Source organism: Plantibacter cousiniae (nom. nud.) (assembly GCF_977070315.1).
On the sequence record NZ_CDRVEU010000005.1, the window covers coordinates 115,344 to 230,686 of the forward strand.

A 115,343-nucleotide genomic window follows, 5' to 3' on the forward strand; every position below is an offset into this window, starting at 1 on the left:
GCGAGCAGTTCCTTGATGTATGGGCTCTTGTAGTTGGCTTCCAGCGGGAATTCGCCACCGAAGGTGGTTTCCGGGTAACGCTCGAATACCGGGAAATACCAGTGGCCGTCGTAGCGCACAGCCAGCGGTTTATCGTTGGCGATCAGTTCGGCGCCCAGGCTCAGGCCGAACAAAATCAGGAACAGCCACAATGACCACCAGCCACGCCTGTTGGCCTTGAAGCGTTCGAAGCGACGGCGATTGAGAGGAGACAGCTTCATATCAATGCTTCCTGCTTTCGAAGTCGATGCGCGGGTCTACGAGGGTGTAGGTGATATCGCCGATCAGCTTCACCACCAGCCCCAGCAGGGTGAAGATGAACAGCGTACCGAACACCACCGGATAGTCGCGGTTGATCGCGGCTTCAAAACTCATCAGGCCCAGGCCGTCCAGCGAAAAGATCACTTCCACCAGCAGCGAGCCGGTGAAGAAGATACCGATGAACGCCGACGGGAAGCCGGCGATCACCAGCAGCATCGCGTTGCGAAACACATGGCCGTAGAGCACCTTGTGGTTGCTCAGGCCCTTGGCTTTGGCCGTGGTCACGTATTGCTTGCTGATTTCGTCGAGAAAGCTGTTCTTGGTCAGCAGCGTCATGGTGGCAAAGTTGCCGATCACCAGTGCGGTGACGGGCAATACCAGATGCCAGAAGTAATCGAATAGCTTGCCCAGCGTGCTCAGTTCATCGTAATTGTTGGAGGTCAGCCCGCGCAGTGGAAACCAGTTGAAGTAGCTGCCCCCGGCAAACACCACGATCAGCAGAATCGCGAACAGGAACGCCGGAATGGCATAGCCGACAATGATTGCCGAACTGGTCCATACGTCGAACTGGCTGCCGTGGCGCGTGGCCTTGGCAATCCCCAGCGGGATCGACACCAGGTACATGATCAGGGTGCTCCATAACCCGAGGGAAATGGACACCGGCATCTTCTCGACAATCAGGTCGATGACCTTGGCATCACGAAAGAAGCTGTCGCCGAAATCCAGCGTGGCGTAGTTCTTGATCATGATCCACAGGCGTTCCGGCGCCGACTTGTCGAAACCGTACATGCGTTCGATTTCCTTGATCAATGCCGGGTCCAGGCCTTGCGCGCCGCGGTAGTTGGAGCCGGCCACCGATACTTCGGCGCCGCCCCCGGCTATCCGGCTGGTGGCGCCATCGAAGCCTTCGATCTTGGCGATCATCTGTTCGACCGGGCCACCGGGGGCGGCCTGAATGATGACGAAGTTGATGATCAGGATGCCGAGCAGGGTAGGGATGATCAGCAGCAGCCGTCGCAGAATATAAGCCAGCATGTTATTGCTCCGCGTTCGCAGGCTTGGCCTGATCAGGGGCTGACGGGGTCGCGGCCACCGGTTTGACATCCGGCCTGGCCCACCAGGTCATCAGGCCGATATCGGAAAGTGCTTCGGCCTTGGGATGGTCGAGGTGATTCCAGTAAGCCACCCGCCAGGTCTTGATGTGCCAGTTCGGAACGACGTAAAAGCCCCACAGCAGCACACGGTCCAGTGCCTTGGTATGGGTGATCAGGCTTTGCCGTGAGTCGGCGTTGATCAGGCCGTTGACCAGCTCATCCACCGCAGGGTCCTTGAGGCCCATGAAGTTGCGGCTGCCCGGGTTGTCGGCGCTGGATGAGTCGAAGTACACGCGCTGCTCGTTACCGGGCGAGCTGGACTGCGGATAGCCAGTGACAATCATGTCGTAGTCCCGCGAGCGCAGGCGGTTGATGTATTGCGACACGTCGGCCCGGCGAATCACCAGTTCGATACCCAGGTCGCTCAGGTTGCGCTTGTAAGGCAGCAGAATGCGCTCGAACTCGGTCTGGGCCATCAGAAACTCGATTTTTACCGGGTTGCCCTGCGCGTCGACCATCTTGTCGTCGACGATCTTCCAGCCCGCCTCCTGCAACAGCTGGAAGGCCCGGCGCTGCTGCGGACGGATCATACCGCTGCCATCGGTGACCGGCAGGGTGAAGGGTTCGCTGAACACGCGATCCGGAATCTTGCCGCGCAACGGTTCCAGAAGCTTGAGTTCTTCGGCAGACGGCAGGCCGCTGGCGGCCATTTCCGAGTTGTCGAAATAACTTTTGGTGCGGCTGTACGAGCCGTTGAACAGCTGTTTGTTGGTCCACTCGAAGTCCAGCAGCAGAGTCAGCGCCTCACGGACCCTGACGTCCTGAAACACGGGCTTGCGCAGGTTGAAGACAAAGCCCTGCATGCCCGTCGGGTTGCCATTGGGAAGCTCTTCCTTGATCAGCCTGCCGTCGCGCACTGCGGGCGTGTCGTAAGCGGTTGCCCAGTTCTTGGCACTGGTTTCCAGCCAATAGTCGAATTGCCCGGCCTTGCCGGCCTCCAGCGCTACCGTATTGTCGCGGTAGTAGTCGGTGGTCAGCACGTCAAAGTTGTAGAAACCCTTGTTGATCGGAAGATCCTTTGCCCAGTAATCCTTGACCCGCTCATAACTCACCGAACGACCGGCCTTCACGTCGGCGACCTTGTAAGGTCCGCTGCCCAGCGGGAAGTCCAGGTTGCCCTTGCTGAAGTCGCGATCGGCCCAGAAATGCTTGGGCAGCACCGGCAACTGGCCAAGGATCAGCGGTAACTCGCGGCTGCCCTTGTGCTTGAACTTGAACAGCACGCGCAACGGATCTTCGACGATGACCTGATCGACGTCGGCGTAGTAGCCCTTGTACATGGGCGAGCCGTGCTCCATCAGGGTCTTGAAGCTGAATTCGACGTCGTCGGCGCGGATCGGGTGGCCGTCATGAAAGCGCGCCTCGGGGCGCAGATAGAAACGCACCCAGCTGTTGTCCGGGGACTTCTCGATCTTGCCCGCGATCAGCCCGTATTCAGTGAATGGCTCATCCAGGCTTGAGCGGGCAAGGGTGTCGTATATCAGACTGATATCGTCTGCCGGTACGCCTTTGTTGATGAACGGGTTGAAGCTGTCAAAGCCGCCGAAGCCTGCCTGACGCAGCGTGCCGCCCTTGGGGGCATCCGGGTTCACGTAGTCGAAGTGCTTGAAATCAGCCGGGTACTTCGGCGCTTCGTCATACAGCGTCACGCCATGCTGAGGCGCAGCCTGTACTGTGCAGGCGAGGCTGGCCAGCAGCAGGCCTGCTGCCTGCGAGCGCAGGGAGTGCAGAGGGTTCATCGGGGCTTCTCCAGAGTCTTGAGCCACCACGCACGCAGCCCCAGGGTGTAGGGCGGGGTAGTGACCATGGCGAATCGGTTGCGATAGGCAAGCCGATGATTATTCAGATACCAGTTGGGGATGCTGTAGTGCTGAGACAGCAATACGCGGTCCAGCGCCCGCGCCGCGGCGACCTGTTCGTCCCGGGTTTGCGCGGCCAGCAGTTTGTTCAGCAGGGCATCGACCACGGGGTTGGCGATACCCGCGTAGTTCTTGCTGCCGTTGATCGCAGCCTGACTGGAATGGAAATACTGCCACTGCTCCAGACCGGGGCTCAGGGTCTGTTGCAGGGTCATCAGAATCATGTCGAAATCGAAACGGTCCAGACGTTGCTTGTACTGGGCGCGGTCGACGGTGCGCAGCCCTGCATTGATCCCTAGACGGCGCAGGTCTTCGATGTAGGGTTGCAGAATGCGTTCGAGGTTGGGGTTGACCAGCAGGATCTCGAAGCGCAACGGTTGCTTGTCGGCATTGAGCAAACCCTTGTCCGACAGCGTCCAGCCAGCCTCGGCAAGCAGCTTCAGGGCCTTGCGCAAGGTCTCGCGCGGGATTCCGCCACCATCGGTTTTCGACGGGGCGAACGGCTGGGTGAACAGGCTGGCGGGCAACTGATCGCGGTAGGGCGCCAGGAGCAGCCATTCGGCCCCGGTTGGCAGGCCCGTCGCGGAAAATTCGCTGTTGGGGTAGTAGCTGATCGAGCGGTCATAGGCGTCGCTGAACAGCGTGCGGTTGGTCCATTCGAAATTGAACAGCAGACCCAGGGCTTCGCGCACGCGGATGTCGGCGAAGGCGGCGCGCCGGGTGTTCATGAACAGTCCCTGGGTCTGTGTCGGTATGCGGTGGGGGATCTGCGCCTTGATCACCTGACCATTGGCCACCGCGGGGAAGTCGTAGCCACTGGCCCAGTTCTTGGCCTGATGCTCGATGTAGATGTCGAATTCACCCGCTTTGAACGCTTCGAACGCCACGTCGCTGTCGCGGTAGAACTCGACCTCGACCCGGTCGAAATTGTATTTGCCGCGGTTGACCGGCAAGTCCTTGCCCCAGTAATCCTTGACCCGCTCGAACACCAGTTGCCGACCCGGCTGCACGCGGGTGATGCGGTAAGGGCCACTGCCCAGCGGCGGCTCGAAGGTGGTCGCCTTGAAATCCCTGTCCTTCCAGTAATGTTGCGGCAACACCGGCAGTTCGCCCAGGCGCAGGATCAGCAGCGGGTTGCGCGAGCGCTTGAAGACAAACCGGATGCGATGACGGTTGAGAATGTCCACGCGCTGCACTTCCTGCAAGGCGGTGCGGTATTGGGGGTGACCGTCCTTGAGCAGTGTCCGGTAGGAAAACGCCACGTCGTAGGCGGTGATGGGCTTGCCGTCATGGAAGCGCGCCTGCGGGCGCAGGTTGAACACCACCCAGCTGCGGTCCTCGCTGTATTCCACCGACTGGGCAATCAGCCCGTAACTGGAGGTCGGTTCATCGCCGGATGGGTCATATTGGCCTGTGCCGACCATCAGCGGTTCATTCAGCTCGTTGACACCATACTGCAGGAAGTTGCCAGTCGAGACCGGGCTGCTGCCCTTGAATGTGTAGGGGTTTAACGTGTCGAACGTGCCGAAGGCCATCATTCTCAGGGTGCCACCTTTCGGCGCCTCGGGATTGACCCAGTCGAAATGAGTGAAGCTGGCCGGGTACTTGAGAACACCAAACTGCGCGTAGCCATGACTTTCGGTGATGGCTGCGTTGGCGCAGAAGCTCAAGGCCAGGCTGAGGGTCAGCAGGAAGGGACGTATCACGATCCAGACGGCCTGGGCTTTCGGGTCGCTAACAGTAACAGCTTGTTCCAGCTGGAAAAAGACTGCAGGTGATGACGCTGCCGGGCTGCATCGGACACCCGCCCCAAGGTTATCGAAGGGCAAGTGGCCGTGCGCATCAGTGTGGCAGGTAAACGGTCAGGGTCTGGCCGGGTTTGAGAGCCTGCCCGCTACGTGGATTCCAGCGCTTGAGATGTTGCATCTCGACGTTGAAGCGCTTGGCGACCAGGTACATCGAGTCGCCTTTCTGGATCTTGTACTGCATGGATTTCTTTTCGCTGTCCTTGCCACCGGTGCTGGCGACCGACTTGCTGGCAGCTTTGCCGGCAGGTTTGCTGGTGTCCTGCATGACCAGCGTCTGGCCGGCCTTGAGCTTCTTGCCGGTCAGCTTGTTCCAGCGTTGCAGGTCTTCGACATCTACCTTGTTGGCTTGCGCGATGGTGGTCAGGTTGTCACCGCTGCGCACCTTGTAACTTCGGGTACGTGACGGCTTTTCGTTGCTGGCCAGCGCTTCGAACACGGGCTGTGAATTCTGCATGCCCGGCTTGACCGGTATGCTCAGTGATTGACCGACCTTCAGGCGGTTGCCGGACAGCTTGTTATTGCCCTTGAGCGAGCTGACCGTAACCTGATAACGACTGGCCAGGCTTTCCAGGGTATCGCCCTTGCGCACCCGGTAAGGCTGCCAGGCGACCAGTTCTTCCTGTTTCATGGTCAGCAGGCTGGCCGTCAGCAGTTGCGCCTTGGAAGTGGGCACCAGCAGGTGCTGGGGGCCATCGACGGTCAGGCGCTTCTTGTAGGCGGGGTTGAGCTGGATAAGCTCGTCTTCGTCGATATCGGCGGCGCTGGCCACTTTGGACAGGTCGACACGCTTGTTGAGCTCGACGACTTCGAAGTAGGGCTGGTTGGCGATCGGGTTCAGATTGACGCCGTAGGCTTCCGGAGACAACACCACCTGGGACAGGGCCAGCAGCTTGGGCACGTAATCTCGGGTTTCCTGCGGCAGCGGCAGGTTCCAGTAATCGGTCGGCAGGTTGAGCTTGTCATTGCGCTCGATGGCGCGGCTCACCGTGCCTTCGCCGGCGTTGTAGGCTGCCAGGGCCAGCAGCCAGTCACCGTTGAACATGTCATGCAGGCGGGTCAGGTAATCCAGTGCCGCAACGGTCGAGGCCTGGATGTCGCGACGTCCGTCATAAAAGCTGGTCTGGCGCAGGTTGAAGTAACGCCCGGTCGACGGGATGAACTGCCAGAGGCCGACCGCCTGGCTGCGCGAAACGGCCATCGGGTTGTAGGCGCTTTCGATGACCGGAAGCAGCGCCAGTTCCAGCGGCATGTTGCGTTCTTCAAGGCGCTCGACGATGTAGTGCATGTACAGGCTGCCGCGCTCGCCAGCGTTTTCCAGAAAGGAAGGGTTGTTGGCGAACCACAGGCGCTGTTGATCAATGCGGGGGTTCTGATCATTGCCTTGTTGCAGTTGAAAGCCCTGACGCATGCGCTCCCAGACATCCTGTGGAGGTGCGAGAGGGGTGGCAGGCTTGTGCGACAGGAAAATCGGTTTTTGCTTGATGCCGGCGGCCAGGTTAGGCGCGCGATGGCTATTGACCGGGTCGACGCTGGCGGTGCTCTGGCAACCGGCCAGAAGGGCACTCGCGGTGACGGCCATGGCCTGAGCCAACCGAGTCAATGCGTCCGAATGTGAAGGCTTGCTGGTAGATGACGACATTGTTCGGGGGGTACATCCAGACGAAAATGTCGGGCGATTCTAGGAAGCAGCCTGCCGTCGGTCAACCTTTCAGAATTTTATTGCGGTTTTAAGGTCGGGTCAGAACTTATCTTTCCAGGCCCTCAAGCTGGCAAAGACCGCACTCTGCGAGGTGTTTTGCCCGCCGCTCCGTTCGTCCGCTTTTTCTTTAACGGATGTTTCCCCGGTACGCAGGAACGGATTGGTACGTTTTTCCAGGGCCAGATTCGACGGAAGACTGATGCGATTTTCGCTGCGCCAGCGCGTCACTTCGGCCAGGCGTTCGGCGATATCCACATTGTCGGGCTCGACGGCCTGCGCAAAGCGCAGATTGCTCAGCGTGTATTCGTGAGCGCAGTAGATCAGTGTGCTGTCCGGCAGATCGGCCAGGCGGCTGAGAGAATCGTGCATCTGTTGCGGCGTGCCCTCGAACAACCGTCCGCAGCCAGCAGCAAACAGCGTGTCGCCGCTGAACAGCAGGGGGGTCGTGGCGTCCTCGTGATAGAACGCGATATGCCCCAGCGTATGACCAGGGACCGCATGCACTACAAATTCAAGGCCCAGCACGGTCAGTCGGTCATTGTCGACCAGCGCGACATCGCGTGCCGGTATGGTTTCGGCTGCAGGGCCCAGCACGCGCGCCGCGGTCGACTGCTTGAGTTCCGCAACGCCGCCCACATGATCATTGTGATGGTGGGTGATCAGGATATCGGTCAGCCGGTAGTCGGGATTCTGCGCCAGCCAGCCCAGCACTGGCTTCGCGTCGCCCGGATCGACGACAGCGCACTGCTGGCTCGAAAGGTCTTGTAACAACCATATGTAGTTGTCATTGAAAGCAGGAAGGGCGTGGATCTGTATCATGGCGCAGTTCGCATAGCGGCAGACAATGGTGCATCTTAGAGTCTGTTGCCGCTGTATGCGAGCACCTCTGGAGGAGAACTCATGACCGATGAAGCGTTCGCTCAGGCTGATCCTGAGTGGCTTGCATTGATCCGCGCTGCCCGTGAATGGCTTTCCGGGCCGCTCGGGCAGCTTCTGCTCGAAGAGGAACGGCGCATTCTCGACGAAGAGCTGGGGCGGTACTTCGGCGGCTATCTGGTGCATTACGGCCCGTCGGCGGAAAGCCCGCCAGTGGCTCCCCAGGTGCAGCGCAATGTACGCCTTGGTGCGCCGTTGCCGGGTGTCGAGATCGTCTGTGAGGAACAGGCGTGGCCATTGAGTGAGCACGCGGCCGATGTCGTGGTGTTGCAGCACGGCCTGGATTTCTGCCTGTCGCCCCACGGCCTGCTGCGCGAAGCGGCCAGCAGCGTGCGGCCGGGCGGGCACTTGCTGATTATCGGCATCAACCCCTGGAGCACCTGGGGCATACGTCACGTATTCGCGCGGGATGCGTTGCGCAAGGCGCGCTGCATTTCATCCTCGCGGGTCGCTGACTGGCTGAATCTGCTGGGCTTCGCGCTGGAGAAACGGCGCTTCGGATGCTATCGTCCACCCCTTGCTTCAGCAGCATGGCAGTCGCGTCTTGCAGGGCTCGAACGCCTTGGCGAGGGGCGTCAGAGCCCCGGTGGCGGCTTCTATGTACTGGTGGCGCGCAAACTGGTGGTCGGCCTCAGACCCTTGCGTCAGGTGCGCCGCGACCCCATCGGCAAGCTGATCCCCATGCCGATGGCCAAGGTCAGCCGCAACACTCAGGACCAGGCTTGAATATAATGCCTTGCTGCACATGAAGCCCATCATTCTGGAAAGGTCGTAATGAGCGATAGCGTTGAACTCTTCACCGACGGTGCCTGCAAGGGTAATCCTGGCCCGGGCGGTTGGGGGGCCCTGCTGGTGTGCAAGGGCGTCGAAAAAGAGTTGTGGGGTGGCGAAGCCAATACCACCAACAACCGGATGGAACTGACCGGTGCGATTCGCGGGCTTGAAGAACTCAAGCGCCCTTGCGAGGTGACGCTGGTGACCGACTCTCAGTACGTGATGAAAGGCATTACCGAGTGGATGGTCAACTGGAAGAAGCGCGGCTGGAAAACCGCTGCCAAGGAGCCGGTCAAAAACGCCGATCTGTGGCAGCTTCTGGATGAACAGGTCAGTCGCCACACGGTGAAATGGCAGTGGGTGCGCGGGCACATCGGCCACCCTGGCAACGAGCGTGCCGACCAGCTCGCCAACCGTGGCGTCGACGAAGTGCGCGGCATCCGGCACGGCTAGACGCGCACGGGCTTGCAACGGCCGCTGCGTGCTAGAATCGCGGCCTGTACATGAGGCAACAGTCAATGGCATTGCAAAACCTGGATAACAGATCCATCGTCCTCGATACCGAAACCACCGGTATGCCGGTGACGGATGGTCACCGCATCATCGAGATCGGTTGTGTCGAGTTGATCGGTCGCCGCCTGACCGGTCGGCATTTTCACGTTTACCTGCAACCTGATCGCGAAAGTGACGAAGGCGCGATCGGTGTTCACGGTATCACCAATGAATTTCTGGTCGGCAAGCCGCGGTTTGCCGAAGTCGCCGATGAATTCTTCGAGTTCATCAAAGGCGCGCAGCTGATCATTCACAACGCAGCGTTCGACGTTGGCTTCATCAACAACGAATTTGCCTTGATGGGTTCGCAGGACAGGGCTGATATCACCCAGCACTGTTCGATTCTCGACACCCTGATGATGGCGCGAGAGCGTCACCCAGGTCAGCGCAACAGTCTGGATGCACTCTGCAAGCGCTACGGCGTCGATAACTCGGGCCGTGAGCTGCACGGCGCATTGCTCGACTCCGAGATTCTGGCCGACGTCTATCTGGCGATGACCGGCGGTCAGACCAGCCTGTCGCTGGCCGGCAATGCTTCCGATGGCAACGGTTCGGGCGAAGGCTCTGGCAATCGTGGCAGCGAAATTCGCCGCCTGCCTGCCGATCGCAAGCCATGCCGCATCATTCGCGCCTCTGAAAGTGAGCTGGCCGAGCACGAAGTGCGTATGAGCACCATCGCCAAGGCTTGCGGTGCTCCTCCGCTCTGGGTACAGATGCTGGAAGCCGGAGCGCAGGCATCTTCCTGACAGCAAGCGGCAAAGGTGAAATGAGCGTGGCACATCCTGCTTTGAGCATTCGGGTTGCAGACGAATGCTTCGAGGACTACATCCTCAACAGCGAATTCACGTTTACAGTACTTGGCTATGCGCAGCCGCGTATCGGCGAGCCCGTGGATTCATGGCCGGTCGAGCTGGTCGAGCCGTACAGCAAAAATTATGGCATCGACTCTCAGGAATTTGCCGATCATCGTGAAGCCGCCACCAGTTCGGTGATGGTTGCCTGGCTGGATGACCACGCCGTCGGCCATATCGTGATGAGCACTCACTGGAGTGGATTCGCGTATATCGATGAGCTGGCAGTGGACGAGTCGGCGCGCCGTCATGGCGTCGCACGCTCGTTGCTCGACGCGGCGCAATTCTGGACTCGTAAGCGCAATCTGCCTGGCATCGTTCTGGAAACGCAGAACAATAACCTGGGGGCCTGCAGGCTGTATGAGAGTTGCGGGTACGTGGTAGGCGGGGTGGATCACATGCGCTATCGGGGCATCGATCCGAACACTCGTGAAACGGCGATTTTCTGGTATCTGATCTTTTCGGATTAACAGCTTCCCGCTGGCCATGCAGCCAAGGCGGGAATGCTGCCGTTATTACGTGGGTGTACGGGTAATTTTTATGCCCGATTGCACCAGCTCGAAGTCCTCACCACCCAAATGCTTGACCCGGTCGCCGATTGCCAGCCTGTAGGTGATCACCGGCTGACCGCCCTGCGCCTCATCCGGCTGCGATTCCTGGAACTCATGAACCGGATAAACGCGACCTTCGGCGTCCCTGGCATGAAATTGTCCGACGAGAACTGAAGCCATTTGCTCTGTAACCTCTGAAACTGAATATAACTGCTGGTTTACGAATCCATCGAGGCTAGTAGACCACTGATCTATAGGTGAGTTTGCCTTTGAGGGAAAAAATAATCCCTGCCGTTCAAGCGCGTAGGGAATTGACTGGCGCAAAGGTCGTCTAAACCCGGCTTCTGTTCTATACCTAACCTTCCCTTGAATCAGATGACGGATATTTTCATGAGCCAGGTTCATACCATTGCCGTATTGGTCGGCAGTCTGCGAAAAGAGTCCATCAACCGCAAGATCGCTCTTGCTCTGGCAGAACTGGCACCTGCCAGCCTGAAACTGAATATTGTCGAGATCGGTGATCTGCCGTTGTACAACGAAGACATCGATGGCGACTCACCGCCGCCTGCATACACCACCTTTCGCGAGCAACTGGGCGCTGCCGACGGCGTGCTGTTTGTTACCCCGGAATACAACCGCTCGGTGCCCGGTGCCCTGAAAAACGCCATCGACGTGGGCTCGCGTCCTTACGGCAAAAGTGCCTTCAGCGGCAAGCCGGGCGCCGTGATCAGTGCCTCGCCGGGTGCTGTCGGTGGCTTTGGTGCCAACCATCACCTGCGTCAGTCGCTGGTGTTTCTGGACGTGCTGTGCCTTCAGCAGCCCGAAGCCTACCTGGGCGGCGCCGGGAGCTTTTTCGACGAGTCCGGCGCGTTGTCCGATAAAACCAGGCCCTTCCTGCAGAAGTTCATCGATGCCTTCGCCGCCTGGGTCGAGAAGAACGGCAGGGCTGCTGCCCACTGATTTTTTGACGAAGCGCGTCTGCCGATCGATTGCTTTATGTAACGCAGGCGCGTCGGTCCATCCCCATAAGCTGTTTCCTTTTTCTCTGCCACGCGCCTGGGCGCTGTGCGCAGAGGCGCCCTCCAAAGGAAACAGTACATGTCAGCAGCTCCCTATTTTTTCAGCGACTCTCTGCGCGCGCGCTTCACACAAGACATTCGGGACGCTATCGAACAGTCTCGAATCAGCCATGACGACGGCGCGTGGTTGCAGCTATTGGCTGCCGAAAGTAACGAGCCCACCAGCGATGCGGCTCCCCGAGTCGACCGGCTGCTGATAAGCGACGCGCAGCCCGTTAATGCGGAATTGGCCGCAGCCCTGTTCATCAGTGATGCCGCCAACCCCTCGGCGCGGGTCTTTCTCAGTACCCTGGCCTTCGGCATCGAGCAATTCGAGAGTCGCAGCGCGCTGTTCAACGCCTTGCAGCAGCGATTCGACGATATCACTGCCTTGTCGATCGTCGAGCGCGAACGCATCGAAGGCTCGCTGTTTGACGCCCGCACGCAGGCCGTGCTGCGCCAGCAGGCCGGGCATCTGCAGCGCCTGGCGGCCAGGTTGGAGGCGCTGCCTGATTTTCGACAGGCGACAGGCAAGGCCTTTCAGGATGTGCTGGTAGAAAGGGGCATCGACGTCGTTGCCCAGACCGTCCAGCTTGTGCACACGGCGCCCGGTGCTGCTCCGGCAGCGTCAGCAGTCGTCGGAACTCAATACCTTGCCGATGCCGCTATGCAGGCGTTTTCCTACGAATCCCTGCCGCAAGGCCAGACACGTCGCTATCTGGATACCAAGGGGGCGGCGTTGCCCGAGGCACAGGCGATCGTTTTCGATCAGGCGCTGGCAGACTCGGCTGCTTCAGTCGGCACCGCGTATGAGCAGTTGCTGTCTGACTACTGGACGTCTCGGGGGCAGGATGGGCGCACGCGTCGCGACCTCACCGCTGATGCGCTTGCAGAGTGTTTTCGCCAACATCTGTTATCGGGCCGGGCGCACCGCAACATGACGGAGGCTGAATATCGCTGGCTGCTGACCCTGCTGCCTTCGCAGCCTGGCGGGCCCGCTGCGCCGGTGCCGAGGGTACGCAGGTTATCTGTTGTCGTGGCCGGCCAGGACCCCGTCAAGCTGGTCGGCGTATTCCTCATCGATTTCCCCGGAGAGGCGTCACCGGCGGTATTTCTCTATTCGTCATTGCCGGGCTTCCTGCGCTTCGGCGATCAGGCTCAGGCCATCGAGCATGTGCTGAGGGGCCCTTCACGCGCCGGATTGTTGTTTTACTCATCGTTGAATGATCATTCCGTCATCAGCCTGGAAGGTCAGCTTGAGCTGCGTCACGACACGCTCACCGAGGACTTTTTCAGCGAATTCATTGATGCCCTGATCGCCTTGCAAGAGCGCGACCTGCGCTACGTACTTGACCTGCCGGCCCTTCATTCCGAAAAAAATCCGGCTCGGATTGACGATGCACTGGACATCCGCAAGCTGCTCGATGGTCGGCTCTTGAACACGCACGACGCAGGGCGCTGGCGTCAGGACCGGCTGAGCTTTGACAGCGTCTGGGGGGCGGCTGCCCAGAGCAGTGTCAGTGAGCGGCCGAACTTGATTTCAGACCCGTCCTACAACTGGATGGGCAAGTTGAAAAAGCTCGACGCCTTGCTCGGCAGCGTCGATGCCATGCATCCCGGTGCAGATGGCTGCATGCATCGCGCGCTCAACCTCTATCTGGCTTTGATCGGCGGTCCGCCCCTTGATGCCCGCAAGCTTTGGGTGCAGGCGGATGTCGCTGAGGCGACGCCGGTGCCAGTGTTGACGCTGGCGCTTGAACGGGTGTGCGGTTACGCAAGCATCCCCCTGGCTGACAGCATCGTTCTCGCCGGGCAGATCACTCCGGTGGTGGATCAACCGGTGCAGCGTCTGTCGCTGGCATTGCTTGAGCAGATATTGATCTGCGTGCAGGCAGATTTTGCCCATCGCTTCGAGGGTCAGATCAGCGAGTTCTACTCACGTACGATTCGCCAACGCGATACCAGCATGCATCCCGACGTGATATCCGCCCTGGTCCGGGAGTACTCGCTGCGTCTTGAGTTGCTGGTCGAACGGCGCACGGCCACGCTGCCTGTCGCTTTCCTCGACAACGTACAGCAGGTCCTCGACAGGCCGTTGCCGGCACTTCGGCAGACGTTGGGCGAGGCGCGCGTCGATGTTTTTAGGGTGACTGTTCAGTACGACCCGCAGGTGCCCGTGGTCAAGGTAACCAATGCGTTTGTGGTCACTGGCAGGCTTCCCGACAGTAAGCCCGTCCTGTGGATCCTGGATCAGGGACTCGTCGGTTTTGAAACCCAGCAGGCGCTGGAAGAGTATGTCGCCGGGCGGCTGACAAGCATGGAGCTGAGCTCGCAGGTGTCAGGCGTTATCGCTGAACCTGACCGACGCATGTTACTCGGCCAGCGTGCCCGTCGAGGGACGCTTGAACTCAAGGTCGTCCTGCAACCCATTGAAGGGCATTTCATCGAGGCATTGCAGCGCGACGAGGTCGAGCGCCAGCAGCGTACGGTGGCCGATCTTTATCGGCAGTCCATAGCCTGGCAGGTGCCGTCGGAACTGTTCGCCAACCTGCTGAGTGCCGCAGAGCGGGATGACCGAAATCGTCAGGCCCTCAATTCTCTGGGGGTTGCCATTCAGCTCATCATTTACAAAGCGCTCGTACCTTCATGGGTCAGCGAGGCGTCGAAGCGTGATCAGGTCATTCTGGTCGAGACCCTGCGACGGTTTTATGTGACCTGTGTCGGCGAGAAGGACTTTCTGTTCGATATTCCAAGCCTCTACGATTACTCCCTCAAGCAACTCAAGCGCAGGTTCGACAAGGACTTCGCGAAGCCTCGGCCCGATCCTGAAAACGTGCGTGTTTCGCTGACGCACTACGTCCCCGCCCCGGTGGCGCCGGGCGAGTTGCCCCAGTCGATACCTGCGGCTACCCAGGTCGTCAGCGAAAACCTGGTGGAGTTTGCAATCAACCGCTTTCTGTCCAGGCAGGACGGGGTCATTCTGCTCTCCTCAAAGGATGGCACGCCGCTGGACGTGGCCCTGACACCTGTGTATCTGCGTGAGCTGGTAAGGTCGCTGGACATCGCCTCGGGTTACCGCACGATGCTGAACTCGGTGCTGGCCGAGACGAGGCCGGATTATCTCGAGCGCCGCAAACTGTTCGTCGAGCAGGTTCCTTCGCTGGATATTTTGCGAGCCTTTGCTTCCAAGCTGAAAAACGAGCTGTCCGAGCAGGCGTATCGGATTATCGAAAACGTACTGAGCATGCCTGATGCGGTCGCGCGCCTGCCGGTCAACGGCTGCCAGATGATCCTCAGTCCCTTGAAACTGCTGCCGGCCAAGGAGGGCTGGGAGCCGACCGTCGTGCTCAATACGTACCTGATGGGGCCAAAGGAAAATCAGCCGGGACCGTGGGTGCTTTACGCGCCCCTGCACGACGAGTTCGTATTCAAGGAGTATCCCGACCAGGCTGCGCTGGTGCTTGATATTCACACTTCCGCCTATTTCCAAGCGTACATTCTGGACCGGATCGACCCCGATTTGCGCAAGATTTACGACAAGGGTGGCTTTGTGGAGCCGCACCTGCCTTTCAGCACCGAGTCCTCTTTCGATCTGCCGTTCGAGCGTGCTGCCCCTGTCACCGTGCAAATCGATCCCTATGAGGGCAATTGCCTGTTGCTGATGTTCAAGGGCGCTGTGGATATTCTGAAGTTGCAGGTCAAGCAGTACAGCGTCACCAATGCCGAACACCGCCGCGCGGCGACGCAGTATCTGTTCACGCTGGGCGCAGAGCAATTCATGGCGCTCATGCCCGGACGCCTGGGGGCACTGATCGGCATCATTCAGGGGGAGACATTGTTGAACCTGTCGCTCATCTCGGCAACGGATCAGCAATGGGGCCAGGCGATCTCGGAGTTCATGACGGCGCTGAGCGTGATGATTTCTTCCGGGCAGAACCCTGCGGAAGCCGCATCACTGACGTCTCATGAGACCAGCGCCTTGCTGGATGACCCAACGTCGCCCGACCCGATTGTGCAATTGATCGATGCCGCTGATACGTTCGAGTTCTCTTGGGGCAACAGCTCTCTGACGCAACAGATACGGGAGCGTTTGCGCGAGTTCGAAGTTCACGACATAGCCTTGTACACGCTACAACGCGATGAACTGTTAAGCGTCTACCGCGATCCTGTTACCGGCAGGGCGTATGCAGCCATAGGTGGGAAAACCTATGAGGTGCAGTCAGATGAGGACGGTTGGTTCATTGTGTCGGGCGACAGGATCGGTCCCTCGGTGAGTCTGGATGCGGATCAGCAATGGAAGCTGGACATCCAGGGCGGACTGCGCGGTGGAGGAGGGGCGCTTACCCGTATGGAGGGCAGTCTTGTCGACGATCTGGTTGATGAAATCATGGTTGTCAGCGCTCGAGGCATGCCCGAAATTCGTCATCGTCACCGGGATATGGCTTTGACCATCGAAGATGCCTGTCTGCAGGCGCAGCGCTATCTGGAAAACGCTCTGGACAACCTGACCAGACGCTTGCCGGACAACAAGCTGGATCCGCGTGCGGCGAAAATACTGAGCGATTTTTTTTGCGCAGAAAGTGCCTGACGATCGACTCTACGAAGTGACTAAAAAAGCTGTCACCGGTCTGTATCAGGAGTTGATAGACCCTTCGCTGTCGCCCATCGACTCGCCGCGTTATGTGGTCGGAGTCAATCGAATGGGCAACGAATCGGCCAGCGCGTTCATCTTCGAAGCAGACCCGGCGCGGAGGATTTTTCTGACGGAGCAGTTTTTTCGACTGCCGACCTATCGATTGAAGCTCAGCGCGCAACGTGCCGGGGAGTTCAAGTTTCCTCAGCATTACCGGGCCGCGATCCTGATTCATGAGTTATCACATATGGTGCTGAAAGCGGATGACATTGCTTACGTGGACTCACAGGCCCCATTCATCGATTTGCTTGAAGATGCACCGACCTATCGACTGCGGATCAGAAACGAACTGATTTATCAGCAGCAAAAGACGCTGTCCTTTCATACAGACCGCGACAAGTTGTTCAAGCAGCTGGACGAAGATTCGTGGCGCGACCTGAGGCGAATGGATGGTAATGGAAAACAGACGATTCTGCGCATCGCTGGCAAGAGCACGCTCGAAGAGGCGCGTGATGTGTTTTATGAAGACGTCCACAAGCGGGTCGACATCATGCTCAAAAATGCCGACTCGGTAGCCTTGCTGGTGACGTTGCTGGGGCGAGAGCGATTTGTGAAGCCCTGATGCTCTGCCCCGGCGTACCGTATTGAGCGGCCACTGCGCCTGAATCAGAACAGATAATGACGCAGTTCCCGGGCGATCAGCAGGCGCTGGATCTCACTGGAGCCTTCGTAAATCTGGGTGATGCGCGCGTCCCGGTAGAAACGCTCGACAGGGTAGTCCTCCAGGTAGCCATAGCCACCATGAATCTGGATTGCCTTGGAGCACACCCATTCGGCCATTTCAGAAGCGAACAGCTTGGCCTGAGAGGCTTCCGACAGACACGCTTGCCCGGCGCTGCGCAGCCGCGCAGCGTGCAGGGTCAGCAGGCGGGCGGCGTTGATTCGGGTGTGCATATCGGCCAGCAGATTGGCAATACTTTGATGTTCGATGATCGGTTTGTCGAACTGCACCCGTTCACGCGCATACGCCAGCGCTGCTTCGAAGGCGGCGCGGGCGATTCCCAGTGCCTGCGCGGCGATGCCGATGCGGCCGCCTTCCAGGTTGGAGAGGGCGATAGACAGCCCCTTGCCACGCTCACCCAGTAGGTTGGCGGACGGGATTCGGCAGTTGTTCAAGGTGACCGCGCAGGTGTCCGATGCCCGGATGCCCATCTTGTGCTCGCTGCGATCCACCACGAAACCAGGGTTCTCGGTCGGCACCAGAAAGGCTGACAGGCCCTTTTTGCCGAGCGCCGGGTCGGTCACTGCAAACACGATAGCCAGTTGTGCCCGTTTGCCATTGCTGACGAACTGCTTGGCGCCGTTGATCACCCACTGATCACCCTGCAACTCGGCACGAGTGCGCAGGTTGTGGGCTTCAGAGCCTGCATGCGGTTCGGTAAGGCAGAAACAGCCGATTGCCCGGCCTGTGGCCAGTTTTTCCAGCCAGGCATGTTTCTGCTCATCGGTCCCGTAGTTGAGGACCGGCCCGCAGCCCACGGAACTGTGAACACTCATCAGCGTGCCGGTGGCGGCGTCGGCGGCGGAAATTTCCTCAACCGCCAGTGCATAGGCAACGTAGTCGATGTAAGTGCCACCCCATTGCTCTGGCACCACCATGCCCAGCAGGCCCAGCTCACCGAGCTTGGCAACCAGCGCGTTATCGATCCAGCCGGCCTTTTCCCAGGCTTGGGCATGTGGGGCAATTTCGTTGCGGGCAAAGTCGCGCGCCATGTCGCGAATCATTACCTGTTCTTCGGTCAATTCAAGATCGTGCACGGCTCAATTCTCCAGACCGCTGAAGAAACTCTGCACCTGCGCGGTACTGACGTCCTGCGCGCTGGCGTGTTTCCATTGCGGCTTCTTGTCTTTATCGATGATCAGCGCGCGTATGCCTTCAATCAGGTCACCGCGTTCGAACCATTGGCGGTCCAGATGCAACTCCATGGCGAAGCAATCCTGCAGCGGCAGATGACGACCACGGCGCAGCATTTCCAGAGTCACGGCCATGCCCAGCGGCGAATGAGCGTTCATTCGGCTGACGGTATCCAGCGCCCACTCTCTGGTATCGCCGATGACCACTTGCTGAAGCTGTTCGAGCATGCTGGGGACATCCGGCAATCCGAAAAAGTGGTCGATGGCGTGGCGCAGGGCTTCCAGCGGCGGAGAGGGCAGGCGCTGGGTGGCCAGCTTGGCCAGCGCACCCTGCAGGTCCTTGAGTGGGGTCGACTTCCATTTCAGATGGTCGAGCATATGGTCGAGGCGCGGCAAGAGTTCGCTGTTCATGGACCAGTTGGCAAGGCCGCAGTACAGCGCATCGGCGGCACCGATCTGCGACCCGGTCACGCCCAGCCAGGTCCCCACTTCGCCGGGCAGCCGCGACAGAAAATAACTGCCGCCGACGTCAGGGAAATAACCAATGGCGACTTCGGGCATGCCGAGGCGGCTGCGTTGGGTGACCACGCGCAGGTCGGCTCCCTGAACCAGGCCCATGCCGCCGCCCAGCACCAGACCGTCCATCAGGGCCAGTACCGGCTTGCGGTAACGGTGAATGGCCAGGTCCAGCTCATACTCTTCGGCAAAAAATGTGTGATGCAGATCCTGGCCGTTCTGGTGGCTCTCATACAGTGAACGGATGTCGCCACCGGCGCAGAATGCCTTGCCGCCCGCACCACGCAGGACCACGGCATGAACCGAGGGGTCGTCGGCCCAGCGGTCAAGTTGCTGGCGAAGTGTGCGGACCATGTCCAGATCGATTGCGTTCAGGCCTTCCGGGCGATTGAGGGTCAAGTGACCAATGTGGTTACGCACGTCGACAACGATCGAATCCCGGCTGGCGGATGGTCGAACCGAGCGGGCCGATGAAACCTGTGAACTCATTCTGAACTCCTTGTTCGGTTGCGCTTTTTTCTTATTCGAGCGTTCGAGCGTCGCAGAAGATCCTAGCAGCGCAAATGTGCAAAGCAAAACTGCGTTTAAGCATAGTCTGAAGTTTCAGATATCCACTGTCTGGCGCATTCGCAACTGCCGGAGCGACGCTGTATTGCACTGACCAACGCGAATCATTGCCTGGCGGATGAGTATTATGACTGCCATTAATGTCACAAAAGGGAATTCCTCAGGTGTACCCCATGAAAGTCCCCGTTTCTGTCGTTTATGAGCGATAAGTATGCCCCACGCGAATGGGCCGCCCACGAGCGTCCGACCATGCCTGGCTCGCCGTCGACGCCGCTGCATTCGACTGCGCGGCGTTGGGCGTTTGCTGTCGTAGGGGTGATCGTCGCGCTGACCGGTGGGCTCGGCAACGCACTGGTGGTCGCCAACCTGCCGTATCTGCAGGGCGCGCTGGGGGCGACGTCGCAGGACATCGCCTGGCTGCCGGCGGCCTACATCATGACTAACGTGTCGATGAATCTGCTGCTGGTGAAGTTTCGTCAGCAATTCGGTCTGCGCGCATTCACCGAGCTGTTTCTGGTGCTGTACGCGCTGGTGACGCTGGCGCATCTGTTCGTCAACGACATCGATTCGGCCATCGCTGTACGTGCGGCACACGGCATGGTTGGCGCTGCACTCAGCACCCTGGGGCTGTATTACATGATCCAGGCTTTCCCGCAGAAGTGGCGGCTCAAGGCGCTGGTACTCGGGCTTGGCACCGCCCAGCTGGCAACGCCGCTGGCGCGGCTGGTGTCGGAAGACTTGCTGCAAATTGCCCAGTGGCGTGGCCTTTATCTGTTCGAGCTGGGCATGGCGCTGCTCTCGCTGGGCTGCGTGCTGATGCTCAAACTGCCGCCTGGCGATCGCTTCAAGGCGTTCGAGAAGCTCGATTTCCTCACCTTCGGCCTGCTGGCCACCGGTTTTGCGCTGCTCTGTGCGGTGCTGTCGCTGGGGCGTATCGAATGGTGGCTGGAAGCGCAGTGGATTGGTATCGCCTCAGCGGCATCGATTGCGCTGATCTGCGCTGGACTGGCCATCGAGCATAACCGCAGCAATCCGTTGCTGATCACTCGCTGGCTGGGCAGTGGAGCGATCCTGCGCCTGGGCTTGGCCGTCATCCTGTTTCGCGTGGTGCTGTCCGAACAGTCGGTCGGCGCTGTCGGGTTTCTTCAGGCGCTGAACATGGGCAGTCAGCAGTTGCACACGCTGTACCTGGTGATGCTGCTCGGCAGCGTTTCGGGGCTGGCGGTCAGTGCGCTGACCATCAATCCGGCACATCTGATCAAACCCTTGCTGATCTCCCTGGCGATGATGGCAATCGGTGCCTGGATGGACAGTCACTCCACCAACCTGACCCGCCAATCGAACATGTACCTCAGCCAGTTTCTGCTGGCCTTTGGCGGCACATTTTTTCTTGGGCCTACCCTGGTGCTGGGGATCAGCGGCGTGTTGGCGAACCCGCGTAACATGGTCAGTTTTTCAGTGTTGTTCGGGATCACTCAGAACATCGGCGGGCTGATCGGGTCTGCTGCATTGGGCACCTTTCAAGTGGTGCGCGAGAAGTTTCATTCCAGCCACATCGTTGAACACCTGACCCTCATCGATCCGCTGGTACAGGCGCGACTGCAGAGTTACAGCGCCAGCTACAGCTCGGTGATCGCCGACCCGTCGTTGCGCAACAGTCAGGGCATCCGCACGATGGCCACGGCCGCGACCCGGGAAGCCAATGTGCTGGCTTACAATGATGTGTTCATGCTGATCGCGCTGATTGCCGTGCTGACCATGATCTGGATTTCAGCCCGGGTCCTGTGGCTGAAAATGACCACTCAACCTCTGCCGCTGGCACCCGTTGCACCTGCTGCTCCGCCCACCGTATCCAATTCCGGCGTTAAATCTTCATGACCGAATCCAAAACCCCAGATACCGAAGCCCCGCGCAACTCGCCGCCACCGGCTCCGTTGACGTCCCCGGTGACCAGCAAGCCGCGCTCGACCCGCAAGCGTGTCGTGTCTTCGGTGATTTTCGGCGCCGTTGCCCTGGCTGGTGTGCTGGTGGTGCTGTACGCCTGGCAATTACCGCCGTTTGCCAGCCCGATCGAGAGCACCGAGAATGCTCAGGTCAAGGGTCAGACCACGCTGATCGGGCCGCAGTTGAGCGGGTATGTCTACGAAGTACCGGTGCAGGACTTCCAGTTCGTCAAGGCCGGTGATCTGCTGGTGCGTCTGGATGACCGTATCTATCGTCAGCGCCTGGATCAGGCCATTGCACAACTGGCTGTGCAGAAGGCCTCGCTGGCCAACAATCTGCAACAGCGGCGTAGTGCCGAAGCCACCATCGGCCAGCGCCAGGCCGAACTGCAGAACAGCATCGCCCAGAGCCGCAAGAGCGCTGCCGATCTGCGGCGCAATCAGGCGCTGGTGACCGACGGTTCGGTTTCGAAAAGCGAGCTGGATGTCACGCGTGCCGCCGACGCGCAGGCGAACGCCGCCGTTGCCGAAGCCAAGGCAGTCTTGCAGATCGCCCGTGAGGACCTGCAAACAGTCATCGTCAACCGTGGCTCACTGGAAGCCTCGGTCGCCAATGCGCAAGCGGCTATCGAGCTGGCGCGCATCGACCTGGACAACACGCGTATCGTTGCCCCGCGTGACGGGCAGTTGGGGCAGATCGGCGTGCGTCTTGGTGCCTATGTCAATTCGGGTGCGCAGTTGATGGCACTGGTGCCCGAGCAGCGCTGGATCGTGGCGAACATGAAAGAAACCCAGATGGCCAATGTGCGCCTGGGGCAGCCGGTGAGCTTTACCGTCGATGCGCTCGACGGCCACCAGATGCACGGCCACGTACAACGAATTTCGCCCGCTGCGGGTTCGGAATTCAGCCTGCTGCCTGCCGACAACGCCACCGGCAACTTCGTGAAGATTTCCCAGCGTATCCCGGTACGCATCGTGGTCGATGCCGATCAGCCCATGCTTGAGCACCTGCGGCCTGGGATGTCGGTGGTCGTGAGCATCGACACCAGCGCGGACGGCGATGTGCCGCCTGATCCGGCGGTGCGCTGAACCTTTGGATGATCGCTGATGCTGGACGCGGGCAGGATTCGATCCGATGCAAGTTGACTATCGTGCCGACGCTCCGCGTCGGCATGCAGTTCATAACGCTCTGCGCCATCCACCCCTGATGCGAAACAACGTCATGCCTTACTCGCAGCCGCTGCCAACGCAGTGCTTTTCAACCGCGATGGCACAGACGAAGCAGAGTGCGATGTAAGTGACGGCTGAGTCCTGGCGCTGATCCGGGGGTTGCCTGGCAGGACGCCAGGCAAATGCAACAGGCATCAGAACAGCTTGCTGAACACCCAATACAAAGAACCTGACAAGAGGATTGCCGCCGGCAGGGTCAGAACCCAGGCCGTGGCCAGATTGCGCAGGGTACGCATTTGCAGCCCCGAGCCATTGGCGACCATCGAACCGGCCACGCCGGACGACAGCACATGGGTCGTCGACACCGGCAGCCCGTACATGTCCGCCGCCCCGATCGTGAACATCGCCACGACCTCTGCCGACGCGCCCTGAGCGTAAGTCATGTGCGTCTTGCCGATGCGCTCGCCCACAGTCACCACGATACGCTTCCAGCCAACCATCGTGCCCAGCCCCAGGGCGATGGCCACGACAATCTTGACCCAGGTCGGAATGAACCGCGTGGCACTGTCGATCTGACCCTTGAACGCTTCAAGCTTGGTCCTGGTATCCGCGTCGAAATCGCCGACCTTGTTTTTCTCCATCAGGCGGATGGTTTCCGAGGTCAGGTACATGTCGTTACGCACGTTGGTCACCGCTTCGGCAGGCACCTTCGAGAGCGAGCCGTAGCTGGCGACCTGATTGCCGATCTTGCCGGTCATGACCGCCAGCGCAGGGATCAGGTCGGGGCCGGCCTGTTTGCTGACCAGATAATCGGACAGGGTCTTGCGCGAATCGGTCGGGGCGGGCAGGGGAACGCTGCGCATCAATGCCTGCTGGGTGACCTCTGCAATCGCACCGAACTGAGTGGCTTGATCGGCGGGCATGGTGCGGTTCAGCGCATAAGCCATCGGCAGGGTGCCAACCAGAATCAACATGATCAGGCCCATGCCTTTCTGCCCGTCGTTGGAGCCATGCGCGAACGAAACGCCCGTGCAGGTCACAATCAGCATGGCGCGAATCCACAACGGTGGCGGCGCATTGCCTTCCGGAGCCTTGTACAGCGCGCGGTTCTTGATGAACATGCGCATGGCCAGCAACAGCAACGCGGCACAGCCGAAACCTACCAGTGGCGAGAGCAGCAGTGAGTAACCGATCTTGGTGGCCTGCGACCAGTCCACACCGCTGGTGCCGTCGCGGCCGTGCATCAGGGCGTTGGCGATACCGACCCCGATGATCGAACCGATCAGCGTGTGTGACGAGGACGCCGGCAGACCCAGCCACCAGGTGCCGAGGTTCCAGATGATCGCTGCGATCAACAGCGCGAAGATCATCGCGAAGCCTGCTGATGAGCCGGTCTGCAGAATCAGTTCCACCGGCAGCAGGGCAATAATGCCGAATGCCACCGCGCCGCTGGAAAGCATCACGCCGAGAAAATTGAAAAAGCCCGACCAGACCACGGCAAAGCCCGGCGGGAGGGAGTGGGTGTAGATCACGGTGGCGACGGCGTTGGCCGTGTCATGAAAGCCGTTGACGAATTCGAATCCCAGCGCGATCAACAACGCTACACCCAACAGCACGAACGGGGTCCAGGTGGTGACCACCGTGCCCATGTCGTCAACGTCCTGTTTGGGGCTGTAGCCGGTGAACAGCAAGCCTGCGATAAGTGTCGTGAAGAAAAGTATCATGGTCATTCGGCTGGGCTTGCGACCGAATTGACTCGCTGACAGGCTCGCCTTGCCGAGAGCGTCTGGAGACAGTGCGTTTGTAGCCATGTTCGCAATCCTGGATTGAAAGAATATTGACATGGTCATTGCAAAATGTGACAGAGATGCGACATGCCACCAATCAGTGCGCTTTTGCGCCAGATTTCTGACAACCGGCAGGCCGGTCAGTAGTCTCCGCGTTTGCGGAACGCCCAGCGCCCGGCAACCAGGGTGAAGGTCGCCACCAGCGCCACCAGAATCCAGAAGCCCTCAGGGTCGGACGCCAGCGGTACGCCCCCCACGTTCATGCCGAAAAAGCCGGCGACAATGTTGATCGGCAAGGCCAGAACAGTCACCACGGTCAGGGTAAACAGGGTTCTGCTGCTTTGTTCGTTGAGGTTGGCGGCAATTTCTTCCTGCAACAGTTTGATGCGCTCGCCCAGCGCCGTGAGGTCGTTGATCACCAGCGAGGACTCTTCGATGGACTGACGCAATGCCTGGACATCCTGTTCGCGCAACCATTGCGGAGGTTTGTGCAACAGGCGCATCAACGAACCGGGCTCCAGCGCCAGCAGGCGTTGCAGACGTACCAGCACCCGGCGCATGGCGCCGAGTTCGGAGCGATTGTTGCTCAGTCGCTGCGAAAGCAACTGGTCTTCGATGCGGTCGACGTTGACGCTGGTCTTGCGCAGAAACTGCGTCAGCACTTCGCCCTGATCGCTCAGCAAATGGGCGAGGAGTTCCAGCGGTGAGTCGAATTGCTCGCCGCGTTTGACTGCCGAGCGCAGCTTGTCCACCGAACGCAGCGGCTGCAGCCGGGCGGTGATCAGCAGACGCTGGCGGGCACAGACCCACAAGGTGGAAATATCCGTCGAGAGTCTGTTGAAGTCGAACACCACGTCGTTGACGACCGCCAGCAGCGTGGTATCCACGTGCTCGATCCGGGTCGAGCGCGAGCCCTCGTGCAATGCCTCGAAAAACTCTTCCGGAAGATCCAGCTGGGTTTTCATCCAGCGCTCGCAGGCCGCATGCGAGAGGTTCAGGTGCAGCCAGATGAAGTCGTTCTCTTCGGGAGGGTTTTGCAGGTAATCCAGCGCGGCAGCCGAACCGATTTCCTGGCCACTTTCACCGTGGCGAAACCGGAAGCCGTAGAGCAGACCGAAAAGGTCGGAGTCCTGATGATGGTGCGCGATACTGTGGTTCATGGCTGTCCACGTGCGGCCTGGCCCGGGCAGGGAGGCGAAGGCCGCATGATGACAAGGCGTTATTTCATATTTGTGACAGCTTGTTGCCGGGTGTGTCATCTGTCATATCGGCAAGCGGCTGGGTGGGCAGCCGTTCAGTCAATCGACAGCTCGCTGTCGCATTGACAGCGGTCAGACCATCGCCAGCGGCACCTTGCGAGTGGGCGCAGGCCATGCCAGATCGATATCGGCCAGATCACGCTCGGTCAGACGAATCTGCTCGGCCGCGATGTTCAGACGAATGTGTTCCGGGTTGGTCGCCTTGGGAATGGCGATCATGTTGTCCTGACGCAGCACCCAGGCCAGGGAAATCTGTGCCGGTGTTGCATCGTGGCGTTTGGCGATTTCGTGCAGGGCAGGGTGGTAGAGCAGATCGCCAGCCTGACCGATCGGGCAGTACGCCATCAACGGCAGATGACGGTCCGCGCTCCACAGCATCAGGTCGAACTCGATGCCGCGTTGCTCCGGGTTGTAGAGCACCTGATTGGTGGCACAACGCGGGTTGTTGAGCTCGATCATGTCCGGCACATCAAAGTTGGAAACACCCCAGGCACCGATTTTGCCCGCTTCACGCAGACGCTCGAATGCCTCGACCGTCTCGGTCAGCGGGTACTGGCCAGGCCAGTGCAGCAAGTACAGGTCGATGTAGTCGGTGTTCATTCGTCGCAGGCTGGCCTCGCACGCGGTCGGGATACCGGCGCGGCTGGCGTTGTGCGGGTAGACCTTGCTGACCACGAATACCTTGTCCCGCTGTCCGGCAATGGCTTGACCGACGATTTCCTCGGCTGCGCCATCTGCGTACATCTCGGCGGTGTCGATCAGGGTCAGGCCCTGTTCGATACCGAGGCACAGGCCCGCGATCTCTGCCGAGCGCTGATGCCCTTTTTCACCCATGTGCCAGGTGCCCTGACCCAGCACTGGTACGGTTCTGCCTGCCAGCTCCAGTGTGCGCATGTGACCCCCTGCAATTAAATAAGCAGCTAATGAGCGGTTGAATAAGCAGGTCTCAGGCAACAAGAGGCGCACGAGGTTCCGTACGCCCGCCAATCACCATGCAGATTTAAACCCGGAACTGCTTCAGCAAGGTGTTCAATTCTTCGCTCAACCCGCGCAGGTGCAGACTGGCCGAAGTCGACTGTTCGGCGGCCAGTGCCGTGCTCTGGGACAATTGTGCGGCCTGGGTGACGTTCTGGTTGATGTCATCCACCACGTGCGTCTGCTGCAGGGTGGCACTGGCGATGGAGGCGTTCAGGCTGTTGAGGTTGCGCAGCGCCTGACTGATTGAGGTCAGGCTCTGACCGGCCTGATTGGCCTGCTCGATGGTCAGTTGCGAGGAACGGCTGCTGTCGCCGATCACCTTGACCGCTGCATCGGAATGCTTTTGCAGGCGTTCGATCATTGACTGGATTTCTGCGGTCGACTTCTGCGTGCGCTGGGCCAGCAGGCGCACTTCATCGGCCACCACGGCAAAGCCGCGGCCCTGTTCGCCGGCGCGCGCCGCTTCGATGGCTGCGTTCAGCGCCAGCAGGTTGGTCTGCTCGGCAATCGAACTGATCACTTCCAGCACGCTGCCGATCTGTGTGCTCTCGCTGGCCAGACTCTGCATCACTTGCACGGCCTGACCAATGGTGCTGGAGAGGTGTTCGATCTGGCGCAGGCTGTTATCGATATTGATTTGGCCCTGCTGTGCCTGCGACTCGGCATCGCGCATTTCGCTGGCGGCATGTTCAGCGTTCTTGGCCACGTCCTGCACGCCGTAGGTCACTTCGTTGACCGCCGTGGCAACCAGATCCATTTGCTGCGATTGTTTTTCGCTGCGGCCTTGCGCCTGTTCGGCGTCGCTGCCCAGATCGGTCGAGGCCTTGCCCAGCGCCACGGCAGAGTGCTGCAACTGACCGACGACATTGCGCAGCTTGGCGACAAAGGCATTGAAGTGCGTACCCAGTTCAGTGATTTCATCCTTGCCGTGGGTTTCCAGCGTGCGGGTCAGATCGCTTTCGCCACTGGCAATATCGGCCATCGCATCAACCGCCGCTCTGAGAGGGCGCACGATGCTGCGTACGATCATCACCAGCAGCAAGACCATGATCAGCACGATGCCGGCGATGAACATCCCGGCGTTCCACAGCTGTGTCTTGAACTCTGCCGCCACGTCGTCGACGTACACGCCGGAACCCAGAATCCAGCCCCATGGCTGAAACAGCTGCACGTAGGAGGTCTTTTTCACCGGCTCGCTGGCGCCGGGCTTGGGCCAGCGGTAATTCACCATCCCGGCACCCTGGGCTTTGACCAGCGTGACCATTTCGTTGAACACCGCAAAGCCGTCCGGGTCCTTGATGGTCGACAGATCCTGGCCTTCAAGTTTGGGGTTGGTGGGGTGCATGATCATCACCGGGCGCAGGTCGTTGATCCAGAAGTAGTCGCTCTGGCTGTAACGCAGGCTCTTTATCTCTTTCAAGGCCTGCTGTTGCGCAGCCTCGCGTGTCATGCCGCCTGCAGCTTCAAGCCCCTGATAAAACGAGAGGATGCCGCTGGCAGTCTGCACCACATGCATGGTTTTCTCGGCCTTGGCCTGATACAGGTCGTTATGCAGCTGCCTGAGCAGCGTCGCCGACAGGACGAAGAGCATCAGCACTGAAACGACAAGAATCAGCCACAGACGGCGACTGATGGACAAACTGCGCATACTCATGATTGGCATCCCATGCATTATTTTTTTTCTTCTGATGACTCCGATCCGCGCAACGCACGATTCAGAGCCTTTCAAGCATCTCGGCGCATCCTGACCAAACATGAGCGGCCGGTCACACTTTTTAACGGCGTACACCGCTATGGCGAAAGGCTTACAGCAACAGACGCGATTGGCTCTATCGACGGACCCTCAGTGAATGTAGGATCCAATTCAACAGCTGCAGCGAAGGAACGCCGCAGTGATCAGGGAGGATCGACCATTGCCAGGAGGCTACTGACAGGATGTCGGAATGGTCATGTTGCAAAACCACCCGCTTCGGCGGGTTTTTTGCGTCTGCAGGAAAGCAGGGCGGGTTCAGCGGTCCGGCTCGCAGCCCTTGAGCACCAGCCTGAGGATGGTCCGGGTTGCCGCCTCGTAATCGGCGTCCTGCAGTTTTGCCTTGCCGGTGACCGTTGCGATCTGCCAGTCGAAATCGGCATAGGTCTGGGTCGCGGCCCAGATGGTGAACATCAGGTGGTGAGGATCGAGCGGGGCGATCTGTCCGCTGTCGATCCAGGCCTGGATGCATTCGATGTTGTGCCGTGCCTGGCCATTGAGCTGTTCAATCTGCTGCGCTGTCAGGTGCGGGGCGCCATGCATGATCTCGCTGGCGAACACTTTCGAGGCGAAGGGCAGGTCGCGGGAAATCTGGATTTTCGAACGGATATAGCGGCTGAGGACTTCGGCTGGTATGCCTTCGGGATTGAAGGGTGTCGAGGCACGCAGAATGGGCTCGATGATGCTTTCCAGCACCTCGCGATAGAGGTTTTCCTTGGATTTGAAGTAGTAGTAGACGTTGGGCTTGGGTACACCGGCCTTGGCTGCGATGTCGCTGGTCTTGCTGGCGGCGAAGCCCTTGTCGGCAAATTCCTCGCTGGCAGCGCGCAGGATGAGTTCTTTGTTGCGCTCGCGGATGCTGCTCATGACCCGGTTATTCCCTTGCCTGCATGGCGGTCGCGCATGTTAGCACCGGGTTTGCGCAGCGCTCAATGTTGACGGCCCGGGGCAGGGTTGCACCGGGCCGTCTACTCAGGCGCTCATCAGTTCCTGAACTCTGGCGGCCAACGCGTCAATCGCAAATGGCTTGGTCAGTACGCGCATTCCTGGCCCGAGCTGTTCGTCACCGATGGCGGCGTTTTCCGCGTAGCCGGTGATGAACAGTGTCTTCAGATGCGGGCGGACCTCGCGTCCGGCATCGGCCATTTGTCGTCCGTTCATGCCGCCCGGCAAGCCCACGTCAGTGATAAGCAGGTCGATATGCACATCCGAGCGCAGCAGCTTGAGGCCGGCCAAGCTGTCGGCGGCTTCGATCAGCGTATAGCCCAGGTCACCGAGGGCATCGGTGAGCAGCATGCGCACCGTGGGTTCGTCGTCCACGATCAGGATGGTTTCCCCGGACTGGGTAAACTCGAATGGCGCCTTGTGCACATCGCCTTCGTCCCTGGCCGCAGTACCTTCGTAGCGGGGCAGGTACAGGGATATCGCGGTTCCCTTGCCAACCTCAGACTGAATGCGCACGCGTCCGCCGGACTGATTGGCAAACCCGTAAATCATCGACAGGCCCAGCCCGGTGCCCTGACCAATGGGCTTGGTGGTGAAGAAGGGGTCGAATGCCTTGGCGATGACATCAGGCGTCATGCCGGTGCCGGTATCGGTCACGCACAGCGAAAGATAGTGGCCCTCAGGCATATCGTGTGCGCGTGCCACATCGCCGTCTATCCAGCGGTTGCTCGCCTCGATGGAGATGCGTCCGCCGTCCGGCATCGCATCGCGGGCGTTGATGCACAGATTCAACAGCGCGTTTTCCAGCTGGCTGGCATCGACCAGTGTCGGCCATAAACCCATGGCACCTATGGTCTCGACCACGATGCTGGGGCCGACCGTGCGCTGGATCAGGTCGGTCATGCCTTTCATCAGCCTGTTCACGTCGGTCGGCTGCGGGTCCAGGGTCTGGCGTCGAGAGAAGGCCAGCAGCCGGTGCGTCAGGGCCGCTGCACGTTTGGCCGCGCCCTGGGCCGTCACGATGTACTTGTCAACCTCGCCCCAACGGCCTTGCTCGATCCGCGAGCCCATCAGTTCCAGAGCGCCGGAAATGCCTGCCAGCAGGTTGTTGAAGTCGTGGGCGAGGCCACCGGTCAGTTGCCCGACCGCTTCCATTTTCTGTGACTGGCGCAGCTTCTCTTCGGCCTGCATGAGCTCGGTGGTGCGCGCTGCCACGCGTTGCTCAAGCGTGTCGTTGAGTGCCCGCAGCGCGGCAGTGGCACGGTCGCGTTCGGCTGCCACGGCGCGTCGTTCGTCAACGTTGATGAGCACACCGGGGAAGCTCAGTGGCGTGCCATCCTCCGCTCGGTCGACCCGGCCGTTGGCTTCGATCCAGTAGTAGACCCCGTCAGTACGACGAACGCGGTACTGGTGGGCGTAAACACGTCCGTTGGTGATGACCGCATTGATCGCATGGATCAGGCATTGCTTGTCTTCCGGGTGAACAGTGGCAATGACTTGCTCCAGACTCAGGCCTTCACGGCCCAGCCCGGGTCCAGACCGAAGGCCTTGGCGAAGGCTTCGTCGACGGTAAAGCGATCGGTCGGCAAGTCCCAGTGCCAGGTGCCGATGATTGCACCGGCGGCCAGGGCGAGCTGAACGCGGTCGATGTTTTCGCGTGCGACGGCCTCACTGGTGCGCAAGCGCTCCTCGGCGTCGCGTCGCGCCGTCACATCGCTGAAGATCACCGCAATCTGCCGGTCAGCCGGCTCACCGACACGCACCGCCTTGACTTCGAACCAGCGCTCGAAAGCCTTGGCATAGTTCTCGAAGCTGGCAGGCTCGCCGGTTTTGGCGACGTGCCCATAGGCTTCGAACCAGAACCGCTCCAGGTCCGGCGCGAACTCGGTCACCCACTTGCCGCGCAGATCGACGCCGGCCTGACGTTCAAACGCGGGATTGGCTTCGATGAAGCGGTAGTCCACGGGGCTGTCATCGGCATCGAACTTGACCTGAATGATGGCGAATGCAGCTTCGATGGTCTCCAGCATGGCCCTGGAGCGCTCTTCGCTCTGGCGCAGCGCCGTCTCGGCCTTGCGCATCTGTGACATGTCGAGCATTGCACCGATCATGCGCACCGCCTGGCCGTCGGTATTGCGTATTACATGGCCGCGGTCCAGTACATCGGCATAGGACCCGTCCAGCCGACGAAAGCGGTATTCATCCGTCCAGGCAGTGCCATTGCCGTCGATCACGGCGTGAATGGAGTTGTACACGCGGCTACGGTCGTCGGGATGGATCTGGCTGATCCACCAGTCACCAGAGTTGTCCAGGGTTGCCAGCGGGTGGCCGTAAGCCTCCTCAAGCGCGTCGTTCCAGAGCACCAGATTGGCTGCAAAGTCCCAGTCCCAGATCGCGTCGTTGGTCGCCTTGGCGGCCAGCCGATAACGTTCCTGGGCTTCCTCGGTCGCGCGGCCCGCCAAGTACTCGCGGGTGCGATCGCGCAGGATCTTCACGAAACCGAGGTGCGTATTCCTTTCGTCGTAGAGCGGCATCATCTCGCCCGATGCCCAGAACAGCTCACCGTCCTTGCGCAGGTGCCAGCGCTCGTCCGACGCCCGGCCTACGCTCAGCGCCAGCTGCATTTCATGCTCTATCCGGTCGTTGGCCAGGTCTTCGGGCGTAAAGAAACGCTCGGCGCTCTGACCGACCATCTCATCCTGGGTCCAGCCCAGAACCTGTTCTGCGCCCGGGTTCCAGTCGGTAATGATGCCGTTGCCATCGGTCAGGATCATGGCGAAATCCATCGCGCTTTCAAAGACTGCGCGCTGGCGTGCCTCCTGGCCAACGGCTACGTGTCGAGGGGTATTCGTTGCGGCGTCGATGCCGGCTTCTTCAAGCATTCTGCGCAGGTCCACGATCTGCGCTTCAAGCTCTTCTCTTGTCAGGTCTTTCAGAGCGCCTCCCGCTCACACGTTATGTTCGGCATGGGCGGGCACTTGCCGGTGGCCTGCTTTGCACGTTGAATCCGGTCGTTATTGATATCTGCATTTGCCTGTGTGCGTCCCGGGCGCGAGCATCAGCGAATAGACCACTTTCTCTCGGCAGGCTGCACCTGATGTGCCTCTTTCTATGGCGACCACCATACAGTCATTGTCGCGCTTGAATTCACGTCCTGTCGTGACCGCAGCGCAGTGGCCGTGTCAGTGGACATCTGCCGACGAATCGGGTTTCGACGGATCAGGAATTTAAAGCAGCCATCGTGTCCTGAGCCGATTCAGGCGAGATGGTCAAGGCGCGGCGATTTGTCCGGGTATTCATCGGCCTGTGGAGGGCTTTCTTTATAGGGCGTCAGGTCAGGGGAACAACTTTGTTTGCAGGCTGCGCACATTGCTCATGACCTGATGCGAATTGTGCTTGCGGGTCAGCCTTTTTTCAGGGGTTCTGCGGAGCGCATGCTAGGATTTACCCTTTCGTTATGCGAAACGTGCCCTTCGTATGTCCATCGATGCAAACAGTTCCGGTACACCCTCTGCAGCCAAGCAGCCCGCAGCCAAGCGTCGCCTGCCCAAGGGCGAGGTACGCAAGGCCGAAATCATCAAGGCGGCCATGACCCTCTTCGCTCGGGATGGGTATGCCGGCGCCTCGCTGACCAACATTGCCAAGGTGGCAGGTCTCTCTCAGGTCGGCCTGCTGCACCACTTCCCGACCAAACTGGTGCTGCTGCAAGCCGTTCTCGAACATCGCGACCAGTACATTGCCGCGAGGCTGCAGGATGCCGATCAGGTCGCTTCTCTGGATGGGTTCCTGTCGTTTCTGAAGCAGGTCATGAGTTTCAGCATCGAAGACGCCGCGGTCAGCCAGGCGCTGATGATCATCAACACTGAAAGTCTCTCGGTGACGCATCCTGCACACCGCTGGTTCAGCGAGCGTTTCGCGATCGTGCATGGCCATCTTCAGGCGCACCTGAAGTTGCTGGTCGAGGCAGGCGAAATTCGAGCGGATGTTGATGCAAGGCAGATCAGCCTGGAGATAGCCGCCATGATGGATGGCATGCAGATTCAATGGCTTCGATCGCCAGGGGATGTGCAGATAGAGGCGGGGTTTGCCAGGTTTCTCGAACGACTGGCGCGGGATCTGGCTGCACGCTGAGCTGCGAGCATTTGCCAGGCAGGCATCGGTGGTCCTGTCGACCACCGATGCCTTTGGCATGCGAATATTGCCTGGGATGAATGTGGCTTAGTAAGCCTGTTCTGCCTTGACCTGTACGGCCTTGCGCAGGGGGATCGGCAGCGGGTTGGAGTCGCGAGTGGTCAATTGCTCCGGGTACAGCGCTACAACCGTGCGGTCGAGCGTCAGGTTTTCCGAGTCCTTGCCCACCAGCACCTTGAACTTGCCAGGGTCAACGTTCCAGCTCACCGAGTTGGCTGAGTAGTAAGCGAACGAGCGCGAGTCCAGGGCAATGGTCACGGTCTTGCTTTCGCCAGGCTTCAGGTAAACCTTGGAAAAGCCCTTCAGCTCTTTTTCTGGACGATCAACCAGCGGCTTGGAAGGCTGCACGTACAACTGAGCCACTTCAAAACCAGCCTTGTCACCCGTGTTGGTAACCTTGAACGACGCTTGAATGGTCGCGCCCGGTGCCAGCACGTTGCTCGACAGCTTCAGATCGCTGTACGCGTAAGTGGTATACGAAAGCCCGAAGCCGAATGGGTAGAGCGGTTTGGTGTGCTTCTTGTCGTAACCGCGATAGCCCAGGTACAGGCCTTCGCTATAGCTCATCTCAACAGGCGGGTTAGGGCTGCTGAAATAGTACGGCACCGGGTTCGAGTACGACGCATAGCTCGGATTGTCCTGCGCCTTCTTGTCCAGCGTGATCGGCAGCTTGCCCGATGGATTGACCTTGCCGAACAGGATTTCAGCCAGTGCCTGGCCGCCCTGTTGCCCTGGATACCAGGCATGCAGAGACGCGGCTACCTTGTCAGCCCACGGTTGCATGTCCATGCCACCGCCACCGTGCAGCACCACGATGGTTTTCGGGTTGGCTTTCTGAATGAAACCGATCAGCTCGGACTGAAATTGCGGCAGTTCGAACGGACGATCAAGCGACTCACCCTCGTATTCGAAGTTATTGCCGGCGGCTACCACGACAGCGTCGTAATCCCCCAGGTTCTTCGGTGGACGCAACGCTGCCCAGCTCATCTGCACGCCGTTCATGCCGCCCAGTACCGGGGTGAAGTTGCCCTTGAGCCGGCGGTATTCGAGGCGCACGTTGTATTCGCTGCCAGCCTTGAGGTTCACGGTTTTAACCGTCCGCGGAACCACTGGAATCAGGTCGAACGAGACTTGCGAGCCCTCGTCCTCGAGCACCAGTTCATCATTGATCCAGAGTTTATAGGCACCGTCCGCGCGGACCTTGAACACCTGGGGACCGGTGATCGTCGGTTTGATCTTGCCAGTGAAACGGGCCGAGAACGAGCCGGCTGAAGGGCTGTAGCCATTGACCGCGCTGCTGCCGTAATCAGTGACGTTGGTATTGGTAATCCAGTCCAGGTTGACGCCCGGTTCGATGCGGGTTGCCACCGGGTCGCCGGACAGCGAGGTGTTGGCGTAATACTCGGCTTTTACGCCGGTATTGCTGATCGCCTGTTGGCCACTGCCTGGCTGATACCAGACCGACGATTTGGGGTTGAGGCTCATCTGTGGCAGGTAGTCCACATTGGACGGGTCAGACGCCAGTTGCTTGAGTCCGCTCACTTCGGTGACATAGCTGGCCGGCGCCGAATAGGCAGTACCGAACGGCGCGGTCGGCGGCTGCATGGTCATGTCGCCAATCACGGCAATCCTTGCGTTTCTCGGCAATGGCAGGAGAGGTTTCTGACCGTCCACGGGCTCGTTGCGCAGCAGGACGATCGATTCTCGGGCCACGTTCAAGGCCGCCAGTTGCCCGTATTCACGATGCTCCAGTGGCTGCGCCTTGTTGATCCCCTTGTCAAAGCCGTAGCTGACCAGCGCTCTCAGGTTCCTGCGCACCTTGTCGTCGATCACGCTCTGGTGCAACTGACCATTCCAGACATAAGGCAGCAGTTTGGCTTCAGTAAACTGAAGGCCGCTGGGCATGTCGATATCGGTGCCCGCCCAGGCACCCTTGAAGGCGTCCTGAACCGAGTTGAAATCGCTCATGACGTTACCTTGAAAGCCCCACTGGCCTTTCAGGATATCGGTGATGAGGTGATGGTTTTCACACGCGTATTCGCCGTTGATCTTGTTGTAGCCACACATGACCGAGGCAATATTGGCGTTCTTGACCAGCGACTCGAAGCCCGGCAGGTACAGCTCCTGCATCGCTCGTTCGTCGATCTTCACATCCAGATAATGACGGTTCGCTTCCTGCTCGTTCATCAGGTAATGCTTGGCGGCCGCCTGGATGCCTTGAACCTGGATACCGTTGGTGACTGCCGGTGCCAGTACTGCGCCGAGAAACGGATCTTCCCCGCTCATGTACTCAGCCGCCCGGCCATTGAACGGCGTGCGGTACAGGTTGATGGCTGGTGACAGCATCTGCTGCCCACCCGCGATGCGGGTTTCGTAGCCGATGGCCAGACCGAATTCCTTGGCGCGATTGATGCTCCAGGTGGCCGCAAGTGCTGACGGGGAAGGGTACTGCGCGCCGAACGTCTTGCCGCCGACCAGTACACCCATGGCCGAGTCATAGGCGACCGTGCCCTGCAGGTTGAACTTGTCCAGCTTGGGAATCATGCGGCCGTCGTCAACGCGCGAAAAATTGATTTTTTCCGATTGCGTCATGTTGTCCAGCATCGCGCCTCCGCGCGCTTCCACTTCATTGCCGGTCATCGGCGTGACAGCGAATACGCTGCCTGCCTGGGTGATACCGAGCGCCAACAGGCTCAGGCCCAGGCCTTGTTTGATCATGGACACGGAGTTATTCCTTACGTCATTCATAGGTTGATCGGTTGCAGTCAGTGGGTCACTCAGTGGTCTTCATTGCCGGCAGGGGCGTCAGCAGTGTCGATCGGCGCATCCACCACCGTTTGCGCGCCATTGGGCGTTTTCTGTACGGCAGCGTCGGCACCGGTGATCTGCTCACGCTGAGCGTCGACCTCTGCGCGGCGCTCGCTCGACGTGGATGGCAGCGGGTTCTGCCTGTCAGCGGCAGACACCGGCAGGGCGGCAAGGGACATCAGTAAAGTGGCAACAACAGGCAGCAGGGGGCTGGCCATCGGGAGAATCTCCAAACAGAAATATGAAACAGGCAGACAGGCAGACAGGCAAGTCGGCAGCTCAGGGCCGCTGACAGTTCATTCAAGGCGTGCGTGACAAACAGAAAATTGCTGAAAGGTAAAATACACGAATTAAATTTTATATAGTCGAGAAGTGCTAAATTCTAGTATCGTATATTTGGTGTTTAAGTTGTTTTAATTCCAGATTAATAACTTCTACGACAATATAATTGGGTATTTTTTGATTTTTTAGGGATTAATCATCTTTTTAAAAAGCAGAGTGGTCGCTCTGTTTTTTGGTTTTCTCTGGCTTTTCATGCGGTGGCGTGCTGATAAGCGCAAGTAGTGCTGACGCCTGAATACTGGCAGTGAGTGCCAGTATCATCACGTCGCTGTCAGGCCCGTTGAATAAAGTCCGGACGCTGTCGAAGAGCGTCTATATCTGCCTGGACTGGAGTGAACGCACCCCGCACATTGGTGGCGCTCTGGGGGCGGCGCTGCTGGAACTGATGCTCAAGCGTGGCTGGGTAAGCCGCCATCTGGATTCCAGAGCGTTGAAGCTGACGCCCAAAGAGGCGGGCGGGATGGCGAAGGCGTTTGGGGTGCAAGGCGTAACCACGCCGCTACCGAGCATGCCCGGTAGCAGCGTGGCTCAGGTTCAGAAGCTATACTTGGCCGTCAACGCATAGCTGCGCGGGTTGCCGTACACGTCGGTGGAGCCCCATACCGAGCTTGCGCCAATTGCCGTGTAGTAGGTGCGGTCGAAGATGTTGTTGGCGTTCAGTTGCAGGTCGAGGTTCTTGCTCACCTGATACCCCGCCATCAGGTCGGCGACGGCGTAGCTGCCCTGTTCCAGGCGATAGCTGCCATCGGTGAGTGCGATGTCGTTATACATGCGGCTCTGCCAGTAGACGTTGCCGCCGACACGCATTTTCTCCAGTGCGCCCTGCAGGCGATAGACCGTCGACACCTTGAACAGATGCTCGGGCGTGTCGGTGTCGAAACGCTGGTTCTTTTTCGTCGGATCGGCGTCCTTGAGGTAGTGGGTGCGGGCGTAGGTGTAGCCTGCGCCGACTTGCCAGTTCTCGGTCAGCGCGCCTTGCACTTCCATCTCGACGCCCTGACTGCGTACCAGACCGGCAGCGTCGTAACAGGTCAGGACCGCGCAGCCCGCCTGGGTCGGTGACTGGGTCTTGAGGTTTTTCTGGTCGATCTGGAACACCGCCAGGGAGGTATTGAGGGCGCCGTTGAAGTATTCACCCTTGATACCGACTTCATAGTTTTCGCCGACCACCGGCTTGAGCACCTTGCCGGACAGGTCCTGTGCGCTCTGCGGCTGAAAGACATCGGTGTAGCTGGTGTACAGCGAGTGGTGTTCATCCAGCTTATAGATCAGCCCTGCGTAGCGCGTCAGATTACGGGTGACTTTGTAGTCTTCATCGCCGGCGCGGTCATCGTAGTCGTACCAGTCCAGACGGCCGCCGAGGATCAGGGTCAGCGGATCGGCCAGGCTCAGGCGTGTGGTGAGATAGACTGCGTCCTGAGTGGCGATGCTGTGCGTCTTGCCATCGCGGACGAAGTCCGGCTTTGGCGCGCCGATGGGCAGACCAGTGTCGTAAGGGCTGTACTCCTTGCTGGTCTGGTCGTATACGCGCCGGCTGGTGCCGACCACCACTTCATGAGTGCGGCCGAAAGCTTCGACCGGTCCACTGGCATAGACATCGAAGGCGGTCTGCTTCTCTTCCGGCCTCGACTGGTAGGCCGTGGTTTCCAGCGGGCCGTTGTAGCGAGACAGATAGGTGCCCGAAAACAGGCCCTCCAGCGACGAGCTCGAGCCTGCTACGCGCAGTTTCCAGTCATTGTCGAAACGGTGCTCCAGCTCACCGAACACGGTGTCTATCTGGATTTTCTTGTTTTCCCAATCCGAGCCGGAATAGGTGGAGCGCGGCAGGTTCAGGTGGTGACCATCGACGCCGAGGGGCAGGCCGCCCCAGAAGTAGTTGGTCTGATCTTCCTGACGAGACAGGCCCAGGGTGGCGGTCGTCGCGTCGCTCAGATCGGCTTCGACCACCCCGTAGAACACGCCGTGATCGCTCTTTTCCTTGTCGCGGAAGCTATTGGCATCCTGGTAGGAACCGACTATCCGGCCGCGAACCGTGCGGCTGTCGTTTAGTGGGCCGGACGCGTCAAACACGCCACGGTAATCGTCCCAGCTCCCGACCGTGCCGGTGAGGGTGACCTGTGGCACGGCGGTAGGGCGCTTGCGCACCATATTGATCGCTGCCGAAGGATTGCCAGACCCTGTCGCCAGGCCAGTCGCACCCCTGATCACCTCGACATGATCGAACATGGCCAGATTGGGTTGAACGCCTGCCGTGTAGCCCGAGTACGAGGCGGGCAGGCCGTCGTACATGATGTTGTCGATGTCGAAGCCGCGCGACGTGTAGGTTTGCCGACCGGGGCCGCTGGACTGATCAAGGAACAGACCGGGCGTGTACCTGACCACATCATTGATGCTGGTCATGGCCTGATCGTCCATGCGCTGACGGGTGACGACCGTCACGGCCTGCGGCGTTTCACGAATGGTCAGCGGCAACTTGGTCGCGGTCTGCATCGGGCCGGTGGTGTAGGACTGACTGCCTTCGGTGGTGGAGCCAAGTTGATCACTGCTGATCTGCGTGGCGCCCAGTTCCATGGTCGTGGCGGGCTGTTCCTCAGCGGCAAAGGCTGCCTGCGTGGTGGCAGCCCAGATGCCCATGGCCAGCAGACCCGGTGTGAAACGATTACTGCGTTGTGATTGTTGCCCCGACATGAACCCGACACTCCCTCGATGCCCTCCATGGCAGAATGATAATAGTGTTGATAATGGTTCGTATTAGTGTGACAGGTTGTTTCGCACAGAAAAAGACACTGCGAACAAATAGTTAACAAAATTTTCACATTCCACGTTGAGGTCGCGCGCGTGTCGTCTTAAGGGTCTGATGGGTATTCCATCGAGAAGCGCTATGAAAATCTTGTACATGAAATTACATTGGTACAAGTTTTTATGACTGCGGAGCCTCTTACATTGACCCAAGCCTCTCGTCTCCACCTGATCCTCGGCGATCAGCTTTCCTTCGATCTCGCATCCTTGGCGGGGCTGATCCCCGAGCGCGACACGGTCCTGATGGTCGAGGTCATGGAAGAGGCGAGTCATGTGCCGCATCATCCGCAGAAGATCGTGCTGATCTTCAGCGCCATGCGTCATTTTGCCGAGGCGCTGCGTGAGCGTGGTGTTCGGGTGCAGTACGTCATGCTCGATGATCCGCAGAACACAGGCTCGGTGCCGGGGGAGTTACAGCGCTGGCAGGCCCTGTTGCGAGCAGAAGAGCTGCACATCACCGAGTGCGGCGACTGGCGTCTGGAGCAGTCGATCAAGGACTGCGGGTTGCCCATCCAGTGGCACGCCGATACGCGCTTTCTCTGTTCCCGTGACGAGTTCTCGTCGTGGGCGCACGGCAAGAAGCAGTTGCGCATGGAGTTCTTCTATAGGGAGATGCGCCGCAAAAGCAGGCTGCTGTTGAACGGCGACGGTACGCCGGTCGGTGGTGCCTGGAACTTTGATGCCGAGAACCGCAAGGCGCTGCCCAAGGGCGTAGCGGCGCCTTACCCGATGCGCTTCTCGGCAGACGGGATCACTCGCGACGTGCTGACATTGGTAGCTGAACGTTTTGCCAGTCACTACGGTTCGCTGGATGATTTCGATTACCCGGTGACGCATGTCGATGCACAGGCGCTGTGGGACTACTTCCTCGATTACGGCCTGGCCGGTTTCGGCGATTATCAGGACGCCATGGCCACTGGTGAGCCTTTTCTGTTTCATGCCCGGATCAGCGCGGCGCTGAACATCGGGCTGCTGGATTTACGCCAAGTGTGCAGTGACGTTGAATCCGCGTACTGGTCGGGCAGGGTGGGGCTGAATGCCGCCGAAGGTTTCATTCGCCAACTGATCGGCTGGCGTGAGTATGTGCGTGGCGTCTATTGGTTGAAAATGCCCGATTACGCGGGCGGTAATCTGTTCGGTAACAGCCGGCCGCTGCCCGAGTTTTACTGGACCGGCGAAACGAAGATGAACTGCATGAGTCAGGCCATTGGCCAGAGCCTGAAGCATGCCTACGCCCATCATATTCAGCGTCTGATGGTGACCGGCAACTTTGCCCTGCTTGCCGGCATTGTGCCGGAGCAGATCTGCGAGTGGTACCTGGCGATCTACATGGACGCCTTCGACTGGGTCGAGCTGCCCAATACGCTGGGCATGGTCATGCATGCGGATGGCGGCTATCTGGGCTCCAAGCCTTACTGCGCCAGTGGCCAGTACATAAAACGCATGTCTGACTACTGCCGCGGCTGTGCGTACAAGGTCACTGAAAGCACCACTGAGGATGCGTGCCCGTTCAATGCGCTTTACTGGCATTTTCTGATGCGTCATGGCGACCTGTTACGTCGCAATCAGCGCATGGCGATTATCTATAAAAACCTTGATCGCATGGCTGAGCCCAAGCAACAGGCGCTCTGGGAGCGCGGCGAGCACTTGCTGGCCAGACTGGATGCCGGAGAGGCGCTTTGAAAAAGAGTGAGTTGCCGGTCAAAACCTGTGCGGTCTGCGGGCTGCCGTTTACCTGGCGCAAGAAGTGGGCGCGTTGCTGGGATGAGGTGCTTTATTGCTCTGAGCGTTGCCGGCGAAACAAGCGCACTGCAAGCCAATAGCGTTTTCAAAATATTTCGAAATGAAAAGCGCTGAACTATCGCTTGGTCAGCACGATCATTCCTTATGCGCATTCAGCGCGACCCCGACCTGCCAGCGCATCCGCGCTGAGTTTTGATCCAGGGTCGCCGAACGAAAAGGAGCCGTCATGACCGTAACCACCCATCCCGTCTACCGCTACACGCCAGGCCCGCTACATGCGACCTTGCTTGCCGGAACCGTGCCTTTGTTTCTCGGCGGCTTGCTGAGTGATATTGCCTATTACCAGACCTTTCAGGTTCAGTGGAGCAACTTTGCCGCCTGGCTGATCGCCGGAGGCCTGTTGTTCTGCGGGCTGGCGTTGCTGTTTGCGCTGGTCAATCTGGTTCGCGCCGATCACAAGGCCGGTCGTCCCGTGGTGTACTTCCTGTTGTTGCTGGTTACCTGGGTGCTGGGTCTGGTCAATGCCTTCGAGCACGCGAAAGACGCCTGGGCGGTTATGCCGTCTGGCTTGATCCTGTCGGTCATTGTTACTGTTCTGGCCTGCGTTGCGACGTGGACCGGGCTCACCAGCCTGCGTTCCGGAGGTGCAGAATGAGAAATATCCACGCATTGACTGCATTGAGCATGGCGCTGCTGCTGAGCGCCTGCGGTGGTGAAGCCGACAGCACTCAGGCGCGCGGACCGGACCCGAAGTTGCCGGACCCGCAACGTGGCCTGTTGCCGAGCATGAAGATTGCCGAGCCGACGGCTTGGGGCGATCAGAAGCCTGCCGTGCCTGAGGGTTTCAGTATCACGGCGATTGCCAGTGATCTGAATATTCCACGTCAGTCCATCGTTTTGCCCAATGGCGACATTATCGTTGCCGAAGGGCGCGGCGGCAGCGCTGCCAAGCTCAAACCCAAAGACGTGATTGCCAGCGTCATCAAGGCCCAGGGCAACACCAAGGTCAAGAGCGGTAATCGTCTGACACTGTTGCGGGACGCGGACGGCGACGGCAAGTATGAGCTGAAAACGGTCTTTGCCGAGAACCTGAATGCGCCCTATGGCCTGGCCTTCGCGAACGGCAAGCTGTACGTGGCCAACCAGGATGCGCTGGTCAGCTTCGATTATCAGGAAGGTCAGACCAAGGCCAGCGGTGAGCCGACCAAGGTCACCGATTTGCCTGCGGCGATCAACCACCACTGGACCAAGTCGCTGACGGCAAGCGCTGATGGCCGCTACCTGTATGTCGGTATCGGCTCGAACAGCAACGTGACCGAGCGCGGCATGGAGGTCGAGATCGATCGGGCGATGGTCTGGCAGATCGACGCCGCCACTGGTGCGCACAAGCCTTATGCGACCGGTCTGCGCAACCCGACGGCACTGGCGATTCAACCGGGCACCGGGCAGTTGTGGACGGTGGTCAACGAGCGTGACGAGCTGGGGCCTGATCTGGTTCCGGATTACCTGACCTCGGTGAAGGAGGGCGCGTTCTACGGCTGGCCTTACAGCTATTGGGGCCAGAATGTCGACACGCGTGCCCAGCCGCAGAATCCGGCCAAAGTCGCTGCGGCGATCAAGCCTGATTACAGCCTTGGTTCGCACGTCGCCGCACTGGGCGTGTCGTTCTCGATCCCGGCCATGGGCGACAAGTTTGCCGACGGCGTGTTCGTTGGCGAGCACGGCAGCTGGAACCGTGATAACCCGGTGGGTTACAAGGTGATCTTTGTGCCGTTCAGCAATGGACGTCCTGCCGGCGAGCCTGTGGATTTCGCAACCGGTTTCCGCGGAGCTGACGGCAAGACTCGTGGCCGTCCAGTGGGCGTGACAGTTGATCCGAAAGGCGCACTCATCATCGCCGACGACCTGGCAAACACCGTCTGGAGAGTGACCCGCAACAAGTAGGTCACATGGCCTGGGGTCGTTGTTGAGTGATCGTTCCCAAGCTCTGCTTGGGAACGCCGTTCGTGAAGCTCTGCGTCAACCATGCAACCTCGACGCAGAGCATCGGCCTGATGGCCAGTCCTGGCTGGGCTTACCTCGCGTCATCCACACAAAATTCTTTCGCAAGGTGGCTTCGATACGGGCTTACACGTTAGGGTTGGCCGCATCCACGCGCTGGCCTGAGTGGCTGGTCGCTGACATTCCCGAATTCTGGAACCGCTGTGAGTCGCTTTGAAACCGCTGGAAACGTAGAAACAAAACCCGCTTCATGGTGGGCCGTTGGTAGCGTATCGCTTGGGTCGTTCGCCACCGTCACCACTGAATTTCTGCCGGTCGGGCTGCTGCCCGATATCGCTCACGACCTGGGAACCAGCATCAGCCAGACAGGCTTGATGATGGCCGTCCCCGGCGTCCTCGCGGCCATTTCGGCACCGTCCTGTATTGCCCTGTTCAGTCATGTCGACCGCAAGCGCCTGTTGCTCGGGCTGTTGTCGATATTGCTGGCATCCAACCTGATCGTCGCGCTGTCCACGCACTTCTGGCTGACCCTTGCGGGCAGGGTCCTGCTCGGCTTCGCGCTGGGCGGATTCTGGACGATTGCCGGTTCGCTCGGGCCTCGTTTGAGGCCCGGCAAGGAGGGCGTCAAGGCTACCGCCTATGTGCTGGCCGGCGTCTCGATCGGCACCGTCGCCGGGATTCCGGCCGGTACGTTGATCGGTGAAGCCTTCGGCTGGCGGGCGGCATTTGAAGCAGCGGCAGTGGTCACGGTGGCAGTGGGGTTGTTGATCGCATTCTTCCTGCCTGCGTTGCCGGGCGAGCGTTCTGCCGGCATCAGCCAGATGCTGTCATTGGCTGGCGAGCAGCGCATTCGTCGAATGTTCGCTGCCGCACTGTTGATCTATGTGGGGCACTTCGCGGCGTACACTTACCTCGCGCCCTTCGTGCAGGAATTCGCGCATATTCAGGGCCAGGCCCTGGGGGCATTGCTTTTCGCGTTCGGCCTGGCGGCGGTTGCAGGCAATCTGGCCGGTGGAGCCCTGGCGGCCAGAAGTGCGCCGTCCTCGGTGCTGATCATGACTCTGCTGATGCTGGGTTCGCTGACTGCGCTGCTGATGTTCGTCGGCAACCCGTGGCTGCTCTGGCCGGTGATTCTGGTCTGGGGGTTCGCTTTCGGGATGATCCCCATCACCACGCAGATCTGGTGTTTCGAAGCCTCCAATGATCGCGTGGAAGGTGTTCAGGCGCTGCTGGTCTGTGTGGTGAATCTGTCGATTGGCGGCGGGGCGTTCATTGGCGGCGTGGCGTCCGGTCGGGCCGGCTTCACCGCTGCCATCGTGATCGGCGCGGTGTGTGCCGCGCTGTCCATGCTCACCGTGATGCTGGCGATGCGCAGCTCAAGACCGGTCAGTTGCACAGACTGATCTGCCGAGAGCGGAATACCGCGGCGATGCCGAATGCATCGTCGCGATACCTCATTGCACCCTCAGCCTGCCTTGAAAAACGCGACCTTGCGGGTCAGGCGATCCGCAAGCTGTGCCAGCTCCTCGCTGGCGGTAGCCACCTGCTGCGATCCATTGGCGGATTTGAGTGTCGAGTCGTGGATGCTGGTGATGTTCATCGCAACGTCTTCTGCCACTGAACTCTGTTGAACCGAAGCGCTGGCAATCTGCGCGTTCATGTGATTGATCGCACTCACTTCCTGATTGATTCTCGACAGGGCGCTTTGGGCATTGCGTGTCTGCTCCACGGCGCGATTGACCAGTTCACAGCTGTCGCGCATGTTTTGTGCCGCGGTTTCAGTACCACCCTGCAGCGTGCTGATCATGTTTTGAATCTCCTGGGTCGACAGCTGGGTGCGATTGGCCAGCGAACGAACCTCATCGGCCACGACCGCAAAACCTCTGCCATGCTCGCCCGCGCGGGCGGCCTCAATGGCTGCGTTGAGCGCCAGCAGGTTGGTTTGCGAGGCAATCGAGTTGATCACCTCGATCACCGTTTCGATCTGCTCGCCGTGCCGTGACACCTGCTCCACGGTGCTGGTGGTTTCAGTCAGCGTGGCCGCCAGTTGTTCGATGGCGGTGGTCGTACCTTCGACGAGGCTGTTGCCGTTCGCCACCTCACTGTCAGCCAGGCGCGCAGCATCTGCGGCCTGTGCTGCGTAGCCCGAGACTTCACTGACCGTCGCGGCCATTTCACTGATCGCAGTGGCCACCTGTTCGGCTTCACGGGTCTGCACCATGATCTGGGTGTTGTTGGCGGAGGAGGCTGCCGACAGCACGGTAGAGGACTGGCTGACCTCCTGAGCGGCCATTCGCACTTCGGTGATGGTTTCCGAAAGACGGCTCAGCGCCGTTTTCAGCACACCCATGACGCTGTCGGGATACGCTGTGGTGATGGTTTGCTGCAGATCGCCCGCAGCCAGTCGGCGAATGGCCTCCGCAACGTCGACAGGCTCCGCGCCCAGCGTCTTTTTCACGAAGCGAATGATGAACGCCGACAGCGCAATGCTGAGCAGTACAGCGAACGCAGTGGCCAGCAGCATCAGGCCACGGAACTGGCTGGCGGTCGCCTGCACATTATCCAGCTGAACCCTGATCGAGGCTTCCTCATGGTCGATGAGCGCGTTGATACGCTTCAGCCATTCGCTGTAGTCGCCGGAGGTCTGGCTCAGCAAAAGGGCCTGGGCACCGGCGATGTCTCCGGCACGGCGCAAGGCAATCACGCTCTTGGTAGAGCCGAGCGTTTGCTGTTCGATTTCCTTGATGCCACGCAGCAATTGGCGTTCCTCGGCACTTATATTCTGCTTGGCGAACAACTGCTCCATCGGTACAGCCGAGTCGACATAGTCCTTTTCAAGACGGGTCATCTCTGCCAGATGCAGCGCCAGGTCCTGATCGTTGTTGACCAGCACGGCATCGCGCAAAGCGATTGCACGGTTGTGCACGCTACCCCGGAAGTTGATCGCATAGCGCTGTACCTTGGCGGCATTTTCGCCTACGTCTTCCAGGGTGCTGTCGATGAACCCGACCCGCTGAATGCCAACGGCTGTGATCAAGATGAGCAGCGAGACGACAGCGGCAAATCCCAAGCCGATGCGCGTAGCCAGAGAAACCTGATTTTTCATGAAATGAACCCGAAAGAGGCAAGAGAAAAGGTCGAATTAGATAATGGCAAAGAGCCTTTATTCAGAATGGCCTGACGATACCGCCCAGTCGACTGACTGACTAATAGATATTTGCGTACAGTGACATAGACAGGTGTTATTTCAGAACGGTGTGACAGTTACGAAAGCTGCGGTGCGTTCTTTACGGGTATTCGTGGTCGCAGTCTCCAACAGGTAACCGGCGAGGCTCACGCCATTCGCCGGTCCCGGGGTTCTGCAGCGCCGGTCAGACGAAACCGGTGACTGCATGGGGCACGTACGGTGCCTCGAGGCGTTTGATGTCCTCATCACTGAGCACCAGTTGCAGTGCTGCGATGGCATCGTCCAGCTGCGTCGCCTTGGAAGCACCGACGATGGGCGCTGATACACCGCGTTTGGCCAACACCCAAGCCAGTGCGATTTGCGCCATCGGTACCCCGCGCTCTGCGGCAAGCTGTTCCACGGCATCGATCACTCGACCGTCTTCCTTTTCCGTCGCCTCGTAAAACGACTGGCCGGAAACGTCGGTTCTGGTCCGCTCGGTCTGCTGACCATGGGGCCTGGTCAGCCTGCCGCGTGCCATCGGGCTCCACGGCATCAGGCCGACACCCTGATCGATACACAGCGGGATCATCTCGCGCTCTTCTTCGCGATACACTAGGTTCAGGTAGTTCTGCATCGAGACGAACCTGCTCCAGCCATGCGCGGTTGCGACCTGCTGGGCTTTGGCGAACTGCCATGCGTACATGGAGGACGCGCCGATGTACCTGGCCTTGCCGGCCTTGACCACATCGTGCAGGGCTTCCATGGTTTCTTCGATGGGCGTGTCATAGTCCCAGCGATGGATCTGGTACAGGTCAACGTAGTCAGTGCCGAGTCGCGTCAGGCTCGCGTCGATACTGGACATGATGGCCTTGCGCGAGAGGCCCTTTTCGTTAGGGCGGGTCGAGCCTTCCCACATGTTCGCCGGAAAGAACACCTTCGTTGCGATCACGGTCTCGTCGCGACGCGTGAACTCTTTGAGCAATTTACCAACGATGGTTTCCGAGGTGCCTGCCGAGTAGCTGTTGGCCGTGTCAAAAAAATTGATGCCTTGCTCGACGGCGTGTTTGATGATCGGCCTGCTTGCTTCTTCGCCCAGTGTCCAAGGGTGCGTTCCGGCATCGGGCTCGCCGAATGTCATGCATCCAAGGCACAGTCTGGAAATATCCAGTCCTGTGTTGCCAAGCTTTACGTAGTCCATGAATCCTCCATCTACCGTTGATTGATCAGTCGCCGAGCAGTTTTGCGTTTACAGATGGGGCAATGCCTGCCCGAAACAACTCTCTTTGGCGCGATTGGTTCTATAGTTCTAATTCTGTAGAACTATAAGCGACTGTGCACGATTCGGGAGAGCAATATGGCCAGGCTGGAACAGATAGGGTTTCTCGGTTTCGATGTATTCGGCACCGTTGTCGACTGGCGAAACGGCGTGGCGCGGGCCGCGGCGCCCTTTCTGCAGCGGCATGGCGTGGACATCGATCCCCTTGATTTTGCCGATCAGTGGCGGAGCCTGTATCAACCTTCCATGCAGCGCGTGCGTGCGGGTGAGCGCCCCTACGTGACACTCGATGTGCTCAACCGTGAGAGTCTCGAAACCGTGCTGGCGCGCCACGAGGTGGATTTCGGCAGCATCCCCGGGGCCGAGCTCGCCGAGCTGAACAAGGCCTGGGAGCGGCTCGATCCATGGCCTGACTCGGTCTCAGGCCTGACCCGATTAAAGCGTAGATTCTCGATCGGTACGCTATCGAACGGACACATCGCCGGAATGCTTAACCTGGCTCAATTCGGCGGACTGCCCTGGGACGTCATCGTCGGCGCGGAGATCGCCGGCACCTACAAACCGATGCCCCAGACCTACCTGAAGTCTGCAAAAGCAGTGGGCCTGGCGCCGCATTGCGTCGCCATGGTGGCTGCGCATAACGCCGACCTGACTGCCGCACGTGCGAATGGCTTCAAGACCGTTTTCGTCCGACGCCCCGCCGAGCACGGGCCAGGCCAGACATCTGACCTGACCGCCGAACAGGACTGGGACGTGATCGTCGATTCCCTGATCGAAGCGGCTGACGCGCTCGATTGCTGAAGCGCCTGTTACCTGGGTGGACCGGTTACCCGCGCAAGTCTTTCCACATATGCACCTTGGCGACGAATCCGGTTCCTACAGCGACTGCAAGGGGTTCGATGCCAAAGGTCACAAAGCCCATGCGCTCGTACAGCCCGACTGCTTCGGCGTTGCCCTGCGTGACAGTGAGCTGGACGACCAGAAGCTTGGGCCGGGTTCGGGCATGGTCGAGCACGCTGCGTACCAATCGAGAGCCGATGCCTCTGTTCCTGTGCGCCAGTGGCACATACATGCCGAACAGGGTCGATTTGTGTCGGGCCTTCTTTCGGGTTTCGACGCAAAGGCCGGCTACACCCAGCAAGAGACCGTCTTCAACGGCGGCAAACACTACTTCGGTTGCGTCAGCTCTGTCATCGAGCCTCTTCTCCCACCACTGGGCAGGCAGCACTTCGCGCTCCTTCACGTCAGAGGTAAAGGCGTCTGGATGACGTTCATAGGCCTCGAGCATCAAGGCGCGATAGGCAGGTGCATCGGCCGGAGTCAGTCTTCGGTAGGTGAGGGTCATGGAGGCCGGGCTCGTGTGAGTCAGTTTTCGAGTATTGCATTGCGCGCGGGGAAAAGTCGCCGCCGGACGCTGAAATTTCAAACCGCTCCCCCGCCTGGACAGCAGTGCCGTTTGACGGACACTTTCGCGGTTTGTAACTTTTTGTTTGCCTCATCGCCGAAAATCGTGGTTATTATCCCCGGCGCCCAGGGCCAAAAACCCAGCGCCAATGACTGTCACGGGTTCACAGACTCCGCAGTCACAGCCGATCGGGTCCACCCTGGCGCTGACACCCCGGCGCAGGCCGTTCCCCGTCGTTGACCCTCAAACGGAAGATGAGGTTTCAATTGGTCACGCGGTATGCAAACGTCAGTTCCAAGGGCAGAGCGATCAGTCTCGTCAACGAGCCAGCCACCCCCCTTTCTGTAGGCGAGTCGCGCCGTGCCGCGTTCGTCTGTCATCCCTCTGCGATCCCCCCGAGCGCTTGCATGTCAGGTCATGACATGAGCCCGAGAGCCCGCGCCGCACCTTCTCCCTGAGTCTCGATGTTCATCCGGCATTTCTCATGCCGTGCCTGACGGGCTTGCTGCTCTGCGCTCCCGTCTGCTCATAAAAAAATAATCTGCTCACGGACGGTGATTTCTGATGGTCGACCAATCTTCCTCGCGCGGGACGGGCTTCGCTCATCCTGATACAGAGCAACCATTTGACCAAAACCAGTGTGTGCACGGCCTTTTCGAGGCACAGGTGCAACGCAATCCTGACGCCATCGCGGCACGCTTCGAGCTGGACACGCTTGACTATGCGACGCTCAATACCCGTGCCAACCGTTTGGCCCACTACCTGCGCAGCCTCGGTGTCGGGCCGGATGTGCGTGTCGGGATTTGCCTGGAGCGCTCGCTGGACATGCTGGTCGGCGTGCTCGCGGTACTCAAGGCGGGCGGTGCCTACGTGCCGCTGGACCCCGCGTACCCGAAAGCCCGTCTGGCACACATGCTGGCAGACAGCGCGCCACGCGTACTGCTGAGCCATGCTCCGGCGCGCGCGGCGTTGTTGGCGGCGCTGGAGAAGGTTGGAGTCGCAACGCAGGTGCTCGATCTGGCCGATAGCCGGCTGTGGGCAGCGCAGCCGACGCACAACCCTGACCCACACGCGGTTGGTCTGACGTCCCGCCATCTGGCGTACGTGATCTACACCTCGGGCTCCACCGGGACGCCCAAGGGGGTCATGGTCGAGCACCGTGGGCTGATCGCGGTCAGCGCCGCCTGGGAGCCGTTGTACGCGCTGCACAAGCCCCTCAATCACCTGCAAATGGCCGGGTTTTCCTTCGATGTGTTCAGCGCCGACCTGATCCGCGCACTGGGTTTTGGCGGCACGCTCGTGCTCTGTCCGCGAGACACGTTGATGGACCCACCTGCGCTGTATCGCCTGTTGAGCGAGGCGCGCATCGATTTCGCGGACTTCGTGCCTGCGGTGCTCAACCCGTTGCTGACCTGGACGCAGGAGGCAGGGCGCGACCTGTCGTTCATGAACACGGTGGTTTGCGGCTCGGACATCTGGACAGCGCACAGCGCGCGCCAACTGCGTGGGTTGTGTGGCGAGCAGGTGCAGATCGTCCAGGCCTACGGTGTTACCGAAGCGAGCATCGACAGCACCTGTTTCGAGTTCGAGCCCGACAGCCACGTCGATGCGGTGCTGCCCATCGGACGGGCGTTGGCCAACACGCGGATTTACCTGCTCGATACCGCTGGCGAGCGTGTTCCCCAAGGCGTGACCGGCGAACTGTACATCGGCGGCGCGGGGGTAGCGCGCGGCTACCTGAATTTGCCGGAACTGACCCGCGAGCGCTTCATCGACAGCCCGTTCGTGGCCGGTGAGCGGTTGTACCGTACTGGCGACCTGGCCCGCTATCGGGCTGACGGCCATCTGGAGTTTCTCGGGCGCAACGACTCGCAGGCCAAGCTGCGCGGCCTGCGCCTGGAACTGGGTGAAATCGAGGCGCGTCTGGCCGAGGTTGCCGGTGTGCGTGACAACGTGGTTGTGCTGCGCGAGGACAACGCGGGCGTGCCCAGGCTGATTGCCTACTTTCGCGAACAGAACGGCGCAGCGCTGACGCCCAAAAGCCTCCGCCAGCATCTGCAGCTCAGCCTGCCGGACTACATGATTCCTGCCGCGTTCGTGCGTATGGACGCGCTGCCGCTGACCGCCAATGGCAAGCTGGACCGCATCGCACTGCCCGAGCCGGGGGATAACGCGTTCGATCGGCATGTTTTCGAAGCCGCGCAAGGCGCGCTGGAAATGGATATTGCGGCCATCTGGGCCGAGGTGCTGGGCGTCGAGCGAGTCGGTCGCCAGGATCACTTTTTTGCACTCGGCGGCCACTCGCTGCTGGTGATGCGCGTATTGGCCAAGGTTCGGCAGACGCTGCATCTTGAGGTGTCACCCTCAGCCCTGTTTACCGCCCCCGTGCTGCAGCAGTTCGCCGAACGACTGAGCACCGCTCAGCAGGGCGACGCTCGTCCACCGATCATGGCTGTAGAACGTAGCGGGGCACACATGTTGTCGTCTGCTCAGCAGCGTCTGTGGTTTCTGGCGCAGATGGAAGGCGGCAACGCGGCCTACCACATGCCCTTGAACCTGCGCCTGCGCGGGCCGTTGCAAGTGGCCGCGCTGGAGCGCAGTTTCAATCAACTGGTGGCCCGCCACGAGGCGTTACGCACCACGTTTTTCGCGGTCGAGGGCGAGGGGCGGCAGCGCGTTGCGGCGGCGGGAGCGATCATTCCGTTGCCAGTCATCGATCTGCGCGGCGAGCACGATGCCCAGGCGCGTCTGCTGGCGTTGATCGACGCAGAGGGCAGCAAGCCGTTCGACCTGGCGGTGGGGCCGTTGATGCGCGTCAGCCTGGTCAAACTGGCCGATGATGATCACGTGTTGTTACTGACCCAGCACCACATTGTTTCGGATGGCTGGTCGATGGGCGTGCTGACCCGCGAGTTGGGGCTGCTCTACGCAGCGGCTATTCAGCAACCGGCCGCGCTCGGGCAGTCCCTGGCACTGCCGCCGTTGCCTGTCCAGTATGTGGATTACGCGGCCTGGCAACGCCAGTGGCTGTCCGGTGAGGTGCTGGACGCGCAGCGGTGCTACTGGCGTGAAACCCTGAGCGGTGCTCCGCTATTGCTGGAGTTGCCCACCGATCATAAACGTCCGGCGGCCCAGGATTACCGCGGCGGCTTCGTGCCGCTGGTCTTTGACCGCGCGCTGACAGCACGGCTCCGAGTGTTGGCTACGCAGCAGGGCACCACGTTGTTCATGAACCTGCTGGCGGCCTGGTCGCTGCTGCTGATGCGCCTGTCGGGTCAGGATGACGTGGTCATCGGTGTGCCCTCGGCGAACCGCAGCCAGCAGGAGCTGGAAGGGTTGATCGGGTTCTTCGTCAATACCCTGGCCCTGCGCATGACCCGCTCCGGCAGCCCGACGGTGGCCAACTGGCTGCAACAGGCGTGCAACGTAGCGCTTGCCGCTCAGGAACATCAGGACTTGCCGTTCGATCAAGTGGTGGAGTTGCTCAACCCGCCGCGCAGTCTGGCTTACAGCCCGGTGTTTCAGGTGCTGTTCGCCTGGGAGCAGCATCAGGATTCGGATCTGGAGTTGTCCGGGCTCGACGTCAGCGTGCTGCATAGCGTCCAGCCAGTGGCCAAATTCGACCTGCAACTGGCACTCAGCGAACGTGACGGGCAAATCGTCGGCGGCCTGGAATACGCGTCGGGGCTGTTCGAGCCGGAGACCGTGGTGCAGATGGGCGACTACCTGCGCCGCCTCCTCATGCAGATGGTCGAGGACAGCGAACAGCCGCTGGCGACGCTCGACCTGCTCAACGCCGAGCAGCACCGACGGATCGTCCACGACTGGAACCGCACCGAGCGCGATACCTCGGCACAGCCCGATTGCGTCAAGCGCTTCGAAGCCGTTGCGCAGCACACACCCGACGCCGTGGCGTTGCTGGCCGATGAGCGAGCGCTGACTTACGCTGCGCTCAATCTGTCTGCCAACCGCCTGGCGAATTACCTGATCGAGCAGGGCGTGGGTCCCGAGCAGCGCGTGGGGCTGTGTCTGGAGCGCTCGCCGCAGATGATCATCGGCCTGCTGGCCATTCTCAAGACCGGCGCCGCTTACGTGCCGTTCGATCCGGCATATCCGGCCGAGCGGCTGACGTTCATGTTCGCGGATGCCGCACCAAGCCTGCTGCTGACCCAGACTGCACTGCGTGCCGGTCTGCCGCCATTGCCCGACACGCTGCCGATCTGCTGCCTCGACGTGGAGGCGCAGCGCTGGTCTGGGTATTCCGAGGCCAACCCGCAAGTCCCCGTCAGCTCCGGCAACCTGGCTTACGTGCTCTACACCTCCGGCTCGACCGGGCGGCCCAAGGGCGTGGCGCACAGTCGTATGGCGCTGGATAACCTGATCGCCTGGCAACTGGAGCAAACGCCTGCGCCACAACGCGTGCTGCAATTCGCATCGTTGAATTTCGACGTGTCGTTTCAGGAAATCTGCAGCACGTTGTGCCAGGGTGGCAGCCTGGTGCTGATGAGCGAAGCCGGCCGCAAGGACCTCGCTGCGCTGCGTCCGACGCTGATGGCCGAGGGCGTACAACGGGCGTTTCTGCCGTTCGCCGTGCTTCAGCAACTGGCCAGTTTCACTGAAACCGGCGCGTCGGTGCCGATGCCCTTGCCAAAGGGCGGCTGCGAAATCATCACCGCTGGCGAGGCGTTGCTCGTCAACGACGAACTGCGTGCCTTTGTCTGCGGCCTTGGCGGTGCACAACTGCACAACCAGTACGGCCCGACCGAAACCCACGTGGTCAGCCAGTTCAGCCTGAACTGTGACGACGCCACGCAGTGGCCGGACGCACCGCCGATTGGCCGGCCCATCGCCAATGCGCGTTTGTATGTGCTGGACGGCGACCTGAACCCGGTACCGGTCGGCGTGGCAGGCGAGCTGTATATCGCCGGTGCGTGCCTGGCCCGGGGTTATCTGAATCGTCCGGACCTGAGCGCTGAACGCTTCCTGCCTGACCCGTTCAACCCACTGCCTGGTGCGCGCATGTACCGAAGCGGGGATCTGGCTCGGTTCCAGGCCGACGGCAATGTGCAGTACCTGAGGCGCATCGACCAGCAGGTCAAGTTGCGCGGTTTTCGCGTCGAGCTGGGCGAGATCGACAGCCTTCTGCACCAGCAACCCGGTGTGCAGGAAGCGGTGGTGCTGCTGCGCGAAGACGTGCCGGGCGACAAGCGTCTGGTGGCCTACGTGGTGGGGCCTGCAACCGCCGAAACGTTGCGTGCCGAGCTGCACCGCCACCTGCCGGAACACATGGTGCCGACGGCCTGGGTGGCGCTGGCGCAATTGCCGCTGACCCGCAACGGCAAGCTCGACCGTCAGGCGCTGCCGGCGCCAGAGCGGCAGGCCGCCAGTGCCTATGTGGCACCGCGCGACGAGACCGAGCGGCAGATGGTGTGCATCTGGGCCGAGGTGCTCAAGTGCCAGCAGGTTGGTATTCACGACAACTTTTTCGAGCTGGGCGGGCATTCGCTGCTGGCCACACGGATGATCTACATGATCAACCAGCGCATGGGCGCGCAACTGTCCCTGAGCAGCCTGTTCAAGACGCCGGTGCTGATGGACCTGGCCGAGCAGGTGCGGCTCGGGCGGGGTGACGGGCCTTCGCTCGACACACCCTTTGCCCCGATTGAAGCTGATCGCAGCGCACGTTTCGCGCCGTTTCCGTTGACCGACATCCAGCAGGCGTACTGGTTTGGCCGCGAAGCGTCGGTCAGCCTCGGCGGGGTCAGTGCCCACGGTTATGAAGAGCTGCGCATCCCCGGCCTTGATGTGCCATGTTTCGAGCAGGCGCTGAACCGCATGATCCAGCGGCATGACATGCTGCGCGTGGTGTTCCTCGGCGACGGCACGCAGCAGGTTCTCGACAGCGTGCCGACCTACCACATGCCACGCAACGATCTGCGCGGCCTGTCCGCCGACGCCGCGCAGCAGGCCCTGCAAGACACCCGCGAACGTCAGTCCCATCAGGTCCTGGACGCCGGTCGCTGGCCGTTGTTCGAGTTCAGTCTGTCGTTGCTCGATGAGGGCATCAGCCATCTGCACATCAGCCTTGATGCCCTGATCGTCGACGCCGCGAGTACGCAGATTCTGGCGCGCGAACTGATGGCATTTTATGCCGACCCGCAGTTGCAGTTGCCCGAACCGGGTCTGACCTTTCGCGATTACGTGCTGGCCGAGCAGCGCTTGCGCAATGACAGCCGCTACGCACAGGCGCTGGACTACTGGCGCGAGAAGGTTGCCACGCTGGCACCTGCGCCGGACCTGCCGCTGGTGTGCCAGCCGGAAAGTATCAGCCAGCCGCACTTTACCCGCCGCGACCGCGAGCTTTCAGCGCTGCAGTGGTCACGGCTCAAGGAACTCGCCAGGCAATTTGCCGTGACGCCGTCGGTGATGCTGCTGACCGCGTTCAGCGAAGTGCTGGCGCTGTGGAGTCGGCAGCCGCGCTTCACGTTGAGCCTGCCGCTGTTCAACCGTATGCCGCTGCACCCGGATGTTGATGAAATCATCGGTGACTTCACCTCGCTGGTCTTGCTTGAGGTCAATCTCGACGGGGCCGCGAGCTTCATCGACAAGGCGCGTGCCGTGCAGGCACGGCTGTGGCAAGACATCGACCATTCGGTGGTCAGCGGGGTGCGCGTGCTGCGTGAATTGTCCCAGGCCCGTGGCGTGCAGCAGACCGCCATGCCGATCGTGTTCAACAGCACCCTGTCGGAAGCCGCGCCGGAGCTGGCCGAATTCAATCTTGCCGACGCCCTGAATGCCGAGCACATACACAGCATCACCCAGACCCCGCAGGTCTGGCTTGACCACACGTTGCTGGAGCTGGAAGGGCGCCTGCTGTTCAACTGGGACAGCATCGACGAGTTGTTTCCGCAGGGCCTGATCGAACAGATGTTTGTCGCCTACAACGCGCTGCTGGATCGCCTGCTGCAGGGCGATGCCTGGAGCGCCGGCACGGTGGACCTGATACCGCTGGCACGCTTGCCGGTGCCCGAGGCCGGGCCCGTTGACTCGGCGCTGATACACGAACTGTTCGATCGCCAGGCACTCGCTGCGCCGGATGCGCTGGCGGTCATCGGCACCCAGCGGCAGTTGAGTTATCGCCAGCTGCGAGCCGAAGCACGGCAACTGGCGGCGCTGCTTCAGCGTCGCGGCGTGGTGCCCAATCAACTGGTCGCGGTGGTCATGGAACGTGGCTGGGAACAGGTCGTCGCGACGCTGGCGATCCAGTACGCTGGCGGGGCCTACCTGCCGCTCGACCCGGCACTGCCGACCGAGCGTCTGGAGCACATCCTGCAACGCGCCGAAGCCAGCCTGGCGCTGACTCAGCCGGCACTGCTGCAACGTGTCGAGTGGCCGGCGCAGGTCCAGGTGATCAGCGTGAGCGACCCGATCATTGCCGACGCTGGCCTTTGCGATCAGTCCGAATTACACGCCGTGCATCTCACGCCGGACGATCTGGCCTATGTGATTTACACCTCGGGTTCGACCGGCCTGCCCAAGGGCGTGGTCATCGATCATCGCGGTGCGGTGAATACGCTGCTCGACATCAACCGGCGCTTTGCCGTCGGTGCTGCGGACCGGGTGCTGGCGGTTTCGTCGCTGAGTTTCGACCTGTCGGTCTATGACTTCTTCGGCACGCTGGCCGCTGGCGCGGCGGTGGTGCTGCTCGAACCGCAGCAGGCCCTCGACCCGGCGCACTGGCTGAAGCTGATCGAGCGGCATCAGGTCAGCCTGTGGAATTCGGTGCCAGCCTTGTTCGGCATGTTGCTGGAGTATGTGCAAGGCGAGCGCAGCGCGTTGCCGTCGTGCCTGCGCGTGGCGATGCTGTCAGGCGACTGGATTCCCCTGACGCTGCCCGAGCGTGCCTGGGCGCTGCAGCCGGCGTTGCAACTGATCAGCCTTGGCGGCGCGACCGAAGCGTCCATCTGGTCGATCCAGTATCCGCTGCAGCAGGTCGACCCCGCGTGGCGCAGTATTCCCTATGGCAAGGCGCTGGATCACCAGCGCTTCTATGTGCTGGATGACGCCTTGCAGGTTCGCCCGACCTGGGTGGCGGGTCAGTTGTATATCGGCGGTATTGGTCTGGCCAAGGGCTATTGGCGTGATGAAGCCCTGAGCGCCGGCAGTTTCTTCGCCCACCCGCTGACCGGCGAACGTCTGTATCGGACCGGCGATCTGGGGCGCTGGCTGCCCGACGGCAATATCGAGTTTCTCGGGCGGGAAGACACCCAGGTCAAGGTCCAGGGGCACCGCATCGAGCTGGGCGAGATCGAAGCGGCGCTCAATCGCCATCCCGCCGTGCAGAGCGCCGTGGTGCGGGTGCTCGGCGAAGCGCTGGGCGAGAAGCGGCTTGCGGGTTATGTCCTCAAGGCCGATCCCTCGTTGCAGGCCCGTGATTTTGCCCAGTACCTGGCAGACAAACTGCCGGCCTACATGGTGCCGACTTCGTTTACCTTCGTGCAGGAGTGGCCGCTGTCGGCCAATGGCAAGGTCGACAAGAAGCGCCTGCCGCAGCCAGCGCAGATTCAGGATGCCGGCCCCGCGCTGGAAGTGGAGGGGCCACAGGAACAACAACTGGTGATGATCGTGCAGGGCGTGCTCAAGCGTGCTTCGATCGCTGCCGACGCCAATTTGCTCAACCTGGGCGCCACCTCGATCGACATTGTCAGGATCAGCAATGCGCTGTCCGGCGAACTGCAGTTCCGTCCCAACGTTGCGCAATTGCTGGCGCAGCCGACCTTGCTCAACCTGCTCGGCATGTACCGCCGGAATCTGGCCAACGGCAGTGTGGTCGACAGCGTTCGGCAGCGCGCGGGTTCGTCCGAGCAGGTGATCGAGGATCCGCAGCAGCGGGCGCGCTTCAAGGCTGACCAGCGCGGTCGGCGGACGTTCACCCCAGAGGTTGCGGCGCTGAATCTTGCGCGTCCGGATGATCCGGCGTTCGCGCGGCGCTTCAGCGATTACCGCTCGGTACGCCAATTCGCTGACCGACCCATTCCGACCGAGGCGTTTGCCGGGTTACTGGCCAGCCTGGCGCAGGGGCAATTGCACGGCGAGGTCAAATACCAGTTCCCGTCCGCAGGCGGCCTGTACCCGATCCAGTGCTACCTGTACGTCAAACCGCAGCGGGTAAACGGCGTCGCTGCCGGCGCCTATTACTACGACCCGGTTCAACACCGCCTGCTGATGCTCGACAGCGAGCCGCTCGACCCTGACACCTACGATTATTTCGTCAACCGCCCGGTGTATGAAAACGCCGCGTTCTCGCTGTTCTTCATCGCCGACATGGCCGCGATCCGGCCGCTGTATGGCGAGCGCAGTCGCGACTTCTGTCATATCGAAGCCGGGGGCATGGCGCAATTGTTGACCATGATGGCGGTGGAGCAGGGCCTTGGCCTGTGTGGCATGGGCTCGCTCGAAGAGCAGCAATTGTCGGCCCTGTTCGACCTGGGACCGAATCATCAGTTGATCTACTCGATGGTGGGCGGCCTGCGCACGGCCGACGAACAACGCCGCGCGCAGGTCGAGGCGTTCGCCTCTTCCGCGGATCAAACGGACGACGCCAGCGACATGGAGGAGATAGAGATATGAATGCCTATCAATTGCTGGAGTTGTTCGGTCGCCACGCCGTGGTGCTTGAAGTGGACGGCGAGAAACTGCGTTGCAAGGCGCCGCGCGGCTTTCTGAATGACGAGATGTTGCAGGCGCTCAAGCAGCACAAGGCAGAGCTGATTGCCTTGCTGAGCGGCACCGACCCGGCCGCGATTCCTCGGCGTGCCGCCGGGCAAACGGCTGTTCCGCTGTCTTTTTCACAACGCCAGCTGTGGTTTCTCGATCAGATGGAACCGGGCAATGCGTTCTATAACGTGCCCACTGCGGTGCGGCTGAAAGGCGTGCTGGATGTATCGGCGCTGGAGCGGGCGCTGAACGAATTGATCACGCGCCATGAAATATTGCGCACCACGTTTGCCAGCGTGGACGGCGAGCCACGGCAGATCGTGCACCCGGCGATGCCGCTGGTGATGCCACGTGTCGATCTGCGTAACCTGTCGCCGACGGCGCGCCAAGCGCACGTCAGCATGGCGGTGGAGCAGGAGGCCAAAGCGCCGTTTGACCTGGCCAGCGGCCCGTTGCTGCGGGCCTCGCTGCTGCGCCTGGCCGATGAGGAATACCTCTGGCTGTACAGCGTGCACCACATCATCGCCGATGGCTGGTCGATGGGCGTGATCCTTCAGGAAGTGACTACCGTGTATGGCGATTTTCTGCGCGGTCAGGCGTCCAGTCTGGCGCCGCTGGCGGTGCAGTACGCCGATTACGCCTGCTGGCAGCAACAGCGGCTGAGCGACGAGGCGCTGGCCGGGCAACTGGAGTTTTGGCAGCGCACGCTGGCCGATGCGCCGCCGCTGCTCGACATGCCTGCCGACCGGCCGCGTCCGACCGTGCAGCGCTACGTTGGGGCGACCTTCAGCTCGACGGTCGACGGCACCACCTTGCGTGCGCTCAATGCGCTGGCCAGACAGACCCAAGGCACGCTGTTCAACGTGCTGATCGGCGCGCTGTCGGTCCTGCTCTGGCGCCACAGCGGTCAGCGGGACCTGTGCATCGGTACGCCATTCGCCAACCGCAGCCGTCCCGAAATCGAGCCGCTGATCGGCCATTTCGTCAACACTCAAGTGATTCGCCAGCGTCTCGATCCGCAGCAGACCTTTGCCGAGCTGTTGCGCGAAGTACGCGCCACGCTGCTGGATATCCATGCGCATCAGGATGTGCCTTTCGACCGCGTGGTGGAAGCCGTCAACCCGCAACGCGATACCGCGTATTCGCCTCTGTTTCAGGTCATGATGGTGTTGCAGAACACCCCGGGCAACGCCGCACAGATGCCGGGCCTGAGCATGACGCCATACGGCACCGGGAGCGCCACGGCCAAGTTCGACCTGGCGTTCGAATGGGTCGAGCGCGACGGTGTGCTGAGCCTGCTGGTGGAATACAACACCGACCTGTTCGACCAGATCAGCATCGAGCGCCTGAGCGGGCATTATCGTCAGCTGCTGGAACAGGTGGCGCTGAACCCCAAGCAGTCTGTGGGTGCTCTGGCGCTGGTCAGCGATGCCGAACGCGAACAGATACTGCATGCGTGGAACAGCCCGGCACCGCTGGCTCAGCCCGCCGATTGCGTGCATCGTCTGATCGAAGCTCAGGTCACGCGTCGGCAGGCCGAGTGCGCGGTCATCTTCGAAGGTCATTCGTTGAGCTACAGCCAGCTCAACAGTCAGGCCAACCGCCTGGCGCATCACTTGCTCACCCTCGGCGTCGGCCCGGACGTGCGCGTGGCGGTGTGTATCGAACGCTCGCTGGAACTGCCGGTGGCGTTGCTGGCGGTGCTCAAGGCCGGGGGCGCCTATGTGCCGCTGGACCCGGATTATCCGTCAGGGCGCCTGCGGCATATTCTCGATGACACGTCCCCGGTAGTACTGCTTGCCCAAGGGCCGACGCGCAAGATCCTGCGCGAGGCCCTGCAAGGTGCGGATTTCGAGGTGCCGATCCTCGACGTGCAGGCCGATGCCGTGCTCTGGGCCGAGTGCCCGTCGGACAATCCGCAGCCGCAGCGTGTTGCGGTGAGCGCCGACCATCTGGCGTATGTGCTGTACACCTCCGGCACCACGGGGCTGCCCAAGGGGGCGATGGTCACGCATCGCGGGCTGAGCAACCTGCTGCTCTGGTGTCAGCAGTTCTGCGGCGAACGCGGGAGCATGCTGCACAAGATTCCATTCGGTTTCGACGCTTCGGCCTGGGAGATCTTCTGGCCGTTGCTCACCGGGGGCAGGCTGGTCATCGCCCGTCCCGGCGGGCATTTCGAGCCCGGTTACCTGGCGCAGGTGGTACGCGAACAAAGCGTCACCGCAATGGTGTTCGTGCCGGCCATGTTGCAACTGTTTCTGGAGGTCGAAGAGGTCAGCGCCTGTCACACCCTGAAGGATGTGTTCAGTGGCGGCGGGGAGCTGTCGCCCGCAGTGGCCAGGCTGTTTCAGGCGCGTCTGCCACATGCCCGCCTGCATAACGTCTATGGTCCGACCGAAACCACAGTGATCAGCAGTGTCTGGACGCTGGAGCCCGGTGCCGACGTTCCGCCGCGCCAATTGCCCATTGGCCGGCCCATCGCAAACACCCGTTTTTACGTACTCGACGAGCGTGATGCGCCGGTGCCTGCCGGGGTCACCGGTCAGTTGCACATTGGTGGTGTCGGCGTTGCACGGGGTTATCTGGGGCTGGACGAGCTCACTGCCGAACGGTTTATCGATAACCCGTTCGTTGCCGGTGACCGGTTGTACCGCAGCGGCGATCTGGCGCGTTATCGTCCGGACGGTCAGTTGGAGTTTATCGGTCGCAACGACTTTCAGGTCAAGTTGCGCGGCATTCGCCTGGAACTGAGTGAAATCGAAGCGCGGCTCGACCTGTTCCCCGGTATTCGCACCAGTGTGGCGTTGATCGTCGGTGACAGCGCGCAGAACCAGCGCCTGGTGGCGTGCTGCGTCACCGACAGCGCAGTGGACGAATCCGCACTGCGTGCGCACCTGGCAACGACCCTGTCCAGCGCCGTCATGCCCAGCGCTTATCTGTGGCTGGACGCCTTGCCGCTGACGGTCAACGGCAAGATCGACCGTGCCGCCCTGGCGGCACTGGCCGATCAGGATCTGGCCGACCGGCAGGTCAACCTCGGCAGCCCCAGAGACCATATCGAGCTGACCCTGTATCAGATCTGGAAAGACCTGCTGCTGGTGCCGCAGATCGGCATTCGCGACAACTTCTTCAACGTCGGCGGGACATCGATTGCGGCGATCAAGATGGCCTACGAAATTGGCCGGGCGTTCAGCGTCGAGGTGCCTGTGCGTGTGATCCTCGGCCACCCGACCATCGAGGCGCTGGGCGGCTGGCTGCGTACCGGCGCCAGCCTGGCCGCGGCGCAGGACAACCTGATCGAATTCCGGCGCGGTGCCGGGCAACGCAACGTGGTGTGCATTCACCCGGCGGGCGGCACGGCGTTCTGCTACCTGTCGCTGGCCAAGGAGCTGCCGGAAAGCATCGGTGTATACGGTGTGCAATCGCCGGGGTTGAACCCTGGAGAAAGCACCGAGCCGAGCGTTGAAGCAATGGCCGACGCCTATCTGCGGCGGATCGCAGCGTTGACCTCACAACCGCTGGTGCTCACCGGGCTGTCGTTCGGTGGTCTGGTGGCGTACGAAATGGCCCGGCGTCTGACGGCTGCCGGCCATCGTCAGGTGACGGTGGTGCTGCTTGATACCCAGGGCTCGGATGACCCGGGGTTCCGGCAACAGATCGGGACGGTGGACATGGCTGAGTTCCGCGACAAGCTGGTGCGCTTCAACGGCATGTACCCCGGCATCGAAGACGCGCAGGTCGAGCGGTATTTCCATCTTTACAACCACAACCGTCTGGCTATGGCCGCTTACGAGTGTGCGCCACACGCCGGACGCATTGTGTTGATTCAGGCCCGTGAAGGCTTCAGCCGCACCCAGTTGCATGAGCTGCGCAGCTTCTGGCGTCGCCGCGCGGGCAACGGTTACAGAGCCCGGCTGGTGCACGGCGGGCACTGGGACATGCTGGAAAGTGCCGAGGTGCATCGGGTCTCGCAGACGCTCAGGCAAGAGCTGCAACGTTTCGACACGCAGGAGGCGCAATGATGAGTCGGTACGAGGAGAATATCGCCCGCAACTCCATGACCCTGCTGTCGCGTTTTGCCGAGCAGGTACGCCGTAATCCTCAGGGGCTCGCCGTGATCGACCGGCAGGTACGGCTGACCTACGTGCAACTGGCCAGCGCCAGCGAACGCATCGCCAAAGGGCTGCTGGCACAAGGCGCAGGCCCTGCGAAGCCGATTGCCCTGTGCATGCCGCGCGGCTGGCAATGGGTCGCCACGATAATCGCCGTGCTGAAAGTAGGGGCTGTGGTGGTGCCGCTGGATCGGGCCAGCCCGGCCCGGCGTCGACAGCTGATGCTCGACGACGGGGGTTGCGTCGGGCTGGTGACCCTCGGCGAAGACGCGGACACCCTGGCAGCGCCACAACGTGGCTGGTACGTCAGCGTCGAAACCCTGCTGGAATTCCCCGATCAACCGGCACTGCCGCTGCCCGAGGATTTCGCTGCGTCGAGTTTCCTGTTCTACACCTCAGGCACCACCGGCACCCCGAAGGCTGTGGAGGTGGGCGAGCGCGGCCTGTTGCGTCTGGCCCGGACCGACGGCTGCCTCGACATTCGCGCAGGCGAGCGCGTGGCCTGCCTGTCCAACCCGGCGTTCGATGCCTGTAATTTCGAACTGTGGGCACCGCTGCTCAACGGCGGTTGCTGCGTCATCATTGCCGACGCAGGCCTGCAGGACGCGCAACAGCTGGCCAGCGTGCTGGAAACGCAGCAGGTCGACAGCCTGTTCATGACCGTTTCGCTGTTCAACACCTTGAGCGCAGATAACCCCACCTGTTTCGCCAGCCTGCGCCAGGTGCTGATCGGCGGTGAGCAGGTCAGCGCCGCGGCGGTGCGTGCCTGGTATCAGGCCAATCCCGACAGCCGCTGCCGGATTTTCAACGCCTACGGACCCACTGAATGCACCACCTTCGCCGTGTGCTATCCGATCCCCCGCGACTTTTCCGGTGATGCGGTGCCGATCGGTCGGCCATTGCCCGACACCAGCGTGCAAGTGCTCGACCCGCAACAGCGCCCGGTTGCTCAAGGCGAGGCGGGTGAGCTTTACCTGAGCGGCAGCGGGGTCGCACGCGGTTATCGCAACCGTCCCGCAGAGACCGCGCAGCATTTCCTGCGCCTGCCGACAATCGAGGCCGGTGACGTGCTGCATTACCGAACCGGCGATCAGGTGCGGGTCAATGCCGACGGGCTGATCGAGTACCTGGGGCGGATTGACCGTCAGGTGAAGGTCCGCGGTTTTCGCATCGAGCCGGGCGAGGTCGAGCAGCGTATTCTGGAGCACCCGAAGGTGGCGCAGGTGCATGTCTGTACGCGCAGGCAGGCAGCTGAAGACCACCAGTTGCTGGCCTTCATCGTGCCGCGCGAAGCGCTGGACTATCGCGATTTCGATCAGCACCTGCGCGAAAACCTGGCGGTATGGATGCGCCCGCATCAACTGTTTGTGCTGCAGCGCCTGCCGTTGACCAGCAATGGCAAGATCGATCAGCGTGCGCTGCTGGAGCAGCCCTTGAAGCCGTGGCGACCACAGGCCGGTTCACGTCCTGACGAGCAACACTCGCCCACGCTGGACTGGCTGCTGACCCAGGCCCGCAGGTTGCTGGCGCAACCTGAGCTGAACGGCGAGGATGACTGGCTGGGCAGCGGCGGCGACTCGCTCAAGGCCATGCGTTTGCGCTCTGCAATCCGCACACACTGGCGCCGGGAAATCACCCTGGGTGCGCTGCTGAGCGAATCGTTTTCGGCACTGGCCGAGCGCCTTGGCGATGATCAGGGTGCGGAATCTGCCTATCCGCCCGCGCCGCCCGTCAACCGTTCAGGGCGTGCGCCGGCCACTGCCGAGCAAAGTCGCCTGTGGTTGATGCAGCAGCGCGCGCCGCAGGCGACGGCCTACAACGTGCCAATCATCCTGCACCTGGCGGCAGGCGTGGAGCTGAACGCATTGGCCGACGCCGTGCAGCGCCTGCTGACTCGGCACAGCGGGCTGCGCACGGCGTTCGTGTCCGCTGCTGAAGGGCTGCATCAGCAGGTTCACCAACGGGACGCGGTGTGCCAGACCTTTGCCACAGGAGCGTTCAGTGAACAGACCTGGCGCAGCTTTGCAGCCCTGGTCTTCGACACACCGTTCGATCTGGCAACATCGGCGCTGTGTAAGGCCTGGCTGCTGCCGTTTGCCGATGGCAGCTGTCGCTTGCTGCTGAACCTGCACCACGTGGCCATCGACGGCTGGTCGATGAACCTGTTGTTCGATGATCTGGTGCAACTGTACGACGATGCGCTGCAGGGGCGGCCGAGTGCCGAAACCTCGCCCGGTCTGGGCACGCTGGAGTTCGCACTCTGGCAACGGCAATGGCGTGTCGACCCGCGTTACCGCGATCAGCGCCGCGCCCTGGCCGGGTTGCACCGTCAGCACCCGGCGCCTTCGCCCGCGCTGCTACCGGTTCGTGAGCCAGACCCGCAGGCACGGCTCTATCGTCAGCCGCTGGGAGCCACGCGCAGTGCTGCACTGGATCGGTTTTGCAGCCGCCAGCGTGTCACTCGTTATGAGGTGCTGTTCAGCGTCTATGCCTGGAGCGTGTACGCCCTGACCGGCCTCGAGCGGCCACGCATCGCCAGCCCGGTATCCAACCGTCCGCTGAGCGAATTCGAAGACGCAATCGGGATGTTCGCCAACACCGTGCTGATCCCCACGGCGTTCGACGGCGACAAGCCGCTTGACCAGCAGATGCATCAGCAAACCGCCACGGTGCGTGAGGTGCTGGCCTTGCAGGACGTCGCTCTGGCTGACCTGGTGGAAGACCTGCGGCTGTCGTCGAGCAGTGCGCTGTTCGATTTCATGTTCGTGCTGGAAAACACCGACTATGCCAGGCTGGCCCATACCGGCCTGCGGGCCACGCTGGAATTCAACGAGACGGTGCAGGCCAAGTGCCCGCTGACCTTGCTGGTGGTCGATGCCGGGTCCCAACTGGAATGCTGGTGGGAGTACCAGTGCAGTTATTTCGATGCGGCACAAATGATCGCCGTCAATCGGCTGTTGCAACAGGGGCTTGATCTGCTGCTGGAGAAGCCGTCGGCCACCCTTGATGCGCTGCTCACGCCTTACCGCTTCAGCCTGCCGCCCGCCAGTGAGGGCGACAGCGCTGAGCCGCCGTTCAACACCGTGGCCGACTGGTTCGCCTATCAGGTGAGTTGCACGCCGGATGCTCCGGCGCTGGTCGCCGATCAGCAGTGCATCAGCTACGCCGAACTGGATGCACTGGCCGACACGCTGGCGGCCACCCTGATCGAGCAGTGTCCGCTGCCGGAGGAAAATGGTGCGCCGCTGCAAGTGGTCCTGTACCTCGAGGCGTCGGTCGAGCACATCGTGGCCTTGCTGGCGCTGGCCAGGCTCAACCTGACGGCTGTGCCCCTCGATCCTGGCTATCCGCTGGCGGTGCAGCGTCAGGTCATGCAGCAGGCACAACCCGGCTGTGTGCTGTACAGCGCGGCCACCGAGGCGGCACTGGAGCAATTGAACGCAGACCGGCAGATCTGTCATCGGGTCGACCTGAGCGCTGCGGCACGACCGTTCGAGCGTCGCCGTCACGCGGGGCAACGACCGTTGTACACGCTGTTCACGTCCGGTTCGACGGGGACCCCGAAAGGGGTTCAGGTGCCGGACCGGACCCTTTGCAATCTGTTGCACTGGCAGCGCAATGAGGGGCAGTTGCCAGCGAAGTCAGTGACCCTGCAATTCTCCATGCTGTCGTTCGATGTGTCGTTTCAGGAGATTTTCAGCACCCTCTGCGGCGGAGGCTGTTATCACCTGATCAACCCGCGCTGGCGGCAGGATGCCCAGGCATTGCTGAGCTATCTGGTGCAGACGCGCATCGAGCGGTTGTTCCTGCCATGCGTGGCCTTGCAGCATCTGGCGCAGACCGCTGTCAGCCAGGGCGTGTATCCGCAGGCGTTGCGCGAAGTGATCACGGCGGGCGAGCAACTGCTGTGCACCGAGGCATTGCGCAACTGGTTCGGCGGCATACCCCAGGCACGGCTGTTCAATCATTACGGCCCGACCGAAACCCACGTGGTCAGCGCCTGGCGCTTGCCTGCGGCGGTTCAGGACTGGCCGCTGCGCGCGCCGATCGGGCGTGCAGTGAGCAATGCACGTCTGCTGCTGGTGGATGAACACGACCGGCCGGTGCCGCGTGGCAGTCAGGGCTATCTGCTGGTGGCAGGGCCGATGATTTCGCGCTGCTACCTCGCTGACCCGGTGCTGAATGCCGCGCGCTTTGTCGAGTTGCTGCAGCCTGAGGGCATGACCCTGTTCTATCGCACCGGCGACCTTGCGCGGGCTGATGAAAACGCCTGCCTGCACTACCAGGGCCGGGACGATCAGCAGATCAAGATCAGTGGCCAGCGTCTTGAACTGGGGCAGATCGAGGCCGCGCTGATGCAGGTCGCTCAGGTGAGCAACGCAGTGGTGGCCAGGCAGGGTGAGCCGCCCCGGCTGGTGGCCTGGTTGCACAGCGAGGGTACGCTGCCCGATGCACAGCAGTTTGACCGACAGATCAGCCTGCAGCTGCCGGCGCATGTGCGTATCGACGAGTACCGGCGGGTTGTCACCTGGCCGCGCACGCCGAGCGGCAAGATTGATCGCAGGGCGCTGGGAGATCTGGGCGAGGTGTTGCAACGGCAGCGCACCGGGCTGCCTGCGGCGCCGTTGAGCGCACTTGAACAGCAACTGAGCGAGTTGTTCGTGGCGGTCATCGGTCGCCACATCGAGCCTGATCAGACCTTCTTCGAAGCCGGCGCCACCAGCCTTGGCCTGATGCGCCTGCACGCCCGTTACAACGAAGCACTGCCGCAGCCGGTGGCAATGGCAGCGTTGTTCGAGCATGTCAGTGTGCGTCGCCTGGCGCAGCATTTGTCCTTACCAGCAGGGCAAATGCCCGCGGCTGCTGAGGGCAATGAGCGAGGTGCCAAGGCTGGCGAACAACCCATGGCGATCATCGGCATGTCGGTGAATGTGGCCGGGGCGAGCAACCTCGCCGAGTTCTGGGCGATGGTCCAAGGAAACCGGTTGGGCATCGAGCAGTTCGACGCTGCCGAAGGGCTGGTCGGAGCGCGCAGTCAACTGACCGGCCTGCTGGATTTCGATCCCGAGTATTTCGGCATCAGCCTGCAGGAAGCACGGTTGATGGACCCGCAACAGCGGCACCTGCTGATGGGCTGTGTGCAGGCGCTGCAACATGCCGGGCTCACGCCCAAAGCCGACGGTCCACGCATCGGCCTGATCGCCAGTTGCGGCGAAACCACGTATTTCCAGCAAATGCTGCGCGAAACTGCTGAGGGTGATCTGCCGGACGGCTTTCAGATGGCGCTGCACCACGACAAGGACTTTCTCGCCACCAAGACGGCTTACCACCTCGACCTCGGCGGCCCGGCACTCAGCGTCCAGGCGGCATGCGGCAGCTCACTGATTGCCGTGCACCTGGCGGCGGCGATGCTGCGTCAGGGCGACAGCGACGTGATGCTGGCCGCCGGGGTGTTGATCGACCCGACTCTGACCGATGGCTACCGCTATCGTCCACAGCACATTTTTTCCCGCGACGGGCTGTGTCGCCCGTTCAGTGACGACGCCAGCGGCACCATCGGTGCCAGCGGTTATGGTGTGGTAGTACTCAAACCGCTGGACCGTGCCCAGGCCGACGGCGACCGGATCTACGCACTGGTCGAAGCCTCTGCGCTGAACAACGATGGCCGCGCCAAGATGAGTTACACCGCGCCGTCGGTGGCGGGGCAGAGTGCTGTGATCAGCGAGGCGTTGCGCAAGGCCGGGGTCAGTGGCGCCGACATGGGCTACATCGAGGCCCACGGTACCGGCACACTGTTGGGCGACCCGATTGAAGTGGCTGCCTTGACCAAGGCGTTCGGCGCGGCGCCGGCCGCCAGTTGCGCACTGGCTTCAGTGAAAAGCCAGGTGGGTCATCTGGGCGCGGCTGCCGGCGTGGTCGGGTTGATTCGCGCGACGCTTGCCGTGTTCCACGGAGTGATCCCGCCCAACCTCGGCTTTGCCCGAATCAATCCGCAAATCGATCTGCAGCGCTCGCCGTTCTACATACCCAGCACCTCACGGCCCTGGCCCGAGGGGCGTCGGCGTCTGGCCGGGGTCAGCAGTTTCGGCATCGGCGGCACCAACGCGCATGTGATTGTCGGCGCCGCGCCGCAGCAGACAGACCGCGTCGAGGATTGCCCGGCGTGCCTGCTGCTGTCAGCGCACAGCCGTACTGCTCTGGAGCGGGACATGCTTGCGATTGAAGCCTGGCTCAACGCCTTTCCCGAGCAGCAGGCCGCGTTGCTGCGTTACCTGCAAAACGGTCGACGCGCGTTGCCTTGGCGCTTCGCGATGATCTGCCCGCCCGGGCAGACGCCGCGCCTGCAAGCCTCGTCGATCCAGGAGGTGAAGCTTTCTGACGTGCGAGTAAACGCCAGCGAGCATTCGCCGCAGGCCCTGCTGGACGCCTGGTATGCGGGGGCCAGTATCGTAGGGTCGACCGGTTCGGCGCCGCCACCCTGGGACTTGCCACCGTCGGCATTCGATCTGCAGACCTTTCGCTTCAAAGCGGCCGCTCGCACCGAACTGCAGAAATCGTCAGTCGTCGAGCGCCAGCCGCTGGCGGACTGGTTTTATCAGCGTCAGTGGCAGCGGGTAAACCGTCTGCGTATAAACCCGACTGGCGAGGGTCGTGAAGTGCTGGTGGTGTGCAGCCATGAGCGTCTGGATGCCACCACGCTTGGCAGCCTGGAGAGCGTCTATCGGCACGTCATTGAGGTGCAGGCCGGCAATGGCTACCAGCAGCTTGGCCCGAATCGTTATGAGCTCGACCCGCTGGACCCTGTGGCGTTGGGTCGATTGATCACTGCGCTCGATCAGAGTGGGCAGACGGCGACCGAACTGGACTGGCTGCATGCCTTGCCGCTGTCGGTGGGCGGGGCGGTTGACGAGCAAAGCCTGGCGGCCGCGCAATGGGCCTGTCTGGATACGCTCAGCGCGTTGTTGCAGGCGTGGGGGCAGAACGCACAGAAGACCGCCCTGCGGCTCTGGCTGCTGTCCTGGCGAGCGTGCCCGGTGAACGGCCAGGTCATGCGTCCGGAACTGGCGGCGCTGGCCGGTATCACCGAAGTGGCGCCGCAGGAGTACCCAATACGCTGTCACTGGCTGGACCTGCCCACGGCGCAGTTGAGCACCCAGGCTCCGCACCTCGCGGCGCTGCTTGCCGAACCGGCGTCGCTGCCGCGACGCATGGCCATTCGTGATGGTTATCTGTGGCAGCCACAGCTGCTGGCCAGTCCGCTGGCGGCTCCGACGGCGGCTTCGAATCTGCTGCCGGCGAACGGCACGTTCCTGGTGCTGGGCGGCACAGGCGGCATCGGTCGTACCTTGTGTGAACACCTGCTGCGATCCAGCCAGCGCCGGGTAGTGCTGCTGTCGCGAGGTGGCGGGTGCCCGAAAGAACTGGACGCCTATGCTTCGCGCATCGACAGCATCGCTGCGGATATTGCCGACCTGGCGCGCTGGCCCACGGTGCTGGAACACTTGCGTGAGCGTTATGGGCACTTTGACGGCGTGATTCACGCGGCTGGCACCGGAGCGGGCAGCCTGATCCGTCAGCGCGATGCTCAGGTGCTGTCTGAGGCGATGGCCAGCAAAACCCGCGGCATGCTGGCGGTTGAAGCGTTGATCGAGCAGATGACGCCGGGGTTCGTGCTGTACAGCTCTTCGATGTCGGCACTGTTCGGCGGCACCGGGCACCTGGACTATGCCGCCGCGAGTGCCGTGCTTGACGGTTTCACCCACTACCGTGCACACGCCGAAAATGGTTGTGTGCGTCTGGGCATCAACTGGGACATCTGGAGTGAAACCGGTATGGCCGCTGCCAGCGGCGTCGGCGATGAAGCGCATCAGCGGCACCTGGCGGTCGGCATGTCGGCGCAAGAGGGCTGCCGGGTATTCGACGCCGCCATGACTGCACAACTGCCGCAATTGTTGATTTCGACGACCGATCTGAACACCGCACGCCAGTTTTACCCGGCTCGTCATAGCGGTACTGGCTTGACGCTGATCGACGCTACGCCAGCCGTTGCGGCAGAAACCGGTCTGCCAGAGCGCCTGCATGGCTGTCTGTGCAAATGGCTTGGCGTGAGCGCTCTGGATCCGGATGACTCGCTGTACGAGCTGGGTGCTGATTCCCTGACCTTGCTGGACCTGATCGACGAACTGCAGGCCGCGACTGGCGTGGTCTTCCAGTTGTCGCAGTTCAGCCACAAGGTCAGCCTGGCCGAGGTGCTGGCGCTGGTGCGGGCGTCAGTGCCCGAACCGGCTGCGGACGAAAACCAGTGGGCTGATGCAGTGAGGATCGATCAGTGGCATGCGGGCGCGGGCCGCGAGCGCCTGTATCTGATTCACCCGGTGGGTGGCGACGTGCAAGCGTATCGCGAGCTGGCCTCGGCGCTGCACCCTGATCTGGGCGTGTGGGTGATCGCCGATCCGGCCTTGCGCCTGCCCGAACTGCCGAACATCAGCGTGGATGAGCGCGCGCAGCTGTATCTCAAGGCGTTGCAGGCCCATCACCCCGACGGCACGGCATGGCGTCTGGCTGGCTGGTCGTTCGGCGCATGGGTGACGCAGGCGATGTGCAGCCTGCTGACGGAGGATTGCGAGCAGCCATTGTTGTACCTGATCGATCCCCCCGCGCCGGATGCGGGTCACGAGCTGGCGCAGATCGGTGAAGCGCAGATTCAGCAGGTCTTCCAGCGCGAGTTTTCTGCACGGCGCGGCCTCAACACAGCCACCGGCGCGGCCAGTGAAGACACATCGCGTTACCTGCAAAGCCTGATTGTCTGCTGCCAGAACAACATGGCGAGCATGGCGGGCCACCGGCCCGTGGCGTTGTCGCGCACCCCCGTGCGGCTATTCATTGCCACGCAGCCCAATCCTTACGGCATGGGCAGCGCCTGGCGGATGGCCGATCTGCAGCGGGCCTGGCAAGGGCTGTTGCCGCACCTGCTGAGCTGGCAAGCACTGGACACCGATCACTACGGCATTGTCGCAGCGCCCTGGGCGCAGGTGATGGCCGAGATGATCAATGCCGATCTGTCGGCGGAGCAGGGCTGAACGTCAGCGGCAGGCTTTTCAGGCGGGGCTTATGTCCCCGCAAACGAACCACGGGCATGGTGATCGGCCATGCCAACAACCTGAAGGTGAGGGATCATGGATCAAATGGCACTCAAGGCCATAGAAGGCATCGCAGGCGCCGTGCGTGCGCCGTATCAGAGCATCACGGTCGACCGCCTGACACCGATCATCGGTGCCGAGGTCAGCGGTGTCGATCTGTCGCAGCCACCCAGTGCGGAGCAGTTGACGGAAATCCGCCGGGCCTTTCTGGAAAATCATGTGCTGGTGTTTCGCGATCAGCACCTGACGGTCGAACAGCACAAGGCGTTCGGCCGACTGTTTGGTCCGTTGCGCGCCTTGCCGGTGGACAGCATCGATGGCGATGACCCGGAACTGGTCGTGGTGCGCGCCAATGCGCAATCGCGTTTCGCTGCGGGCGAGCTATGGCACACCGACGGCACCGCTGATCTGGAGCCGTCAATGGGCTCGATGCTGTACGTCAAGGAAACCCCCGCCATCGGCACCGGCGGCGACACACTGTTTGCCAACATGCACCTGGCCATTGAAATGCTCTCGCCGGCGATGCAGCAGTTTCTCGGCGGGCTGACAGCCATTCACGATGGCGAGATTCCGTGGAAAGGCTATCAGCCGCCCGCCAACCTTCCGAAAAGCGAACACCCGGTGGTGGTTCGCCACCCTGAAACCGGGCGCCGCAGCCTATTCGTGAATTCCGGGTTCACCTCGCATATCGTGCAACTCTCGCCCGGCGAGAGCCGCACCGTACTGAATATGCTGTTCGATCTGATCGCCCGCGAACCCTGCCTCAGTTGCCGCGTGCGCTGGGAACCGAACACGCTGGTGTTCTGGGATAACCGCTGCACCCAGCATCACGCGGTGTGGGATTACTTCCCGCACTCGCGCTATGGCGAGCGAGTGACGATTCTCGGAGGGCGGCCCCAGGCCTGAAGGTGTTTGCGATTGACCGGCGAACGCCGGTCAGTTGCTTCATCAGCGCAGTGGCAGGTGGTATATCAGGTCGTCGAACCACTGATCGCCGATTTGATAGGCCTGCGGGACACGGCGCTCGAAGGTAAAGCCGCATTTCTCCAGAACCTTGCAGGAAGCGATGTTGCCGTCGGTCACGGTCGATTCCAGTGAATCCAGGCCGATGGCAGTTGCGTAGTCGATGATTGCGCGGCGTGACTCGGTGCCGAAGCCCTTGCCTTGATGTTCCGGCAGTAACAGACAGCCCACTTCGGCATGACCCGGCGACAGGATGCGAAAGCCGCTGACCCCCAGCTCTGCATCGTTTTGTGTGTCTGTGACCACCAGGCACAGCCAGTGATCGGACTCCGGCGTCCAGTCGGGGAGGCGATGATCGAAGCCTTTGCGGATCTGCGCTTCTTCGATTTCTCCGAATACGTAGCGCATAGTCTCGGGCTCGGAGTGCAGCCTGAAAAACAGCGGCCAGTCGCTGGCGAGCAGGGTCCGCAGATAAAGTCGTTCGGTGTGTAGTTCCAGCATCCGTTGCTCCCGGGACAATCAAAAAAGGCACAGGGTTTTGTACCCGGCCTGCGGCCAATGATCAATAATGCACGCGCATTTCATTGCCATTGCTCACGGCAATCGTGGCGCAACGAGGCAGGGTCACATCCTTCTGCAGGTCAGGGACGAGTCAATGGCATTTCGCGTATTGGTCATCGGCGGCTACGGCAACTTCGGCAGCCTTATCTGCAATCATCTGGCGATGATGCCGGACATCGAACTGGTCATTTCCGGTCGCGACCCGCGCAAGCTGGCGGAAAAGGTTGCCGCACTGCAAACACTGGCTGGCAGATTCTGCGAGAGCTGGTGCGTGGACATCATGCAGGACGGCGCGGGCAGTGAGCTGGGTGAATTGGGCATTGATCTGCTTATCCACACGGCGGGGCCTTTTCAGGGACAGTCGTATGCCGTGGCCCGGCATTGCATTAAGGCGGGTGTGAATTATTGCGACCTGGCGGATTGCCGGGCGTTTGTCGCCGGTATCGCCAGCCTCGATGCCCAGGCGCGTGAGGCAGGTGTCAGCGTGTTGAGCGGTTGCAGCTCGGTGCCGACGCTTTCGGCGGCCATCATCGATCAGCATCGCCAGCGTTTTCTGCGCATCGATTCGATAGAGCATGGCATCTCCTCGGCAGCGAAAATGCCCGGTCTGTCGACCGTGCGTGGCGTACTGGCCAATGCCGGGCGGCCGATCAGGCAACTGCGCAACGGCAAGGTCCACGAAGTCCATGGCTGGATGGACCTGACCCTGCGCCGGATGCCCGGCATGGGCACACGGCTGGTGGCCAATGTCGACGTCCCGGACCTGGATGTATTCGCGACACGTTATGCCGCGCAGCATCTGAGCTTCAAGGCCGGCTCCGCGCTCAAGGCCGGCGGCATCGCGACCTGGCTGCTGGCGCTGGCGATTCGCTATGGGCTGCTGCGCGATCCTGCGTCGTGGGCCGAGCGCCTGTACCGTTGGGGCGCGCGCTTTGAACAGTGGGGTGATCGAAAGAGCGCGATGTACATCGATGTCGATGGCGTCGACCTCACCGGCCAGCCGTTGCACATGCGTGCGCAATTGACTGCACTGAACGACAAGGGCCCGGAGATCCCCGGCAGTGCTGCCGTCGCGCTGAGCAGCAAAATGGCCGGTGGCTATCGCCCACAACCGGGCGCACGGGCCTGCGTCGGAGAAATCACCGTAGACGAGTACCTGGCAGCGATCAACGAGCCGGAAAACATCCGGCTGGATGTTCATTTCACCGACCGCAACGTCTGACGCTGTTGCCAATCTCCGATGGCTCCGTACAGGCGAAGATCAAGGCAGTTTCATTGCGTGATCTTCCGGTTTCGCGCGGTGCCAATCATCGGAAAAATTCTGCTCAGGCGATTTAAATAAATATTCATCATCGCGCGCCGGCCCCGTAATTCATGGGCTTCAGGGTGCCTTCGATTGGCGCGTGCGTGATTCCGATAACGTTAACTATCAAGTTAAATCTTTCAGCGCCGACTCACGGGTATTCCGAAAAATCAAAGGCACACATGCAATGAGCGCAAAATGGTTGGACAATCTGAAAGTCAGCAAGAAGCTCGGGCTGGGCTTTGCCGCTATTTTGCTCGGAGTACTGACCGTCACCGTCATCGGCTACTCCAGCACCAACCTGCTGATCGAGCGCATGGGCAAAAGCAGCAAGGTCGCCGAGATCAAGGCTGACGTCCTGAATGCCCGGATTGCTGCGCAAGCCTATGCGACCGGCCCTACCGCCGCAGGTGTGCAGAATTACGCCAGCGCGCTGGATACCTTGAGCCGCAGTGTCGATCAGGGCCTGCAGGTGTTCGTGATCTCGAGCAACCTGGCCAAGCTGCGCGAGATCAAGGAGCAGGTGGGCGGTCTGAAGCAGACGTTCGACCAATTGGTCGGCATCAATCAGAAAGTCGACGAGGCGTTGAAACCGATCATCAAGGTGTCCGATGACGTCAGCGCGACCTTCGAGAATCTGCTGAACAAGACCATTGACGACACCTTGCGCTCGCCAAATGAAACCGGCATCAGGCAGGTCAAGATCGCTGGCGACCTGCGTAACGGCATGACCAATTTCCGTCTGGTGTTTCGCCGCTACCTGAGCGTTCCGAATGCCGACAACCGTCAGGCCACCTATAAGGCCGCCGACGCCCTGATCGCACAAGTGGACGCCGCTCGCAGCCAATTGCCTGTCGAGGCAAATGCTGCAGTGGATGCCGCGCTGGTGGCGTTGAAACAGTACAAGGTCCTGATGACGTCGATTTCGGACATGCTTCAGCAGACCGAGCAGATCCGCAACGATCTGCAACAGCAATCCGTAGCGACCGCAGCCCGTGCCGATGATCTGGCAGCGCTGCAGGTCATCAGTGCCAAGAAGGAACAACAAACCGCTGTGGTGCAATTGCTCAGCGTAGCGCTGGTCGTGCTGCTGGTCGGCATCTTTGCTGCGTTCCTGATCACGCGTCAGATTACCGTGCCGTTGAACAGCACCGTGATTGCGGCGCGCCGGATTGCCGACGGTGATCTGACCCATGACAGCAGCACCACCCGCCAGGACGAACTGGGCCTGCTGCAGAACACCATGCAGCACATGACTGTTTCGCTGCGCGGCCTGATCGGTGGCATCGGCAACGGTGTTACGCAGATCGCCACGGCGGCCGAACAATTGTCTGCCGTCAGCGAGCAGACCAGCGCGGGTGTCACCCTGCAGAAAAACGAAGTCGATCAGGTCGCCACTGCCATGAACGAAATGGCCTCTACCGTACAGGAAGTGGCGCGCAACACCGAAGACGCTTCGCAAGCCGCCAAACAGGCCAGCGAGCGCGCTGCTCACGGTAGCAGTGTGGTGCAGCATGCTACGCGCGAAATCGGGCAATTGGCCGGTGAAGTGCAGCAATTGGGTGAAGCCATGCAGCGTCTGACCGAAGACAGCGGCAAGATCGGCAGCGTGATTGACGTGATCAAGGCGGTCGCCGAGCAAACCAACCTGCTGGCGCTCAACGCAGCCATCGAGGCCGCAAGGGCAGGCGAGCAGGGTCGCGGTTTTGCCGTGGTGGCTGACGAAGTTCGCTCGCTGGCTCAGCGTACGCAGAACTCCACAACCGAAATCGAAGCGCTGATCCAGGCGTTGCAAAAAGGTACAGGCGCCGCCTCGGGCCTGATGGACGCCAGCCTGCAGCGCACTGAAGGCACCGTGGTGCTGGCTCGTCAGGCCGAACAGGCGCTGGTGGAAATCAACCAGTCCATCGGCACCATCGAACAGATGAGTCAGCAGATTTCCGCCGCGGCCGAGCAACAGAGCGCTGTGACCGAAGAAATCAACCGCAGCGTACTCAGCGTTCGCGACATTGCCGATCAGTCCGCTTCTGCCACTGAGCAAAGCGCTGCGTCGACTGTCGAGCTGGCCCGTCTGGGCAGCGATTTGCAGAGCATGGTCGCGCGTTTCAAGGTTTAACCTGCGCCAGGCTCTGTACGAAAAGTCGGCGAGCGAAGGTCAGGCGAGGCAAAAACAGGCGAGGAACGGCCGGGGTCGCGTTCGACTCTACGTGTTGTAAATGAGCATTCCGATTGGACTCGCCCCCAAGCCTGTTTTTAACGAAGCATCACCGAGCGCAGCCACTTTCGTACAGAGCCTAAGCAAAGTCGGCTTCCTGACCCCATCAGGAGGCCGACTGCCGTTGTTCCGCCCGCACCACCATCCACACGCCGATACCTGACACCGCCATGCCTGACGCCATCTGCCAGGACAGCGGTTCGTCGAACATTGCCCAGGCCCAGAGCATCGTCACCGGTGGGCTGAGGTACAGCACGCTGGCGACGCGGGTCGCCGTCGCGCGGCGCAGACACACCCAATACAGTCCGTACCCGCCCAGGGTTGCCAGCCCCACCGTCCATAGCACGCTCAGCGCAAAGCCGGTACTGGCTACAGGCGCTAGGCTGCCCTGTGTGCCCTGAATAATCGCGAAGGCCATGCTGGAAACAGCGCATTGCAGCCACAGGTTGGGCAGCAGTGCCATAGGCTGTGCGGTGCTGGACTGTTTCTGCCACAGCGTCGCGATGGCCAGTGACAACATGCCCAGCAGCGGCAGGCCGTAGGCCCACAACGGTGCGTCACCTACCGCCAGCGCGCTGTAGGTCACCAGCACTACACCGATCAGCCCGACCAACAGTCCCGCCCAGATTTGCCAGGCCAGCCGTTGTCCGAGCACCACTGCCGCCAGGAGCGCCATGCCCATGGGCAACAAATCGGCAAACAGTGCGGCGAGTCCGGCGGGCACGCCCAGCGCAATGCCCTGCGTGACACCGGCGACGTAGCCGGCCATGGCCAGCAGGCCGATACCTGCGTTTTTCAGCAGTGTGGCCGGCGCGATCGATCTCAGTTGCCTGGCGACAAAAGGCAGCAGGATCAGGGTGACCACCACACAGCGCCAGAACACCACCAGCAGCGGCGGCGCATGTTCCAGCGAAAAGCGTGCGCCGACGAAGCCCGAACTCCAGGTCAGAACCAGCGCAGCTTCAAGCAGGGGCAAGGGAATGGCCTGGTGCCAGGCAGGCCGCGAGACGCTCGGAGCAATCGACAGGTATGGGTTCATGGACGCAGGTTACGAAAACGGCGTAGTCTAATAAATCAAAATTAAATGCATGACTTATTCAGGAAATATGAATCATGACGGCCATTCTCGACATCGAACTGGTGCGCACCTTCCATGCGGTGGCGCGGATAGGAAAGTTTTCGGCGGCTGCCGAACAACTTCATAAAAGCCCGGCAGCAGTAAGTGTGCATATCCAGCGCCTCGAGGCCGTGGCGGGCGGGCGCTTGCTCAACCGTGACAACCAGGCGGTGTCGCTGACGGCACTGGGCAAGCGCCTGCTGTTGTCGACGACAGAGTTGCTGTCCACGCATGACCGGGTGCTGGCGGATCTGCAAGGCACTCATCTGGCCGGACGCATCACGCTGGGGGTTCCGGATGAGTACGCCGTGCATGTCATTCGCGACATCCTGCCAGTGTTCGCGGCCGCGTGGCCCAATGTCGTGCTGGAGTTGAAATCCGCACCCAGCTACGCCCTGCGCGAGCAGGTTGCGCGTGGCAAGTTGCAGACAGCAGTGATCGCGCAACCCAAAGGGCAGCTGAGTGCTGATGCGCAGTTTCTGGTATCGACCAAGCCGGTCTGGGTCGGGCCGGCCAGTGCCGCACTGGCATCTGCGGACCCGTTGCCGCTGGCGATTCACGCAGCGCAATGTCCTTATCGTGAAGCCATGCTGGCGTCACTCAAAGACAACGGCCGCAAAACCCGTGTAGTTCTCGAAAGCCCGTCCAACCAGGCGATCAAAGCCTGTGTGGAAGCGGGTCTGGCGATCAGCCTCATCGATCGGAGCGGGGTCACGGAAGCCATGCAGATTCTTGATGACCTGCCTGAAATACCCGAGCACGAAATCGTCTTCCTGCGCTCGCTGTCGTCGCAGAACGACGAGGCGGTGAGCCTGCTGGCGCAGGCGCTGCAGAAGTATTTTCGGGTTTAGCCGGGAACACTGCAGCCGAAGTGTGTTATCGACTGCAGGAACGCTTTCGGCTCAACCGTCCTTGAACAGAAAGCTGTAGGCATTCAACGCCGGCACGCCGCCCAGGTGGGCGTAGAGCACTTTCGAGCCTTCGGGGAATTCGCCGTTGCGCACCATGTCGATCATGCCGTGCATGGATTTGCCTTCGTAGACCGGGTCGGTCAACACGCCCTCCAGGCGGGCGCAGAGGCGGATGGCTTCGAGGGTGCCATCGTTCGGCAGGCCGTATTCCGGGTAGGCATAGCGGGTGTCGAGCACCACGTCTTCGGCGGTGATTTCGCGGCCCAGCTCCACCAGTTTTGCGGTGTTCTGAGCGATACGCAGAACCTGAGCGCGGGTCTTTTCCGGTTTGGCCGACGCGTCGATACCGATCACACGCTGTGCCCGGCCATCGGCAGCGAATCCCACCAGCATGCCTGCGTGAGTACTGCCGGTTACCGAGCAGACCACGATGTAGTCGAACTTGAAGCCCAGTTCTTCTTCCTGCTGGCGCACTTCATCGGCAAAACGCACGAACCCCAGGCCGCCATAAGGGTGCTCCGAGCAGCCCGCTGGAATCGGAAACGGTTTGCCGCCGCTTTCCTCGACGTCGGCCATGGCCTTTTCCCAGCTCGGGCGAATGCCGATATCGAAGCCTGCCGAATCCAGGCGCACATCGGCGCCCATGATGCGCGACATCTCGATATTGCCGACCCGGTCGTACAACGCGTCGGAATAGTTGACCCAATTCTCCTGAACCAGCACGCACTTCATGCCCAGATGCGCCGCGACGGCTGCCACCTGACGGGTCTGGTTGGACTGGATGCCACCGATCGACACCAATGTGTCGTAGCCGCCGTCGATGGCTTCCGGCACCAGGTATTCCAGTTTGCGGGTCTTGTTGCCGCCGAAGGCCAGACCGCTGTTGCAATCCTCGCGCTTGGCATACAGCTCGACCTTGCCGCCCAGATGCTCACTCAAGCGTTTCAGTGGGGTAATGGGCGAGGGGCCGAAGGTCAGAGGGTAGCGCTTGAACTTGCTCAGGTTCATATCGGGTCTCCGTTGATAAGTTGATCCGGGCATTGAAGGTGGAACTCGATGTGTTTATCGAGCGGCCCGGCATGGCTCCCATCATAGGAAAACTGCGAATAATCGTGGTTGCAAAGAATTGTTTATCTACAAAATAAGCGTTAGCCTGAACACAACTAAACAGACTTTTATTGTGTGAATTTCATTATGAAAGCAATAAATGAACGCACTAAAAAGTCCGGTGCTGACATGACGCCGCTGCTGGACAGGATTGACCGCGCCATCCTCAAGACCCTGCAACGTGACGCGTCCATTTCCAATGTGGCACTTGCCGAGAAGGTCAAACTGAGTCCGCCTGCGTGCCTGCGGCGCGTCGAGCGGCTGAAAGAGGCGGGCGTGATCAAGGGCGTGGTGGCGTTGCTCAATGGCGATGTTCTGGACGCAGGCATGGTGGTGCTGATCGGTGTCGTACTGGACCGCTCGACACCGGATTCATTTGCTCAATTCGAAGCCGCCGCGCAGAAGGTTTCCGGCTGTATGGAGTTTCATGTCGTCACCGGCGAGTTCGACTACTTCATGTTGCTGCGCACCAAGGACAGTCAGAGCTTCAACCGCCTGCACGCCGAACAGTTACTGTACTTGCCCGGTGTCAGACAGATCCGTTCGTTCATGGGGCTGCGTCAGGTCGTTTCCACGACACAGTTGCCCATTTGACGGGTTTCGGCGTGGCCTGTTTGCTGCATGCAGCGTCAAACGTTCACGTCTGACCAAGGTCAGAGTTGCTGACTGCCACACGATTGACTCTGGCGCATGATTCAATCAGCGCCGCTTCCTTTTTTTACTTGCTCAAGGATTTTCATTTTGGCTGCTGGAAGCTTGCTTACCCTGCTTGACGATATTGCGACGTTGCTCGATGACGTGGCGCTGGCCACGAAGAAGACGGCGGGTGTGCTGGGTGATGATCTGGCGCTCAATGCCCAGCAGGTCACCGGTGTTTCAGCGGATCGCGAATTACCGGTTGTCTGGGCCGTGGCCAAGGGGTCGCTGCTCAACAAGGCCATTCTGGTTCCGGCAGCGCTGTTGATCAGTGCCTTCGCACCCTGGGCGATTCTGCCGTTGCTGATGATCGGCGGTGCGTTTCTGTGCTTCGAGGGCTTCGAGAAAATCGCCCATAAATGGCTGCATCCCGAAACCGGTGAAGAGCATGAGCAGCGCAAGCAGGCGTCGACGGATGCGTCCGTGGACATGGTGGCGTTCGAAAAGGAGCGCGTAAAAGGCGCGATTCGCACGGACTTCATTCTTTCCGCGGAAATCATCGTGCTCGCGCTGGGTGTGGTCTCGGCCAGACCCTTCATGGATCAGGTCGGTGTGCTGGTCATCGTCGCAGTGCTGATCACCGTGGGGGTCTACGGGCTGGTGGCCGGTATCGTCAAACTCGACGACCTGGGCCTGTACCTGAAGAAAAGCGCAGCTTCGGTGTCACAAAAGATCGGTGCCGGCCTGCTGTGGCTGGCACCGGTGTTGATGAAAGTGCTGTCGATCGTCGGTACTGCCGCCATGTTCATGGTCGGCGGCGGGATCCTGGTCCACGGTCTGCCGTTCGCTCATCATTGGGTCGAAGGCGTGACTGAAGCGGCAGCCGGTGCGGTTGGCGGTCTGTCGATGATCGTTCCGACGCTGATCGATGCTGTTGCCGGGATCATTGCCGGTGCCGTGCTGGTGCTGGTCGTGACGCTGGTTGGCAAGGTCTGGAAAGCTGCGAAGGAGTGAGTGGAGGCGGTCATCCACACTTCTGATCCAGGGCCGTGGGCGCGAGCCGGGCGACGCTTAGCTTGCTCGCGAAGGGGCTGGTACAGCCAACCGAAGGGTGTCTGAAACACCGCCTTCGCGAGCAAGCTCGCTCCCACAGAGACCTACGTAACGTAGAGCTTGGGAGTGAGCGTCATCACCGTCAAACAACGTGCTTAGAAGAACACCTTCACCAGCAAACTCGCGGTGTTCTGATCGGTGTCGAAGGAGCTGGTGTCCTTGATGCCGTATTTGTTGGTCCAGTAGTCGTACTCAATACCCACGTAGAGCTGCCGCTCCGGGTAATTCAGTGCCTTGCCCAGGTCATACTTGATCTGCGGGTTGAAGTGCAGGTTGGAGTGGTAAGTGCCACGCGAGGTCTTGTCGTTGTCGACCACCCAGTCCATGAAGCCGTCGATCAGCACATCCGATTTGCCCACCGGGATGGTGTAGGACCACACCGGAGTGATCTGCCACACGCCGTCGCCCGGGCGATTGCCTTCGGTCTGGCGCTGGTAGAAGTTAAGCTGGAAGTAGTCGAAACCCGGTATCTTCAGGTCGAACGCCGGACCGATCAGGTACGACTCGTTATCGCCTTCACCGAACTCGTAAGTTGCGGCAATCAGCACATCGCTGATCGGGCCGAACTCGAACTTCTGGCCGAAGATCTTGCCCAGCGACAGGCGTGGCGAGAACTCGCCGTAATAGGTGTTATCGCCAGCGGTTGCGTCTTTCTTACCGTTGTAGAAGATCTTGTCGACGAAGAAGAAGTTGTCGCCGTACTTCCAGCTGTCCGCGTGCTCAAAGGTAAAGGTCTGCTGATTTTCCGGGTTGACAGCAAAGTCTCGTCCATTGAGATAGGTCAGGCTATTACTCTGCCACTGGAAGATATCCCCTGCCATGGCGGGTGCGGCAGCCAGCAGACTGCTGGCCAGTAATGCACTGGAAATCGTACGGTTCATGCGGTGAGCCCCTTGATGTAGATCGTGATTTTTTCGGACTGGCGCTCTATGCGTGACGCCTTGTCGGTGGTTGCAATAATTTGTCTGTCTGGTCAGCTTTGTGTTGTTAGCAAGAGCTGCGCCAATCAGTGAAAAAAAGTTTAAGTAACCCTTCAAACCGATATCTAAATGTCGATTTCAGGTCTTTTTTTCCAATGCACAGCGTTCTGCGTGCCGTTCAGCCAATGGGCCGCCCGGTCGGGTTCAGTTAGCGGGAAAGTGGTGGGCGGGTTGGTAGCGGCGGCGGAGGATACTGACTCGCGTCGCCGTGCTCAAGTGCTCCAGAGCAGGGCGCCTGGAGCGAAAACAGGGCAATGCCCGGTGCTTCAGTTGATGTGCGCGCCCTGATCGATCCAGGCGCCTACCAGATCACGTTCCTGCTGGGTCATCTGGGTAATATTGCCCAGCGGCATGATCGGCGCGGTGATCGCCTGCGCCTTGATACGCGGTGCCTGTTGCTGGATCTGCTCAGGCGTATCGAACATCACGCCGGCCGGAGCGACGCTGAACAACTGGCTGGTAGGCGTGGCCGAGTGACAGACCGAGCAACGTTGCCGAATGACGTCGTGCACCGTGTTGAAGTCTGCACCTGCCACCTTGGCAGGTTCGGGCTGGACAGACGCTGCCTGGGCAGGCGCAGCGGCGGGTTGCGCAGGTTGCTCATCAGCCCGATGACCGCCGACCGCTGTACCGGGCAGTGGCTGATAGACGATCCTGGCCGGTGGTTGCGCAGGGCCGGTGACATACGCCAGGCACAGCATGCCCAGCGCCGCGACCGGCAGGGTCCAGGCGAAGCGGTGGCTGTCATGCCGTGTATTGAAGTAGTGGCGGACCAGCACGGCCAGCAGCGCGATGCCTGCGAGAATCAGCCAGTTGTACTCACTGCCGTAGGTGCTTGGAAAGTGATTGCTGATCATGATGAACAGCACAGGCAGAGTGAAGTAGTTGTTGTGCCGTGAACGTAACAGGCCTTTTGCCGGCAGGCTTGGGTCCGGCGTGCGGTTCTCGGCAATGGCGGCTACCAGCGCGCGCTGGGCCGGCATGATGATGCGGAACACGTTGCCGACCATGATAGTGCCCATGATCGCGCCCACATGCAGATAGGCACCGCGACCGCTGAATACTTTGCTGAACCCGTATGCCGCCGCGACCAGCAGCACGAACAGGACCACGCCCAGCAGGGCAGGGCGCTTGCCCAGTGGCGAGTCACACAGAAAGCTGTAGATGAACCAGCCGACGAACAACGAACCCAGGCCGATGTGCACGCCCTCGGCACCACTCAGGCTGCTGCCCGGTGCCAGCAGGTACAGCGTCGGGTTGGCGTAGAACACCACGCACAACAGCGCGACCCCTGACAGCCAGGTCGAATAGGCTTCCCATTTGAACCAGTGCAGATTCTCCGGCATGGTCGGCGGTGCGAGCTTGTACTTCTCCAGGTGGTAGATGCCGCCGCCGTGGATCGCCCACAGATCACCCGACAGGCCTTCACGCGGGTTACTGCGGTTGAGGTTGTTCTCCAGCCAGACGAAGTAGAACGATGCGCCGATCCAGGCGACGCCGACAATCATGTGAATCCAGCGCACGCCCAGATTCAGCCATTCCATCATATGTGCCAGCACGGTGTTTACCCTTCCAGTGGGTGGGGATCGAGAACCAGCAACTGGCTCTCGGCAAAGTAATGCTCGTCGCAGTTGTTGCCTTCGCCACTGCGATCAACCACCAGGAAGTCATCCCGCTTTTCGATCGTCAGCACCGGATGGTGCCAGACGCCGCGATGGTAATTGACACCCTGCCTGCCGTTCGACACGAAGGCGCGGGTCAGCTCTGATTCAGGCACATCGCCAACCGGCGCGACCACGATCAGAAAGGGGTTGCCGAGCAACGGCACGAACGCCTGACTGCCCAGCGGATGACGCTCCAGCATGCCGATGGTCAACGGCATCGGCAGCGCTTCAGCGCGGAAGATACTGATGATCGCCTTGTCTTCCGGCTGCGCGGTCTGCACATCAGCCAGACGATGAAAGCGCATGGTCGAGCCGTTATTGATCATGAAGTGATCGCTGCCGTCGGTTTCGATCACATCACCGAATGGCGCAAAGGCTTCCTTGGTCAGTGGCTCGATTATCAGTTTGCGCATGCGGGTTCTTCTTCAATGGTTTTGAGGGTGGGTCGTTTGCACATTCGTATTGATGACTATCGTGCCAATGCTCTGCGTTGGCATGCATTTCGTGACGCTCTGCGTCACAACTCTACGCCGCGCCACACATACTCAAGACTGGACGCAGAGCGTCCGGAACTGCATTCCCACGCGGAGCGTGGGAACGATAGCCTGTTGCCTTCTGCTGACTTCCGACGCGTTGTTACCTGGCCACCTTGCCCAGTACTCGCAGGCGGCTCACGCCCCCGTCCGGGAATACGTTCAGGCGGATGTGGGTGATCGGGCCGATCGCCTTGATCTGCTCGGCGAACTCGTGTTCTGCGTGCATGGTCAGCTTCTGGCTGGGCAGCAACTCGCGCCAGAACAGGCTCTGGGTTTCGATCTGGCTGTCGGTGCCACCCTTGACCAGAGCGCCCTGAATCGAGCAGCTGTCCGGGTAGTTACCTTTGAAGTGCAGGGTATCGACGATGACTTTCTCGACTTCGCCCTTATGCCCGAGTGCCACAATCACCCAATCGTTGCCGGGTGTGCGGCGGCGCGCGGTTTCCCAGCCGTCGCCCATGTTCACACCGCGCCCAGGGTTGAGGATATTGCTCATGCTGCCGTAATGTTCATCGGAGCAGGCAATCGATCGGCCGCCATTGAGCGCTGCAACCAGATCGATCTGTTCGTCCTCGCTGACTTTCGACCAGTCTCGATGCGGCACACCGTACACGCGCAGACGCGCGACGCCGCCATCCGGGTAGATGTTGAAGCGCAGGTGGCTGAACGCCTGATCGTTGCTGATCTCGTGGTAATGATGGCTGTTGCCTTGTAGCTCTACAGACGGCAGCACTTCGGTCCAGGCAGTGTTTTCATCGGGCTCGCCCGACGCCAGGAAGCACGCCTCCAGCGACGCGGAAGGCGGGAAGTTGCCGGTAAAAAACGAGGTGTCGATGTCCACACCCTTGATGGTTCCTGCCACACCGAGGCGAATCACTGCGCTGTCGTACCCTTCGAAACGCTTGCGGCGCGACTCCCAGCCGTCCATCCACTTGCCGTTGTCGTCGAACACGCCTTCTTTCCAGACGGCCGGGGTCGGCTGGAACAGCCGGTTGGCGTCGGCGAACCAGTCATCGGTGACCGAAAGGATTTTGGTGCCCAGACGTGCGTCGGCCAGGTTCACGAACTTCTCGAACGGTGCGGCGTAAACTTTCATGCTCTTTGTCTGCCTTCTGAATACGGTTATGACTGCGACGCTCAAAGCGCCTGTAGACGAAACAGTGCGATCTTGTTGATCTCGGCCAGGGCGCAAGCAAACTCGGCCTCGGGCGAGTGGTGGATGCGTTGTTCGAACGCTGCCAGAATTTTGTGCCTGTCGCTGCCCTTGACCGCCATGATGAACGGAAAGCCGAAGCGGGCCTTGTAAGCCTCGTTCAGCTCGGTAAAGCGCTGGAACTCCTCAGGCGTGCAGTGGTGGATACCGGCGCCGGCCTGTTCATCGGTACTGGCCTGAGTCAGCTCACCCTGGACGGCAGCCTTGCCTGCCAGGTCCGGGTGAGCATTGATCAGTGCCAGTTGTTGCTCGTGTGTGGCACCCAGCAGGATCTCGCTCATGCGTGCGTGAAGGGTCTCGACCTGATCGAGATGCGCGCCTGTGCTTTGGTCGAACGCTTGCTGCGCGACCCACGGTGAGTGTTCGTAGATATCGGCAAAGGCCGCGATGAACGCCTCCCGGCCCAGGCTTGAAGGTGTCAGTGTCTTGAACGTGCTCATTGCTCGGCCTTGCCGGTAAACGGATGTTCAGTGTGCCAGTGCCGGGCGATATCGACACGACGGGTAAACCACACCTGCTCATGGCCTTTGGCGTACTCGATGAAACGCTTGAGTGCGGCGAGGCGGGCGGGGCGGCCGATCAGGCGGCAATGCAGGCCGATGGAAAGCATCTTCGGTGCGTCTTCGCCTTCGGCATACAGCACGTCGAACGCATCCTTGAGGTACTGAAAGAACTGCTCGCCATTGTTGAAGCCCTGCACCTGGGTGAAACGCATGTCGTTGGTGTCCAGGGTGTACGGAATCACCAGATGAGGCTTACCAGTCGGGTTGTTCGGCTCCCAGTACGGCAGGTCGTCGTCGTAGGTGTCGCAATCATAGAGAAACCCGCCTTCCTCCATGACCAGGCGCCGGGTGTTGGGGCCGGTGCGCCCGGTGTACCAGCCCAACGGCCGTTCGCCGCTGATGTCGGTGAGGATCTGGATCGCCTGGCGCATGTGCTCACGCTCCTGGGCTTCGTCCATGTTCTGGTAGTCGATCCAGCGATAGCCGTGGCTGCAGATCTCATGACCTTCGGCGACCATGGCGCGGATCACCTCCGGATGACGCTGCGCGGCCATGGCCACGGCAAAAATGGTCAGGGGGATATCGAACTGCCTGAACAGCTTGAGAATGCGCCACACACCGGCGCGGCTGCCGTACTCGTACAGCGACTCCATGCTCATGTTACGCTGGCCCTGGAGTGGCTGCGCGGCAACCATCTCGGACAGAAAGGCTTCTGATTCCTTGTCGCCATGCAGAATATTGCGCTCGCCACCTTCCTCGTAATTCAGCACGAAAGACAAGGCAATGCGCGCATTACCCGGCCAGCGTGGGTGAGGCGGGTTGTTGCCGTAACCGATCAGGTCGCGTGGGTAGTCAGCGCTCACTGCAAGCTTCCTTTTTCTACATGGGGTGCGTTGGATGCGTTAAGTCAGGTGCAATGCCAAGAGCGGTCAAGGCACTGTTGGGTCAAGATTGTATACAATTTTGTTTTCAGCTTGTAACCCTGTACGTTTCTGCACCGAAGCGTCTCGGTAAGCGTAAAACAAGCAAGAAACCTGCCTGACTGGTCAGCTAATCGTAAAAAACCTGATATTTTTCCTCTGCTTCCTATATGTCTGGCCAATCCTGCGCCCAGCCGGTGTCCTGGCCACGGGCTGTTGAACGATCAGGAATTTATTGTGTACAGCTTTTCCCGAAAGTGTCTTAATCGGTCGCAATCGCACGATGTAGAGCACTTCATTGGTGCACTGCTTGACCATGGCCGGATGTGAGGAGTGAAGTTTTGGGAAAATTGACCACACATGTACTGGATGCCGCCCACGGCTGCCCAGGCAGCGCCATCCGCATCGAGCTGTACCGGGTCGAAGGCCAGCAACTGCTGCACGTTGTCAGTGCGCTCACCAATAGCGACGGGCGTTGCGATGCGCCGCTGCTGCAGGGTGAGGCCTATCAATCCGGCGTCTATCAGTTGCACTTCAAGGCTGGCGATTATTACCGCGCGCGGGGCGTGGTCCTGAATGAGCCTGCCTTTCTCGATGAGGTGGTGCTGCGCTTCGGCATTGATGCAGGTCAGGAACACTTTCATGTGCCGCTGTTAATCTCGCCATACAGCTACTCGACGTACAGGGGCAGCTGAATACCTCTTGCCCGCCCACACTGCGGGCTTTTTTTTGCGCGTGTCTGCGCTTTTGCCCTGTGTACAATGCGCCAGTCCCGATGCCGTCATCCACCTGCGCACGAGTGCCCATGAACGACCAGTCCCTGCCCCTCAAGAAACAGCCGCGCAGCCTTGGCTCAAGCCGTAACGTCACGCAGGACGATGTCGTTTACGAACATGTCTTCGATGCCATTCTGGAACAGCGGCTGGCGCCGGGTACCAAATTGAGTGAAGAGGCGCTGGGCGAGATTTTCGGTGTGAGCCGTACCATCATTCGTCGCGCCCTTTCGCGGTTGGGCCATGAGGGCGTCGTGCTGCTGCGCCCCAACCGTGGCGCGGTGGTCGCCAGCCCCAGCGTTGAAGAGGCGCGGCAGGTGTTTTTCGCCCGGCGTATGGTCGAGAAGGCAATCACTGAACTGGCGGTCGAGCACGCTACTGCCGAGCAACTGGCCGAGCTGCGCCAGATGGTCAGCGACGAGCGCGACAGCTTCGCCCGCGGTGATCGGGGTGCCGGTATTCGTTTGTCCGGCGAATTCCATCTTCAGTTGGCCGTGGCCGCTAGAAACGCGCCGCTGATCAGCTTCCAGCGCAGCCTGGTGTCGCAGACCTCGCTGATCATTGCCCAGTACGAAACCGGCAATCGCACGCACTGTTCCTACGATGAGCACAACCAGTTGATCGACGCCATCGAAGCCCGCAATGCGGCACTGGCCGTCGAATTGATGATGCATCACATGGACCACATCGACAGCAAACTCAACCTTGACGAAGACAGCGCCACGGATGATTTGCATGCGGTGTTCTCGCACGTCATGGGCCGGAAAAAACCGGGGCGTTGAGGCTGTGTGGATGAACAATTATCGTGCGACGCAGAGCGTCGCGACCTGCATCCCCGCGCTGGAGCGTGAGTGGCGAGAGTTGTCCTGAGAGCAGGTTCAACTCCGCTCATGCACCAATCGCCCACCTGACCAGGTCTGCTTCACAGTCCGGTCATCACCAATCGTCATCAGCACGAACAGAATCTCTTCGATGCCTTTGGCTTGCTTCAAACGATACGACAGCAGCGGGGTGGCGTTGTAGTCGAGCACCAGGAAGTCAGCCTCGTTGCCTGGCTTCAGGCTGCCGACCTTGTCTTCCAGGCGCAGCGCCCGCGCGCCGCCCAGCGTCGCCAGGTACAGCGACTTGAATGGATTGAGCCGCGCGCCCTGCATCTGCATGACCTTGTAGGCCTCGTTCAGGGTCTGCAGAATCGAAAAACTGGTGCCGCCGCCCACGTCGGTGCCCAGACCGACATTCACCTTGTGCTTCTCGGCCATCGGCAAGTTGAACAGGCCGCTGCCCAGAAACAGGTTGGAGGTCGGGCAGAAAGCAATCGCCGAACCGGTCTGCGCCAGTCGGGCGCATTGTTCGTCGCACAGGTGCACGCCATGGGCGAACACCGAGCGCTCGCCGAGCAGGTTGAAGTGATCGTAGACGTCCAGGTAATGCTTGCGCTCCGGGAACAGCGCCTTGACCCACTCGATCTCCTGAAGGTTCTCGCTGATGTGGGTCTGCAGGTACAGGCCGGGGTATTCGGTCAGCAACTGGCCGGCCAGACTCAACTGCTCCGGGCTACTGGTTGGCGCGAATCGTGGTGTCACTGCGTAGCTCAAACGCCCTTTGCCATGCCAGCGCTCGATCAAAGCCTTGCTATCGGCATACCCGGATTCTGGCGTATCGACCAGGTAGTCCGGCGCATTGCGGTCCATCATCACCTTGCCGGCGATCATGCGCAGATCAAGTGCCTGCGCCGCGCTGAAAAACGCCTCGACCGATTCCTTGTGCACGCTGCCGAACACCAGTGCCGTGGTTGTACCGTTGCGCAGCAGTTCCTTGATGAAGATGTCGGCCACCTGTGCTGAATGCGCGGGGTCGGCGAACTGGCTTTCGCAGGGGAAGGTGTAGGTGTTGAGCCAGTCCAGCAACTGCTCGCCGTAGGAGCCGATCATGCCGGTTTGCGGCAAGTGAATATGGGTGTCGATGAACCCCGGTGTGATGAGTGCGTCCGGGTACTCGATCAGCTCGACATCGTCGTCGAGGCGCTCCAGCAGATCGGCAGCGTGACCCACCGAAACGATCTTGCCGTCCTCGACCAGCAGCAAGCCGTCGGCAAAGTATTCACAGGATGCCTCCAGCGCCACTTCGGCCGGGTCGGCGAGGTTGTGAACGATGGCGGCGCGGTAGGCTTTACGGCGGGAAACTGAACTCATGGCACTCTCGTTGTGACTCATTGCGACTGACTGCGGCGCGATGCAGGCAGCAGTCTGGCGATAGGTTCGGCGTTGGCGGTGTGTTGGCCAAAGCTGACATTGTAAGTGGCGATTATTTCCGCGGCGATCGACACCGCGATCTCGATGGGCAGCTTGCCTTTGACCTCGGCCAGGCCCATCGGGCAACGCATGCGTTGCAGCAGACTGGCGTCGAAACCGCGTTCCCGCAAGCGATGTTCGAACTTGACCCGTTTGGTTTTCGAGCCGATCAGTCCGAAGTAACCGAAGTCACCACGCCCGAGGATGGCGGCCGTCAGTTCCAGATCCAGTTGATGGTTGTGGGTCATCACGACGCAATAGGTGCCCACAGGCAGTTGCGCGACCTCGTCGACCGGCTCGTCATTGACGATCTTCATCACGCCATCGGGCATCGACTCGGGGAATTCATGCTCGCGGCTGTCGATCCAGCGCACCCTGCAGGGCAGGCTGGCCAGCAGCGGCACCAGCGCGCGGCCGACATGACCGGCACCGAACACCGCGATCTGCGCGACGGGCTCGCCCATCGGTTCGAACAACAGCACGTTCACGCCGCCGCAGCACTGGCCCAGGCTTGCACCCAGGTTGAAACGTTCCAGGCGCGTCTGCCGTGTGCCTCTGGCAAGCATCTCGCGGGCGATCTCCATGGCCTTGTATTCCAGGTGGCCGCCACCGATGGTGTCGTGGATGCGCTCGGCGCAGACCACCATTTTCGATCCGGCATTGCGCGGCGTGGAGCCCAGCTCCTCGATGATCGTCACCAGAATGCCGGGTTCACCACGGGCCTGCAGCTCGGCCAGGGCGCTGATCCAGTTGTTCATTTCTGCTCCAGGACAGAGTGATCCAGGCCAGGCGCCTTCGCGAGCAAGCTGGCTCGCACGGGGGCATCCTGAATAGGTAAGGGCGAGCCTGGCGAAGCTTCACTTGCCCGCGAAGAGGCGGAAACAATCGGCTCGGCGCCTTCGCTGGATGCGCGACGCGCGGCGCTGTTCTGGCGCATCTGTTCACAGCCCCACAGCACTTTTTCCGGCGTCGCCGGGGCGTCGATGTTTGGTTGATGACGGTAGTCACCCAGGCTCGCCACGGCGTCCTTGATCGCGCACCAGGCGGCGATGCCGAGCATGAACGGCGGCTCGCCGACGGCCTTGGAATGAAACACCGTGTCTTCCGGGTTCTTGCGGTTCTCTACCAGCTTGATGCGCAGATCGAGCGGCATGTCCGCCACTGCCGGGATCTTGTAGGACGCCGGGCCGCTGGTCATCAGCTTGCCCTTGTCATTCCACACCAGTTCCTCGGTGGTCAGCCAGCCGGCGCCTTGAATGTAGCCGCCTTCGACCTGACCGATATCGATGGCCGGGTTCAGCGACGCGCCGACGTCGTGCAGGATGTCGGTGCGCAACATCTTGTATTCGCCGGTCAGCGTATCGACGATGACTTCCACGCAGGCTGCGCCAAAGGCGTAGTAATAGAACGGCCGGCCACGTGCCTGGCTGCGGTCGTAAAAAATCTTCGGCGTCTTGTAATAGCCGGTGCTGGACAGCGACACCTGGCCCATCCATGCCAATTGCGCCAGTTCGGCGAACGGCAGGAACAGCTCGCCGATCCGCACATGGCCATTGCGGAACTCGACGTCCGCTTCGCTCAGCTGATAGTGCCTGGCGGCAAACTCCACCAGCCTTTGCTTGAGGATTTCAGCGGCATTCTGTGCCGCCTTGCCGTTCAGGTCCGTACCGCTCGAAGCGGCAGTGGGCGAGGTGTTGGGCACCTTGTCTGTGTTGGTCGCGGTGATCTGGATGCGCTCGATGTCCACCTGGAACACCTCGGCCACGACTTGCGCAACCTTGGTGTTCAAGCCCTGGCCCATTTCGGTGCCGCCATGGTTCAGGTGGATGCTGCCGTCGGTGTAGATATGAATCAGCGCACCGGCCTGATTGAGAAAACTGGCGGTAAACGAGATACCGAACTTGACCGGCGTCAGCGCCAGGCCTTTTTTCAGCACCGGGCTGCCGGCGTTGAACGCACGAATCGCTTCGCGGCGCTCGGCATACTGGCTGCTTTGCTCGAGGTCGGCGGTCATCTCTTCCAGCAGGTTGTGTTCGACCGTCTGGTAATAGTGGGTGACGTTACGCTCGGTCTTGCCGTAATAGTTGGCCTTGCGCACGTGCAGCGGGTCCTTGCCCAGGAAGCGTGCGATGCAGTCCATGACCTCTTCGATGGCGACCATGCCCTGCGGGCCGCCAAAGCCCCGGTAGGCGGTGTTGGAGGCGGTGTGCGTCTTGCAGCGGTGGCCGTTGACGGTGGCTTCACCGAGGTAATAGGCGTTGTCGGCATGAAACATGGCGCGGTCGACGATGGAAGCCGACAGGTCCGGCGAATAGCCGCAGTTGCCGGCCAGATCCAGTTGTATGCCCTGCAAGCGACCGTCATCATCGAAACCCACGTCGTACTCGATGTAGAACGGGTGGCGCTTGCCGGTCATCTGCATGTCTTCGAAGCGTTGCAGGCGCATCTTGGTGGGCTGGCCGGTCAAGCGGGCAATCACGGCGCACAGGCAGGCCGGGCTGGCCGCCTGGGTTTCCTTGCCGCCAAAACCACCGCCCATGCGCCGCATGTCGACCACGATGCGGTTCATTGGCACGCCCAGCACCTCGGCCACCAGCTTCTGGATTTCCGTGGGGTTCTGGGTCGAGCAATAGACGATCATGCCGCCGTCTTCGGTCGGCATCACGGAAGAGATCTGGGTTTCCAGGTAAAAATGTTCCTGGCCGCCAATGTGCAGGTTGCCCTGCAGGCGGTGGGTTGCGCTCGCCAGCGCAGCGGCAGAGTCGCCACGCTTGTGCGTATGGCTGTCGAGCACGAAGTGTTTCTGGCGCAGGGCCTGGACCACATCCAGCACCGGTTCCAGGTCTTCGTATTCGATGATCGCCGCCATGGCCGCCTGGCGTGCAATGTCCAGGTCACGAGCCGCCACGGCGAGCACCGGTTGCCCGACGAACTCCACCTTATCGATGGCCAGCAGCGGGTCGCCGGGCAGCAACGGCCCGATGTCCTTGAGCCCCGGAATATCCTGATGGGTAATCGCGATGCGTACACCTTCGAAGGCGTAGCAGGGCGAGGTATCGATGCTGACGATACGCGCATGGGCACGCTCGGAAAGACGTGCGTACACGTGCAACTGGTTGGGAAATTCCAGACGATCGTCAATGTACACCGCTTCGCCGGACACGTGCTTGTCGGCACTGTCGTGCTTGACGCTGCGGCCGACGCCGGTGTTCAGGCCTTGTTGAAATACTGCAAGCATCTCGGCCTGGGTGAGGTGTGGGGAATGCTCAGACATAGTCAGTCACCCGCGTTGGAACGGCTGGGGTCTGTAACTCGATGAAGTACTTGCGCAGCAGGTTTTGCGCGCTCAACAGGCGGTATTCCTTGCTTGCACGGAAATCCGACAGCGGAGTGAAATCCTCGCTCAGTGCAGTGCAGGCGCGTTCGACGGTTGCATGGCTCCATGGTTGCCCGATCAGCGCCTCTTCGCAGGCCGCTGCACGTTTCGGAATCGCCGCCATGCCGCCGAACGCTACGCGAGCCTCGTGGACCACGCCATCTTCCAGGGTCAGGCGAAAAGCCGCGCAGACCGCCGAGATGTCGTCATCCAGCCGCTTGGAGACTTTATAGGCGCGGAAGATCTGCCGCGATGTGGCGGTGGGCACGATGATCTTTTCGATGAACTCGCTGTCCTGGCGGGCCGTGACCTTGTAGTCGATGAAATAGTCTTCCAGCGCCAAAGTGCGCTGACTGTTGCCTTTACGCAGCACGACCTGCGCGCCAAGGGCGATCAGCAGCGGCGGGGAATCGCCGATGGGGGAGGCGTTGCCGATGTTGCCACCCAGCGTGCCCTGATTGCGGATCTGCAACGAGGCGAAGCGCTGCAGTAACTCGCCAAAGTCCGGGTACTCGGCCTTGAGTGCGGCATAACAATCGGTCAGCGGAGTCGCTGCGCCGATCTCCAGGCGGTCGTCGAAACGCTTCACGCCCTTCATCTCGTCGATGTGTCCGACGTAAATCATCACCGGCAACTGTTTGTGAAACTGCGTGACTTCCAGAGCCAGATCGGTGCCTCCGGCCAGCAGGCGCGCCTGCGGATGGCTGTCGTAGAGGTCCGCCAGATCCGCCACGGTCAGCGGAATGAAGCAGCGTTTTTCGCCGTCATTCAGTTCATCGGTGCCGGCCGGAGCGATGGCGCGCAAGCGTTCGACGGTCTGCGCCTGGCGTTGATCGAACTGATCCGGCAGGCGCTGCGCGCAAGACTGCTCGGCAGCGGCCAGAATAGGGCGGTAGCCGGTGCAGCGACACAGGTTGCCGGCCAGGGCTTCGTGGGCCTGATGGGCATCGGCTTCGCTGCTGTTCTTTTGCAGCGCCAACAGCGACATCACAAAGCCCGGGGTACAAAAGCCGCATTGCGAGCCATGACACTCGACCATCGCCTTCTGCACGCTGTGCAACTGGCCCTGATGCCTGAGGTCTTCGACGCTGATCAATTGCTTGCCGTGTAGCGACGCCATAAATGTCAGGCACGAATTGAGGCTGCGATAACGCAGCGTTTGCTCGCCGTCAGCGTCACTGTGCAACTCGCCCACCACGACGGTGCAGGCACCGCAGTCACCACTGGCACAACCTTCCTTGGTACCGGGCTTGTGTGCCTGCTCACGCAGGTAGGTTAGCACGGTCATGTTCGGATTCAGGCTGCGCTCGGTTTTTAGCTCTTGGTTCAAAAGGAACTGAATCACGGCGCAAAGCCCTCACGTTTATTGTCATCAGACATGTCGATGAATCTATCAGCTCTGTTTATTGGGTCAATTTGTTTCTGACTTCGGAGTCAGGAAATTGAGTTTTTCGGCGATCTGCCGATCAAACAGCCTCTGGTTCTTGAATCGCCTGCCGGGTGTATTCAAGGTTTTGCGTATTTCGTGCCAGTTTCCGTGTTTATGGCCCTGCGCCACCCGTGCCGGTTGCGATACACTCCGCGACTTGCATGCTGAACTGGTTTTTTCTGAAGGATAGTCATGACGTTCAAGGCCCCGGACAGCCTCGCTGAGCAAATTGCTCATCATCTTGCCGAGCGGATCATTCGCGGTGAGCTCAAGCCTGGAGAGCGTATTCAGGAGCAGAAAGTCACGCAGGCGTTGAACGTCAGCCGTGGCTCCGTGCGCGAAGCACTGCTGATTCTGGAGCGGCGCCACCTGGTGGTGATCCTGCCGCGTCGTGGCGCGCAGGTCACGGTGCTCAACGCCCATAACGTCACCAGCCTGTGCTGCCTGATGAGCGAGCTTTACATTCTGCTGGCCAATGCAGTGGTCGAGCGCTGGAAGACCGAGGACGATCTTGCGCCGTTTCTGCAGATACAACAGCGTCTGCAGGGCAGTTTCCAGCAGCAGGACGTCAACGCATTCGTCGAAGAGAGCTTCAATGTGATGCGCGCGGCCTATCCGTTCGCCAACAACCCGTACCTCGAGGAAACCGTCGAGAACCTGCAGCCTTCCATGAGCCGCAGCTATTTCCTCGCGCTCGAGCAACGCAAGGCCGATATGGGCGACTACCTGGCATTGTTCGACGAACTGCTTGGCGCAGTGGTGGCGCGGGACATACCGAAGATTCGTGTCGTGCTGGTCAGCTACTGTCAGCGCAGCTGCCAGTTGGTGCTGGCCGCCCTGGCAAAGGGTTGACGCCGTGCGCCTGAAGTGCATCAAGCTGGTGGGGTTCAAATCTTTCGTCGACCCCACCACGGTGAACTTCCCCAGCAACATGGCGGCTGTCGTCGGCCCCAATGGCTGTGGCAAATCCAATATCATCGACGCCGTGCGCTGGGTGATGGGCGAAAGCTCGGCCAAGAACCTGCGCGGCGAGTCGATGACCGACGTCATCTTCAACGGCTCCACCAGCCGCAAACCGGTCAGCCAGGCCAGCATCGAACTGGTCTTCGACAACTCGGACGGCACGCTGGTCGGCGAGTACGCGGCGTATGCGGAAATCTCCATTCGCCGCAAAGTGACCCGCGACAGTCAGAACAGCTACTACCTCAACGGCACCAAATGCCGCCGTCGCGACATCACCGACATCTTCCTCGGCACCGGCCTGGGGCCGCGCAGCTATTCGATCATCGAACAGGGCATGATCTCCAAGCTGATCGAAGCCAAGCCCGAAGACCTGCGCAACTTCATCGAAGAGGCCGCAGGGATTTCCAAGTACAAGGAGCGGCGCCGGGAAACCGAAAACCGCATTCGTCGCACCCACGAGAACCTGGCGCGTCTGACCGACCTGCGTGAAGAGCTCGAGCGTCAGCTGGAGCGTCTGCACCGACAGGCTCAGGCCGCCGAGAAGTATCAGGAATACAAGGCCGAAGAGCGTCAGTTGAAAGCGCAATTGTCGGCCCTGCGCTGGCAGGCGCTGAATGATCTGGTGGGGCAGCGCGAGGCGGTGATTGGCAATCAGGAGGTCGGCTTCGAGGCGCTGGTGGCCGATCAGCGCAGTGCCGATGCCAGTATCGAAAGGCTGCGCGACGGCCACCATGATCTGTCCGAGCGCTTTAACCTGGTGCAGGGCCGCTTTTATTCGGTCGGCGGCGACATTGCCCGCGTCGAGCAGAGCATTCAGCACGGTCAGCAGCGGCTGCGCCAATTGCAGGATGACCTGCGCGAAGCCGAGCGTGCCCGCCAGGAAACCGAATCGCACCTTGGGCACGACACCACCTTGCTCGCCACCCTCGGCGAAGAGCTGGAGATGCTCGAGCCCGAGCAGGAAATGACCAGCGCGGCCGCCGAGGAGTCGGCCATCGCTCTGGAAGACGCCGAAGCGGCCATGCAGGGCTGGCAGGAGAAGTGGGACGTCTTCAATCAGCAATCCGCCGAGCCGCAGCGTCAGGCACAGGTCCAGCAGTCACGCATTCAACAGCTGGAACAGAGCATCGAACGCCTTGCAGAGCGCCAGCGGCGGCTGGCCGAAGAGCGTCAACTGCTGGCCGCTGACCCGGAAGATGCGGCCATTCTGGAATTGAGCGAAGACCTCGCCGCCCGTGACATGACCCTTGAAGAGCTGCACATGGGCGAGGAGCAGGCGGTCGAGCGTCTTGAACAATTGCGCGAGGCGTTGCAGCACGCCAGCCAGGCGCAACAGCAGGCGCAGGGCGAGCTGCAACGTCTCAACGGCCGGTTAGCGTCCCTGGAAGCGTTGCAGCAGGCGGCACTTGACCCGGACACCGGCACTGCCGAGTGGCTGCGGGATCAGCAACTGGCCGAACGGCCGCGTCTGGCCGAGGGGCTGAGCGTCGAAGCCGGCTGGGAACTGGCCGTGGAAACCGTGCTTGGTGCGGATTTGCAGGCCGTGTTGGTGGATGACTTCGACGGGCTCGATCTGGCCGGTTTTCAGCAGGGCGATCTGCGCTTGATCGGCGCGGGTGCCGATGCGGTTCGCGCGCCCGGTAGTTTGCTGGAAAAGGTCGACAGCACGGTTGATCTGTCCGCCTGGCTGGGCCAGGTGATACCGGTGGAGAACCTGGACCAGGCGCTGGCGCGGCGTGCGCAACTCAGCGCCGGGCAAAGCCTGATCAGCCGTGACGGCTACTGGGTGGGGCGGCACTTTTTGCGTGTACGCCGCGCCAGCGAAGCGCAGAGCGGGGTGCTGGCGCGCGGTCAGGAATTGCAGCAGCTGGGTCTGGAGCGCGATGAGCGCGAAGCGACTCTGGCCACCCTGGAAGAGCAGTTGCTGGTCTTGCGCGAGCAGCAGTCGCAGCAGGAAGACGCTCGTGAGCAGTTGCGCCGTCGCGTGCAGGACGAAACCCGTCAGCAAAGCGAATTGAAAGCGCAGTTGTCGGCGGTCCGGGTAAAAGTCGAGCAGTTGACCCTGCGGCGCACTCGTCTTGATGAAGAATTGGCCGAGTTGGGTGAGCAACGCGCTGTCGAGCACGAGCACCTCGGCGAATCGCGCCTGCAATTGCAGGATGCACTGGACAGCATGGCGCAGGATACCGAGCAGCGCGAGGTGCTGCAGGCGCAGCGTGATGCGCTGCGTGAGCGTCTGGACCGGATACGTCAGGATGCGCGGCAGCACAAGGATCACAGTCATCAGCTGGCGGTGCGTCTCGGCTCGATCAAGGCGCAATACGATTCGACCCGTCAGGCGCTGGAGCGCCTGCGCATGCAGTCCGAAAGGCTGACCGAGAAGCGCGAGCAACTGAGCCTGAATCTGGAGGAGGGCGAGGCACCGCTCGAAGAACTGCGCCTCAAGCTTGAAGAACTGCTGGAGCGGCGCATGGTGGTCGATGACGAAATGCGCATCGCCAAGAACGCACTCGAAGACGCTGACCGCGAATTGCGCGAGGCAGAAAAGCGCCGCACCCAGGCCGAGCAGCAATCGCAGCTGCTGCGTGGCCAGCTGGAACAACAGCGTCTGGAGTGGCAGGCGCTGACGGTGCGTCGCAAAGCCTTGCAGGACCAGTTGCATGAAGACGGCTATGACCTGCATGGCGTGCTTGCCACACTGACGCCGGAAGCCAGCGAACAGGCTGCCGAGCAGCAACTGGAAAGCATCGCCGGGCGTATTCAGCGCCTGGGCGCGATCAACCTCGCGGCCATCGACGAGTATCAGCAGCAGTCCGAGCGCAAGCGCTATCTGGATGCGCAGGATGCCGATCTGGTCGAAGCGCTGGACACTCTGGAAAACGTCATTCGCAAGATCGACAAGGAGACCCGAAACCGCTTCAAGGATACCTTCGATCAGATAAACAGCGGAATTCAGGCACTTTTCCCAAAAGTTTTCGGTGGCGGCTCCGCTTATTTGGAACTGACGGGCGAAGATTTACTCGATACTGGGGTGACAATCATGGCGCGTCCCCCCGGCAAGAAGAACAGCACCATTCATTTGCTGTCGGGTGGTGAAAAAGCCCTGACGGCGCTGGCGCTGGTTTTTGCCATTTTCAAACTCAATCCTGCGCCGTTTTGCATGCTTGACGAGGTGGATGCGCCGCTGGATGACGCCAACGTGGGTCGCTATGCACGTTTGGTGAAAGAAATGTCACAAACGGTGCAGTTCATCTATATCACCCACAACAAGATCGCCATGGAAATGGCTGATCAGCTGATGGGGGTAACGATGCACGAGCCCGGCTGTTCGCGGCTGGTGGCGGTGGATGTGGAGCAGGCGATGGCGCTGGTGGATGCCTGATTCGACGCCTCGTTCTGCGGGCAAGTGGCTGTCCAGAGGCCTGAAAACGAGACGCTGGTACATGAGATGGCAACTTGGGCGGCGAAGAGACGTAACAGACGGTGTAAAGTTACCTTTGGTCGTGCTAGTTTAGTGACCACTTTTTATTTTCGCGTGGGCGAATTGCCAGTCAGAACATAGACTTGGCACCACGTATTAAAGGGGTTTAGGCCCTTATTTTCAGATTTCTTCATTAGAGGCACTGGATTACATGGAAATCGGTCTGCGCGAGTGGCTGATCGTCATCGGCATAATAGTCATCGCCGGTATTCTCTTTGATGGCTGGCGCCGTATGCGCGGCAGCAAGGGTAAATTGAAATTCAGACTGGATCGGAGCTTCTCCAACCTTCCGGATGAAGAAGAGACCACGTCTGCCGAACTGCTCGGGCCGCCTCGTGTGCTGGATACCCACAAGGAGCCGCAGCTCGACGAGCACGATCTGCCGTCCATGAGCGCCAGCCCGCGTGAAGGCAAGCGTGGCAACAGCGAGAAGCGCAGTGACAAGAAGCGCAAGGATGAGCCACAGCAGGGCGACCTGAACCTGGATCTCGACGGCCCGAGCCTGTTTACCGCACGCGACGACGATTTCCCGGACGACAAGCCGGCCCAGCGCATCACCGAAGACAAGGACCTGCCTCCGGTAGAGGAAGTGCTGGTCATCAGCGTGATCTCGCGCAGCGAAGGCGGTTTCAAGGGCCCGGCGCTGTTGCAGAACATTCTGGAAAGCGGCCTGCGTTTCGGTGAGATGGATATTTTCCACCGTCACGAGAGCATGGCTGGCAACGGCGAAGTGCTGTTCTCGATGGCCAATGCGGTCAAGCCCGGCGTGTTCGACCTGGACGATATCGACCATTTCAGCACCCGTGCAGTGAGCTTCTTCCTCGGCTTGCCAGGCCCTCGTCATCCCAAGCAGGCATTCGATGTGATGGTTGCCGCCGCTCGCAAGCTGGCTCACGAGCTGGATGGCGAACTGAAGGATGATCAGCGCAGCGTCATGACCGCGCAGACCATAGAGCATTATCGCCAGCGCATCGTCGAGTTCGAGCGTCGGGCGTTGACCCAGCGTCGCGGTTGAGCAAACCCTTGGGCAGGTCTCCGATCATGAGCGTGCTGCGGCCCGCTCTGGCGGGGCCTGACCTGAACAGAACAGAGCCAACAGATTAAGCAGCCTCGGCTGCTTTTTTGCTTTTTGAGAGAACACCGTATGAAGGCCGTCGAAACCCGAATCCTGGAACTGCGTGCACAGCTGGATGAGCACAACTACCGCTACCACGTTCTGGATGAGCCGAGCATTCCGGATGTCGAGTACGACCGCCTGTTTCACGAGCTCAAGGCCCTGGAGTCGGAAAACCCTCATCTGGTCACTCCCGATTCGCCGACGCAGCGGGTCGGAAGCGCGGCCTTGTCGGCGTTTACCCAGGTGCGCCACGAAATGCCGATGCTCAGCCTGGGCAACGCGTTCGAAGAAAACGACATGCTCGAATTCGATCGCCGGGTCACCGAGGGGCTGGATCTGCCGGCCGGCGACCTGTTTGGCGAAGGCAGCAAGGTGCAGTACAGCTGCGAGCCCAAGCTGGACGGTCTGGCAGTCAGCCTGCTGTATCGCGACGGCGCGCTGGTGCGGGGGGCGACGCGCGGCGACGGCACCACCGGCGAAGACATCAGCGTCAATGTGCGCACAGTGCGCAACATCCCGCTCAAGCTGCAGGGCAAAGGCTGGCCGGATGTGCTGGAAGTGCGCGGTGAAGTGTTCATGTCCAAGGCCGGTTTCGAGCGCCTCAACGCCAGTCAGCTGGAAATCGGCGGCAAGACCTTCGCCAACCCGCGCAACGCAGCGGCAGGCAGCCTGCGTCAGCTGGATTCGAAGATCACGGCCAACCGGCCGCTGGAGTTTTGCTGCTATGGCCTGGGCCAGACGTCGGCGGAAATCGCCGACACTCATATTGGCGTGCTTGAAACGTTGAAAAAATGGGGCATGCCGGTCAGCCGCGAGCTGAAACTGGCGAATGGCGTCGAGGAGTGTCTGGCCTATTACCGCGATATCGGTGAGCGACGCCTGGCGCTGACTTACGAGATCGACGGCGTGGTGTTCAAGGTCAACAACCTGGCAGCGCAGCGCGAACTGGGCTTTCGCGCCCGTGAGCCGCGCTGGGCGATTGCCCACAAATTCCCCGCCATGGAAGAACTGACCGAACTGCTGGATGTCGAGTTCCAGGTAGGCCGCACGGGCGCAGTAACGCCGGTCGCGCGGCTCAAGCCGGTCAAGGTGGCAGGCGTCATGGTCGCCAACGCCACGCTGCATAACATGGACGAAGTGGCGCGGCTCGGCCTGATGATTGGCGACACGGTGATCATCCGGCGTGCCGGTGACGTGATTCCGCAGGTAGTGCAGGTGGTTGCCGAGCGCCGCCCCGAGGATGCCAGGGCGGTGCAGGTTCCACAGACCTGCCCGGTGTGCGGCTCGCATGTCGAGCGCACGCAACTGATCAAACGCAGCAAAGGCAAGGAAACCGTCACCGAGGGCGCGGTGTATCGCTGTGTCGGGCGTCTGGCCTGCGGTGCGCAACTCAAGCAGGCGATCATTCATTACGTATCGCGTCGCGCCATGGACATCGAAGGGCTGGGTGACAAGACCATCGAGCAACTGGTCGATGAGAAACTCATCGGCTCGCCTGCCGATCTGTACAAACTGAAATACGAACAGATCATCGACCTGGAAGGTTTCGCGGAAGTCTCCAGCAATAAATTGCTCAAGGCCATCGCCGACAGCCGACAGCCGACCCTGGCGCGTTTCATCTATGCCTTGGGCATTCCCGATGTGGGTGAGGAGACGGCCAAGGTCTTGGCGCGTTCGCTGGCGTCACTGGAGCGTGTCCAACAGGCCTTGCCGGAAGTGCTGACCTACCTGCCGGATGTCGGCCTGGAAGTCGCATACGAGATTCACAGCTTCTTTGAGGACGAGCACAACCGTAGCGTCATCGATGCGCTGCTCGGTGAATGCGGTTTGCAATTGCAGGACCAGGGCGAGCTGGGCGCCGAGTTCGCGGCCAGCACCACGCTGGAAGGGATGATCGACAAACTGCACATTCCGTCGGTAGGGCCGGGTGCTGCGCAGAAACTGGCGGACCGGTTCGGTACGCTGGAGGCCATCATCAGTGCCGACTGGCTGGACATGCGTCAGGCACTGCCGGAGAAACAGGCCAGGTCGGTTCGCGATTTCTTCGACGACAGCGCAAACGCCGAGCGCGCCCGCGCCATCGAAGCCCAGCTCAAGGACTTCGGCATGCACTGGCGCAGCGAGAAAAAAACCGTCGAAGGTTTGCCGCTGGCTGGCCAGACCTGGGTACTGACCGGCTCGCTGGAACGCATGAGCCGCGATGTCGCCAAGGAAAAGCTCGAAAGCCTCGGTGCCAAGGTGTCCGGCTCGGTCTCGGCCAAGACCCACACCGTGGTTGCCGGGCCTGGTGCTGGCTCGAAACTGACCAAGGCCAACGAACTCGGCCTTACCGTTCTGGACGAAGATGCACTGCTCAAACGCTTGGCCGAGCTGGGTGTGGCGGTTGATTGAGGAAGACCGACGCTCCGTATGCCCTGATTATCGTGCGACGCTCCGCGTCGTATGCAGTTCTGGACGCTCTGCGTCCGGTCTTGAGTGTGATGGTGCGGCGTAGATCTGTGACGCGGAGCGTCACGCACGGCATTCCCACGCTGGAGCGTGCGGAACGATAATCCCAACTACCGTGCGATGCTCTGCTTAGGCATGTCTTGATTATCGTGCGACGCTCCGCGTCGCATGCAGTTCTGGACGCTCTGCGTCCGGTCTTGAGTGTGATGGTGCGGCGTAGATCTTTTGCGCGCAGCGTCACGCACTGCATTCCCACGCTGGAGCGTGAGGAACGATAATCCCGACTACCGTGCGACGCACCGTTTTGGCCCATGAACACGCCGTAAGCCTCATCATCCATGCCGCTCGATAATATTTTGAACCCCTGAAGCGTCGGTATGATCTAGTCCATGCAAGGTCAACGGGAGATCGCCATGTATCGCTTTTTCGAGCAACTGAGTTCACGCATCACCGCCCCATTTGTCGGCGAATCCAAACGTAACAGCAAGGTCTGGCAGTGCACCTGTGGCCAGTCGGTGTTTTTCCCCAATACCCAATGCCTGGCCTGTTCTGCAGCGCTGGGCTACCTGCCTGAGCAGGGGCGTGTCGCTACGCTCGAAGCGGGGCCTGAGCCTACTACCTGGCGCCTGAGCGATGAGCCGGGTGCCGGGTTGTATCGGCGTTGCGCCAACCTCGGCACCCCGGCAGCCTGTAACTGGCTTTTTCCAGAGCATAATTCCGGCGAATTCTGTGTTGCGTGCAGCCTCAATCACACCATTCCCGACCTGTCGGTGGTTGAAAACGGCGAGCGCTGGCGCAAGGTCGAGACCGCCAAACGGCGTCTGGTCGCGCAGCTGATTTCCCTGGGCCTGCAGGTCATTCCCAAGACTGTCGACGAAGAGACCGGTCTGGCCTTCGACTTCGTCGGTGTCGATCTGGAGGGCAACCTGCCAACCACAGGCCATGCCAACGGCCTGATCACCCTGAACATCGAAGAAGCCGACGACGCACACCGTGAAGCGATGCGCGTGCAGCTGCACGAACCCTATCGCACCTTGCTTGGCCATTTCCGTCATGAAGTCGGCCACTACTACTGGGATCGGCTCATCGCCAATACCCACTGGCAGGACAGTTATCGCAACCTGTTCGGCGACGAGCGCGCCAGCTACGCCGACGCGCTCGATCATCACTACCAGAACGGTGCGCCGGACAACTGGCAGGAAAGCTTCGTCAGTGCCTACGCGACCATGCATCCTTGGGAAGACTGGGCCGAAACCTGGGCGCATTACCTGCACATGATGGATGCGGTCGACACCGCGCTGGGGTTTGGCATGAGCGCTCGCGACATGGAGCTCGACTACCAGCCGTTTCCGCTGGAAGTACTCTACGACCCTCAGCATCCGGGCGGCCCGGCGTTCCTGTCGTTCGTCAATGCCTGGATCGAGCTGGCGAGCATGCTCAACGAGTTGTCACGCAGCATGGGGCAGCCGGATTTCTATCCGTTCGTGCTGCCTCAAGCGGTCATCGCCAAGCTGCACTTCATCCACCTGGTGATTCAGGATGCCGGTGGCAAGGCCGATGAGGTTTTGCAGGCCCAGTAACGCGGGCCATGCCTGACACGCTTCGGCGGCGTGTCAGGCCTTTGTGCAAAAGCGGCTCAAAGCGTCAGGGTCAGCCTGCGCTCGAAACCGATCCGCCCGCGATACGCCTCACCGGTATCGACCCAGCCCTGGCCGGTATAAAGCCCGATGGCGGCCGAGTTGTCCGCATCCACCGACAGCATCAATTGAGTGATGTCCGGCCATTTCAGGCGCAACGCCGCAGGCAATGCTTGCAGGCACGCCTTGCCCAGCCCCTTGCCCTGTTCACGGTGATCGATCTGCAACGCATGCAGTGTCGCCGTCAGAGCCTCCTGAGCCCAGTGCGGCAGACAATCATCGCGCTTGAGCAGGAAGAACCCCACCGGCTTCTCGTCACCGAGCAGCGCGAAGCCGCAAATATTCGGGCTGGGTCTGACCAGAAGCGTATTGAGCGCGGTGTAGATGTCGCCGGAGAACTGTATCTGTTCCTGCGTAACCTCGAGGTATCCGAGCTGTTGGCGTTGAGAGGCGCTGAGGTCGTGGTAGTCGACCAATCGAGTCTGCATGAGCAACCTGCTGGCTGATTATGGTTGAGGCGGGCAGGGTACAGGATCGAACGGGGCCGCTTCGAGGATTTGTAACGCTGATGACCGGCACGCATTTGCCTTTCAGCCCCGGCACACAAGTGCTTGAGCCCCCTCGAAATTTTTATCCGCAGCAACGGTTGTAAACTCGCGCAAGACCGGTACAATGGCGCGGCTCGCCAACTGGTGAGTGTCGTTATGGTGACCCCATCGGTCCCCCCGCAACGATTACCCGTGAACCTGGTCAGATCCGGAAGGAAGCAGCCACAGCGGGAACATTGTGTGCCGGGGTGTGGCTGGTGGGGGCACCACCTATCTCAAGGTCCTTTTCTGAAAGTGGCCTGCTCGTAAAAATGAAAGCCTATTCCTGTTTCGACGGCGCCCTGCGCTGGCGAGAACTTCGTGCGTCTGTAAAAACAGTCTGCCCGGCACGGAGATAACCGCCGGATGTCTCCAGGCCGGCGGTTAATCCTGCATGGCCTGCCTTACTGCCATCGTGCCAGGAAGATGGAGCGACCACTCTGATGGGGCGAGCGGTGTACCAGTTTGGGAATGCTGTCTTCGCAAATACCTTTGCCCGCAAAGAAATAGAAGCGGTCTTGCTTGGCTTCTCTGGTTCTCTGCTCGACCGCCCTGGCATCCAGAGGCGTCATTTTCCCAAAATGCCCCGCTTCAAATATTCCTTCTGATTCTGCGCGCTTCACGTATTCGGTGCCGCGACCCTCGATGGTGGCGATGCAGATGACCTTTTTCGGCCCCTTATCCTGATGCCATTGGTCTGCGCCCTGATTTTTGGCCCTTCGCAGTTGGAACTCATGAGGCCTCAATTGTTGTTGCTTCCCGGTAAGAGTGGTTGCAATGTCCTTCGCTACGGCTGTTGTTGATCGTTCGTAGTCGGTTGCTTTCAAATCAATAACCTTTCCAACGGTCTCCTGTCTCCAGGCGGGGTTACTGAGACTGCTTTGCTCATGCAAAAAACGTCTTGTAGGTTCTGCTATGGGAACGGTGAAATACCCTTTCTCCATGAGTTTTGCCGTCTTTTCCTGGATCTGTTCCGGCTTCAGCTTCAACTCATCAAAAGGCTGGGGCTGGGTGTAGTAAGCCGATGTGCCAACTCCGCCGCGAATGCCGTAGGTCACGGATATTTTCCTCTGCTTGAATGTGGTGTTAACCACGAATTGGCCTTTTGGGCCGCTTGAACGCTTGGGGCTTGGTAGCCCGTCGCTCGGGGCCGTGAGTGGCAACTCATTGAGGAGAGGTTCCATGCTGTCCGATCAGTTTCGACGAACAGTGAAAACTCGGTGTGCGTTCAGGTGATCGATCAATAGCCAATTCAACTGAACCCTCACTTCCACACACCCCCTAACTCCTTACGCGTCGCTTGAAACCGTTTTACGGCAAGGGGCAATTCAAGTCGCTGCGGGTGTCACGGGCTTTTCGGTCAGGCGTCTCGCAGCAGTGGAGCCGGGGGCCGGATGGAACAGGACATCATCAGATTTTTCACAGACTCGCAATTTCTGGGCATATCGCTCGCCAACTGGATACTGGCTATTTTCGCCTCGACCCTGAGTTTTATTCTGGTCAGGGGCGTGATCGGTTTTGTGCTCAGAAAGATGCGCTCGCGTGCGGATGCGCCCAGCACGCATATGCGATACATCGTGGTGCAGGTGCTGTCGGGCACCAGTAATACGTTATTGCTGCTGGCTTCCATTCTGATCGGCATCGGCATGCTCGATCTGCCGGAGCGCTGGCTCGGGCGGGTCAGCAGTCTGTGGTTCGTGGTCGCCGCATTACAGGTCGGGCTGTGGGCGAACCGGGCAATCGCGCTCGCCTTGCAGCGCTACTTCGTGCGTCACAACGCCGGCGGCACCTTTCAGGGCAGCGCGCTGGCCACGTTGAGTCTGTGGGGTGCGAAGGTGCTGCTGTGGGCCACGGTGGTCATGGCGATGCTGTCGAACGTCGGGGTCAATATCACCGCGTTCGTCGCCAGCCTCGGGGTCGGCGGCATTGCGGTCGCACTCGCGGTGCAGAACATTCTGGGCGACGTGTTTGCTTCGCTGTCCATCGCCGTGGACAAGCCTTTCGAGGTTGGCGACTTCATCGTCGTCGGTGCGTTGTCCGGCACGGTCGAGCACGTGGGCCTGAAGACCACGCGGATCCGCAGCCTGGGTGGCGAGCAGATCGTGATGGCCAACGCCGACATGATCAACAACACCATCCAGAACTACAAACGCTTGCAGGAACGAAGGATTGTCTTTGAGTTCAGGCTGACCTATGACTGCTCGGTCGATCAGATAAGGGAAGTGCCGAAGAAAGTCGAAGCGATCATCAACGCGCAGAAGCTGGCACGTTTCGATCGTTCGCATTTTCGGGGGTTTGGCGAGACATCGCTGGAGTTCGAGACCGTTTTTATCGTGCTCGACCCCAGCTACAACGTCTATATGGATGTGCAGCAGGCGATCAATCTGGACATCATGGAAGCCTTTGCCGAACTGGACGTGCGTTTCGCGTTCCCGTCCCGCACGGTGTACGTGGCGTCCCTGCCACCGGTGAAAACCGCTCGTCCGACTGCGCTGGAGGCTGCCGACGCGACCACCTGACGGGATCAGGCCGGAAACTGCAGCGCGTTGGTCAGGTCGCCCATCGGCGCCTGGCCACGCGCGATCATGGCCTCGTCACGGCGTTTCAGGCCGTCGAGTTTTTCCAGGCCATGCACGCGGGTGATCAGGCGCAGGATCGAGGCGGTGTCGTAAACCGTGTGGTCGACCTTGCCCTTGCGGGCGAAAGGGGAGATGACCAGAGCGGGAATGCGCGTGCCGGGCCCGAAGCGGTCGCCTTTTGGCGGCGCGACATGGTCCCACCAGCCGCCGTTCTCGTCGAAGGTGACGACGATCACCATGTTGTCCCACTGTGGGCTCTTGCGCAGCACCTTGATCACCCGGTCGATGTGCCGGTCACCCGAAGCAACGTCGGCGTAACCGGCGTGCATGTTCAGGTTGCCCTGGGGCTTGTAGAAGGTTACCGCAGGCAACTTGCCCGCTTCGGCATCGGCGAGAAAGCGATTGGTGCTCGACTCGTCACCCAGCCCGCCGTCACGCAGGCGCTTCTTGCGCTCTTCAGGGTGCTGCGGCCCCTGCTGCTTGAAGTAGTTGAACGGCTGGTGATGGTATTGAAAGTTGGGGATTTTCGGGATCCCGGTGGAGTCCTTGAATTCATCCAGCGTCACTTGCCAGGCACCGGCGTACCACGCCCAGTCAACATTCCTTTTCGACAGCTTGTCACCGATGTGCTCGTGGCTTTGCGGAACCAGCACGTTGGGCAGATCCGGTTTCGAGTAATCAGGGTTTTGCGGGTCGCGCAGCCAGGTTGGCCAGTAGGGCGGGGCCATGGTGTTGACGGCGTAGTTGTCCGGCGTGATGGCGCTGGGGCCAAATTGTGGCGGTCCGTCCATGGCGCTGGCCGGCGACTTGTCGAGCGGTTTGAGGCGCGGATCCTGCGGGTTGAAACTCTGCAAGGTAGCGATTTGCGACTTGGCCGGAGATTCGGCGGCGTTCGGGTAAATAGGCGCGGTGGCTGAAATCAGGTACTGGTGATTGAGGAACGAGCCGCCGAAAGCACCCTGAAAGAAGTTGTCACACAGCACGAACTCCTCGGCCACGTCCCACAGGCGCAGCGAGTACTGAGTCTGTGCATAGTTGCCCATGGTCAGGCCGCCTGCATCCGCCCAGGCCACGAAACGATCGTTCTTGCCGTCGTTGATCTGCATCTGGTTCTGGTAAAACACGTGCCACAGATCGCGGGTCACCAGGCTCAGCGGCAGGTCTTCACCGTTCGGTCCCTTGAGCGGGAACGGCGCGTTGGGCAGGTCTTGCTGAAACTGCTCGCCCACCGGATAAGTCACGCCATCGACGGTTTGCGGTCCGACCTGCAGCACGCCGCCCCAGGCAGGTGGCAGTTTGGACAATCGCGTGCCGTCGCGGTCGCGCTGCTCGTAATCGGAAGGCCTGAGCGAGGAGAGCGGCTTTTCGACACCGGGGAAATCGCCGAACAGGTTATTGAAGCTGCGGTTCTCGGCGTAGATCACCACAATGGTTTTCACATTTTCGCGCAAGGCGCGATCCAGCGCGGGTCCGGCAAGGTGATGATGCCGTTCGTTGTCGCCGGGCGGCTTCTCGTGGGCGGAAACGTAGCTGCTAAGGGTGACACCTGCACCCAAGGCAGCCATCCCGCCCAGAAAACGACGGCGGCTGGGGTTTTCGTTGGTATCTTCGTCGTCTGGTCTGTCGCTCATCGCCAAATACTCGCGCTGGTTAATGTGTTACCAAAGATTTCACGCGAGCGTAACCATGGAATATGACGCTATTGCGACAGCGTAGATGAAGGATCAGGGGGCCGTGGCCATTGTGTAGTGATCGATGATCTGCTGGATCTCGCCCGACAGACGCATCTGCACCAGCGTGCGCAAAATTCTGCCCACTGGCAGGTCGGGGTTATTGCGGATCAGGCAGGCGGCTGGTTGTTCGGCGACCAGTGATATCGGCTTGAGCCTCTTGCCGACAGGCAGGTTCCGGTTGGTCCATTCGAGGATCAACTGATTGGTCACCGCGTAGTTGTAGCGCCCGGCCATCAGCTTGCCGAGCGTCTGATTCTGCGCGCGCGCGTCTTCACGGACCAGTTTGTGATTCTCGAAAAGGTGCTCCAGGGCCGGGTAGTTGTAGCCCAGCACGGTGCCGACGGTTTCGTTGTCGAACTGCTCGGGGTAGGGGCCGGCAGCCGTCGCCGCCGAAGCGACCAGCCAGTCGCGCTGATAGAGAATCGGCAGGCTCCATAGATAATCCCCGGACAAGTCCGGGTACCACGCCTGGGCGCTGTAGCAGTGCATGTCGACTTCGCCGCGCTCCAGCGCCGACTGGATGCGCAGGCGCGGCATTACGTGGTAACTGGCCTCGAGGCCCACGTGGTGCGCAAGGCTTTGCATGATGTCGAACAGAATGCCGGATTCGGGACGAAAGTCGGTGATGTGCATCATCGGCATGGTCCAGCCTTCATTGACCGCAAAGCTCAAGGTCCTCTGCGCCGCGCTGCCGTTTTGCGGCATCAGCAATAGCAGGCAGGCCGCCGCTGCACGAGGCAGCCGCGGCGTGGTGAAGGCCCGAATAAAGCGCGTCAATAGAGTCATTTGCACAGCTTAGCCACAATAGAGACGGACACCAGATGCAATTTTGCCCCTGCTCGGCTAGCATTGGCGGTCTTCCGCTTACCAGTTGCGACGGTTTTAAATGAGTTATCAGGTTCTTGCACGTAAATGGCGTCCGCGCTCGTTCCGCGAAATGGTCGGCCAGGCTCATGTGTTGAAGGCCCTGATCAACGCGCTGGACAGCCAGCGCCTGCACCATGCCTATCTGTTTACCGGCACACGGGGCGTCGGCAAGACGACTATCGCGCGGATCATCGCCAAGTGCCTGAACTGTGAAACCGGCATCACCTCGACGCCCTGCGGCACCTGCTCGGTGTGCAAGGAGATCGACGAGGGCCGTTTCGTCGATCTGATCGAAATCGACGCCGCCAGCCGTACCAAGGTCGAAGATACGCGTGAGCTGCTGGATAACGTGCAGTACGCGCCGAGTCGCGGTCGCTTCAAGGTCTACCTGATCGACGAAGTGCACATGCTGTCCAGCCACTCGTTCAACGCCTTGCTCAAGACGCTTGAAGAGCCGCCGCCCTACGTCAAGTTCATCCTTGCCACCACCGATCCGCAAAAGCTGCCAGCGACCATTCTTTCGCGTTGCCTGCAGTTCTCGCTGAAAAACATGACGCCTGAACGCGTGGTCGAGCATCTGACCCATGTGCTGGGCGTCGAGAACGTACCGTTCGAAGACGACGCGCTGTGGTTGCTCGGGCGCGCCGCCGACGGTTCGATGCGTGATGCAATGAGCCTCACCGATCAGGCCATTGCCTTCGGTGAAGGCAAGGTCATGGCTGCCGATGTACGTGCCATGCTTGGCACGCTGGACCACGGCCAGGTCTTCGATGTACTGACCGCATTGCTGGAAGGCGATGCGCGTGGCGTGCTGGAGGCGGTACGCCACTTGGCCGAGCAGGGCCCTGACTGGAACGGCGTGCTCTCGGAAATTCTCAACGTGCTGCACCGTGTTGCGATTGCCCAGGCGTTGCCGGAAGGCGTCGACAACGGTCATGGCGATCGTGACCGGGTGCTGGCCCTGGCGCAGGCCCTGCCTGCCGAAGACGTACAGTTTTACTACCAGATGGGCTTGATTGGTCGTCGTGACCTGCCGCTGGCCCCTGATCCGCGTGGTGGCTTCGAGATGGTCCTGTTGCGCATGCTGGCGTTTCGTCCTGCCGACAGCGAGGACGCGCCGAGGCAGCCGCTAAAGCCAGTGGGGATCAGCCAGGCCACGGTTGATTCCCGAAAAGCAGTGGCTGATGCGACACCTGTTGCATCGGCAACTCCCGCAGTGTCGACCGCCCCGGTGATGGCTGCACCTGATCCGGCCTTCGAAGCGCTGCCGCCTGCAGCGGCTCCGATGCCGGCCGCCGTCCGGCCAGCGCCCGCGGTACAACCGGAATCGAAGCCAGAGCCACAAGCCGCCCCGGTTGAAGACCTCGACCTGCCGTGGAACGAGCCCAAATCCCCGGCTGCCGAACCCGCCGCCGAAACTGCGCCTGATACCGAAGCCGCTGCCGAGCCAGTAGCCGAGCCGGTTCTGGAGACCGTTTCCGAGCAGCCCGACCTGACGCCCATGCCGACGCCTGCGCCCGCCAGCCCGGTGCCGGCCGCACCTGAAGCCGAGCCGGTGCAGCCGGTTGCCGAGCAACAGGACACGCCGGCAATGCTCGAAGCCATCCCGGACTCTGCGTATCTGTCCATGCACACCGATTCGATGTCTTCCGACTCCGGGCCGATGGGCCGTGATGACGAACCGCCAGCGGACGACGATTACGTCGAGCCGGACATCGATATAGATCCGGCGTCCTACAGCTATCTGGATGAGCTGGCCCACGAAAGTGTTGTCGAACTTGAAGCCGTCGAGCCGGAGCCCGGTCCTGCCGCCAAACCGGCCACCGGTCTTGCGGCCGAATGGCTGGACGTGTTTCCCAAGCTGCCGATCTCCGGGATGACCGGCAGCATCGCGGCCAACTGCACATTGATTTCGGTCGATGGCGACCACTGGCTGCTGCACCTGGACCCTGCGCACAGCGCGCTGTTCAACTCGACCCAGCAGCGGCGCCTGAACGATGCGTTGAACCAGTATCATGGGCGCACGATCAATCTGAGTATCGAGCTGATCAAGCCCGAGCAGGAAACCCCTGCGCAGGCTGCTTCACGGCTGCGGGCCGAGCGCCAGCGCCAGGCCGAAGCCTCGATTCAGGCCGACCCGTACATCCAGCAGATGCTGCAACAGTTTGGCGCTGTGATCCGGGAAGACACGATCAAGCCCGTTGACACACCTGCGGCGCAGGCTCAATAACTGAACACAGGGCGCCGCTGGCGCCACGCAAACGAACCATCCATTTTCGAGGAGATATCCCATGATGAAAGGTGGCATGGCTGGCCTGATGAAGCAGGCGCAGCAAATGCAGGAAAAAATGGCCAAGATGCAGGAAGAACTGGCCAACGCGGAAGTCACCGGTCAATCGGGCGCAGGCCTGGTGAGCGTGGTGATGACCGGTCGTCATGACGTCAAGCGCATCAATCTGGATGACAGCCTGATGCAGGAAGACAAGGAAGTGCTGGAAGACCTGATCGCCGCCGCCGTCAACGACGCCGTGCGCAAGATCGAGCAGGCCAGCCAGGACAAGACGGCTTCCATGACGGCTGGCATGCAGCTGCCGCCCGGTATGAAGCTGCCGTTCTGACGTTCGCCCGGGTCATGATCAGTGCCAGGCCCTGTGCCTGGCATTTTTCTGTCTGCTGTCTGGCCGCGCGCCGCCATTCGGCGCCGGTATAACCATCAGCATTTGGCCTGATCGACCGAATTGAGCGACAATCGTCCCCCGTCTCTGGAGTGCCCCATGTCTGAGCCCATTGAAAACCTCACTGTCGACGCCGAGCTGGACGCCGTCGGGCTATTTTGTCCGGAGCCGGTGATGATGTTGCACCAGAAGGTGCGTGACCTGCCCGCGGGCGGTCTACTCAAGGTCATTGCAACCGATCCGTCCACGCGTCGCGATATCCCGAAATTCTGTGTCTTTCTCGGTCATGAGCTGGTTGCGGAGCAAGCCGAAGAGGGCACGTTCCTGTACTGGATCCGCAAGAAGTCCGACTGATCACCACATCGCTGCAACCCGCGCCTGTTCACGACGCACCTGTTCCCGATTCGAGCAGGTCCCTGTTCGCCAGACCCAGAGAGTCTTCCATGCGCATTGTTGCTGACGAAAATATTCCCCTGCTCGACGCCTTTTTTGCTCATTTCGGTGAGATTCATCGCTTGCCGGGCCGCGCCATGGACCGAGCCGCTGTGGCGGATGCCGACATCCTGCTGGTTCGCTCGGTCACCGCCGTGACCCGCGAACTGCTTGAGGGTAGCCCGGTGCGTTTTGTCGGGACCTGCACCATCGGCACCGATCACCTGGATCTGGACTGGTTTCAGCAAGCCGGTATCCAGTGGGCCAGCGCTCCGGGCTGCAATGCGCGCGGCGTGGTGGACTATGTCCTAGGCAGCCTGCTGACCCTGGCTGAAATCGAAGGGGTCGATCTTGCGCAGCGCACCTACGGTGTGGTCGGTGCAGGGCAGGTGGGTGGCCGGCTGATCAGCGTATTGAAGGCACTGGGCTGGAACGTGCTGGTCTGCGATCCGCCACGCCAGGCTGCCGAAGGCGGCGACTTCGTCAGCCTTGACGAGATCCTGCAGCGCTGTGACGTGATCAGCCTGCACACGCCTCTGAACAAAACCGGGGCGTCACCGACCTGGCACTTGCTCAACGACGCGCGTTTGCGTCAGCTCGGCCAGGGTGCCTGGCTGATCAATGCCAGCCGAGGCGCCGTAGTGGATAACGCGGCGTTGCACGACGTGCTGCTTGAGCGGGAAGACCTGCAGGCCGTACTGGATGTGTGGGAGGGCGAGCCGCAGGTCAACGTCGCGCTGGCTGACTTGTGCGTTCTGGGTACACCGCATATCGCCGGTTACAGCCTGGATGGCAGGCAGCGCGGTACTGCACAGATCTATCAGGCGTTGTGTGGCTTTCTTGATCAGCCTGCGACGATCGAACTGGACGATCTGCTGCCAAAACCCTGGCTGGCGCAGGTCAGTCTCGACGCGGCCTGCGACCCGGTCTGGGCGCTTAACATGTTGTGCCGCGGCGTGTATGACCCGCGACGTGACGATGCGGATTTCCGCCGCAGCCTGACCGGTGACACCGCCAGCCAGCGTCTGGCCTTCGATGCATTGCGCAAGCAGTACCCGCCACGCCGGGAAATCGAAGGGCTGAAGGTTCATCTGGAGGGAGAATCCGAGGCATTGGCACAACTGGTGCGGGCGCTGGGTGCAGTGCTGATCTGATCGCCAGCCGGGTCATCAGGCAATAAAAAACCCGACCGAGTGGTCGGGTTTCAAATGTCTGGTACGGCTTGGTTTTATTTTTCCGGGGTTACCCAGTGCTTGTCGCATTCCTGGCAGGCAGCCTGAACCATTTCTTCGGTGATCAGGACTTCTTGTCCGTGCTGGTCAAGAATGGCACCGCCAACCGGCAGATTAGGCGTGGCTCGAACAACCTGAACTTCATTGCTGCGCTCTTGCGGGTTCATGGTGTTTCTCCTTTCATCAGGTAACGGCGTTAAGTTAACCGCGCTTGATGATCGGTCCGTGACAGGTACTGTCAGCCGCTCAAACGCGCTGCAAGTGCAACAGATAT

Annotated in this window: 78 protein-coding genes, 1 other RNA gene and 1 pseudogene (1 of these 80 only partly in view); 39 read left to right on the forward strand and 41 right to left on the reverse strand. The window is 60.8% G+C overall.

The genetic code is table 11. The annotated features are described in order from the left end of the window. The 6 genes from ACW55A_RS12180 to gloB form a co-directional block, all read right to left on the reverse strand. Positions 1 to 260 carry the beginning of an ABC transporter permease gene (locus ACW55A_RS12180; protein WP_003368568.1) on the reverse strand. The gene continues 760 nt to the left of window position 1, outside the view, so 260 of the gene's 1,020 nt are visible here — the first part of the coding sequence; its start codon is at positions 258 to 260; its stop codon lies beyond the left edge, outside the window. 1 nt (position 261) lies between these two features. Further along, positions 262 to 1,335: a microcin C ABC transporter permease YejB gene (locus ACW55A_RS12185; RefSeq protein WP_004414031.1), complete on the reverse strand. Its 1,074-nt coding sequence runs from the start codon at positions 1,333 to 1,335 to the stop codon at positions 262 to 264. A gap of 1 nt (position 1,336) precedes the next feature. Then, positions 1,337 to 3,193, reverse strand: a complete 1,857-nt coding sequence (locus ACW55A_RS12190) for an extracellular solute-binding protein (protein WP_128774779.1) — start codon at positions 3,191 to 3,193, stop codon at positions 1,337 to 1,339. Continuing rightward, positions 3,190 to 5,019, reverse strand: a complete 1,830-nt coding sequence (locus ACW55A_RS12195; protein WP_498810982.1) for an extracellular solute-binding protein — start codon at positions 5,017 to 5,019, stop codon at positions 3,190 to 3,192. The genes ACW55A_RS12190 and ACW55A_RS12195 overlap by 4 nt, the downstream gene beginning before the upstream one ends. A 136-nt stretch (positions 5,020 to 5,155) precedes the next feature. After that, positions 5,156 to 6,760: a lytic transglycosylase domain-containing protein gene (locus ACW55A_RS12200; protein ID WP_455808066.1), complete on the reverse strand. Its 1,605-nt coding sequence runs from the start codon at positions 6,758 to 6,760 to the stop codon at positions 5,156 to 5,158. A gap of 99 nt (positions 6,761 to 6,859) precedes the next feature. Beyond that, positions 6,860 to 7,639 carry a hydroxyacylglutathione hydrolase gene (gene gloB / locus ACW55A_RS12205; protein ID WP_004414025.1) on the reverse strand — a complete coding sequence of 260 codons (780 nt, stop codon included), beginning with the start codon at positions 7,637 to 7,639 and terminating at the stop codon, positions 6,860 to 6,862. 81 nt (positions 7,640 to 7,720) lie between these two features. Between gloB and ACW55A_RS12210 the strand changes: the two genes are divergently transcribed. From ACW55A_RS12210 to ACW55A_RS12225, 4 genes are all read left to right on the forward strand, one after another. Then, positions 7,721 to 8,482, forward strand: coding sequence for a methyltransferase domain-containing protein (locus ACW55A_RS12210; RefSeq protein ID WP_004414023.1), 762 nt, complete (start codon positions 7,721 to 7,723; stop codon positions 8,480 to 8,482). A gap of 48 nt (positions 8,483 to 8,530) precedes the next feature. Next, positions 8,531 to 8,983: a ribonuclease HI gene (gene rnhA / locus ACW55A_RS12215; protein WP_003368579.1), complete on the forward strand. Its 453-nt coding sequence runs from the start codon at positions 8,531 to 8,533 to the stop codon at positions 8,981 to 8,983. 65 nt (positions 8,984 to 9,048) lie between these two features. After that, complete coding sequence (gene dnaQ, locus ACW55A_RS12220; RefSeq protein WP_003368580.1) at positions 9,049 to 9,828, forward strand: DNA polymerase III subunit epsilon; 780 nt, start codon at positions 9,049 to 9,051, stop codon at positions 9,826 to 9,828. 26 nt (positions 9,829 to 9,854) lie between these two features. Next, positions 9,855 to 10,403: a GNAT family N-acetyltransferase gene (locus ACW55A_RS12225; protein ID WP_498810983.1), complete on the forward strand. Its 549-nt coding sequence runs from the start codon at positions 9,855 to 9,857 to the stop codon at positions 10,401 to 10,403. A 45-nt stretch (positions 10,404 to 10,448) separates the two neighbouring features. On the opposite strand, the gene ACW55A_RS12230 is transcribed toward ACW55A_RS12225, so the two are convergent. After that, on the reverse strand, positions 10,449 to 10,664 hold the full coding sequence (locus ACW55A_RS12230; protein ID WP_004414020.1) for a hypothetical protein: 216 nt from the start codon (positions 10,662 to 10,664) through the stop codon (positions 10,449 to 10,451). A gap of 210 nt (positions 10,665 to 10,874) precedes the next feature. Between ACW55A_RS12230 and ACW55A_RS12235 the strand changes: the two genes are divergently transcribed. From ACW55A_RS12235 to ACW55A_RS12245, 3 genes are all read left to right on the forward strand, one after another. Next, a complete protein-coding gene (locus tag ACW55A_RS12235; protein WP_003368583.1) occupies positions 10,875 to 11,444 on the forward strand; it encodes an NADPH-dependent FMN reductase in 570 nt (189 codons plus the stop codon). Positions 11,445 to 11,582: 138 nt separating this feature from the next. Then, positions 11,583 to 16,130 carry a dermonecrotic toxin domain-containing protein gene (locus ACW55A_RS12240; protein ID WP_498810984.1) on the forward strand — a complete coding sequence of 1,516 codons (4,548 nt, stop codon included), beginning with the start codon at positions 11,583 to 11,585 and terminating at the stop codon, positions 16,128 to 16,130. Between the two features lie 16 nt (positions 16,131 to 16,146). Next, positions 16,147 to 16,797 carry a hypothetical protein gene (locus ACW55A_RS12245; RefSeq protein WP_498810985.1) on the forward strand — a complete coding sequence of 217 codons (651 nt, stop codon included), beginning with the start codon at positions 16,147 to 16,149 and terminating at the stop codon, positions 16,795 to 16,797. A gap of 44 nt (positions 16,798 to 16,841) precedes the next feature. On the opposite strand, the gene ACW55A_RS12250 is transcribed toward ACW55A_RS12245, so the two are convergent. Both ACW55A_RS12250 and ACW55A_RS12255 read right to left on the reverse strand, forming a co-directional pair. Next, positions 16,842 to 17,993 (reverse strand): acyl-CoA dehydrogenase family protein, encoded by a 1,152-nt coding sequence (locus ACW55A_RS12250; protein WP_455808063.1) that lies wholly within the window; start codon positions 17,991 to 17,993, stop codon positions 16,842 to 16,844. Between the two features lie 3 nt (positions 17,994 to 17,996). Further along, positions 17,997 to 19,094 carry an enoyl-CoA hydratase/isomerase family protein gene (locus ACW55A_RS12255; RefSeq protein WP_455808062.1) on the reverse strand — a complete coding sequence of 366 codons (1,098 nt, stop codon included), beginning with the start codon at positions 19,092 to 19,094 and terminating at the stop codon, positions 17,997 to 17,999. A gap of 276 nt (positions 19,095 to 19,370) precedes the next feature. On the opposite strand from ACW55A_RS12255, the gene ACW55A_RS12260 reads away from it, so the two are divergent. After that, positions 19,371 to 21,050, forward strand: coding sequence for an MFS transporter (locus ACW55A_RS12260; protein WP_096121036.1), 1,680 nt, complete (start codon positions 19,371 to 19,373; stop codon positions 21,048 to 21,050). Then, on the forward strand, positions 21,047 to 22,204 hold the full coding sequence (locus ACW55A_RS12265) for an HlyD family secretion protein (protein WP_003368589.1): 1,158 nt from the start codon (positions 21,047 to 21,049) through the stop codon (positions 22,202 to 22,204). The genes ACW55A_RS12260 and ACW55A_RS12265 overlap by 4 nt, the downstream gene beginning before the upstream one ends. A gap of 275 nt (positions 22,205 to 22,479) precedes the next feature. Here ACW55A_RS12265 and ACW55A_RS12270 read toward each other — a convergent pair whose 3' ends face one another. The 8 genes and pseudogenes from ACW55A_RS12270 to ACW55A_RS12305 all read right to left on the reverse strand — a co-directional run bounded on the left by ACW55A_RS12270 (position 22,480) and on the right by ACW55A_RS12305 (position 31,886). Continuing rightward, positions 22,480 to 24,096: an inorganic phosphate transporter gene (locus ACW55A_RS12270; protein WP_498810986.1), complete on the reverse strand. Its 1,617-nt coding sequence runs from the start codon at positions 24,094 to 24,096 to the stop codon at positions 22,480 to 22,482. 116 nt (positions 24,097 to 24,212) lie between these two features. Further along, positions 24,213 to 25,232 (reverse strand): transporter, encoded by a 1,020-nt coding sequence (locus tag ACW55A_RS12275; protein WP_003368594.1) that lies wholly within the window; start codon positions 25,230 to 25,232, stop codon positions 24,213 to 24,215. Positions 25,233 to 25,403: 171 nt separating this feature from the next. Further along, positions 25,404 to 26,225, reverse strand: a complete 822-nt coding sequence (locus tag ACW55A_RS12280) for an aldo/keto reductase (protein ID WP_003315245.1) — start codon at positions 26,223 to 26,225, stop codon at positions 25,404 to 25,406. Between the two features lie 106 nt (positions 26,226 to 26,331). Beyond that, positions 26,332 to 27,963 (reverse strand): methyl-accepting chemotaxis protein, encoded by a 1,632-nt coding sequence (locus ACW55A_RS12285; protein WP_044308672.1) that lies wholly within the window; start codon positions 27,961 to 27,963, stop codon positions 26,332 to 26,334. A gap of 354 nt (positions 27,964 to 28,317) precedes the next feature. Further along, positions 28,318 to 28,926 (reverse strand): TetR/AcrR family transcriptional regulator, encoded by a 609-nt coding sequence (locus ACW55A_RS12290; RefSeq protein WP_003368596.1) that lies wholly within the window; start codon positions 28,924 to 28,926, stop codon positions 28,318 to 28,320. Positions 28,927 to 29,031: 105 nt separating this feature from the next. Beyond that, the gene (locus tag ACW55A_RS12295) at positions 29,032 to 30,315 is read right to left on the reverse strand and encodes an ATP-binding protein (RefSeq protein ID WP_498810987.1); all 1,284 of its coding nucleotides are present in this window, start codon (positions 30,313 to 30,315) and stop codon (positions 29,032 to 29,034) included. Between the two features lie 9 nt (positions 30,316 to 30,324). Beyond that, positions 30,325 to 30,606: pseudogene (locus tag ACW55A_RS12300) on the reverse strand (PAS domain-containing protein); the annotation flags it as partial. Beyond that, on the reverse strand, positions 30,513 to 31,886 hold the full coding sequence (locus ACW55A_RS12305; protein WP_498810988.1) for a PAS domain-containing protein: 1,374 nt from the start codon (positions 31,884 to 31,886) through the stop codon (positions 30,513 to 30,515). The pseudogene ACW55A_RS12300 and the gene ACW55A_RS12305, both read right to left, overlap by 94 nt. A gap of 595 nt (positions 31,887 to 32,481) precedes the next feature. Here ACW55A_RS12305 and ACW55A_RS12310 point away from each other — a divergent pair. Continuing rightward, entirely contained in the window at positions 32,482 to 33,135 is a 654-nt protein-coding gene (locus ACW55A_RS12310; RefSeq protein WP_455808058.1) for a TetR/AcrR family transcriptional regulator, read from the forward strand. 87 nt (positions 33,136 to 33,222) lie between these two features. On the opposite strand, the gene ACW55A_RS12315 is transcribed toward ACW55A_RS12310, so the two are convergent. Both ACW55A_RS12315 and ACW55A_RS12320 read right to left on the reverse strand, forming a co-directional pair. Next, the gene (locus ACW55A_RS12315) at positions 33,223 to 35,913 is read right to left on the reverse strand and encodes a beta-glucosidase (RefSeq protein WP_455808101.1); all 2,691 of its coding nucleotides are present in this window, start codon (positions 35,911 to 35,913) and stop codon (positions 33,223 to 33,225) included. A 59-nt stretch (positions 35,914 to 35,972) separates the two neighbouring features. Continuing rightward, positions 35,973 to 36,221, reverse strand: coding sequence for a hypothetical protein (locus ACW55A_RS12320; RefSeq protein ID WP_002552767.1), 249 nt, complete (start codon positions 36,219 to 36,221; stop codon positions 35,973 to 35,975). Between the two features lie 368 nt (positions 36,222 to 36,589). On the opposite strand from ACW55A_RS12320, the gene ACW55A_RS12325 reads away from it, so the two are divergent. Beyond that, positions 36,590 to 36,910, forward strand: coding sequence for a hypothetical protein (locus ACW55A_RS12325; RefSeq protein WP_498810989.1), 321 nt, complete (start codon positions 36,590 to 36,592; stop codon positions 36,908 to 36,910). Here the strand turns inward: ACW55A_RS12325 and ACW55A_RS12330 are convergent. Further along, positions 36,880 to 39,033 (reverse strand): TonB-dependent siderophore receptor, encoded by a 2,154-nt coding sequence (locus ACW55A_RS12330; protein WP_003368604.1) that lies wholly within the window; start codon positions 39,031 to 39,033, stop codon positions 36,880 to 36,882. The genes ACW55A_RS12325 and ACW55A_RS12330 overlap by 31 nt on opposite strands. 255 nt (positions 39,034 to 39,288) lie before the next feature. On the opposite strand from ACW55A_RS12330, the gene ACW55A_RS12335 reads away from it, so the two are divergent. The 5 genes from ACW55A_RS12335 (at position 39,289) to ACW55A_RS12355 (ending at position 44,291) form a co-directional block, all read left to right on the forward strand. Continuing rightward, entirely contained in the window at positions 39,289 to 40,827 is a 1,539-nt protein-coding gene (locus ACW55A_RS12335; protein WP_498810990.1) for a cryptochrome/photolyase family protein, read from the forward strand. Positions 40,828 to 40,838: 11 nt separating this feature from the next. Next, positions 40,839 to 40,967: a DUF2256 domain-containing protein gene (locus ACW55A_RS12340; protein ID WP_498811100.1), complete on the forward strand. Its 129-nt coding sequence runs from the start codon at positions 40,839 to 40,841 to the stop codon at positions 40,965 to 40,967. Between the two features lie 146 nt (positions 40,968 to 41,113). Next, positions 41,114 to 41,542 (forward strand): DUF2231 domain-containing protein, encoded by a 429-nt coding sequence (locus ACW55A_RS12345; RefSeq protein ID WP_003368607.1) that lies wholly within the window; start codon positions 41,114 to 41,116, stop codon positions 41,540 to 41,542. Continuing rightward, positions 41,539 to 42,831 (forward strand): PQQ-dependent sugar dehydrogenase, encoded by a 1,293-nt coding sequence (locus tag ACW55A_RS12350; protein WP_004413994.1) that lies wholly within the window; start codon positions 41,539 to 41,541, stop codon positions 42,829 to 42,831. The genes ACW55A_RS12345 and ACW55A_RS12350 overlap by 4 nt, the downstream gene beginning before the upstream one ends. 260 nt (positions 42,832 to 43,091) lie before the next feature. Beyond that, positions 43,092 to 44,291 carry an MFS transporter gene (locus ACW55A_RS12355; RefSeq protein WP_248697546.1) on the forward strand — a complete coding sequence of 400 codons (1,200 nt, stop codon included), beginning with the start codon at positions 43,092 to 43,094 and terminating at the stop codon, positions 44,289 to 44,291. Positions 44,292 to 44,353: 62 nt separating this feature from the next. Here ACW55A_RS12355 and ACW55A_RS12360 read toward each other — a convergent pair whose 3' ends face one another. Beyond that, positions 44,354 to 45,994, reverse strand: coding sequence for a methyl-accepting chemotaxis protein (locus ACW55A_RS12360; RefSeq protein WP_024662578.1), 1,641 nt, complete (start codon positions 45,992 to 45,994; stop codon positions 44,354 to 44,356). A gap of 265 nt (positions 45,995 to 46,259) precedes the next feature. After that, the gene (locus ACW55A_RS12365; protein WP_004413987.1) at positions 46,260 to 47,255 is read right to left on the reverse strand and encodes an aldo/keto reductase; all 996 of its coding nucleotides are present in this window, start codon (positions 47,253 to 47,255) and stop codon (positions 46,260 to 46,262) included. Positions 47,256 to 47,411: 156 nt separating this feature from the next. Here ACW55A_RS12365 and ACW55A_RS12370 point away from each other — a divergent pair, with 156 nt between their 5' ends. Next, positions 47,412 to 48,134 carry a haloacid dehalogenase type II gene (locus ACW55A_RS12370; protein ID WP_498810991.1) on the forward strand — a complete coding sequence of 241 codons (723 nt, stop codon included), beginning with the start codon at positions 47,412 to 47,414 and terminating at the stop codon, positions 48,132 to 48,134. Positions 48,135 to 48,159: 25 nt separating this feature from the next. On the opposite strand, the gene ACW55A_RS12375 is transcribed toward ACW55A_RS12370, so the two are convergent. Continuing rightward, positions 48,160 to 48,678 carry a GNAT family N-acetyltransferase gene (locus ACW55A_RS12375; RefSeq protein WP_129485048.1) on the reverse strand — a complete coding sequence of 173 codons (519 nt, stop codon included), beginning with the start codon at positions 48,676 to 48,678 and terminating at the stop codon, positions 48,160 to 48,162. 726 nt (positions 48,679 to 49,404) lie between these two features. Between ACW55A_RS12375 and ACW55A_RS12380 the strand changes: the two genes are divergently transcribed. The 4 genes from ACW55A_RS12380 to ACW55A_RS12395 all read left to right on the forward strand — a co-directional run bounded on the left by ACW55A_RS12380 (position 49,405) and on the right by ACW55A_RS12395 (position 72,613). Beyond that, entirely contained in the window at positions 49,405 to 58,368 is an 8,964-nt protein-coding gene (locus ACW55A_RS12380; protein ID WP_498810992.1) for a non-ribosomal peptide synthetase, read from the forward strand. Beyond that, a complete protein-coding gene (locus tag ACW55A_RS12385) occupies positions 58,365 to 62,477 on the forward strand; it encodes a non-ribosomal peptide synthetase (RefSeq protein ID WP_455808054.1) in 4,113 nt (1,370 codons plus the stop codon). The genes ACW55A_RS12380 and ACW55A_RS12385 overlap by 4 nt, the downstream gene beginning before the upstream one ends. After that, positions 62,474 to 71,647 carry a hybrid non-ribosomal peptide synthetase/type I polyketide synthase gene (locus tag ACW55A_RS12390; RefSeq protein ID WP_498810993.1) on the forward strand — a complete coding sequence of 3,058 codons (9,174 nt, stop codon included), beginning with the start codon at positions 62,474 to 62,476 and terminating at the stop codon, positions 71,645 to 71,647. Before ACW55A_RS12385 ends, ACW55A_RS12390 begins: the two co-directional genes overlap by 4 nt. 96 nt (positions 71,648 to 71,743) lie before the next feature. After that, positions 71,744 to 72,613 carry a TauD/TfdA dioxygenase family protein gene (locus ACW55A_RS12395; protein ID WP_003371417.1) on the forward strand — a complete coding sequence of 290 codons (870 nt, stop codon included), beginning with the start codon at positions 71,744 to 71,746 and terminating at the stop codon, positions 72,611 to 72,613. A gap of 42 nt (positions 72,614 to 72,655) precedes the next feature. Here the strand turns inward: ACW55A_RS12395 and ACW55A_RS12400 are convergent, their stop codons facing one another. Continuing rightward, the gene (locus ACW55A_RS12400; protein ID WP_003371419.1) at positions 72,656 to 73,171 is read right to left on the reverse strand and encodes a GNAT family N-acetyltransferase; all 516 of its coding nucleotides are present in this window, start codon (positions 73,169 to 73,171) and stop codon (positions 72,656 to 72,658) included. A 154-nt stretch (positions 73,172 to 73,325) separates the two neighbouring features. Here ACW55A_RS12400 and ACW55A_RS12405 point away from each other — a divergent pair, with 154 nt between their 5' ends. Both ACW55A_RS12405 and ACW55A_RS12410 read left to right on the forward strand, forming a co-directional pair. After that, positions 73,326 to 74,453 (forward strand): saccharopine dehydrogenase family protein, encoded by a 1,128-nt coding sequence (locus ACW55A_RS12405; protein ID WP_455808051.1) that lies wholly within the window; start codon positions 73,326 to 73,328, stop codon positions 74,451 to 74,453. Positions 74,454 to 74,721: 268 nt separating this feature from the next. After that, the gene (locus ACW55A_RS12410; protein WP_498810994.1) at positions 74,722 to 76,650 is read left to right on the forward strand and encodes a methyl-accepting chemotaxis protein; all 1,929 of its coding nucleotides are present in this window, start codon (positions 74,722 to 74,724) and stop codon (positions 76,648 to 76,650) included. Between the two features lie 205 nt (positions 76,651 to 76,855). Here ACW55A_RS12410 and ACW55A_RS12415 read toward each other — a convergent pair whose 3' ends face one another. Continuing rightward, positions 76,856 to 77,788 carry a DMT family transporter gene (locus ACW55A_RS12415; protein ID WP_003371426.1) on the reverse strand — a complete coding sequence of 311 codons (933 nt, stop codon included), beginning with the start codon at positions 77,786 to 77,788 and terminating at the stop codon, positions 76,856 to 76,858. Between the two features lie 74 nt (positions 77,789 to 77,862). On the opposite strand from ACW55A_RS12415, the gene ACW55A_RS12420 reads away from it, so the two are divergent. Next, on the forward strand, positions 77,863 to 78,717 hold the full coding sequence (locus ACW55A_RS12420; protein WP_455808050.1) for a LysR family transcriptional regulator: 855 nt from the start codon (positions 77,863 to 77,865) through the stop codon (positions 78,715 to 78,717). Positions 78,718 to 78,768: 51 nt separating this feature from the next. On the opposite strand, the gene ACW55A_RS12425 is transcribed toward ACW55A_RS12420, so the two are convergent. Next, entirely contained in the window at positions 78,769 to 79,785 is a 1,017-nt protein-coding gene (locus ACW55A_RS12425) for a 1-aminocyclopropane-1-carboxylate deaminase (RefSeq protein WP_002552793.1), read from the reverse strand. 186 nt (positions 79,786 to 79,971) lie between these two features. Between ACW55A_RS12425 and ACW55A_RS12430 the strand changes: the two genes are divergently transcribed. Next, positions 79,972 to 80,478, forward strand: a complete 507-nt coding sequence (locus ACW55A_RS12430; protein ID WP_032609981.1) for an Lrp/AsnC family transcriptional regulator — start codon at positions 79,972 to 79,974, stop codon at positions 80,476 to 80,478. A 147-nt stretch (positions 80,479 to 80,625) separates the two neighbouring features. Further along, positions 80,626 to 81,534 carry a DUF808 domain-containing protein gene (locus ACW55A_RS12435; RefSeq protein ID WP_003371432.1) on the forward strand — a complete coding sequence of 303 codons (909 nt, stop codon included), beginning with the start codon at positions 80,626 to 80,628 and terminating at the stop codon, positions 81,532 to 81,534. 194 nt (positions 81,535 to 81,728) lie between these two features. On the opposite strand, the gene ACW55A_RS12440 is transcribed toward ACW55A_RS12435, so the two are convergent. From ACW55A_RS12440 to puuE, 6 genes are all read right to left on the reverse strand, one after another. Next, positions 81,729 to 82,514, reverse strand: a complete 786-nt coding sequence (locus tag ACW55A_RS12440) for an outer membrane protein OmpK (RefSeq protein ID WP_003423373.1) — start codon at positions 82,512 to 82,514, stop codon at positions 81,729 to 81,731. Positions 82,515 to 82,879: 365 nt separating this feature from the next. Beyond that, positions 82,880 to 84,172, reverse strand: coding sequence for a urate hydroxylase PuuD (locus ACW55A_RS12445; RefSeq protein ID WP_161428681.1), 1,293 nt, complete (start codon positions 84,170 to 84,172; stop codon positions 82,880 to 82,882). A gap of 5 nt (positions 84,173 to 84,177) precedes the next feature. Then, positions 84,178 to 84,690 (reverse strand): ureidoglycolate lyase, encoded by a 513-nt coding sequence (locus ACW55A_RS12450; protein ID WP_003371439.1) that lies wholly within the window; start codon positions 84,688 to 84,690, stop codon positions 84,178 to 84,180. A 223-nt stretch (positions 84,691 to 84,913) separates the two neighbouring features. After that, the gene (gene alc, locus ACW55A_RS12455) at positions 84,914 to 85,909 is read right to left on the reverse strand and encodes an allantoicase (RefSeq protein ID WP_003371441.1); all 996 of its coding nucleotides are present in this window, start codon (positions 85,907 to 85,909) and stop codon (positions 84,914 to 84,916) included. Positions 85,910 to 85,950: 41 nt separating this feature from the next. After that, entirely contained in the window at positions 85,951 to 86,466 is a 516-nt protein-coding gene (uraD, locus tag ACW55A_RS12460; protein WP_002552800.1) for a 2-oxo-4-hydroxy-4-carboxy-5-ureidoimidazoline decarboxylase, read from the reverse strand. Beyond that, complete coding sequence (gene puuE / locus ACW55A_RS12465) at positions 86,463 to 87,392, reverse strand: allantoinase PuuE (RefSeq protein WP_060708850.1); 930 nt, start codon at positions 87,390 to 87,392, stop codon at positions 86,463 to 86,465. Before puuE ends, uraD begins: the two co-directional genes overlap by 4 nt. Positions 87,393 to 87,790: 398 nt before the next feature. Between puuE and uraH the strand changes: the two genes are divergently transcribed. Both uraH and ACW55A_RS12475 read left to right on the forward strand, forming a co-directional pair. Continuing rightward, positions 87,791 to 88,144 (forward strand): hydroxyisourate hydrolase, encoded by a 354-nt coding sequence (gene uraH, locus ACW55A_RS12470; protein WP_455808049.1) that lies wholly within the window; start codon positions 87,791 to 87,793, stop codon positions 88,142 to 88,144. A 110-nt stretch (positions 88,145 to 88,254) separates the two neighbouring features. Next, a complete protein-coding gene (locus ACW55A_RS12475; protein WP_004413961.1) occupies positions 88,255 to 89,004 on the forward strand; it encodes a GntR family transcriptional regulator in 750 nt (249 codons plus the stop codon). A gap of 96 nt (positions 89,005 to 89,100) precedes the next feature. Here ACW55A_RS12475 and guaD read toward each other — a convergent pair whose 3' ends face one another. From guaD to xdhA, 4 genes are read right to left on the reverse strand one after another with little or no spacing between them, the layout of a single operon-like run. Beyond that, positions 89,101 to 90,414 (reverse strand): guanine deaminase, encoded by a 1,314-nt coding sequence (gene guaD, locus ACW55A_RS12480; RefSeq protein ID WP_455808048.1) that lies wholly within the window; start codon positions 90,412 to 90,414, stop codon positions 89,101 to 89,103. Between the two features lie 17 nt (positions 90,415 to 90,431). After that, positions 90,432 to 91,271: a xanthine dehydrogenase accessory protein XdhC gene (xdhC, locus tag ACW55A_RS12485; RefSeq protein ID WP_455808047.1), complete on the reverse strand. Its 840-nt coding sequence runs from the start codon at positions 91,269 to 91,271 to the stop codon at positions 90,432 to 90,434. After that, complete coding sequence (xdhB, locus tag ACW55A_RS12490) at positions 91,268 to 93,787, reverse strand: xanthine dehydrogenase molybdopterin binding subunit (protein WP_455808046.1); 2,520 nt, start codon at positions 93,785 to 93,787, stop codon at positions 91,268 to 91,270. The genes xdhC and xdhB overlap by 4 nt, the downstream gene beginning before the upstream one ends. Beyond that, positions 93,780 to 95,234, reverse strand: coding sequence for a xanthine dehydrogenase small subunit (xdhA, locus tag ACW55A_RS12495; RefSeq protein WP_498810995.1), 1,455 nt, complete (start codon positions 95,232 to 95,234; stop codon positions 93,780 to 93,782). The genes xdhB and xdhA overlap by 8 nt, the downstream gene beginning before the upstream one ends. A 276-nt stretch (positions 95,235 to 95,510) precedes the next feature. Here xdhA and ACW55A_RS12500 point away from each other — a divergent pair, with 276 nt between their 5' ends. From ACW55A_RS12500 to ACW55A_RS12520, 5 genes are all read left to right on the forward strand, one after another. Further along, on the forward strand, positions 95,511 to 96,170 hold the full coding sequence (locus ACW55A_RS12500) for a GntR family transcriptional regulator (protein WP_003371456.1): 660 nt from the start codon (positions 95,511 to 95,513) through the stop codon (positions 96,168 to 96,170). Between the two features lie 4 nt (positions 96,171 to 96,174). Next, positions 96,175 to 99,663: a chromosome segregation protein SMC gene (gene smc / locus ACW55A_RS12505; RefSeq protein ID WP_455808044.1), complete on the forward strand. Its 3,489-nt coding sequence runs from the start codon at positions 96,175 to 96,177 to the stop codon at positions 99,661 to 99,663. Between the two features lie 250 nt (positions 99,664 to 99,913). After that, positions 99,914 to 100,777, forward strand: coding sequence for a cell division protein ZipA (zipA, locus tag ACW55A_RS12510; RefSeq protein WP_003371459.1), 864 nt, complete (start codon positions 99,914 to 99,916; stop codon positions 100,775 to 100,777). A gap of 129 nt (positions 100,778 to 100,906) precedes the next feature. Next, positions 100,907 to 103,270, forward strand: a complete 2,364-nt coding sequence (ligA, locus tag ACW55A_RS12515) for an NAD-dependent DNA ligase LigA (protein WP_498810996.1) — start codon at positions 100,907 to 100,909, stop codon at positions 103,268 to 103,270. Positions 103,271 to 103,716: 446 nt separating this feature from the next. Further along, entirely contained in the window at positions 103,717 to 104,907 is a 1,191-nt protein-coding gene (locus ACW55A_RS12520) for a zinc-binding metallopeptidase family protein (RefSeq protein ID WP_498810997.1), read from the forward strand. A 56-nt stretch (positions 104,908 to 104,963) separates the two neighbouring features. Here the strand turns inward: ACW55A_RS12520 and ACW55A_RS12525 are convergent, their stop codons facing one another. After that, positions 104,964 to 105,452: a GNAT family N-acetyltransferase gene (locus tag ACW55A_RS12525; RefSeq protein WP_044308597.1), complete on the reverse strand. Its 489-nt coding sequence runs from the start codon at positions 105,450 to 105,452 to the stop codon at positions 104,964 to 104,966. Positions 105,453 to 105,678: 226 nt separating this feature from the next. Here ACW55A_RS12525 and ffs point away from each other — a divergent pair. Beyond that, positions 105,679 to 105,775: signal recognition particle sRNA small type (gene ffs, locus ACW55A_RS12530), an RNA gene on the forward strand. Between the two features lie 180 nt (positions 105,776 to 105,955). Here the strand turns inward: ffs and ACW55A_RS12535 are convergent. Then, positions 105,956 to 106,609, reverse strand: a complete 654-nt coding sequence (locus ACW55A_RS12535; protein WP_024663017.1) for a DUF1826 domain-containing protein — start codon at positions 106,607 to 106,609, stop codon at positions 105,956 to 105,958. Between the two features lie 336 nt (positions 106,610 to 106,945). On the opposite strand from ACW55A_RS12535, the gene ACW55A_RS12540 reads away from it, so the two are divergent. After that, entirely contained in the window at positions 106,946 to 108,070 is a 1,125-nt protein-coding gene (locus ACW55A_RS12540; protein WP_003315176.1) for a mechanosensitive ion channel family protein, read from the forward strand. A 5-nt stretch (positions 108,071 to 108,075) separates the two neighbouring features. On the opposite strand, the gene ACW55A_RS12545 is transcribed toward ACW55A_RS12540, so the two are convergent. Together ACW55A_RS12545 and ACW55A_RS12550 are read right to left on the reverse strand one after the other, a co-directional pair. After that, positions 108,076 to 109,761, reverse strand: a complete 1,686-nt coding sequence (locus tag ACW55A_RS12545; protein ID WP_498810998.1) for an acid phosphatase — start codon at positions 109,759 to 109,761, stop codon at positions 108,076 to 108,078. Between the two features lie 93 nt (positions 109,762 to 109,854). Beyond that, complete coding sequence (locus ACW55A_RS12550; RefSeq protein ID WP_455808031.1) at positions 109,855 to 110,649, reverse strand: substrate-binding periplasmic protein; 795 nt, start codon at positions 110,647 to 110,649, stop codon at positions 109,855 to 109,857. Between the two features lie 100 nt (positions 110,650 to 110,749). Between ACW55A_RS12550 and dnaX the strand changes: the two genes are divergently transcribed. The 4 genes from dnaX (at position 110,750) to pdxB (ending at position 114,991) form a co-directional block, all read left to right on the forward strand. Further along, entirely contained in the window at positions 110,750 to 112,960 is a 2,211-nt protein-coding gene (gene dnaX, locus ACW55A_RS12555; protein WP_455808030.1) for a DNA polymerase III subunit gamma/tau, read from the forward strand. Positions 112,961 to 113,021: 61 nt separating this feature from the next. Continuing rightward, positions 113,022 to 113,348 carry a YbaB/EbfC family nucleoid-associated protein gene (locus tag ACW55A_RS12560; protein WP_002552818.1) on the forward strand — a complete coding sequence of 109 codons (327 nt, stop codon included), beginning with the start codon at positions 113,022 to 113,024 and terminating at the stop codon, positions 113,346 to 113,348. A gap of 156 nt (positions 113,349 to 113,504) precedes the next feature. Further along, positions 113,505 to 113,759, forward strand: coding sequence for a sulfurtransferase TusA (gene tusA, locus ACW55A_RS12565; protein WP_003371482.1), 255 nt, complete (start codon positions 113,505 to 113,507; stop codon positions 113,757 to 113,759). 89 nt (positions 113,760 to 113,848) lie between these two features. Further along, positions 113,849 to 114,991 carry a 4-phosphoerythronate dehydrogenase PdxB gene (gene pdxB / locus ACW55A_RS12570; protein ID WP_498810999.1) on the forward strand — a complete coding sequence of 381 codons (1,143 nt, stop codon included), beginning with the start codon at positions 113,849 to 113,851 and terminating at the stop codon, positions 114,989 to 114,991. Positions 114,992 to 115,065: 74 nt separating this feature from the next. Here pdxB and ACW55A_RS12575 read toward each other — a convergent pair whose 3' ends face one another. Next, the gene (locus ACW55A_RS12575; RefSeq protein WP_003371488.1) at positions 115,066 to 115,236 is read right to left on the reverse strand and encodes a PA1571 family protein; all 171 of its coding nucleotides are present in this window, start codon (positions 115,234 to 115,236) and stop codon (positions 115,066 to 115,068) included. Positions 115,237 to 115,343 lie beyond the last annotated feature (107 nt).

Excerpts from the sequence above, each read along its gene's own strand:
- uraD (WP_002552800.1), bottom strand. The coding sequence starts at position 86,466 with ATGAGCACGTTCAAGACACTGACACCTTCAAGCCTGGGCCGGGAGGCG.
- ACW55A_RS12475 (WP_004413961.1), top strand. The coding sequence starts at position 88,255 with ATGAACGACCAGTCCCTGCCCCTCAAGAAACAGCCGCGCAGCCTTGGC.
- ACW55A_RS12255 (WP_455808062.1), bottom strand. The coding sequence starts at position 19,094 with ATGAGTTCACAGGTTTCATCGGCCCGCTCGGTTCGACCATCCGCCAGC.
- ACW55A_RS12200 (WP_455808066.1), bottom strand. The coding sequence starts at position 6,760 with ATGTCGTCATCTACCAGCAAGCCTTCACATTCGGACGCATTGACTCGG.
- ACW55A_RS12405 (WP_455808051.1), top strand. The coding sequence starts at position 73,326 with ATGGCATTTCGCGTATTGGTCATCGGCGGCTACGGCAACTTCGGCAGC.
- ACW55A_RS12345 (WP_003368607.1), top strand. The coding sequence starts at position 41,114 with ATGACCGTAACCACCCATCCCGTCTACCGCTACACGCCAGGCCCGCTA.
- ACW55A_RS12365 (WP_004413987.1), bottom strand. The coding sequence starts at position 47,255 with ATGGACTACGTAAAGCTTGGCAACACAGGACTGGATATTTCCAGACTG.
- ACW55A_RS12305 (WP_498810988.1), bottom strand. The coding sequence starts at position 31,886 with ATGCTTGAAGAAGCCGGCATCGACGCCGCAACGAATACCCCTCGACAC.
- pdxB (WP_498810999.1), top strand. The coding sequence starts at position 113,849 with ATGCGCATTGTTGCTGACGAAAATATTCCCCTGCTCGACGCCTTTTTT.
- ACW55A_RS12280 (WP_003315245.1), bottom strand. The coding sequence starts at position 26,225 with ATGCGCACACTGGAGCTGGCAGGCAGAACCGTACCAGTGCTGGGTCAG.
- guaD (WP_455808048.1), bottom strand. The coding sequence starts at position 90,414 with ATGAGTTCAGTTTCCCGCCGTAAAGCCTACCGCGCCGCCATCGTTCAC.
- ACW55A_RS12400 (WP_003371419.1), bottom strand. The coding sequence starts at position 73,171 with ATGCTGGAACTACACACCGAACGACTTTATCTGCGGACCCTGCTCGCC.
- tusA (WP_003371482.1), top strand. The coding sequence starts at position 113,505 with ATGTCTGAGCCCATTGAAAACCTCACTGTCGACGCCGAGCTGGACGCC.
- dnaX (WP_455808030.1), top strand. The coding sequence starts at position 110,750 with ATGAGTTATCAGGTTCTTGCACGTAAATGGCGTCCGCGCTCGTTCCGC.
- alc (WP_003371441.1), bottom strand. The coding sequence starts at position 85,909 with ATGAAAGTTTACGCCGCACCGTTCGAGAAGTTCGTGAACCTGGCCGAC.
- ACW55A_RS12440 (WP_003423373.1), bottom strand. The coding sequence starts at position 82,514 with ATGAACCGTACGATTTCCAGTGCATTACTGGCCAGCAGTCTGCTGGCT.
- ACW55A_RS12330 (WP_003368604.1), bottom strand. The coding sequence starts at position 39,033 with ATGTCGGGGCAACAATCACAACGCAGTAATCGTTTCACACCGGGTCTG.
- zipA (WP_003371459.1), top strand. The coding sequence starts at position 99,914 with ATGGAAATCGGTCTGCGCGAGTGGCTGATCGTCATCGGCATAATAGTC.
- ACW55A_RS12390 (WP_498810993.1), top strand. The coding sequence starts at position 62,474 with ATGATGAGTCGGTACGAGGAGAATATCGCCCGCAACTCCATGACCCTG.
- ACW55A_RS12420 (WP_455808050.1), top strand. The coding sequence starts at position 77,863 with ATGACGGCCATTCTCGACATCGAACTGGTGCGCACCTTCCATGCGGTG.
- ACW55A_RS12360 (WP_024662578.1), bottom strand. The coding sequence starts at position 45,994 with ATGAAAAATCAGGTTTCTCTGGCTACGCGCATCGGCTTGGGATTTGCC.
- ACW55A_RS12520 (WP_498810997.1), top strand. The coding sequence starts at position 103,717 with ATGCAAGGTCAACGGGAGATCGCCATGTATCGCTTTTTCGAGCAACTG.
- ACW55A_RS12550 (WP_455808031.1), bottom strand. The coding sequence starts at position 110,649 with ATGACTCTATTGACGCGCTTTATTCGGGCCTTCACCACGCCGCGGCTG.
- ACW55A_RS12410 (WP_498810994.1), top strand. The coding sequence starts at position 74,722 with ATGAGCGCAAAATGGTTGGACAATCTGAAAGTCAGCAAGAAGCTCGGG.
- ACW55A_RS12430 (WP_032609981.1), top strand. The coding sequence starts at position 79,972 with ATGAAAGCAATAAATGAACGCACTAAAAAGTCCGGTGCTGACATGACG.
- ACW55A_RS12385 (WP_455808054.1), top strand. The coding sequence starts at position 58,365 with ATGAATGCCTATCAATTGCTGGAGTTGTTCGGTCGCCACGCCGTGGTG.
- ACW55A_RS12350 (WP_004413994.1), top strand. The coding sequence starts at position 41,539 with ATGAGAAATATCCACGCATTGACTGCATTGAGCATGGCGCTGCTGCTG.
- dnaQ (WP_003368580.1), top strand. The coding sequence starts at position 9,049 with ATGGCATTGCAAAACCTGGATAACAGATCCATCGTCCTCGATACCGAA.
- ACW55A_RS12525 (WP_044308597.1), bottom strand. The coding sequence starts at position 105,452 with ATGCAGACTCGATTGGTCGACTACCACGACCTCAGCGCCTCTCAACGC.
- ACW55A_RS12265 (WP_003368589.1), top strand. The coding sequence starts at position 21,047 with ATGACCGAATCCAAAACCCCAGATACCGAAGCCCCGCGCAACTCGCCG.
- ACW55A_RS12230 (WP_004414020.1), bottom strand. The coding sequence starts at position 10,664 with ATGGCTTCAGTTCTCGTCGGACAATTTCATGCCAGGGACGCCGAAGGT.
- ACW55A_RS12240 (WP_498810984.1), top strand. The coding sequence starts at position 11,583 with ATGTCAGCAGCTCCCTATTTTTTCAGCGACTCTCTGCGCGCGCGCTTC.
- ACW55A_RS12500 (WP_003371456.1), top strand. The coding sequence starts at position 95,511 with ATGACGTTCAAGGCCCCGGACAGCCTCGCTGAGCAAATTGCTCATCAT.
- ACW55A_RS12260 (WP_096121036.1), top strand. The coding sequence starts at position 19,371 with ATGAGCGATAAGTATGCCCCACGCGAATGGGCCGCCCACGAGCGTCCG.
- ACW55A_RS12290 (WP_003368596.1), bottom strand. The coding sequence starts at position 28,926 with ATGAGCAGCATCCGCGAGCGCAACAAAGAACTCATCCTGCGCGCTGCC.
- ACW55A_RS12540 (WP_003315176.1), top strand. The coding sequence starts at position 106,946 with ATGGAACAGGACATCATCAGATTTTTCACAGACTCGCAATTTCTGGGC.
- ACW55A_RS12210 (WP_004414023.1), top strand. The coding sequence starts at position 7,721 with ATGACCGATGAAGCGTTCGCTCAGGCTGATCCTGAGTGGCTTGCATTG.
- ACW55A_RS12185 (WP_004414031.1), bottom strand. The coding sequence starts at position 1,335 with ATGCTGGCTTATATTCTGCGACGGCTGCTGCTGATCATCCCTACCCTG.
- ACW55A_RS12275 (WP_003368594.1), bottom strand. The coding sequence starts at position 25,232 with ATGAACCACAGTATCGCGCACCATCATCAGGACTCCGACCTTTTCGGT.
- ACW55A_RS12575 (WP_003371488.1), bottom strand. The coding sequence starts at position 115,236 with ATGAACCCGCAAGAGCGCAGCAATGAAGTTCAGGTTGTTCGAGCCACG.
- gloB (WP_004414025.1), bottom strand. The coding sequence starts at position 7,639 with ATGATACAGATCCACGCCCTTCCTGCTTTCAATGACAACTACATATGG.
- ACW55A_RS12560 (WP_002552818.1), top strand. The coding sequence starts at position 113,022 with ATGATGAAAGGTGGCATGGCTGGCCTGATGAAGCAGGCGCAGCAAATG.
- ACW55A_RS12425 (WP_002552793.1), bottom strand. The coding sequence starts at position 79,785 with ATGAACCTGAGCAAGTTCAAGCGCTACCCTCTGACCTTCGGCCCCTCG.
- ACW55A_RS12270 (WP_498810986.1), bottom strand. The coding sequence starts at position 24,096 with ATGGCTACAAACGCACTGTCTCCAGACGCTCTCGGCAAGGCGAGCCTG.
- ACW55A_RS12415 (WP_003371426.1), bottom strand. The coding sequence starts at position 77,788 with ATGAACCCATACCTGTCGATTGCTCCGAGCGTCTCGCGGCCTGCCTGG.
- ACW55A_RS12395 (WP_003371417.1), top strand. The coding sequence starts at position 71,744 with ATGGATCAAATGGCACTCAAGGCCATAGAAGGCATCGCAGGCGCCGTG.
- xdhC (WP_455808047.1), bottom strand. The coding sequence starts at position 91,271 with ATGAACAACTGGATCAGCGCCCTGGCCGAGCTGCAGGCCCGTGGTGAA.
- ligA (WP_498810996.1), top strand. The coding sequence starts at position 100,907 with ATGAAGGCCGTCGAAACCCGAATCCTGGAACTGCGTGCACAGCTGGAT.
- ACW55A_RS12370 (WP_498810991.1), top strand. The coding sequence starts at position 47,412 with ATGGCCAGGCTGGAACAGATAGGGTTTCTCGGTTTCGATGTATTCGGC.
- ACW55A_RS12450 (WP_003371439.1), bottom strand. The coding sequence starts at position 84,690 with ATGCGCAAACTGATAATCGAGCCACTGACCAAGGAAGCCTTTGCGCCA.
- xdhB (WP_455808046.1), bottom strand. The coding sequence starts at position 93,787 with ATGTCTGAGCATTCCCCACACCTCACCCAGGCCGAGATGCTTGCAGTA.
- ACW55A_RS12545 (WP_498810998.1), bottom strand. The coding sequence starts at position 109,761 with ATGAGCGACAGACCAGACGACGAAGATACCAACGAAAACCCCAGCCGC.
- ACW55A_RS12375 (WP_129485048.1), bottom strand. The coding sequence starts at position 48,678 with ATGACCCTCACCTACCGAAGACTGACTCCGGCCGATGCACCTGCCTAT.
- ACW55A_RS12235 (WP_003368583.1), top strand. The coding sequence starts at position 10,875 with ATGAGCCAGGTTCATACCATTGCCGTATTGGTCGGCAGTCTGCGAAAA.
- ACW55A_RS12190 (WP_128774779.1), bottom strand. The coding sequence starts at position 3,193 with ATGAACCCTCTGCACTCCCTGCGCTCGCAGGCAGCAGGCCTGCTGCTG.
- ACW55A_RS12315 (WP_455808101.1), bottom strand. The coding sequence starts at position 35,913 with ATGATCAAACAAGGCCTGGGCCTGAGCCTGTTGGCGCTCGGTATCACC.
- ACW55A_RS12310 (WP_455808058.1), top strand. The coding sequence starts at position 32,482 with ATGTCCATCGATGCAAACAGTTCCGGTACACCCTCTGCAGCCAAGCAG.
- rnhA (WP_003368579.1), top strand. The coding sequence starts at position 8,531 with ATGAGCGATAGCGTTGAACTCTTCACCGACGGTGCCTGCAAGGGTAAT.
- ACW55A_RS12320 (WP_002552767.1), bottom strand. The coding sequence starts at position 36,221 with ATGGCCAGCCCCCTGCTGCCTGTTGTTGCCACTTTACTGATGTCCCTT.
- ACW55A_RS12285 (WP_044308672.1), bottom strand. The coding sequence starts at position 27,963 with ATGAGTATGCGCAGTTTGTCCATCAGTCGCCGTCTGTGGCTGATTCTT.